This window comes from Nocardioides mangrovicus, from assembly GCF_003674065.1.
Classification (GTDB): Bacteria; Actinomycetota; Actinomycetes; order Propionibacteriales; family Nocardioidaceae; genus Marmoricola; species Marmoricola mangrovicus.
Map to the genome: position 1 here is coordinate 1037371 of NZ_RDBE01000010.1, position 94633 is coordinate 1132003.

General features: G+C 72.1%; 86 protein-coding genes, 1 tRNA gene and 3 pseudogenes. 53 read left to right on the top strand and 37 right to left on the bottom strand.

The features are described 5' to 3' along the window. Positions 1–139 (top strand): annotated as a pseudogene (locus D9V37_RS20830) (WhiB family transcriptional regulator); the annotation flags it as partial. Between the two features lie 226 nt (positions 140–365). Here D9V37_RS20830 and D9V37_RS19530 read toward each other — a convergent pair. After that, complete coding sequence (locus D9V37_RS19530; protein WP_232525055.1) at positions 366–1499, bottom strand: ArsA family ATPase; 1134 nt, start codon at positions 1497–1499, stop codon at positions 366–368. A gap of 41 nt (positions 1500–1540) precedes the next feature. Further along, entirely contained in the window at positions 1541–2527 is a 987-nt protein-coding gene (locus tag D9V37_RS19535; protein WP_121807749.1) for an ArsA-related P-loop ATPase, read from the bottom strand. Between the two features lie 63 nt (positions 2528–2590). Between D9V37_RS19535 and D9V37_RS19540 the strand changes: the two genes are divergently transcribed. Next, on the top strand, positions 2591–3367 hold the full coding sequence (locus tag D9V37_RS19540; RefSeq protein ID WP_121807750.1) for a CoA transferase subunit A: 777 nt from the start codon (positions 2591–2593) through the stop codon (positions 3365–3367). 1 nt (position 3368) lies between these two features. Further along, positions 3369–4010 carry a CoA transferase subunit B gene (locus tag D9V37_RS19545; RefSeq protein ID WP_121807751.1) on the top strand — a complete coding sequence of 214 codons (642 nt, stop codon included), beginning with the start codon at positions 3369–3371 and terminating at the stop codon, positions 4008–4010. On the opposite strand, the gene D9V37_RS19550 is transcribed toward D9V37_RS19545, so the two are convergent. From D9V37_RS19550 to D9V37_RS19580, 7 genes are all read right to left on the bottom strand, one after another. Then, positions 4000–5772, bottom strand: a complete 1773-nt coding sequence (locus D9V37_RS19550; protein WP_198412654.1) for an MFS transporter — start codon at positions 5770–5772, stop codon at positions 4000–4002. The genes D9V37_RS19545 and D9V37_RS19550 overlap by 11 nt on opposite strands. Positions 5773–5968: 196 nt before the next feature. After that, complete coding sequence (locus D9V37_RS19555; RefSeq protein ID WP_121807752.1) at positions 5969–8368, bottom strand: ABC transporter permease; 2400 nt, start codon at positions 8366–8368, stop codon at positions 5969–5971. Continuing rightward, the gene (locus tag D9V37_RS19560) at positions 8368–9075 is read right to left on the bottom strand and encodes an ABC transporter ATP-binding protein (RefSeq protein ID WP_408636232.1); all 708 of its coding nucleotides are present in this window, start codon (positions 9073–9075) and stop codon (positions 8368–8370) included. Before D9V37_RS19560 ends, D9V37_RS19555 begins: the two co-directional genes overlap by 1 nt. Positions 9076–9145: 70 nt before the next feature. Then, a complete protein-coding gene (locus D9V37_RS19565) occupies positions 9146–9805 on the bottom strand; it encodes a response regulator (protein WP_121807754.1) in 660 nt (219 codons plus the stop codon). Beyond that, the gene (locus D9V37_RS19570; protein WP_121807755.1) at positions 9802–10980 is read right to left on the bottom strand and encodes a sensor histidine kinase; all 1179 of its coding nucleotides are present in this window, start codon (positions 10978–10980) and stop codon (positions 9802–9804) included. Before D9V37_RS19570 ends, D9V37_RS19565 begins: the two co-directional genes overlap by 4 nt. A gap of 35 nt (positions 10981–11015) precedes the next feature. After that, a complete protein-coding gene (locus D9V37_RS19575; protein ID WP_121807756.1) occupies positions 11016–11714 on the bottom strand; it encodes an alpha/beta hydrolase in 699 nt (232 codons plus the stop codon). Continuing rightward, on the bottom strand, positions 11711–12667 hold the full coding sequence (locus D9V37_RS19580) for a GlxA family transcriptional regulator (RefSeq protein WP_121807757.1): 957 nt from the start codon (positions 12665–12667) through the stop codon (positions 11711–11713). Before D9V37_RS19580 ends, D9V37_RS19575 begins: the two co-directional genes overlap by 4 nt. A 73-nt stretch (positions 12668–12740) precedes the next feature. Between D9V37_RS19580 and D9V37_RS20330 the strand changes: the two genes are divergently transcribed. The 6 genes from D9V37_RS20330 to D9V37_RS19605 are packed head-to-tail and all read left to right on the top strand — an operon-like array spanning position 12741 to position 16202. Next, positions 12741–12911, top strand: a complete 171-nt coding sequence (locus D9V37_RS20330) for a hypothetical protein (protein ID WP_158604528.1) — start codon at positions 12741–12743, stop codon at positions 12909–12911. Positions 12912–12931: 20 nt separating this feature from the next. Next, positions 12932–13087 (top strand): DUF4177 domain-containing protein, encoded by a 156-nt coding sequence (locus D9V37_RS19585; RefSeq protein WP_121807758.1) that lies wholly within the window; start codon positions 12932–12934, stop codon positions 13085–13087. Then, positions 13084–13542: a RidA family protein gene (locus D9V37_RS19590; RefSeq protein WP_121807759.1), complete on the top strand. Its 459-nt coding sequence runs from the start codon at positions 13084–13086 to the stop codon at positions 13540–13542. Before D9V37_RS19585 ends, D9V37_RS19590 begins: the two co-directional genes overlap by 4 nt. Before the next feature lie 2 nt (positions 13543–13544). Beyond that, positions 13545–14402, top strand: coding sequence for an NUDIX hydrolase (locus D9V37_RS19595; protein WP_121807760.1), 858 nt, complete (start codon positions 13545–13547; stop codon positions 14400–14402). After that, the gene (locus tag D9V37_RS19600; protein WP_332835768.1) at positions 14399–15172 is read left to right on the top strand and encodes an MBL fold metallo-hydrolase; all 774 of its coding nucleotides are present in this window, start codon (positions 14399–14401) and stop codon (positions 15170–15172) included. The genes D9V37_RS19595 and D9V37_RS19600 overlap by 4 nt, the downstream gene beginning before the upstream one ends. A 7-nt stretch (positions 15173–15179) precedes the next feature. Then, positions 15180–16202 (top strand): LLM class flavin-dependent oxidoreductase, encoded by a 1023-nt coding sequence (locus D9V37_RS19605; RefSeq protein ID WP_121807761.1) that lies wholly within the window; start codon positions 15180–15182, stop codon positions 16200–16202. A 46-nt stretch (positions 16203–16248) separates the two neighbouring features. On the opposite strand, the gene D9V37_RS19610 is transcribed toward D9V37_RS19605, so the two are convergent. Then, positions 16249–17610: an outer membrane protein assembly factor BamB family protein gene (locus tag D9V37_RS19610; RefSeq protein WP_121807762.1), complete on the bottom strand. Its 1362-nt coding sequence runs from the start codon at positions 17608–17610 to the stop codon at positions 16249–16251. A gap of 67 nt (positions 17611–17677) precedes the next feature. Then, a complete protein-coding gene (locus tag D9V37_RS19615) occupies positions 17678–18355 on the bottom strand; it encodes a Crp/Fnr family transcriptional regulator (protein ID WP_121807763.1) in 678 nt (225 codons plus the stop codon). Between the two features lie 125 nt (positions 18356–18480). Between D9V37_RS19615 and nth the strand changes: the two genes are divergently transcribed. Genes nth through D9V37_RS19640 form a run of 5 tightly spaced genes read left to right on the top strand, consistent with a single transcriptional unit; the run spans position 18481 to position 22288 of the window. After that, positions 18481–19185, top strand: a complete 705-nt coding sequence (nth, locus tag D9V37_RS19620; protein ID WP_232525027.1) for an endonuclease III — start codon at positions 18481–18483, stop codon at positions 19183–19185. Beyond that, positions 19182–19664, top strand: a complete 483-nt coding sequence (locus D9V37_RS19625; protein ID WP_121807765.1) for a TlpA family protein disulfide reductase — start codon at positions 19182–19184, stop codon at positions 19662–19664. The genes nth and D9V37_RS19625 overlap by 4 nt, the downstream gene beginning before the upstream one ends. After that, entirely contained in the window at positions 19657–20328 is a 672-nt protein-coding gene (locus D9V37_RS19630) for an NUDIX hydrolase (RefSeq protein WP_232525028.1), read from the top strand. The genes D9V37_RS19625 and D9V37_RS19630 overlap by 8 nt, the downstream gene beginning before the upstream one ends. After that, complete coding sequence (locus D9V37_RS19635) at positions 20325–21500, top strand: MarP family serine protease (protein WP_121807767.1); 1176 nt, start codon at positions 20325–20327, stop codon at positions 21498–21500. Before D9V37_RS19630 ends, D9V37_RS19635 begins: the two co-directional genes overlap by 4 nt. Further along, on the top strand, positions 21497–22288 hold the full coding sequence (locus D9V37_RS19640) for a carbon-nitrogen hydrolase family protein (RefSeq protein ID WP_198412655.1): 792 nt from the start codon (positions 21497–21499) through the stop codon (positions 22286–22288). Before D9V37_RS19635 ends, D9V37_RS19640 begins: the two co-directional genes overlap by 4 nt. Here D9V37_RS19640 and D9V37_RS19645 read toward each other — a convergent pair. Continuing rightward, positions 22275–22688 carry a phage holin family protein gene (locus D9V37_RS19645; protein ID WP_121807768.1) on the bottom strand — a complete coding sequence of 138 codons (414 nt, stop codon included), beginning with the start codon at positions 22686–22688 and terminating at the stop codon, positions 22275–22277. The genes D9V37_RS19640 and D9V37_RS19645 overlap by 14 nt on opposite strands. Before the next feature lie 4 nt (positions 22689–22692). Then, on the bottom strand, positions 22693–23862 hold the full coding sequence (gene nhaA / locus D9V37_RS19650) for a Na+/H+ antiporter NhaA (protein ID WP_121807953.1): 1170 nt from the start codon (positions 23860–23862) through the stop codon (positions 22693–22695). Between the two features lie 90 nt (positions 23863–23952). On the opposite strand from nhaA, the gene D9V37_RS19655 reads away from it, so the two are divergent. The 8 genes from D9V37_RS19655 (at position 23953) to D9V37_RS19690 (ending at position 34872) form a co-directional block, all read left to right on the top strand. Next, on the top strand, positions 23953–25182 hold the full coding sequence (locus D9V37_RS19655) for a cation:proton antiporter domain-containing protein (RefSeq protein WP_121807769.1): 1230 nt from the start codon (positions 23953–23955) through the stop codon (positions 25180–25182). A 175-nt stretch (positions 25183–25357) separates the two neighbouring features. Then, positions 25358–26800 carry an MFS transporter gene (locus tag D9V37_RS19660; protein ID WP_121807770.1) on the top strand — a complete coding sequence of 481 codons (1443 nt, stop codon included), beginning with the start codon at positions 25358–25360 and terminating at the stop codon, positions 26798–26800. A 1-nt stretch (position 26801) separates the two neighbouring features. Then, positions 26802–28838 carry a molybdopterin oxidoreductase family protein gene (locus D9V37_RS19665; RefSeq protein ID WP_121807771.1) on the top strand — a complete coding sequence of 679 codons (2037 nt, stop codon included), beginning with the start codon at positions 26802–26804 and terminating at the stop codon, positions 28836–28838. Next, the gene (locus D9V37_RS19670; protein ID WP_232525029.1) at positions 28835–30217 is read left to right on the top strand and encodes an FAD-dependent oxidoreductase; all 1383 of its coding nucleotides are present in this window, start codon (positions 28835–28837) and stop codon (positions 30215–30217) included. Before D9V37_RS19665 ends, D9V37_RS19670 begins: the two co-directional genes overlap by 4 nt. Then, the gene (nirB, locus tag D9V37_RS19675) at positions 30214–32760 is read left to right on the top strand and encodes a nitrite reductase large subunit NirB (RefSeq protein ID WP_121807772.1); all 2547 of its coding nucleotides are present in this window, start codon (positions 30214–30216) and stop codon (positions 32758–32760) included. Before D9V37_RS19670 ends, nirB begins: the two co-directional genes overlap by 4 nt. Then, positions 32757–33116, top strand: a complete 360-nt coding sequence (gene nirD / locus D9V37_RS19680) for a nitrite reductase small subunit NirD (RefSeq protein WP_121807773.1) — start codon at positions 32757–32759, stop codon at positions 33114–33116. Before nirB ends, nirD begins: the two co-directional genes overlap by 4 nt. Further along, positions 33113–34231, top strand: a complete 1119-nt coding sequence (locus D9V37_RS19685) for a uroporphyrinogen-III synthase (protein ID WP_121807774.1) — start codon at positions 33113–33115, stop codon at positions 34229–34231. The genes nirD and D9V37_RS19685 overlap by 4 nt, the downstream gene beginning before the upstream one ends. Further along, the gene (locus D9V37_RS19690) at positions 34228–34872 is read left to right on the top strand and encodes a sirohydrochlorin chelatase (RefSeq protein ID WP_121807775.1); all 645 of its coding nucleotides are present in this window, start codon (positions 34228–34230) and stop codon (positions 34870–34872) included. Before D9V37_RS19685 ends, D9V37_RS19690 begins: the two co-directional genes overlap by 4 nt. A gap of 13 nt (positions 34873–34885) precedes the next feature. Here D9V37_RS19690 and acs read toward each other — a convergent pair whose 3' ends face one another. Together acs and D9V37_RS19700 are read right to left on the bottom strand one after the other, a co-directional pair. Then, a complete protein-coding gene (gene acs, locus D9V37_RS19695; protein ID WP_121807776.1) occupies positions 34886–36901 on the bottom strand; it encodes an acetate--CoA ligase in 2016 nt (671 codons plus the stop codon). A gap of 89 nt (positions 36902–36990) precedes the next feature. Beyond that, the gene (locus D9V37_RS19700; RefSeq protein WP_121807777.1) at positions 36991–37599 is read right to left on the bottom strand and encodes an acetate uptake transporter; all 609 of its coding nucleotides are present in this window, start codon (positions 37597–37599) and stop codon (positions 36991–36993) included. 133 nt (positions 37600–37732) lie between these two features. Between D9V37_RS19700 and D9V37_RS19705 the strand changes: the two genes are divergently transcribed. Both D9V37_RS19705 and D9V37_RS19710 read left to right on the top strand, forming a co-directional pair. Then, positions 37733–39874 (top strand): GGDEF and EAL domain-containing protein, encoded by a 2142-nt coding sequence (locus tag D9V37_RS19705; RefSeq protein WP_121807778.1) that lies wholly within the window; start codon positions 37733–37735, stop codon positions 39872–39874. 86 nt (positions 39875–39960) lie between these two features. After that, positions 39961–42099 carry an EAL domain-containing protein gene (locus tag D9V37_RS19710; RefSeq protein ID WP_147456007.1) on the top strand — a complete coding sequence of 713 codons (2139 nt, stop codon included), beginning with the start codon at positions 39961–39963 and terminating at the stop codon, positions 42097–42099. 15 nt (positions 42100–42114) lie between these two features. On the opposite strand, the gene D9V37_RS19715 is transcribed toward D9V37_RS19710, so the two are convergent. Continuing rightward, a complete protein-coding gene (locus D9V37_RS19715) occupies positions 42115–43029 on the bottom strand; it encodes a class I SAM-dependent methyltransferase (RefSeq protein WP_232525030.1) in 915 nt (304 codons plus the stop codon). Between the two features lie 24 nt (positions 43030–43053). Here D9V37_RS19715 and D9V37_RS19720 point away from each other — a divergent pair, with 24 nt between their 5' ends. Beyond that, positions 43054–43719, top strand: coding sequence for a Fic family protein (locus D9V37_RS19720; protein ID WP_121807956.1), 666 nt, complete (start codon positions 43054–43056; stop codon positions 43717–43719). A 354-nt stretch (positions 43720–44073) separates the two neighbouring features. On the opposite strand, the gene D9V37_RS19725 is transcribed toward D9V37_RS19720, so the two are convergent. Together D9V37_RS19725 and D9V37_RS19730 are read right to left on the bottom strand one after the other, a co-directional pair. Further along, positions 44074–44880, bottom strand: coding sequence for an HAD family hydrolase (locus D9V37_RS19725; protein WP_121807780.1), 807 nt, complete (start codon positions 44878–44880; stop codon positions 44074–44076). 10 nt (positions 44881–44890) lie between these two features. Continuing rightward, entirely contained in the window at positions 44891–45973 is a 1083-nt protein-coding gene (locus tag D9V37_RS19730) for an AI-2E family transporter (RefSeq protein WP_158604529.1), read from the bottom strand. 124 nt (positions 45974–46097) lie between these two features. Between D9V37_RS19730 and ssd the strand changes: the two genes are divergently transcribed. The 7 genes and pseudogenes from ssd to D9V37_RS20940 form a co-directional block, all read left to right on the top strand. Next, complete coding sequence (gene ssd / locus D9V37_RS20560) at positions 46098–47156, top strand: septum site-determining protein Ssd (protein ID WP_198412656.1); 1059 nt, start codon at positions 46098–46100, stop codon at positions 47154–47156. Then, positions 47153–48307, top strand: coding sequence for a TadA family conjugal transfer-associated ATPase (locus D9V37_RS19740; protein ID WP_198412657.1), 1155 nt, complete (start codon positions 47153–47155; stop codon positions 48305–48307). Before ssd ends, D9V37_RS19740 begins: the two co-directional genes overlap by 4 nt. Beyond that, entirely contained in the window at positions 48304–49128 is an 825-nt protein-coding gene (locus D9V37_RS19745; RefSeq protein ID WP_121807783.1) for a type II secretion system F family protein, read from the top strand. The genes D9V37_RS19740 and D9V37_RS19745 overlap by 4 nt, the downstream gene beginning before the upstream one ends. Then, positions 49125–49832 (top strand): type II secretion system F family protein, encoded by a 708-nt coding sequence (locus D9V37_RS19750; RefSeq protein ID WP_158604530.1) that lies wholly within the window; start codon positions 49125–49127, stop codon positions 49830–49832. The genes D9V37_RS19745 and D9V37_RS19750 overlap by 4 nt, the downstream gene beginning before the upstream one ends. A 143-nt stretch (positions 49833–49975) precedes the next feature. Then, positions 49976–50179 (top strand): DUF4244 domain-containing protein, encoded by a 204-nt coding sequence (locus D9V37_RS19755; protein WP_121807785.1) that lies wholly within the window; start codon positions 49976–49978, stop codon positions 50177–50179. Between the two features lie 47 nt (positions 50180–50226). Continuing rightward, positions 50227–50592 carry a TadE family type IV pilus minor pilin gene (locus D9V37_RS19760; RefSeq protein WP_121807786.1) on the top strand — a complete coding sequence of 122 codons (366 nt, stop codon included), beginning with the start codon at positions 50227–50229 and terminating at the stop codon, positions 50590–50592. Further along, a pseudogene (locus tag D9V37_RS20940) lies at positions 50589–50948 on the top strand (Rv3654c family TadE-like protein); the annotation flags it as partial. The gene D9V37_RS19760 and the pseudogene D9V37_RS20940, both read left to right, overlap by 4 nt. An 86-nt stretch (positions 50949–51034) precedes the next feature. Here the strand turns inward: D9V37_RS20940 and D9V37_RS19770 are convergent. Together D9V37_RS19770 and D9V37_RS19775 are read right to left on the bottom strand one after the other, a co-directional pair. After that, the gene (locus D9V37_RS19770; RefSeq protein WP_121807787.1) at positions 51035–51376 is read right to left on the bottom strand and encodes a hypothetical protein; all 342 of its coding nucleotides are present in this window, start codon (positions 51374–51376) and stop codon (positions 51035–51037) included. 10 nt (positions 51377–51386) lie between these two features. Then, positions 51387–53717, bottom strand: a complete 2331-nt coding sequence (locus D9V37_RS19775) for a DEAD/DEAH box helicase (protein ID WP_121807788.1) — start codon at positions 53715–53717, stop codon at positions 51387–51389. A 136-nt stretch (positions 53718–53853) separates the two neighbouring features. Between D9V37_RS19775 and D9V37_RS19780 the strand changes: the two genes are divergently transcribed. Together D9V37_RS19780 and D9V37_RS19785 are read left to right on the top strand one after the other, a co-directional pair. Then, positions 53854–54192, top strand: a complete 339-nt coding sequence (locus D9V37_RS19780; protein ID WP_121807789.1) for an STAS domain-containing protein — start codon at positions 53854–53856, stop codon at positions 54190–54192. Between the two features lie 115 nt (positions 54193–54307). Further along, positions 54308–56641: a sodium-translocating pyrophosphatase gene (locus D9V37_RS19785; protein ID WP_121807790.1), complete on the top strand. Its 2334-nt coding sequence runs from the start codon at positions 54308–54310 to the stop codon at positions 56639–56641. Positions 56642–56715: 74 nt separating this feature from the next. Here D9V37_RS19785 and D9V37_RS19790 read toward each other — a convergent pair whose 3' ends face one another. Further along, positions 56716–57396 carry a hypothetical protein gene (locus D9V37_RS19790; RefSeq protein ID WP_147456009.1) on the bottom strand — a complete coding sequence of 227 codons (681 nt, stop codon included), beginning with the start codon at positions 57394–57396 and terminating at the stop codon, positions 56716–56718. 35 nt (positions 57397–57431) lie between these two features. Between D9V37_RS19790 and D9V37_RS19795 the strand changes: the two genes are divergently transcribed. Further along, on the top strand, positions 57432–58871 hold the full coding sequence (locus tag D9V37_RS19795) for a DUF7059 domain-containing protein (RefSeq protein ID WP_121807792.1): 1440 nt from the start codon (positions 57432–57434) through the stop codon (positions 58869–58871). Here the strand turns inward: D9V37_RS19795 and D9V37_RS19800 are convergent. Further along, positions 58858–59484, bottom strand: coding sequence for a LysE family translocator (locus D9V37_RS19800; protein WP_121807793.1), 627 nt, complete (start codon positions 59482–59484; stop codon positions 58858–58860). The two genes, D9V37_RS19795 and D9V37_RS19800, sit on opposite strands and share 14 nt — an antisense overlap. Positions 59485–59581: 97 nt before the next feature. Here D9V37_RS19800 and topA point away from each other — a divergent pair, with 97 nt between their 5' ends. From topA to D9V37_RS19825, 5 genes are all read left to right on the top strand, one after another. Further along, positions 59582–62296 (top strand): type I DNA topoisomerase, encoded by a 2715-nt coding sequence (gene topA / locus D9V37_RS19805; protein ID WP_121807794.1) that lies wholly within the window; start codon positions 59582–59584, stop codon positions 62294–62296. Continuing rightward, positions 62293–63072: a cutinase family protein gene (locus D9V37_RS19810; RefSeq protein WP_121807795.1), complete on the top strand. Its 780-nt coding sequence runs from the start codon at positions 62293–62295 to the stop codon at positions 63070–63072. Before topA ends, D9V37_RS19810 begins: the two co-directional genes overlap by 4 nt. Positions 63073–63329: 257 nt before the next feature. Then, positions 63330–63944 (top strand): dTMP kinase, encoded by a 615-nt coding sequence (tmk, locus tag D9V37_RS19815; protein WP_332835769.1) that lies wholly within the window; start codon positions 63330–63332, stop codon positions 63942–63944. Then, on the top strand, positions 63941–65065 hold the full coding sequence (locus tag D9V37_RS19820) for a DNA polymerase III subunit delta' (protein WP_121807796.1): 1125 nt from the start codon (positions 63941–63943) through the stop codon (positions 65063–65065). Before tmk ends, D9V37_RS19820 begins: the two co-directional genes overlap by 4 nt. Positions 65066–65101: 36 nt before the next feature. Then, positions 65102–66703, top strand: coding sequence for an alpha/beta hydrolase (locus tag D9V37_RS19825; protein ID WP_232525031.1), 1602 nt, complete (start codon positions 65102–65104; stop codon positions 66701–66703). A gap of 102 nt (positions 66704–66805) precedes the next feature. Here the strand turns inward: D9V37_RS19825 and D9V37_RS19830 are convergent, their stop codons facing one another. The 4 genes from D9V37_RS19830 to D9V37_RS19845 are packed head-to-tail and all read right to left on the bottom strand — an operon-like array spanning position 66806 to position 70941. Beyond that, positions 66806–67852: a LacI family DNA-binding transcriptional regulator gene (locus tag D9V37_RS19830; RefSeq protein WP_269778396.1), complete on the bottom strand. Its 1047-nt coding sequence runs from the start codon at positions 67850–67852 to the stop codon at positions 66806–66808. Between the two features lie 32 nt (positions 67853–67884). Next, complete coding sequence (locus D9V37_RS19835) at positions 67885–68757, bottom strand: carbohydrate ABC transporter permease (RefSeq protein WP_232525032.1); 873 nt, start codon at positions 68755–68757, stop codon at positions 67885–67887. Then, positions 68754–69644, bottom strand: coding sequence for a carbohydrate ABC transporter permease (locus tag D9V37_RS19840; protein ID WP_232525033.1), 891 nt, complete (start codon positions 69642–69644; stop codon positions 68754–68756). The genes D9V37_RS19835 and D9V37_RS19840 overlap by 4 nt, the downstream gene beginning before the upstream one ends. A 13-nt stretch (positions 69645–69657) precedes the next feature. After that, positions 69658–70941 carry an ABC transporter substrate-binding protein gene (locus D9V37_RS19845; RefSeq protein ID WP_232525034.1) on the bottom strand — a complete coding sequence of 428 codons (1284 nt, stop codon included), beginning with the start codon at positions 70939–70941 and terminating at the stop codon, positions 69658–69660. A gap of 161 nt (positions 70942–71102) precedes the next feature. On the opposite strand from D9V37_RS19845, the gene D9V37_RS19850 reads away from it, so the two are divergent. The 3 genes and pseudogenes from D9V37_RS19850 to D9V37_RS21040 all read left to right on the top strand — a co-directional run bounded on the left by D9V37_RS19850 (position 71103) and on the right by D9V37_RS21040 (position 74217). Then, entirely contained in the window at positions 71103–73133 is a 2031-nt protein-coding gene (locus tag D9V37_RS19850) for a beta-galactosidase (protein ID WP_232525035.1), read from the top strand. Between the two features lie 2 nt (positions 73134–73135). After that, a pseudogene (locus D9V37_RS21035) lies at positions 73136–73906 on the top strand (glycosyl hydrolase 53 family protein); the annotation flags it as partial. 26 nt (positions 73907–73932) lie between these two features. Then, a complete protein-coding gene (locus D9V37_RS21040) occupies positions 73933–74217 on the top strand; it encodes a glycosyl hydrolase 53 family protein (RefSeq protein WP_408636235.1) in 285 nt (94 codons plus the stop codon). Here the strand turns inward: D9V37_RS21040 and D9V37_RS19865 are convergent. After that, entirely contained in the window at positions 74207–74980 is a 774-nt protein-coding gene (locus tag D9V37_RS19865) for a GNAT family N-acetyltransferase (RefSeq protein ID WP_121807801.1), read from the bottom strand. The two genes, D9V37_RS21040 and D9V37_RS19865, sit on opposite strands and share 11 nt — an antisense overlap. Positions 74981–75116: 136 nt before the next feature. Here D9V37_RS19865 and D9V37_RS19870 point away from each other — a divergent pair, with 136 nt between their 5' ends. Beyond that, positions 75117–76094, top strand: coding sequence for a ribose-phosphate diphosphokinase (locus D9V37_RS19870; RefSeq protein ID WP_121807802.1), 978 nt, complete (start codon positions 75117–75119; stop codon positions 76092–76094). 186 nt (positions 76095–76280) lie between these two features. Here D9V37_RS19870 and D9V37_RS19875 read toward each other — a convergent pair whose 3' ends face one another. Next, positions 76281–77639, bottom strand: a complete 1359-nt coding sequence (locus D9V37_RS19875; protein ID WP_121807803.1) for a 6-phospho-beta-glucosidase — start codon at positions 77637–77639, stop codon at positions 76281–76283. Next, on the bottom strand, positions 77636–78415 hold the full coding sequence (locus D9V37_RS19880) for a DeoR/GlpR family DNA-binding transcription regulator (RefSeq protein WP_121807804.1): 780 nt from the start codon (positions 78413–78415) through the stop codon (positions 77636–77638). The genes D9V37_RS19875 and D9V37_RS19880 overlap by 4 nt, the downstream gene beginning before the upstream one ends. A gap of 138 nt (positions 78416–78553) precedes the next feature. Here D9V37_RS19880 and D9V37_RS19885 point away from each other — a divergent pair, with 138 nt between their 5' ends. The 5 genes from D9V37_RS19885 (at position 78554) to D9V37_RS19905 (ending at position 82752) form a co-directional block, all read left to right on the top strand. After that, positions 78554–79498 (top strand): carbohydrate kinase family protein, encoded by a 945-nt coding sequence (locus tag D9V37_RS19885; RefSeq protein WP_121807805.1) that lies wholly within the window; start codon positions 78554–78556, stop codon positions 79496–79498. Beyond that, on the top strand, positions 79495–80844 hold the full coding sequence (locus D9V37_RS19890) for an extracellular solute-binding protein (protein WP_121807806.1): 1350 nt from the start codon (positions 79495–79497) through the stop codon (positions 80842–80844). The genes D9V37_RS19885 and D9V37_RS19890 overlap by 4 nt, the downstream gene beginning before the upstream one ends. Next, positions 80841–81713: a carbohydrate ABC transporter permease gene (locus tag D9V37_RS19895; protein ID WP_121807807.1), complete on the top strand. Its 873-nt coding sequence runs from the start codon at positions 80841–80843 to the stop codon at positions 81711–81713. The genes D9V37_RS19890 and D9V37_RS19895 overlap by 4 nt, the downstream gene beginning before the upstream one ends. After that, entirely contained in the window at positions 81710–82534 is an 825-nt protein-coding gene (locus D9V37_RS19900) for a carbohydrate ABC transporter permease (RefSeq protein ID WP_121807808.1), read from the top strand. Before D9V37_RS19895 ends, D9V37_RS19900 begins: the two co-directional genes overlap by 4 nt. A 145-nt stretch (positions 82535–82679) precedes the next feature. Then, positions 82680–82752: transfer RNA gene (locus D9V37_RS19905), tRNA-Thr, on the top strand. A gap of 382 nt (positions 82753–83134) precedes the next feature. On the opposite strand, the gene D9V37_RS19910 is transcribed toward D9V37_RS19905, so the two are convergent. Together D9V37_RS19910 and D9V37_RS20110 are read right to left on the bottom strand one after the other, a co-directional pair. Further along, a complete protein-coding gene (locus tag D9V37_RS19910; RefSeq protein ID WP_147456010.1) occupies positions 83135–84241 on the bottom strand; it encodes a hypothetical protein in 1107 nt (368 codons plus the stop codon). A 610-nt stretch (positions 84242–84851) separates the two neighbouring features. Then, positions 84852–85154: a hypothetical protein gene (locus D9V37_RS20110; protein WP_158604531.1), complete on the bottom strand. Its 303-nt coding sequence runs from the start codon at positions 85152–85154 to the stop codon at positions 84852–84854. 521 nt (positions 85155–85675) lie between these two features. On the opposite strand from D9V37_RS20110, the gene D9V37_RS19915 reads away from it, so the two are divergent. Further along, complete coding sequence (locus D9V37_RS19915) at positions 85676–87280, top strand: DUF4041 domain-containing protein (protein ID WP_121807810.1); 1605 nt, start codon at positions 85676–85678, stop codon at positions 87278–87280. A 244-nt stretch (positions 87281–87524) separates the two neighbouring features. On the opposite strand, the gene D9V37_RS19920 is transcribed toward D9V37_RS19915, so the two are convergent. The 3 genes from D9V37_RS19920 to D9V37_RS19930 all read right to left on the bottom strand — a co-directional run bounded on the left by D9V37_RS19920 (position 87525) and on the right by D9V37_RS19930 (position 90411). Next, the gene (locus D9V37_RS19920; RefSeq protein ID WP_121807811.1) at positions 87525–88631 is read right to left on the bottom strand and encodes a hypothetical protein; all 1107 of its coding nucleotides are present in this window, start codon (positions 88629–88631) and stop codon (positions 87525–87527) included. A 118-nt stretch (positions 88632–88749) separates the two neighbouring features. Then, positions 88750–89556 (bottom strand): Ig-like domain-containing protein, encoded by an 807-nt coding sequence (locus tag D9V37_RS19925; RefSeq protein ID WP_121807812.1) that lies wholly within the window; start codon positions 89554–89556, stop codon positions 88750–88752. Positions 89557–89745: 189 nt separating this feature from the next. Further along, the gene (locus tag D9V37_RS19930) at positions 89746–90411 is read right to left on the bottom strand and encodes a response regulator transcription factor (RefSeq protein ID WP_121807813.1); all 666 of its coding nucleotides are present in this window, start codon (positions 90409–90411) and stop codon (positions 89746–89748) included. 104 nt (positions 90412–90515) lie between these two features. Here D9V37_RS19930 and D9V37_RS19935 point away from each other — a divergent pair, with 104 nt between their 5' ends. Together D9V37_RS19935 and D9V37_RS19940 are read left to right on the top strand one after the other, a co-directional pair. After that, positions 90516–90794 carry a GlsB/YeaQ/YmgE family stress response membrane protein gene (locus D9V37_RS19935; protein ID WP_121807814.1) on the top strand — a complete coding sequence of 93 codons (279 nt, stop codon included), beginning with the start codon at positions 90516–90518 and terminating at the stop codon, positions 90792–90794. A gap of 154 nt (positions 90795–90948) precedes the next feature. After that, positions 90949–91668 carry a VanZ family protein gene (locus D9V37_RS19940; protein ID WP_198412658.1) on the top strand — a complete coding sequence of 240 codons (720 nt, stop codon included), beginning with the start codon at positions 90949–90951 and terminating at the stop codon, positions 91666–91668. 130 nt (positions 91669–91798) lie between these two features. Here D9V37_RS19940 and D9V37_RS19945 read toward each other — a convergent pair whose 3' ends face one another. Together D9V37_RS19945 and D9V37_RS19950 are read right to left on the bottom strand one after the other, a co-directional pair. Further along, positions 91799–92089, bottom strand: coding sequence for a hypothetical protein (locus D9V37_RS19945; RefSeq protein WP_121807815.1), 291 nt, complete (start codon positions 92087–92089; stop codon positions 91799–91801). A 164-nt stretch (positions 92090–92253) separates the two neighbouring features. Beyond that, the gene (locus D9V37_RS19950) at positions 92254–92781 is read right to left on the bottom strand and encodes a DoxX family protein (RefSeq protein ID WP_121807816.1); all 528 of its coding nucleotides are present in this window, start codon (positions 92779–92781) and stop codon (positions 92254–92256) included. Between the two features lie 223 nt (positions 92782–93004). On the opposite strand from D9V37_RS19950, the gene D9V37_RS19955 reads away from it, so the two are divergent. Next, on the top strand, positions 93005–94006 hold the full coding sequence (locus D9V37_RS19955; RefSeq protein ID WP_147456012.1) for a hypothetical protein: 1002 nt from the start codon (positions 93005–93007) through the stop codon (positions 94004–94006). A 57-nt stretch (positions 94007–94063) separates the two neighbouring features. On the opposite strand, the gene D9V37_RS19960 is transcribed toward D9V37_RS19955, so the two are convergent. Then, complete coding sequence (locus D9V37_RS19960; RefSeq protein ID WP_121807818.1) at positions 94064–94558, bottom strand: DUF3291 domain-containing protein; 495 nt, start codon at positions 94556–94558, stop codon at positions 94064–94066. Positions 94559–94633: the final 75 nt, after the last annotated feature.

The window sequence follows — 94633 nt, forward strand, 5'->3', positions numbered from 1 at the left end:
CGTGTGGGGCGGGATGACCGAGCGTGAGCGTCGCGCGATCCTGCGCAAGCGTCCGAACGTGACCTCCTGGCGCGACCTGCTCGAGACCGCGATGGTCGAGCACCACGCCGGTGCGGTCGGCGGGGCTGCTCAGGGCTGAGGCTGCCGGTGTGCCGCCAAAGCGGCACACTTGCGCGACCTTGGCGGGGGGTCGCCCGATATGTACCCCGCACAACTTCGCAAGTGCGGGACTTTGGCGATGACCGGGCCGGAGCCACTCGGGCCCCATGGGGTGCGCCAACTGCGCACCTGCGACGTGGGCACGCCCGAATCGCCCGGGATCGCCGCGCCGACTGCGCACGGGTGCGGTTGGCGCGACCCTCGGCTCAGTCGCCGGCGAGCAACCCGCCCACCCGCCGCAGCCCCTCGAGGTCGTGGACGTCGGCCGGGAGCGCCGGGACCACGACCGTGGGCACGCCGGGGTGGGAAGTGGCGAAGCGGCCCCGTAGCCGCTCCTCCCGCTCGACGATGCGCACGCGGTCGGCGTGCAGCGCCAGCAGGCCCGCGGCCAGGCCGGCCTGGGCCGAGCCGGACTCGCGGAGCCGCTCGACGCCGGCCATGGCCCGTTCGGCCGACAGGCCGCCGTCGGGGAGAGTGCTGGCCCGGTTGACCACCAGGCCGGCCAGCGGCATCTGCTCCTCGCCGAGCCGCTCCACGAAGTAGGCCGCCTCGCGCAGGGCGTCGGGCTCGGGCGCCGCGACCACGACGAAGGCCGTCCCGGGGGCCTGCAGCAGCGCGAAGGTGCGCTCGGCGCGCTGCCGGAAGCCGCCGAAGAGGGTGTCGAAGGCGGTGACGAAGGTCTGCATGTCGCGCAACACCTGCGCCCCGATGATCTTGGTCAGTGCGCCGGTGACGAGTCCGAACCCGGCCGTCATCAGCTTCGCCGGCCCGCGGGCGGGGGCCAGCAGCAGCCGCATGAAGCGGCCGTCGAGGAACGAGGAGAGTCGCTCGGGGGCGTCGAGGAAGTCCAGCGCCGAGCGCGAGGGCGGGGTGTCGACCACGATCAGGTCCCACTGCCCGGTGCGGTCGAGCTGGCCCAGCTTCTCCATGGCCATGTACTCCTGGGTGCCCGCGAACGAGCTGGAGATGGCCACGTAGAACGGGTTGGCCAGGATCTGGGCCGCCTTCTGCGGGCTGGCCTGGCTCTCCACGACCTCGTCGAAGGTCGTCTTCATGTCCAGCATCATCGCGTCGAGCGAGCCGTCGCCCTCGACGCCGGAGACCGCACGCGGGGTGTTGTCGAGCTGGTCGATGCCCATCGACTGCGCGAGTCGCTTCGCCGGGTCGATGGTGAGCACGACGACCCGACGGCCGCGCTCGGCGGCCCGCAGCCCCAGCGCCGCGGCGGTGGTGGTCTTGCCGACGCCGCCGGCACCGCAGCACACGACGATGCGGGTGGCCGGGTCGTCGAGGAGGGCGTCGACGTCGAGCACCGGCGGCTCGCCGGCGTGCCCGGCCAGCGGGCCGCGGCGGGCGGTCGCCCGGCTCGCGCGGGGGGTGCTCACGCCATGCCCTGGTCGCGCAGATCGTCGGCGAGCTCGTACAGGGCCGCCAGGTCGACGCCTCCCGGCAGCCGCGGCAGCTCGTAGGTCGGGACGCCGATGCCGGCCACCACCGCGCGTTGCCGGTCCTCCAGAGCGCGCCGCTCGGCGTGGTCGCGGCCCTCGGCGACCAGGACGTCCACGAGCGGGCCGGGGTCGCGATCGAGCACCCGGCCCAGCTCGGTGGTCAGCGCGGCGGTGTCGACGCCGCCGGCCAGCAGCTCGCCGCGCTGGGTGGCGTCGAGGTCCTGGGGGCGCACCAGGTTGACCACCACGCCGCCCACCGGCAGCCCGGCCTCGCGCAGCTCGGCCACGCCGTCGGCGGTCTCCTGCACCGGCATCTCCTCCAGCACGGTCACCAGGTGCACCACGGTGCGCGAGGAGCGCAGCAGGGAGGTGATCGCGTCGGCCTGGCTCTTGATGGGCCCCATCCGCGCCAGCCCCGCCAGCTCGGTGTTGACGTTGAGGAACTGCGTGATGCGCCCGGTCGGCGGCGCATCGAGCACGATCGCGTCGTAGTGCCGGGCGCCCTTGTTGCGAGCGTTGCGGTTCGCGGCCTCGTAGACCTTGCCGGTCAGCAGCACGTCGCGCACGCCGGGGGCGATGGTGGTGGCGAACTCCACGACGCCGAACCGGTCGAGCGCCTTCCCGGCGCGGCCCAGCCGGTAGTACATCGCCAGGTACTCCAGCAGCGCCTCCTCCGGGTCGATCGCCAGCGCGTAGAGGTCGCCGCCGCCCTCCTCGGCGTGGGCGATGCGGCGCTCGGCGTAGGGCAGCGGCGCGACGTCGAAGAGCCGGGCGATGCCCTGGCGGCCCTCGACCTCGCACAGGAGCACCGTCTTCCCGCGCGAGGCCAGCGCCAGCGCGAGCGCGGCTGCGACGGTCGTCTTGCCCGTGCCGCCCTTGCCCGTGACCACGTGCAGCTGCACGTCGGGCCAGTCGGGCATGCCGGTCAGAGTAGAACCTGCGTGGGCGAGCGATAGCCTCGCCCCGACGAAGGGAGTCCGTGGGTGGACAAGGTCGTGGCCAGCGCCGAGGAGGCGGTGGCGGACATCGGGTCGGGCTCGACCCTGGCCGTGGGCGGGTTCGGGCTGTGCGGGGTGCCGGAGGTGCTCATCGGAGCGCTGCTGGCCCAGGGCGCCGACGAGCTCGAAGCCGTCTCCAACAACTGCGGCGTCGACGAGTGGGGTCTGGGCAAGCTGCTCAAGGCCAAGCGGCTGCGCCGGATGATCTCCTCCTACGTCGGGGAGAACAAGGAGTTCGCGCGGCAGTACCTCTCCGGCGAGCTCGAGGTGGAGCTGACGCCGCAGGGCACGCTGGCCGAGCGGCTGCGGGCCGGCGGTTCGGGCATCCCCGCCTTCTTCACCCCGACCGGGGTCGGCACGCAGGTCGCCGACGGCGGGCTGCCGTGGCGCTACGACAGCGAGGGCGAGGTCGTCGTCGCCTCGCCGGCCAAGGAGGTCCGCAACTTCGAGACCGCCGAGGGCCCGCAGGACTTCGTGCTGGAGGAGGCGATCGTCGCCGACTTTGGCCTGGTGCGGGCCTGGAAGGGTGACCGGCACGGCAACCTGGTGTTCCGGCAGTCCGCGCGGAACTTCAACCCGCTGGCCGCGATGTCGGGGCGCGTCACCATCGCCGAGGTCGAGCACCTGGTGGAGCCGGGCGAGATCGACGCCGACTCCGTCCACACCCCCGGCGTGCACGTGCAGCGGGTGCTCGCGCTGACGCCGGAGCAGGTCGAGGAGACCAAGCAGATCGAGAAGCGCACAGTCAGGGAGCGTGGCTGAGATGCCGTGGAGTCGCGATGAGATGGCGGCGCGTGCCGCCTCGGAGCTGGAGGACGGCTCCTACGTCAACCTCGGCATCGGGCTGCCGACGCTGGTGCCGAACTACGTCGACGACGACGTCGAGCTGGTGCTGCAGAGCGAGAACGGCATCCTCGGCGTCGGTGCCTATCCCTACGCGGGCGACGAGGACCCCGACCTCATCAACGCCGGCAAGGAGACCGTCACGATCCGGCGCGGGGCGTCGTTCTTCGACTCCGCCACCAGTTTCGGGATGATCCGCGGCGGCAAGATCGACATCGCCATCCTCGGCGCGATGCAGGTCAGCGCCAAGGGCGACATCGCCAACTGGATGATCCCCGGGAAGATGGTCAAGGGCATGGGCGGGGCGATGGACCTCGTCGTCGGCGCCCGCCGGGTCGTGGTGCTGATGGAGCACACCGCCAAGGACGGCTCCTACAAGATCGTCGAGGAGTGCTCGCTGCCCTACACCGGTCTCGGCGTGGTGCAGCGCATCATCACCGACCTCGGCGTCATCGACGTCGTCCCCGAGTCCGAGGGTGGCGGCCTCAAGCTGGTGGAGCTCGCCCCCGGAGTCACCGAGGACGAGATCCGCGAGAAGACCGAGCCCGAGCTCAGCTCCTGAGCTTCTCCAGCTCGGCGCTCACCATCTCCTCGTGCTCCTCCTGGCGTCGCCGGGCGGTACGCGGGTTCCAGGCGCCGACGAGCAGGAAGATCAGCGGGATGAAGACGATCTCGCCGCCCACCGCGATCCAGAAGTAGTGCTGCCACTGCTTCGGTGACTCCTCCGCAGCGCCCTGCACCCGCTGCAGCAGCGCGAGGTCGCTCTTCGGCACCTCGCCCAGCGCCTGGAGCGAGCTGGTGGCGGCCTGGATCTTCGGGCCGTCGGTGGCCAGCAGCTGCTGCTGCTCCGCGGTGGGCGTGGCGCCGGGGGTGGCGGCCAGCGTCGCCACCGTGGTGACGTCGTCGACGCTGATCCCGGTGACCTCGCTGACCGCCTTGATGCCCGCGGTCTGGTCGGTGGGGTCCTTGGCCAGCGCGGCCGACGTGCTCGGGCTGAGCTTCGCGGCGGTGGCCAGCTCGTCGTGGTACTTCACGGCCAGCGCCTGGGCGCTGGGACCCTCCTGCACCAGCGTCGAGACGGTGGTGACCACGTGGGGGACGATGAAGACCGACACGGCGATCACCAGTCGGATCACCAGGCCCCACACCGCCAGCCCGGTGGCGGTCAGCGCCGGGTTCCGCTTCTCCACGGTCTCGGTGAAGCTGGCCATCCACGGCGCGTAGGCCAGCCCGAGGAACATCGCCAGCAGCACCAGGATCACCACGAAGCTGCCGTAGCTGGTCGTGGGGTGCGTGGCGCGGGAGAGGAAGACGATCGTCATCACGATCGCCCCCAGGGCGCCGACGACCATGAACGGCTTGCGCACCCGCACGCGGTCGGAGAGGTAGCCGATCACCAGCAGCGCCCCGGCGTTGAAGGCCCAGATCCAGTTGCCCAGCGAGTTCGCCCGGCTCTGGCTGAAGCCGAACACGGTCTGGAAGTAGACCGGGAAGAACCCGACGGCGACGTAGTAGATGATCAAGAAGACGCTGATCGCGAACGCCGAGAGCACGATGTCGGGCTTGAGCATCTGGCGGAACGGCGAGCGCAGCGACTCGCTCACGTCGATGCCCTGCGCGCGGGCCTCGACCAGGGCGCGGTCGCGCTCGCTGACCATCACCTGGTCGCGCAGCGCGGGGGAGAGCTCGCGCAGGAACACCGCCGAGAGCCCCGCGACGATCAGGCCGACGACGCCGGCCGCGATGTACTGGTGGTGCCAGGGGGTGGTGTTGCTGGTGCTGCTGATCTGGATGCTCACCACCAGCGAGCCGAGCACGGGCCCCAGCGTCCAGAAGCCCATCGCCGACGCGCGTCCCAGCTGCGGGCTGAAGTCGCGGATGAGCGCCGGGGTGGCGACGAGGATGATGCCCTCGACGACGCCGATGAGCACGAAGACGATGCCGAAGCCGATCTTGGAGTCGGCCAGCGGGATGCCGATCAGGCACAGCAGCGCCACGACGACGAGCCCCACGGTGATGATCGTGACCCGGCCGTAGCGGTCGGCCACGCCGGTGACGAACGAGGCCGCCGCCCCGAGCAGGTAGCCGACCACGGCGATGTTGACGTAGTAGACGAACGACATGTCGTAGTCGACGAGGATGCCGTTCTTTCCGTCGGTGCCGGCGGCGACCGCACCCGCCAGGTAGAACTGGTAGTAGAGGACGATCGTGGCCAGCACGACGATCCCCAGGCACAGGTAGCGCTGGGCGTCGGCGGGATAGTGGTCCAGCTGGGTGCGACGCGTGCGAGGCGTGCGCGGTGCGGGCGGGGCTGCAGCGGTCACGGGACCACGACCTTCCGAGGGAGGCCCGGTCGATGTGATCGGTGCCACACTCGGGTATATCACCGCCCTGACCTGGCAGTGTGGTGCGAATCGGGCGCAGGGCGACTGAATCTCTTCTCCGAGATCGTTTCTGGAGCCGATTTCCGGGGGTTTTGCCGGGCACCCGGCAAAACCCCCGCCGCCCGCCGGCCCCCCTTCACTCCACCGCGAGCCCCGCCGCCGGGCTCACCCGCACGGCCCGCCGGGCCGGGAGGACGCAGGCGGCCAGGCCGGCCAGCGCCGCGATCGCCACGACCAGCGCCAGCTGGCCCCACGGCAGGGTGAGGTGGATCGCCTCGTCGCCCAGCGCGCGGTCGAGCAGGGTGCGCACGCCGACCAGCGCGTAGACCGAGCCCACCACCACGCCGATCAGGCTGGTCACCGCGGCCAGCAGCACGGCCTCGACCGCCAGTGTCGCCCGCAGCTGGGCGCGGGTCAGCCCGAGCGCGCGGAGCAGCGCGTGCTCGTGGGTGCGCTCGAGCACCGAGAGGCCGAGCGTGTTGGCGATGCCGAACAGGGCGATGAGCAGCGAGACCGAGAGCAGCGCCAGCACGGCGTAGACCATGACGTCGAGCTGCAGGTGCACGTACGCCCGCTGCTTGAGGCCGCCGGCCGCCTGCGCGTGCCAGGCCCGGGCCAGGTCGGCCGCGCGCGTGCCGACGGTGTCGGCATCGGCATGGTCGCCCGCCCGGGCCCAGACGCCGCGGACGCCCGCCTGGGGCGCGAGCTGTCGCAGCGTCGCCTGGCTGACCACGATGCCGCCGTCGATCCCCCCGAGGCCGACGACGTGCAGCCGCACCGACCGGCCGGCGGCGGTCAGCGTCAGCCGGTCCTGCTGGGCGAAGTCGTTCATCAGCGACCACGGCACGTACGCCGTCCGCGGTGCGAGGTGGGAGAGCGCGCTGCCGCGCGGCACATCGGACGCCGCCGGGAGCGCCACCACCGTCGTCGGGCCGAGCCGGGCGCCACGGGTGTCGGAGGTGGCGGTGACCCCGCGCAGCGCCACCGCCTCGCGCACCCCGTGGATCGCCGCGACACGGCGCGCGGCGTCCGCCGGAAGGGCGCGCGTGCCGACGACGCTCACGTCGACCGGGTGGTCGGCGTCCATCGCGGTGTCGACCGCGGCCCGGATCGTGGCCATCCCGACGACCATGCCGGTCACCAAGGTGGTGCCGACCAGCAGCGAGGCCGCCGTCGCCGCCGTCCGACGGGGGTTGCGCACCGCGTTGGCCGTGGCCAGCCGACCGGGCACCCCGAGCAGGCGCCCGGTGAGCAGGCCGGCGGCGCGGATGCAGGCCGGCACGATCACGGGGCCCAGGAGCAGCAGCCCGAGGAACGAGATCGCCCCACCGCCGACCATCACCAGCGGCAGGTGGCCCAGCATCGCCAGGGCGAGCATGGCCGCTCCGGCGAGAATGAGAACCATTCCCAGCGCCAGCCGCGCGGCACCGGCGCGGCTGCGGACGTCGACGGCCCCCAGCGGCCGCAGCGCGGTGAGCGGGTCGACCCGGGTGGCGCGGCGCGCCGGCAGCACGGAGGCCACCGCGGTGACCAGCACGCCGGTCAGCCACGCCGCGAGTAGCCAGCCCCAGCCCACGTGCGCCCGCCCGACCGGGAGCGCGGTGAGCACGTGCCCGGCGAGCACCAGCAGCAGCCGGCCGACGAGGACGCCGAGAACCGTTCCCAGCGTCGCGGCGCCGATCCCGATCGTCAGCGCCTCCAGGCGCACCGACCGCATCACCTGGCGCCGGGTCGCACCGACGCAGCGCAGCAGTGCGAAGTCCCGCTGCCGCTGCGCCAGCAGCACCGTGAAGGTGTTGGCGATGACGAGGATGGACACGAAGAACGCGACCGCACCGAAGAGCAGCAGCATTGTGGCCACGACGTCGACGTTGCGGGTCATCCGCTTGGCCTGGGCGGCCAGGTAGGCGTCGACGGGCTCGACCGTCGCCGACCCGACGACCCCGCGCACCCGGCCGGCGTCGCTGCCGCCGACCACCAGGTCGGTCACCGACACCTGATCGCGCAGGCGCTGCATCGCCGGCCAGGTGAGGTAGACGGCGGCGGCGAGGTGGCCGTTGGCGTGCCGGCTGGTGCCGACGACGCGGTAGTCGCGCCCGTCGAGGCTGAGCCGCTCGCCGAGCCGGATGCCGTTCTGGCGCGCGGCGCCGGCGTCGACCAGCGCCTCGTCGCTCGCCCTCGGGTAGCGCCCGGTGCTCAGGTGCTGCCAACGCAGCGACTGGTGCGAGGCCACGGACCCGACCGCGACGTCGTCGAGGTGGGCACCTCCCACCACGACGGCGGGGTAGGCCGAGGCGTTGACCGACGCCGTGCCGATGCGGGCCAGGGCGCGGTCGGCGGAGGCGGGGTCGAGACCGGTGACGACGACGTCGGCGCCCCGGTAGGCGGTCGCCAGGTCGTTGAGCATGCCGGCCTTGGTGGCCGACGCGATCGTCGCGGTCACCACGACGAACGCCGAGCCCAGCACCACCGCGAGCACCGCGGCGACGTAGCGCCGGGCGTAGCGGCGCACGGAGGCCATGAGCACCGTGCGCATCAGGCGACCCGTCCGTCCTCGATGACGACGACCTCGTCGGCGTGCGCCGCGGCGTCGGCGTCGTGGGTCACCATGACGACGCTCTGGCCGAGCTCGCGCACCGAGCGGCGCAGGAAGGCCAGCACCTCCAGCGAGGTGGCGCTGTCGAGGTTGCCGGTGGGCTCGTCGGCGAAGACGATGTCGGGCCGCGAGATCAGGGCCCGCGCCACCGCCACCCGCTGCTGCTGGCCGCCCGAGAGCTCCGAGGGTCGGTGGCCCATCCGGTCCTCGATGCCCAGCACGCCGACGACGTCGTCGAGCCAGACTCGGTCGACCGGGGTGCCGGCCAGCTCCAGCGGCAGCACGATGTTCTGCCCGGCGGTGAGCATCGGCAGCAGGTTGAAGGACTGGAACACGAAGCCGACGTGCTCGCGGCGGAACAGGGTCAGCCGGGTGTCGTCGAGCCCGGCGAGCTCCACGCCGCCCACCACGACGCTGCCCGAGGTGGGGGTGTCCAGGCCGGCCAGGCAGTGCATCAGGGTCGACTTGCCCGATCCGCTGGGCCCCATGATCGCGGTGAAGCGGCCCGCCGCGACGTCGAGGTCGACGCCGGCCAGCGCGGTCACCGCCGTCTCGCCGGAGCCGTAGGTGCGGACGAGGTCGCGGGCCGAGGCGGCCAGCGCGGTCTGCTGAGAACCGGTCTGCTGCTGGGTGGTCGTCATGGCCACGACGCTAGGAAGATCCGGGCCGCTGATCGTCAGGCCGCGGACCGGACTCGGCGTCCGCCCACGGGATGACTCAGCCGGAGCCGACCAGCCCGGTGTCGTAGGCGAGCAGCACCAGCTGCACGCGGTCGCGGGAGCCGGTCTTGGCCAGGAGCCGCGAGACGTGGGTCTTCACCGTCGCCTCGGCCACCACCAGGTCGGCGGCGATCTCGCCGTTGGTGCGGCCCCGGGCGATGAGGGTGAGCACCTCGACCTCGCGGTCGGTCAGGCCGGCGTCGGTCAGGCCGCGCGGGGTGGGGCGGTCCTCGGGCAGCGCGGCGAAGTGGTCGAGCAGCCGGCGGGTGGTGCTGGGCGCGACCACGGCGTCGCCGGCCTGCACCCGACGGACGGCGTCGAGCAGTACCGGCGGTGTGGCGTCCTTGAGCAGGAACGCCGACGCCCCGGCGCGGATCGCGGCGAAGGCGTACTCGTCGAGGTCGAACGTGGTCAGCACGATGACCCGGGGAGCGTCCGGTCGCGCGGCGAGCACCCGGGTGGCCTCGACGCCGTCGACGCGCGGCATCCGGACGTCCATCAGCACGACGTCGGCACCGGTGACGGCCAGCGCCTCGATCGCGGCCTGCCCGTCGCCGGCCTCGCCGACCACGGTCATGTCGTCCTGGCTGTCGACGATCATCCGGAACCCGGCGCGCACCATCTCCTGGTCGTCGACCAGGAAGACCCGGATGCTCACCGGACGGGCACCTCGGTGAGCGGCAGCGCGGCCCGGACCTCGAAGCCGCCGCGGGGTCGAGCACCGGTGACCAGCGTGCCGCCGTGCACGGCCACGCGCTCGCGCATGCCGGCCAGTCCGTGGCCCGAGCCGTCGTCGGGCGCGGCGGCGCCGCGGCCGTCGTCGAGCACCACCAGGTGCAGCCAGCCGGCGTCGGCCCACACCTCCACCCGCGGGTGCGCGTCGGGTCCGGCGTGCTTGCGGACGTTGGTCAGCGCCTCCTGCACCACCCGGTACGCCGTGAGCCCGACGCCCTGTCCCACGGCGGGGAGGTCGTCGGCGATCCGGCTCTGGACCTGCTCGTCGAGCAGCTGGCGCAGGTCGGCCAGACCCGGCTGCGGCCGGGTCGCCGTCGCGTGGTCCTCCGGACGCAGGAGCCCGAGCAGCCGGCGCATCTCCTGCAGCGACTCACGTCCCGTGCCGGCGATGGTGTCCAGCGCCCGGCCGACCCGCTCGGGGTCGCGCTCGAGCTGCAGCCGCGCGCCGTCGGCCTGCACCACCATCACCGAGAGGCCGTGGGCCACGATGTCGTGCATCTCGCGCGCGATGCGGGCCCGCTCCTGCGAGGCCGCCAGCTCGGCGCGCTGCTCGGCCTCGCGCTCGACGCGGATGCCGCGCTCGATGAGCTGGTCGACGTAGGCCTTGCGGGTGCGGCCCAGCGTGCCCACCAGCCAGGAGCTGACCACGACCAGGGCACAGAACACGGCGGCCTCGGTGAAGGTCCGCCCGTCGCCGGTGCGCAGCGTCCACGACGCCGGCCCGAGCACTGCGCCGCCTAGGCCGAGCGCCAGCGCGACCCGGCCCAGCCGGCTGCCGCCGTAGGTGACGGCGGCGTAGATCGTCAGCGGCACCGCCGCCTGCCCCCAGGTGGGCGTGCTGAGGAGCACCAGCTGCGGCAGCGAGAACGCCGTCACCAGCCCGACGCACCAGGCCGGGTGGGTGCGGCGCACGAGCAGCGGCAGGATCTCCAGCGTCACGAGGGCCACGTGGAACCCGTCGCGCGCGAACACTCCGGACAGCGCACTGCCCGCCCAGGCCACCACCAGCGTGACCATGACGACGCAGACGTCGAGCGCGATCCCGCGCGGCCGCGTCCACGGCCCCCGCGCCTCGTCGGCGAACGCGGGCTCGGTCATGTCTCGAGGGTAGGTGTCCGCGGCCGCCGCGGTCGTCAGTCCGTGGGGGGATCGAGCAGCGCCTGCTGCACCCGGGGCCAGACGGCGCTCTGCGGGTCGACGACGTCGAAGTGCCCGGCGCCGCCGAGCTCGACGAGGCCGACCCACGGGTGGGCGGCGACCAGGCCGCGGCTGTTCTCGATGCTCACGACGTCGTCGTCGGTGCCGTGCAGGATCTCGATCGGGTACGCCGGGCGGTGACGCGCCAGGAGCGCGGCGGGGTCGGCGTCGTCGACGTGGTGGTCGACGCCGAGGAAGTCGCGCACGGCGCCGTCGCCCATGCCGGTGGCGGCGGCGTGCCGCAGGTCGCCGACCGGCGCGATCGGCACCACCCGGTCGACCCTCGCCCCGGAGCACGCCAGCCAGAGCGCGAGGTGGCCGCCGGCGGAGTGACCGCTGAGGGTCACCGTGCGCGGGACGAACGGCAGCAGGGAGGGCAGTCGCTCGAGGGCGGTGCGGACGTCCTCGCAGGTGGTCGGCCAGCCACCGCCGGCACCCACGCGTCGGTACTCCGGCAGCACGACGGCGGCCCCGGCCTCGGCCAGCGCCCGCGCCACGGGCCGGGCGTGGTCGCGGTCGTAGGCCTGCCGCCAGAACCCGCCGTGCAGGTGGACGACGAGGTGGGTCGGCTCGCGCTCGGGCAGGTAGAGGTCGGCGACACCGTCGGTGTGGTCGGCATACCGGAGCGGGGTCATACGGCGGTGGAGAACGTGCGTCGGTAGTCGCTGGGCGCGACGCCGACGTGAGCGGCGAAGTGGTGCCGCAGGAGGGCCGCGGAGCCGAACCCGCACCGGGCCGCCACCGACTCCACCGCGAGATCGGTGCTCTCCAGCAGGTGGCGGGCGTGGTCGAGCCGCTGGAGCAGCAGCCAGCGCGCCGGCGTGGTGCCGGTCTCGGCGACGAAGCGCCGCGCGAAGGTGCGGGGCGACATGGCAGCCCGCTGCGCCAGGTCGCTGACCGGCTGCTCCTGGTGCAGGTGCTCGCGCATCCACGTCAGCAGCGGCGAGAGGCTGTCGGCGCTGCAGGCCGGCACCGGCAGCTCGATGTACTGGCGCTGCCCGCCCTCGCGCTGCGGCGGCACGACCATGCGCCGCGCGATCCGGCTGGCGACGGCGGCGCCCAGCTCGCAGCGCACGTGGTGCAGGCAGGCGTCGATGCCGGCGGCGGTGCCGGCGCTGGTGATGACGCGGTCGTCCTCGACGAAGAGCACGTCGGGGTCCACCTCCGCCGTCGGGTAACGGCGCGACAGCTCCGCGGTGTGGCGCCAGTGGGTGGTGCAGCGGCGTCCGTCGAGCAGCCCGGCCTCCCCGAGGACGAACGCCCCGGAGCACACCGAGAGCACCCAGGCGCCGCGGGCGTGGGCGCGGCGGAAGGTCTCGACCGTCGCGGGGCCCGGCGGGGCGAGGCTCTCGTAGGCCGCGGCCACGACGAGATCGGCGTCGTCGGCGGCCTCCAGGCCGTAGGGCGGCAGCAGGACCAGCCCGTTGTCGAGCTCGAGCGGCTCACCGGGGCGCTCGGCGCAGATCCGGAAGTCGATCGGCGGGACGCCGTCGTCGGTGCGGTCAACCCCGAACACCTCCCGTACCACCCCCAGCTCGAACAGGCTCGGTCGTGGTGGCAGCACGACGGCGACGGTCCGCAACGGCATGTGGCAGAAAATACGCGATAGACGACTTTGCTGCCACTCGTGGCGCGATGTGAGCGAGCGCAGAGTAACTGCCATGTGGAACCTCATCGCCGTCTCCCTCTTCTTCCTCCTCTTCACCACGGTCGTCACCGTGCTCGAGCGCGTGCACCGCCACGACGACCTGCCTCGCGCGCCCTTCGGTGTCGACGCCGGCCGCGACGCCGACCTGCGCCGCGTGCTGCACGACCTCGACGCCCGTCCGTAGGGCGCGGCTAGGGTGCGCCCATGACGAAGTGGGAGTACCTGACCGCCCCCGTGCTGGTCCACTCGACGAAGCAGATCCTCGACAACTTCGGCTCCGACGGCTGGGAGCTGGTGCAGGTCGTCCCGGGCATGAACCCCGAGAACCTGGTCGCCTACTTCAAGCGCCCGCTGCAGTGAGCACCCCCGAGGAGCGGCTCGCCGGGCTGGGTCTCTCGGTGCCCGAGGTCGCCAAGCCGGTGGCGACGTACGTGCCCGCCGTGCGCGACGGCGACCACGTGCTCACCTCGGGCCAGCTGCCGATGCGCTCGGGCTCGCTGGTGGCCACCGGCAAGGTGGGCGCCGAGGTCAGCCAGGAGCAGGCCGTGGAGTGCGCCCAACAGTGCGCGCTCAACGCGCTGGCGGCGGTCCGCTCGCTCACCGGCGACCTCTCGGCGGTCAAGCAGGTGGTCAAGGTCGTCGTGTTCGTCGCCTCCGCGCCCGACTTCACCGCGCAGCCGCAGGTGGCCAACGGCGTCAGCGAGCTGCTCGGTCAGGTCTTCGGCGACGCCGGTGTGCACGCCCGCTCGGCCGTCGGGGTCGCGGTGCTGCCCCTGGACGCGCCGGTCGAGGTCGAGCTCACCGTCGCCGTCTAGCGATGCGACGAATCAGCCTCCCGCCGAGGCTCGTGGAGCAGGCCGCGTCGTTCGCCTCGGGCGAGCAGACCCCGGCCGAGCCGCGCGACGCCGCCACCGTGCTGCTGCTGCGCGACGCCGCCGGCGACGGTGACGCGGGCCCCGAGGCCTATCTGCTGCGCCGCCAGTCCTCCATGGCCTTCGCGGCGGGGATGTACGTGTTCCCCGGTGGGGGCGTCGACCCCCGCGACTTCGAGCCGCCCGGCTGGTCCGGACCGTCGCCGCAGCAGTGGGCGACGGCGCTGGGCACCGACCCCGAGCACGCCTCGGCGCTGGTGTGCGCCGCGGTCCGCGAGACCTTCGAGGAGTCCGGGGTGCTGCTGGCCGGCAGCGCGGCGGGCGCCGTCGTGGCCGACACGACCGGCGAGGACTGGGAGGCCGACCGCCTCGCTCTGGAGGCGCACGACCTGGCCTTCAGCGACTTCCTGCGCCGGCGCCACCTGGTGGTGCGCAGCGACCTGCTCGGTGCCTGGTCGGCGTGGACGACGCCGGTCTTCGAGCCGCGCCGCTACCGCACCTGGTTCTTCGTCGCCGCGCTGCCGCAGGGCCAGCGCACCCGCGACGTCTCCACCGAGTCCGATGCGGTGGCCTGGCAGCCGCTCGAGGCGGTGCTCGCCGCCGGCGACGCCGGCGAGATCGGCCTGATGCCACCGACGTACGTGAACCTCCTCGACGCCGCGCAGCACGACACGGTGGCCGACGTGCTCGACGCCGCGCACGAGCGCCGCGTCGAGATGTTCATGCCCGACCTGGTGGAGACCGACGGCGAGCCGGCGCTGACGATCCCGGCGTCGATGCTGGACCTGGTGGAGCGCCGGTGAGCTGGACCGGTGGCGATTTCGGCGTCGGGCGGTGCGTGCTGGCGCCCAACGCCAACCAGATGACCCTCGACGGCACCAACACCTGGGTGCTCCGGGCGATCGACGGCGGCCGCTCGGTGGTGGTCGACCCCGGACCGCCCGACGAGGCGCACCTGGCGGCGGTGGCCGAGGCGGCCGGCGACGTCGCCGTCGTGCTGCTGACCCACCACCACCTCGACCACTCCGAGGCGGCCAGGGCCTTCGCCGAGCAGATGGGCTGCGGCGTCCGCGCGCTGGACCCGGCCTACCGGCTGGGCTCGGAGGGGCTCGGCGAGGGCGACGTCGTGGCCGTCGGCGACCTCGAGGTGCACGTGGTCGCCACGCCCGGTCACACCGCGGACTCGCTCTCGTTCGTGCTGCCGGCCGAGCGCGTCGTGCTCACCGGCGACACCGTGCTGGGCCGCGGCACCACCGTCGTCGCGCACCCCGACGGCCAGCTCGGGGCCTACCTGGACTCCCTGGACCGGCTGCACGCACTGGCCGAGGCGCACGAGATCGAGCGGGTCTGGCCCGGGCACGGTCCGGTGATCGACGACGCGCTCGCGGCGCTCGACTTCTACCGCGCCCACCGGCGCGAGCGGCTCGAGCAGGTGGCCGCCGCCCGGGAGGCGCTGGGACCCGAGGCGACGCCACGCGAGGTGGTCGAGCGCGTCTACGCCGACGTCGACCCGGTGTTGTGGGGCGCGGCCGAGCTGAGCGTCCGGGCACAAATCCGCTACCTGGATGGTTGAAGGTTGTATGACCAAGAACATCGGGTTCCTTTCGTTCGGTCACTGGAACCCCTCTCCGCACTCGCAGACCCGTAGCGGCTCCGACGCGCTGCTGCAGTCGATCGACCTGGCGGTGGCGGCCGAGGAGCTCGGCGTCGACGGCGCCTACTTCCGCGTGCACCACTTCGCCCGCCAGCTCGCCTCGCCGTTCCCGCTGCTGGCCGCGGTAGGGGCACGGACCAGCCGGATCGAGATCGGCACCGGCGTCATCGACATGCGCTACGAGAACCCGCTCTACATGGCCGAGGACGCGGGCGCGGCCGACCTCATCGCCGGCGGCCGGCTGCAGCTCGGCATCAGCCGGGGATCACCGGAGCAGGTCATCGACGGCTTCCGCTACTTCGGCCACCAGCCGGCCGAGGGCTCCGACGCGAGTGAGATGGCGCGCGAGTACACCAAGATCCTCCTGCAGGTGCTCGAGGGCAACGGCTTCGCCGAGCCCAACCCGCGCCCGATGTTCGCCAACCCGCCCGGCCTGCTGCGCCTGGAGCCGTACTCCGAGGGCCTGCGCGATCGCATCTGGTGGGGCGCCGGCTCGCGTGCGACGGCCGAGTGGGCCGGCGAGGTGGGGATGAACCTGATGTCGAGCACCCTGCTCACCGAGGACACCGGCGTGCCGTTCCACGAGCTGCAGGCCGAGCAGATCCAGCGGTTCCGCAAGGCCTGGGCCGACGCCGGCCACCCCCGCGAGCCGCGCGTCTCGGTCAGCCGGAGCATCTTCCCGATCACCAACGACCAGGACCGTGCCTACTTCGGCGCCGAGACCCGCAGCACCGACCAGGTCGGGCACCTCGACGGCGGCAACGCCCGCTTCGGCAAGACCTACGCCGGTGAGCCCGACCGGCTGGTCAAGGAGCTGGCCGAGGACGAGGCCATCGCCGCCGCCGACACCCTGCTGATCACCGTGCCCAACCAGCTCGGCGTCGACTACAACGCTCACGTGCTGGAGTCGATCGTCGCCGACGTCGCGCCGGGGCTGGGCTGGCGCTGACGTCCCACGATTCCCCGCACGTGCGGGGAATGGCGGGCGCCACCCCTCACGACGTCCCGACCACGCTCAACCCGGTCAACGTCGGCACCAGCAGGTTCCGACCGCTGATGGCGGGGGTGGCGAACCGGCTGGTGCGCCCGACGCTGGTCTGGCTCACGGTGGCGCCGGTGGTGGGGTCCAGGGAGTAGAGCGTGCCGCCGTTGGGGTCCAGCGACCAGATCCGGCCGCCGCCGACGACCGGGGCGCCGGTGATGTTGGCCGCGGCGTGCCAGAGCACGTTGATCTGGCCGGCCTCGTCGATGGCGATCGCGCGCAGCCCGTCGGTGCACGGCACGTAGACGATCGTGCCGGCCACCGCGGTGCCGCCGTAGGAGTTGCACACCATCGCCTGGCTCACCTGACCGCCGATCCCGCCCAGGTGCGAGGCGCGCAGCACGTAGGAGGGGGCCGACTTGCCCGCGACGAAGATCCACGGGCCGACCAGCGTGGCGCCCTGGGATCCCAGGCCGACGTCGCCGGTGTTGTTGGTGGGCCAGATCGAGGGCGCGAAGGAGTCGACCAGCCGGGCCCGCTGGGTCAGCCGGAGCACCGAGTTGGTGAAGTCGTAGGCGTCACCCGGGCCCGCCGCGCCGTTGGCGGTGACGACGAAGAGCCGGCCCTGGGAGTCCACCGACGGTCCGGGCGGGGTCCACATGCCGCCGCCGCGCTGGGTCGGCGGCGTGTAGCTCACCTTGCCGTGGCGGCGGTCGAGGTTCGTGCCGACGACGCGGCCCTTGTAGCCGCCGCAGTCACCGGCCAGCGCGCCGAAGGGCACCCACACGCGACCGTGGGCGACGGTGAGCGCGCCGCGCTGCTGCATCGCCCGCTGCTCGACGCCGGGCAGGTCCATCGACCGGTGCCAGCGCACGTGTCCGGTGCCGATCGCCAGTGCGTACAGGGTGTGACGGGCCTCAGGGCCGCTCTCGGCCACCAGGTAGACGGTGCGCCGGCTGGCCACGTAGACCGGCGTGCCGGTGATCCCGAGCGGGGAGATGTCGCCGCACGGGAGCGCGCTGCTCGGTGTGGGCGTGCCGAGGTGACGGCGCCACAGGAGCCGGCCGTGGCGGCCGAAGGCGTAGACGGTGTCGTTCTCCGTGGCCACGACGGTGCGGCCCGCGCCCACCACGGGGGAGGCGTACACGGCGCCGTCGAGGGTGGTCGAGCGCGTCACGCTCGGGGTGCCGCTGACCGCGGGCATGCGGGAGGAGTAGCCGGTGCGGGCCCGGTTGCCGTGGTAGGTGGGCCAGTCCAGGCTCGTGCGGGCCGGGTGCGCTCGCCCGCCCGACGGCGGCGTGGCGGCGTAGGCCCCCGATCCGGCGAGGAGGGCGAGGGCGGTCGCGGAGACCGTGAACGTGCGGGACAGCCTCATTCTCGAGACGGTACGCGCGAAAAAGCTCCGCAAACACCCCCAAAGCGGACGGGGCCGGCGGACGGGGCTAGCGAGCGCGGCGGCGCATCCGCTCCAGGTCCATGATCACCACGCTGCGCGGCTCGAGCCGCAGCCAGCCGCGCGAGGCGAAGTCGGCCAGCGCCTTGTTGACCGTCTCGCGCGAGGCGCCGACCAGCTGGGCCAGCTCCTCCTGGGTGAGGTCGTGGTGCACGTGGACGCCGTCGTCGGCGGTGCGGCCGAAGCGGTCGGCGAGGTCGAGCAGCGCCTTCGCGACGCGGCCCGGCACGTCGGAGAACACCAGGTCGGCGGCGACGTCGTTGGCGCGGCGCAGCCGGCTGGCCAGCTGCAGCAGCAGGCCGCGGGCCACCGTCGGGCGGCCGTCGAGGAAACGCAGCAGGTCCTCGTGCGAGAGCGAGAGGAAGACGGTGTCGGTGACCGCGGTGACGGTGGCCGAGCGCGGTCCGGGGTCGAACAGCGAGAGCTCGCCGAACATCTGGCCCGGGCCCAGGATCGCCAGCAGGTTCTCGCGACCGTCCGAGGAGGTGCGGCCGAGCTTCACCTTGCCGTCGGTGACGATGTAGAGCTTGTCGCCGGAGTCGCCCTCGTGGAAGAGCACCTCGCCGCGGCGCAGCTTGGTCTGGCTCATCGAGGACCGCAGCGCCTCGGCGTCCGCGTCGTCCAGCTCGGTGAAGAGCGGGCCCTGACGCAGCACGTCGTTCTCCACAGGGATCTCCTTCTCAGCGCGCTCCGGGGTGCAACAGGTCACATTGTCCACCCGTGCAGGGGCATTCTGCCACGTCAGCGGCGACGGCCCGATCGGTGTCGCAGTCCCCGCGTAGGCTGACCGCCGTGCCGGACACCTCGCTGGGGACCTCGTTGGTCAGGCGGGCCCGCAAGGTGGACCGGGTGCTCGCCGAGACCTATCCCGACGCCCGCAGCGAGCTGGACTTCACCACCCCCTTCGAGTGCCTGGTGGTCACGGTGCTCTCGGCGCAGACGACCGACAAGCGGGTCAACCTGGCCAGTCCCGCCCTCTTCGCGGCCTACCCCGACCCCGCCGCCATGGCCGCCGCCGACCGCGCGCACCTGGAGAAGCTGGTGGGCCCGCTGGGCTTCTTCCGGGCCAAGACCGACTCGCTGCTCAAGCTCAGTGCCGCGCTGGTCGAGCAGCACGGCGGTCAGGTGCCCGACCGGCTCGACGAGCTGGTGAAGCTGCCCGGGGTGGGCCGCAAGACGGCCAACGTCGTGCTGGGCAACGCCTTCGGCAAGCCGGGCATCACCGTCGACACTCACTTCGGCCGCCTCGCCCGGCGGCTGGGCTGGACCGAGGAGAGCGACCCGGTCAAGGTGGAGCACGAGGTCGGCGCACTCTTCCCCAAGCGGGACTGGACGATGCTCTCCCACCACCTCATCTGGCACGGCCGCCGCTGCTGCCACGCCCGCAACCCGGCCTGCGGGGCGTGCCCCGTCGCGCGCTGGTGCCCCTCCTACGGCGAGGGCCCCACCGACCCGGTCAAGGCCGCGAAGCTGCTGCGCACCGAGGGGCGGGCGTGAGGAAGGCGCTCGTCGTCCTGGTGGCGCTCGTGCTGCTCGCCGGCTGCGGCACCGGGCTGGAGAAGAAGCCGGCGACGACGCTGCCGGCGGTCACGCTGGCGCCGCTGGGCGGCCAGGGGTCCTCGATCGACCTGCGCACGCTCAAGGGCCCGGTGCTGCTCAACTTCTGGGCCAACTGGTGCGGCCCCTGCAAGGAGGAGCTGCCGATCTACCAGCGCTTCCACGCCGACCACGGCGCGGTGCGGCTGGTCGGTGTCAACACCCTCGACACCCAGCCGCAGCTGGCCGAGAAGATGCTCGCCGCCGCCGGCGCCACCTACCCCCAGGTCACCGACCCCGACGGGAAGGTCCTCGGCGCGAAGTACCTGCCCGTGCTGGTGATGCTCGATGCTCGCGGGCACGTCGTGTACAAGAAGGCGATCCGGATCCGGTCCGTGGCGCAGCTGCAGTCCCTGGTCAGGAAGCACCTCGGTGTCTGATCCGGCTGGGTTGCCCGGCTGGCTGGAGCCGGTGCGCGAGGGCGCCCGCACCATCACCGCCGACGACCTCACCCGCTTCGTGCCGCCCGAGGGGTCCGACGCCCGCCAGGGCGCGGTGCTGATGCTCTTCGGCGAGGGGCCGGCCGGCCCCGACCTGCTGCTCACCGAGCGCAACCACCAGATGCGCTCCCACCCCGGCCAGCTCTCCTTCCCCGGCGGCTCGATGGACCCCGGCGACGACGGTCCGGTGGCGGCCGCGCTGCGCGAGGCGTACGAGGAGACCGGGCTCGACCCGGCCGGCGTCGAGGTGATCGGCACCCTGCCCCAGCTCTGGCTGCCGCCGAGCAACTTCGCCGTCACCCCCGTGCTGGGCTGGTGGCGGGTGGAGTCGCCGGTGTCACCCACCTCGCCGGAGGAGGTCGAGCAGGTGCTGCGGGTGCCGCTGGCCGAGCTGCTCGACCCGACCCACCGCGTCACCGTCACCCACCCCAGCGGCTACCGCAGCCCGGGGTTCCTGGTGGGCGCCGAGCACGACCTGGTGCTGTGGGGTTTCACCGCGGGCATCATCACGCGGCTCTTCGACCACCTCGGCTGGACCCGGCCGTGGGACGAGACCGCCGAGGCCGAGCTGCCGGCCTACATGCTCAGCGGGCGACGCGGATGAACGTCTTGGACTGGGTGCTGGTCGTCTTGGTGGTGGCCTACGCGGTCTCCGGCTACTGGCAGGGCTTCATCACCGGCGCCTTCGCCACCGTCGGCCTCGTGCTGGGCGGACTGCTCGGCATCTGGCTGGCACCCACGCTGCTGGGCCGGCTGCAGCCCTCGGTCGGCGTCTCGGTGCTGGCGGTGTTCGTCGTGCTGGTGTGCGCCTCGTTCGGCCAGGCGCTGCTGCAGTACGTCGGCGGACGGGCCCGCGACGCCATCACCTGGCAACCGGTCCGCGCCATCGACGCCGTCGGCGGCGCGGCCCTCTCGGTGGCCGCCGTGCTCGTGGTCGCGTGGATGCTGGGCGTGGCCATCAGCGGCTCGCGGATCCCCGGCGTCGGGCCCGAGGTGCGCACCTCGCGCGTGCTCGGCGAGGTCAACAAGGTGATGCCCGGGCAGGCGCAGACCGCGCTGCAGGCCTTCAACCGGGTCGTGGGGTCGAGCTTCTTCCCCAGCTACCTCGAGCCGTTCGCGCCCGAGCGCATCGTCAACGTCTCGCCCGCCTCTCGCCGGGTGCTCACCGACCCCGACATCACCCGTGCCCGCACCCGGGTGTTCAAGGTCCGCGGCAACAACGCGTGCGGCCAGGGCGTCGAGGGCAGCAGCTTCCTCTACGCGCCGCACCGGCTGATGACCAACGCCCACGTGGTGGCCGGCGTGCGGCACCCGCAGGTGGTCGAGGACAACCGCTCGCTGGACGCCACGGTCGTCTACTACAACCCCGAGGTCGACGTCGCGGTGCTGCTGGTGCCGGGCCTGAGCGGCAAGCCGCTGCCCTTCGCCACCACGCCGGGTCAGGTGCGGCAGCAGGCGGCCGCGCTGGGCTACCCGCAGGACGGCCCCTACGACGCCGAGCCGGCGCGCATCCGCTCCCAGCAGCAGCTGCGCTCGCCCGACATCTACAGCCAGGGCAGCGTGGTGCGGCAGGTCTTCTCGCTGCGCAGCACGATCCGTCCCGGCAACTCCGGTGGCCCGCTGGTGGCCACCTCGGGCGAGGTGCTCGGGGTCGTGTTCGCGGCCTCGGTCACCAACGACCAGACCGGCTACGCGCTCACCGCCCAGCAGGTCAGCGGGCCGGCGTCGGTGGGCCGCACCGCCACCCAGGCCGTGTCCACCGGGGACTGCGCGTGAGGCTGGCGCTGGCGGCGCTGGCTTTCCCCGGCAGCCCCGCAGAGTCGGTCGCGGCGGCCTGCGCGGCGATCGACGAGGCGGCCGGGGCCGGTGCCGCACTGGTCGTGCTGCCGGAGTGCTTCGTGCCGGGCTACCGCGCCCTCGGCGCACCGGTCCCCGAGGTCGACGCCGGCTGGCTGGCCGGTGCGCACGCGGCCGTCGCCGAGGCCTGCGGTCGCGCGGGCGTCGCGGCGGTGGTCGGCACCGAGCGCTTCGTGGCCGGCGGGCGCCGCATCACCGCGCTCGTCGTCGACGCCGACGGCACGCCGCTGGGCTGGCAGGACAAGGTGCAGCTCGACCCCAGTGAGGACCGTCTCTACGCCCCTGGCACCGAGCGCGCGGTCTTCGACGTGGGCGGTGCGCGAGTGGGCGTGGTGATCTGCCACGAGGGCTGGCGCTACCCCGAGGCCACCCGGTCGCTGGTGCGGGCCGGGGCCCGCCTCGTGGTGCACCCGCAGTTCCACCCCGGCGACGACGACGGGCCGCGCGGTGGCTTCGCCGACCCGGCCGGTCCGTTCCACGAGGCCGCCGCACGGTGCCGTGCGGCCGAGAACGAGATCTGGTTCGCCACGGTCAACTGCGCGATGCCCGGCCGTGCCATGACCTCGGCGCTCGTCGCACCCGACGGCACGGTGGTCGCCGAGCAGCCACGAGGCGTGGCCGGGCTGCTGGTGAGCGACCTCGACCCGGCGGCCGCGACCGGTCGTTACGCCGAACGGCTGCGGGAGGGCGCCGTCACTTGCGCTTGATGACGGCCGCGGTCTCCTTGGCCTGCTCGATCGAGCGCTCGGGCGCCTTGACCTTCTTCACGCTGCGCAGGCCGAGCAGGCCCAGCAGCGCGGCGAGCAGCAGGTAGACGCCGAAGACGATGAGGAAGCACCAGGCCAGGTCCAGGCCGCTGAGGTGGATCAGATAGGCGATAGCCACCGAGAGCATGATGATGGCCAGGAGCCCGAGGAACGCCGCGCCGGCGAACAGGCCGATGCCCACGCCGCCGGCCTTGACGCTGAACTGGATCTCGGACTTGGCCAGCGCGATCTCGTTGCGCACCAGCGAGGAGACGTCGCGACTGACCTCGGTGACCAGCCGCCCGATGGTGGGCTCCTCGGCCTGGGTCACCGTCGTCTGCTGCGGCAGTTCCTCGCTCATGACCTCACCCTAAGCGCAACCGGCTCCGGCGCCTCAGCGCCACCGCACCGAGCAGCGCGGCCAGCAACGAGCCGACCAGCACCGCCGACTTCGCCTGCGCCGCGCGGGCGTCGTCGTAGGAGAGGTCGCAGACCAGCAGCGCGACGGTGAAGCCGATGCCGCACAGCAGCGCGAGCCCGACCAGGTCGCGCCAGGCCAGGCCCGGGCCGCGCCCGCCGATGCGGCCGGCGAGCCAGGCACCGCCGAGCACCCCGACCGGCTTGCCCACCACCAGCCCGGCCACGACGCCGAGGGCCACCGGCGAGACCAGCGAGAGTCCGCCGAGCGGCACCCCGGTGCTGGTGAGGGCGAACAGCGGCACCGCCACGCACGCACTCACCGGCGAGAGCGCCTGCTCGAGCCGCTCGGCCGGCGAGAGCTTGTCCTCCTGCTCGGTCGCGACGCGGGTGAGCAGCCCGACGACGACGCCGGCCACGGTGGCGTGCACGCCGCCGGCGTACGTCGCCCACCAGGCCAGCACGACGAGCGGGGTTAGGAGCCAGGGCGACGTGAGCCGCCACCGCTGCAGCAGTCCGTAGGTCGCGAGGGCGGCCACCGCGACGATCAGCCAGCCCACGTGCAGGCTGCTGCTGTAGAACACGGCGATGATCGCGACGACCACGAGGTCGTCGACCACGGCGAGGGTGAGTAGGAAGGCCCGCAGCTGCTGGGGCAGACCCGACCCGACGACGGCGAGCACGGCCAGCGCGAACGCGATGTCGGTGGCGCTGGGGATGGCCCAGCCGCGCAGGTCCGGTGAGCCCAGGTTGACGACCACGAAGACGACGGCGGGCACCAGCACGCCCCCCACGGCCGCCGCGACCGGCACCGCCGCGTCGGCCGGTCGGCGCAGCGAGCCGACCACGAGCTCGCGCTTGAGCTCCAGGCCGGCGACGAGGAAGAACACCGCCAGCGCGCCCTCGGCGGCCCAGTGCTCGAGGTCGAGCGGACCCAGCTGGAGCCGCCGCAGGGCCTCGTAGGAGTCGCCGGCGGTGTTGGCCCAGACCAGCGCGCACCCGGCGGCCAGCAGCGCCAGGACGCCCCCGACCGTCTCGCGACGCAGCACCTCGGCCACGAACGCGGCGTCGTCGCGCCGCGGCAACCGAAGGGGACGGCGGTCCGTCGGAGTCGGCATCACAGGGCTCCTGGGGTCGACAACACGAGTGCCGACCAGACTTCCCGGCGAACCTCCGGACAGCCTACCGGGCCTCGATAGCCTGGGCCGGTGGACGACCTGGTGCCCTTCGGCCTCAGCCTCGCCCTCGTGGCCCTCGCCGGGCTGGTGGCGGTGTGGTCCAAGCCGCTGAGCGAGTGGCTGCGGGTGCCGGCCCCGGCGCTGTTCCTGGTGGTCGCGGCGCTCGCCTCCGACCTCTTCCCGCGCCTGGGGACGGTGTCCATCGAGCACGTTCAGCGGATCGTCACCGTCATGCTGGTGCTCCTGCTCTTCGACGGCGGCCTGCACATCGGGCGGCGACGCTTCGCCACCGCGGCCGGACCGGTGCTGCTGGTCGGGGTGCTGGGCACGGTCGTCACGGCCGCCGGCATCGCGGTGGTCGCGCACACGCTGCTCGGCTTGGACTGGCGGGCCGGTCTGCTGCTCGGCGTCGCGCTCTCGCCGACCGATCCGGCCGTCGTCTTCTCGGTGCTGGGCCGGCGCGAGGTGCAGGGGCGCACCGGCACGCTGCTGGAGGGCGAGTCCGGGGCGAACGACCCGGTCGGCATCGCGGCCATGGCCGCCGTGCTGGGCGCGAGCGGCGGCGGTCTGCACGCCGTGTGGGTGGGTGTGGGCGAGTTCGCCCTGCAGATGGCCGTCGGATCCGTGGTCGGTCTCGCGGGCGGCTGGCTGCTCGCGGTGGCGATGCGGCGGGTGCCGCTGCCCTCGGCGGCGCTCTACCCGCTGCAGACGCTGCTGGGATCCGGGGTGGTCTTCGGTGTCGCCACCGTGCTGCACGGGTCGGGGTTCCTGGCCGTCTTCGTGGCCGGGATCTACCTCGGCGACCTCGGCGCGCCCTACAAGCTGGAGATCGAGCGGTTCCACTCCTCGCTGGCCAGCCTCGCCGAGATCGTGGCCTTCACGCTCCTCGGGCTCACCGTCTCGGTCCACTTCCTGTTCACCAGCGGCGCCTGGCTGGAGGGCCTGGTGCTGGGGGTCGTCCTCGCCCTCGTGCTCAGACCGGTGCTGGTCGGGCTGCTGCTGGTGCCGGTGCGCCTGCGCGCGGGCGAGCGCGTCTTCGTGCTGTGGTCGGGCCTCAAGGGCGCCGTCCCGATCCTGCTCGGCACCTACATCTTGACCTCCGGCGAGCCGCACGCGGGCGAGCTCTACGAGGTGGTGGTGATGGTGGTGGCGTTCTCGGTGATCGTGCAGGGCGGCCTGGTGCCGTTCGTGGCCGCCCGGGCGAGGGTGCCGATGCGGACCGTCGAGCCCGAGGCGATGGCGGTGCCCGCGCAGCCGTGAGGGCGGTCCTCGGCCCCCGCTGAGGTCGCACGGTGAGGTTGCACCGTGAGAGGTTGCATCGTGAGATTGCACGGTGAGGTCGTGAGCAGAACGTGACGCGACCGTGAAGCCGGTCGTCGCCCGGTGAAACCTCCGCCGCCCAGGTTGGTGGGCCTACCACCACCGGAGGACCGCGATGACCACGACCGTCGAGCGCGCAACGACGAGACCCCGACCCCACTGGATCGACGACTGGCGCCCGGAGGAGCCCGACTTCTGGGCGCAGACCGGGCACCGGGTGGCGCGACGCAACCTGGGCTGGTCGATCTTCGCCGAGCACCTCGGCTTCTCGGTATGGCTGATCTGGAGCGTCAGCTCGGCGCTGCTGGCCGCGATGGGCTTCGACTTCAGCGCCCAGCAGCTGTTCTTCCTGGTGGCCCTGCCCAACCTGGTGGGCTCGCTGCTGCGGCTGCCCTACACCTTCGCCGTGCCGCGGTTCGGCGGCCGCAACTGGACCATCATCAGCGCGGCGATGCTGCTGATCCCCACGGTCGGGTTCGCGATCGCGGTGCAGAACCCGGGCACGCCCTACTGGGCGTTCTGCCTGATCGCGGCCACCGCCGGCTTCGGCGGCGGCAACTTCGCCTCCTCGATGGCCAACATCAACTTCTTCTACCCCGCTGAGAAGAAGGGCGCGGCGCTGGGCCTCAACGCCGCCGGCGGCAACCTGGGCGTCTCGATCATCCAGCTCCTGCTGCCGGTCTTCGTCGGCAGCGCGGGCATCTTCGGACTGGTCAAGGCCAGCGAGGGCGGCGTGCACCTGGGCACCGCGGGCTGGATCTACGCGGGCCTGGCGGTGGCGGCGACGATCGCTGCCTACCTGTTCATGGACAACCTCTCGGTGGTGCGCTCGGCCCCCCGCGAGCAGCTGGCGGTGGTCAAGGAGCCCCACACCTGGGTGATGGCGCTGCTCTACATCGGCACCTTCGGCTCCTTCATCGGCTACTCCGCGGCCATGCCGCTGCTGATCAAGCTGAACTTCTGGGTCGCCGACCCGGCGCCGCTGGGCACCGGCATCTACTTCGCCTACTTCGCCTTCCTCGGAGCCGGCGTGGGCTCGGCCACCCGCCCGCTGGGTGGCTGGCTGGCCGATCGTCTCGGCGGCGCGAAGGTCACGCTGGCCGCCTTCGTGGGGATGATCGTGTTCACCCTGGCCGTGCTGTGGACGCTGCTGCAGCTCACGCCCAACCCGCAGGCCAGCACGGCGATCGCCGCCGACAACAAGTCCTGGTTCGGCTGGTTCCTGGTCTTCTTCCTGCTCGTCTTCGCGGCCACGGGCATTGGCAACGGGTCGGTCTACAAGATGATCCCGGCGATCTTCCGCGCCAGGCTCGGCGCCGGTCGCGCGGCCACGCAGCAGGCCTCGGCGGCGCTGGGCGTCGTCGGTGCGGTGGGGGCGCTCGGCGGGTTCCTCATCCCGATCGCCTTCACTGCGCCGTGGGTGGACAACGCGTTCTCGGCCACGAAGCAGGCGTTCGTGATCTTCACCGTCTACTACGTGCTCTGCGCGATCGCGTGCTTCGCGGTGTACGTGCGCCGCCGCGCCACGGCGACCAGCCTGGCCGGCGCCACGATCTGAGGTGACCCACACCCACTGCCCCTACTGCAGCCTCCAGTGCGGGATGGTCCTCGAGGGACGTCGCGCACTGGAGGTGCAGGCGTGGCCGGAGTTCCCGGTCAACGAGGGTCGGCTGTGCCGCAAGGGCTGGACGGCCACGGGGCTGCGCGGTCACCGCGAGCGGCTCACCTCGCCGCTGGTCCGCGACCGTGACACCGGCGAGCTGCGCGCGGTCTCCTGGGACGAGGCGCTCGACCTGGTGGCCGACCGGCTGAGCGCGATCCGCGACGAGCACGGCGCCGATGCCGTGGGCGTGTTCGGCGGCGGCGGGCTGACCAACGAGAAGGCCTACACGCTGGGCAAGTTCGCGCGCGTCGTTCTCGGCACCAGCCAGGTCGACTACAACGGCCGCTGGTGCATGAGCTCGGCGGCGTCCGCGGCCAACCTCGCCTTCGGGCTCGACCGCGGGCTGCCGTTCCCGCTCGCCGACATCGAGCACACCGACGTCCTGGTCCTGGTCGGCTCCAACCTGGCCGAGACGATGCCGCCGGCCGCGCGCCACCTCGACCGGCTGCACGAGAACGGCGGCACGGTGGTGGTCGTCGACCCGCGGCGGACGCCGACGGCGGAGCGGGCCGACCTCTTCGTCCAACCGGTGCCCGGCACGGACCTCGCGCTGGCGCTGGGCGTGCTGCACCTGCTCGACGCCGCCGGCGCCGTCGACGAGGACTACGTCGCCGAGCGGACCTCCGGGTTCGCCGAGGTGCGCGGCTCCCTGGCCGCCTGGTGGCCCGAGCGCGTCGAGCGGGTCACCGGCGTCGCCGCCGAGCAGCTGCGCGCCCTGTGCGAGCTGCTCGCCTCGGCCGACAAGGTCACCGTGCTCACCGCCCGCGGGGCCGAGCAGCACAGCACCGGCACCGACACGGTGCTGGCCTGGATCAACGTCGCCCTCGCCCTAGGCATGTGCGGCACCCCTTACGCCGGCTACGGCTGCCTGACCGGCCAGGGCAACGGGCAGGGCGGCCGTGAGCACGGCCAGAAGGCCGACCAGCTGCCCGGCTACCGCATGATCGACGACCCGCAGGCCCGCGAGCACGTCGCCCGGGTGTGGGGGGTCGAGCCCGGGTCGCTGCCCGGGAAGGGACGCTCGGCCACCGAGCTGCTCGACGCACTGGGCCGCCCCGACGGGCCACGGGCCCTGCTGGTGCTGGGCTCCAACCCCGTGGTCTCGGCGCCCAACGCCCACCACGTGGCCGAGCGGCTGGCCGCGCTCGACCTGCTCGTGGTGGCCGACGTGGTGATGTCCGAGACGGCCGCGCGCGCCGACGTCGTGTTGCCCGTGACGCAGTGGGCCGAGGAGACCGGCACCATGACCAACCTCGAGGGCCGGGTGATCCTGCGCGAGCAGGCGGTCGAGCCGCCGGCCGGGGTGCGCAGCGACCTGGAGCTGCTGGCCGGTCTCGCCGAGCGGCTCGGCGTGCGGCTCGAGTCCGACCCCGTGGCGGTCTTCGCCGAGCTCGGGCGCGCCTCGGCCGGCGGCCGCGCCGACTACGCCGGCATCGACCACGCCAGGATCCGCGCCGAGCACGGCGTCTTCTGGCCCTGCCCGGCACCCGACCACCCGGGCACGCCGCGGATGTTCACCGACCGGTTCGCCCACGAGGACGGCCGGGCCCGGTTCAGCGTGGTGGAGCACCGCGGCGCCGACGAGCAGCCGGACGCCGCGTACCCGCTGCACCTGACCACCGGTCGCGTGCTGGCGCAGTACCAGTCCGGCGCCCAGACCCGCCGGATCGCCGAGCTGGCCGACGACGGACCGTTCGTCGAGCTGCACCCGTTCCTGGCCGACCGGATCGGCGCCCACGACGGCGACCCGGTGGTCGTGACGACCCGGCGCGGCCAGCTGAGGGCGCCGGCGCGCGTGGTCACCACGATCCGTCCCGACACCCTCTTCGTGCCGTTCCACTGGGTCGGGGCCAACCTGCTGACCAACGACGCCCTCGACCCGACCAGCCGGATGCCGGAGTTCAAGGCGTGCGCGGCGGCGGTGCGGACGTGAGGCGGCTGGTGGTGGTGGGCCACGGCATGGCCGCCACGCGGCTGGTCGAGGAGCTGGTGGCGCTCGGGAGCAGCGACGAGATCACCGTGGTCGGCGACGAGCCGGGCCCGGCCTACAACCGCATCCTGCTCTCGGCGGTGCTCGAGGGCAGCCACGCCGAGGAGGCGCTGACGCTGCGCGACACCGGCTGGTACGCCGGGCACGGCGTCAGGCTGGTGGGTGGCACCCGCGTCGACGAGCTCGATCGCGCCGGCCGCCAGGTGGTGCTGGCCGACGGGAGCCGGCTGCCCTACGACCACCTCGTGCTGGCCACCGGCGCCAACCCCACCCTGCCCCCGATGCGTGGCCTGGTGCGCCGCGACGGGCGGCTCCACGAGCGGGTGCACGCCTTCCGCAGCCTCGCCGACTGCCGACGGCTGCTCGAGGCGCTGCCCGCGGCCCGGCGGGCCGTGGTCGTCGGCGGCGGCCTGCTCGGGCTGCAGGTCGCGCGGGCGCTGTCGGTCCGCGGCGTCCTGGTCGAGGTGGTGGAGGGCGGCGACCACCTGCTGCGCAGCCAGGTCGGCCCGCGCGCGGGCTCGGTGCTGCAGCGCAGCCTGACCCGGCTCGGTACCGCGGTCTACCTCGGCGCCCGCGGCGTGCGGCTGACCGAGGCGGGCGTGGTGCTCGACAACGGCTACGTCCTCGAGACCGATCTCGTGGTGATCACCGCCGGCGGGCGGCCGGCCGCCTCGCTGGCTCGCCGTGCCGGGCTGACGGTGCGCCGCGGCGTCGTCGTCGACGACCACCTCACCTCACCCGACGACCCCCGTGTCCACGCGATCGGGGACTGCGCGGAGCACGAGGGCCGGGTGAGCGGGTTCGTGCCGCCGGCCTGGGAGCAGGCGAGCATCCTGGCCCGGCGGCTGGCCGGCCACGACGTCTGCTACTCCGGCGCCCGGTCCGTCGTGCGGCTGCGGGCCAGCGACCTCGACGTCGCCGTGCTCGGCGATCCCGAGCACGAGCCGGGCGAGGTGGTCGAGATCGCCAATCCGGTCGCCGGCTCGCACCGCAAGCTCGTCGTGCGCGAGGGCCGCGTGGTCGCGGCCAGCCTGGTCGGCGACCTCTCGCAGGTCGGCCTGCTCACCCAGCACTTCGACCGCGGCACGGTGCTCGGCCCGCGCGAGCCCGGGTCGCTGCTGCTGCCCGACCGGCCCGCGGCCCCGCGAGCGATCCCCGACGACGCCGAGGTCTGCGCCTGCGCCGGCGTCAGCGCCGCCCGGATCCGCAGCTGCCGCACCGTCGAGGACGCGCGGCGCACCACCCGCGCCGGCACCGGCTGCGGCGGGTGCGCCGACGTCGTCCGCCAGCTCGTCGCCACCACAGAGAGGCACCCCGTATGACCCACCGCCAGCGCATCGTCGTCCTCGGCCACGGCATGGTCGGACACCGTTTCGTCCAGGCCGCCTGCGAGCGCGGACTGACCGAGACCTACGACATCGTCGTGGTGGGTGAGGAGCCGCGTACGGCCTACGACCGCGTGGGGCTCACCTCGTTCTTCGAGAAGGGGGCCGACGCGCTCGCGCTGCTGGTCGACGACACCTACCCCGACCCACGCGTGCGGCTGATGACCGGGGTCGAGGCGACCGACGTGGACCTCGCCGAGCGCACGGTGGCGCTCAGCGACGGGGAGTCGATCGGCTACGACCAGCTCGTGCTGGCCACGGGCTCGGCGCCGTTCGTGCCGCCGGTGCCCGGGCGCGACCTCGAGGGCTGCTTCGTCTACCGCACCATCGAGGACCTCGAGCGCATCCGCGAGGCCTCGCGGGAGGCGAGCACCGGCGTCGTCATCGGCGGCGGTCTGCTCGGGCTGGAGGCCGCGAACGCGCTGGTGCAGCTGGGTCTGGACACCCACGTCGTCGAGATGGCACCGCGCCTGATGCCCGCCCAGCTCGACGACGGTGGCGGCACGGCCCTGCTGCGCCACATCGAGGGCCTCGGCCTGCACGTGCACACCGACGCCCGCACCGAGGAGGTCGTCGGTGCCGAGGGCCGGGTGAGGGGGCTGCGGCTCGCCGAGGGCGAGATCGAGGCCGACGTCGTGGTCTTCTCCGCCGGCATCCGCCCGCGCGACCAGCTGGCCCGCGCCGCCGGCCTGGCCGTGGGGGAGCGCGGCGGCGTCGTGGTCGACCACCAGTGCCGCACCGAGGACGAGCACGTGTGGGCGATCGGTGAGTGCGCTGCTCCCGGCGGGATCTGCTACGGCCTGGTCGCGCCGGGGTACACGATGGCCGAGGTGACCGTCGACGCGATGCTCGGCGGCGAGGGCCGGTTCGACGAGGCCGACATGTCGACCAAGCTGAAGCTGCTCGACGTCGACGTGGCCTCGTTCGGTGATGCCTTCGCCACCACGCCCGGCGCGCTGGAGCTGGTCTTCGCCGACGCCGTCGGCGGGCTGTACAAGAAGCTGGTCGTGGCCGACCACCCCTCGGGGCAGGGGCTCCGGCTGCTCGGCGGCATCCTCGTGGGCGACGCCTCGGCGTACGGCTCGCTGCGGCCGATGGTGGCCAGCGACCTCGCGCTGCCCGAGAACCCCGAGGAGCTGATCCTGCCCGCGGGCCGCGCCGTGGCCGACGTCGGCCTGCCCGACGAGGCGCAGGTCTGCTCGTGCAACGACGTCACCAAGGGCGCCATCCTCGCCGCCACCGACGCCGGCTGCGAGGACGCCGCCTGCGTCACGCGCTGCACCCGGGCCGGGTCGACCTGCGGCACGTGCAAGCCGCTGGTGAAGAAGATCGTCGAGGACCACTTCGCCGAGCAGGGCAAGCAGGTGGACCGGTCGCTGTGCGAGCACTTCCCCCTCACCCGCCAGGAGCTGTGGGACGTCGTCGCGGTGCACGGCTACACCAGCTTCGACGAGGTGGTCGAGGCTCACGGCTCGGGCCGCGGCTGCGACCTGTGCAAGCCCGCGGTGGCCTCGATCCTGGCCACCCAGGTGGGCCAGCACGTGCTCGGTAGGGGCCGTCGCACCCTGCAGGACACCAACGACGCCTACCTGGCCAACCTGCAGCGCAACGGTAGCTACTCGGTGGTCCCCCGGGTGCCGGGCGGCGAGATCACGCCGGAGAAGCTGATCGCGATCGGCGAGGTGGCCCGCGACTTCGGGCTCTACACCAAGATCACGGGCGGGCAGCGCATCGACATGTTCGGCGCGCGGATGGAGCAGCTGCCCGCGATCTGGCGGCGCCTGGTCGACGCCGGCATGGAGTCGGGGCAGGCCTACGGCAAGGCGCTGCGCACGGTGAAGTCGTGCGTCGGGCAGAGCTGGTGCCGCTACGGCGTGCAGGACTCCACGTCGCTGGCCATCGAGCTCGAGCTGCGCTACCGCGGGCTGCGGTCGCCGCACAAGGTGAAGGCGGGCGTCAGCGGCTGCGCGCGCGAGTGCGCCGAGGCGCGCTCGAAGGACTTCGGTGTCATCGCGACCGAGAAGGGCTGGAACCTCTACGTCGCGGGCAACGGCGGCTACAACCCCGTCCACGCCCAGCTCCTGGCCCAGGACCTCGACAAGCAGACCCTCATCAGCTACATCGACCGCTTCCTCATGTACTACTGCCGCACAGCCGACCGGCTGCAGCGCACGGCCCCGTGGGTCGCCTCGCTCGACGGCGGCCTGGAGCGGGTGCGCGAGGTCGTCGTCGACGACTCGCTGGGCCTCGGCTCGGAGCTGGAGGCGGCGATGGCGCGCCACGTCGGCGACTACGTCGATGAGTGGCAGGCGACGCTGGAGGACCCCGAGAAGCTGGCCCGGTTCGTCTCCTTCGTCAACGCCCCCGACGTCCCGGACGCGAACATCACCTTCACCCAGGAGCGCGACCAGACCACGCCGGCCGACTCCGAGGGCCCGGTGGTCATCGCCGCCGAGATCTCGGTGGGAGCGCCGCAGTGAGCGGGGAGGGGGAGTGGGTCGCGGTGTGCGGGATCGACCGGATCGACCCCGAGGGCGGGGTGGCCGCACTCGTGCACGGCGAGGCGGTGGCGGTGATCCGCACCTACGACGACGTGGTCTACGCGTTGTCGAACTATGATCCGTTCTCCCACGCCTCGGTCCTGGCCCGGGGCATCGTGGGCACCCGCACGCTGGACGGCGACGAGGTGCCCTTCGTGGCCTCGCCGATGCACAAGCAGGCCTTCGACCTGCGGACCGGGCAGTGCCTCGACGACGAGGCCGTCAGCGTTCCCACCTACGAGGTCCGGGTCAGCGAGGGACAGGTGCTGATCGGCGGGAGGAGAGAGGCGACGTGAGCGAACCCGAGCTCCCGCTCGCCGGGTTCACTGTCGGCGTGACCGCCGCGCGCAAGGTCGAGGAGCAGGTGACGCTGCTCGAGCGTCGCGGCGCTGCGGTGGAGTGGGCGCCCGCGCTCTCCCAGGACCCCAACCGGGTCGACGACGCCCAGCTGCGCCGCGCCACCGAGGAGGTGCTCGGCCGCCGCGTCGACCTCTTCTTGGCCACCACCGGGATCGGGATGCGCACCTGGTTCGACGCGGTGGAGGACTGGGGCATGCTCGACCGGCTCGTCGAGACGCTCGGCGCCGCCGAGATCCTGGCCCGGGGCACCAAGGCCGTCGGCGCGCTGCGCCAGCGGGGGCTGCGCGAGCTGTGGGCGCCGGCCTCCGAGCGGTTCGAGGATGTGCTGGAGCACCTGCGCGGTCGCGACCTGACCGGGCGCCGCATCGTCGTGCAGGAGCACGGCCAGTCGCTGTCGATGGTGGCCCACGCGCTGCGCCGGCAGGGGGCCGACGTCACCACCGTGACCGTCTACCGGGTGGCCTCGGCCGAGGACCCGGGGCCGATGTTCCGGCTCGTGGACCGCATCGCCGACCGCGGTCTGGACGCCGTCACCTTCACCTCCGCGCCGGCCGTCGGCGCGGTGATGGCCGCGGCCGGGTCGGTGGGCCGCCGCGACGACGTCGTGGGGGCGTTCCAGGCCGACGTGCTCGCCTGCTGCGTCGGCCCGGTGACCTCGGAGGCGTTCGAGATGTGGGGGGTGCCGACGATCTACCCCGACCGCGCCCGTACCGCGGCCATGGTCAAGCTGCTGGAAACCGAGCTGCCTTCCCGCGCGCGGGGGCTGCTGCTCGAGGTGGCCGGCCGGACGCTGCTCGTCCACGGCGAGGAGGTGCTCGTCGACGGGGTCGAGGTGCGGCTCTCGCCGGCCCCCTTCGCGCTGCTGCTGGCCCTGGTGGTCAACCCGGGCCAGGTCGTCTCCCGCGCCGAGCTGCGCGCCAGCCTGCCCGGCGGCGCGGCCAACACCGAGCACGCGGTGGAGATGGCCGTGGCCCGGCTCCGGGCCGGGATCGGGACCCGGCTGGTGCAGACGGTCGTCAAGCGCGGCTACCGGCTGGCGGTGGCGACGTGAGGCTGGTCAGCGTCGCCCACGGCACCCGGCACGCCACCGGCAACGATGTCGCGGCGCGGATCACCGCCGCGGCGGGCGAGCGGCTGGGCGTGCCGGCGGTGGCCTCCTACGTCGAGCTGGCCGAGCCGCTGTTCGCCGACGTGATGGCGGCCGGCTCCGGCGCGGTGGTGCCGCTGCTTCTGTCCACCGGCTACCACGTGCGCCACGACCTGCCCCGCATGGTCGGCGCCGGGCTCCTGGGCCGACCGCTGGGACCCGACCCGCTGCTGGCGCAGGCGCAGGCCGAGCGGCTGCGCGAGGTCGGCGCGGAGCCGGGCCGGCCGGTGGTGCTCGTCGCCGCGGGCTCGAGCGACCCGGTTGCCGACCGCGACCAGCGGCTCGCGGCGCAGTACCTGGGCGAGGAGTGGGGCGCGCCGGTGCAGGTGGCGACGCTGGCCGGGCGCGGCCGGCGCCCGGTCGAGGTGGTCACGCCCGACCACGCGGTCTCGCTCTACCTGCTCTCGCCCGGCTTCTTCGCCGACCGCGCCCGTCGCGAGTCCGGGTGCGAGCTGGTCTCCGAGGTGCTCGGCGACCACCGGCTCGTCGTCGAGCTGGTGGTGCAGCGCTACCGAGCGCTCACGCAGGCGCGGGTCAGCGCCTGAGCGCTCCGCGCGGTCAGTCCTGGGACTTCTCGCCCTTCACGCCCTCGGAGATCAGGTCCATCACCGTGGAGTCGGCCAGCGTGGTGACGTCGCCGACCTCGCGGTTCTCGGCGACGTCCTTGAGCAGCCGGCGCATGATCTTGCCCGAGCGGGTCTTGGGGAGCTCGGGGACGATCATGATCTGGCGCGGCTTCGCGATGGCGCCGATCTCCTTGCGCACGTGGTTGCGCAGCTCCTCGATCAGGTCGTCCGGGGCCTCCTCGCCGCCCTCGAGCGCCGACTCGCGCAAGATGACGAACGCGCACACGGCCTGTCCGGTGGTCTCGTCGGCCGCGCCCACGACGGCGGCCTCGGCCACCTTGGGGTGCGAGACCAGCGCCGACTCGATCTCGGTGGTGGAGAGCCGGTGGCCCGAGACGTTCATGACGTCGTCCACCCGGCCCAGCAGCCAGATGTCGCCGTCCTCGTCCTTCTTGGCGCCGTCGCCGGCGAAGTACCAGCCCTGCTCGGCGTACTTGCTCCAGTAGGTGTCCTTGAACCGCTCGTCGTCGCCCAGCAGCGTGCGCAGCATCGAGGGCCACGGCTCGGTGAGCACCAGGTAGCCGCCGGAGCCGTTGGGGACGATCTCGCCCTCGTCGGTGACCACTTCGGCGCTCACGCCCGGGATCGCCGTCATCGCCGAGCCGGGCTTGCCGGAGGTGACGCCGGGCAGCGGGGAGATCATGTGCATGCCGGTCTCGGTCTGCCACCAGGTGTCCATGACCGGGCACCTCGAGGAGCCGATGGTCTCGCGGTACCAGACGTAGGCCTCGGGGTTGATCGGCTCACCCACCGAGCCGAGGATCCGCAGCGAGGAGAGGTCGAACTTCTCGGGGATCTCCGCGCCCCACTTCATGAAGGTGCGGATCGCGGTCGGCGCGCAGTAGAGGATCGTGACGCCGTACGTCTCGATGATCTCCCACCAGCGACCCTTGTGCGGGGTGTCGGGCGTGCCCTCGTACATCACGCTCGTGGCGCCGTTGGCCAGCGGCCCGTAGACGATGTAGCTGTGGCCGGTGATCCAGCCGATGTCGGCGGCGGTCCAGTAGACGTCGGTGTCGGGCTTGAGGTCGAAGACCGCCCAGTGCGTGTAGGAGGTGCCCACCAGGTAGCCGCCGGTGGTGTGCACGATGCCCTTGGGCTTGCCGGTGCTGCCCGAGGTGTACATGACGAACAGCGGGTTCTCGGCGTCGAACATCTCCGGGGTGTGCTCGGGCGAGGCCTCGTCGACGACGTCGTGCCACCACAGGTCCAGGTCGTCGTTCCACTCGACGTCCTGGCCGGTGCGCCGCACGACCAGCACGTGCTCGACCAGCCCGGGCCGCTCCCCCTCCACCTTGGCGACGGCCTCGTCGACGGCGGGCTTGAGCGCGGCCGGCGAGCCACGCCGGTAGCCGCCGTCGGAGGTGATGATCACCTTCGTCTCGCAGTCCAGCACGCGGGTGGCCAGGGCGTCGGAGGAGAAGCCGCCGAAGACCACGGTGTGCAGCGCGCCGAGACGCACGGTGGCCAGCATCGCGATGGCGGTCTCGGGGATCATCGGCATGTAGATCGCCACGCGGTCGCCCTGGCCGACGCCGAGCTCGGCCAGCGCGTTGGCGGCCTTGCACACCTCGTCCTGCAGCTCGGCGTAGGTGATGTCGCGGGTGTCGTCCTCGGGCTCGCCGACCCAGTGGAAGGCGACGCGGTCGCCGTGGCCGGCCTCGACGTGGCGGTCCACGCAGTTGTAGGCGGCGTTGAGGGTGCCGCCGACGTACCACTTCGCGAACGGCGGGTTGCTCCAGTCCAGGACCTCGGTGAAGGGCTCGTCCCAGCTGATCCGCTCGGCCTGCTCGGCCCAGAACGCCAGCCGGTCGGCCTTCGCCTCCTCGTAGGTCTCCGCGGTGACGTTGGCGTGCGCCGCGAGCTCCTCGGGCGGGTCGAACCGGCGGTCCTCGTGGCTGAGGTTGGCCAGGGTCTGCGAATCGGTCTCGGCGCTGGACTGGCTCACGGCGCTCTCATCTCCTTCGACGACGGCGGGTCCTGCGACCCTAGTCAGGCCGGGTTGCAGACAGGTTGGGGGTGGACTGCGGGGTGGGGCTACTCCCGGGCGCCGGTCGGCACGAGCGAGCGGCCGTGGGAGAAGGCGGTGACGCCCGCGAAGGAGGCGTACCAGGCCGCCAGCGCGGTGAGGATGCCGGCGTAGCCACCGGTCTTGACCAAGCCGTCGACCCCGGCCATGTTGCCGATGCCCAGCAGCACGAAGGTCAGCGTCAGCAGCGCGAACACCGCGAGCACCGCGCCGCTGACGCGGGTGGCGGCCACCGTCATGTACGCGGTGAAGACACCCCAGACGACCAGGTAGAAGCCGACTCCCTTGCCGACGTCGTCGGCCGGGATCTTGTAGTCGGCCAGGTGCGCGGTGAGCCACCAGAAGGAGAGCCAGAACGCGCCGTAGGAGGAGAAGGCCGTGGCTCCGAAGGTGTTGCCCTTGGCGAACTCCCACATGCCGGCCAGCAGCTGCGCGCCGCCGCCGTAGGCCAGCGCGAGCCCGAAGACCACCGGTTCCACGGCCTCGGGGAGGATCCCGGCGTTGACGACGCTGAGGAACATCGTCGTCAGGGCGAAGGCGGCGAGCCCCAGGGGCGCGGGGTCGGCCAGGTGCGCTCCGGGGACGACGTGAGTGGCGGCTGGTGCGGGAGAGGACATGCCAAGACCTTCCGAGAGGGGTTTCGTGCGACGCTCGTCACAGCAAACGCCTGTCGCCTGGCCCCGGCAACCCCTGCAAAACCCCTCGCAGCCGACAAACCCGCCTTAATCTGGGCCCGGGGGGTGATCGAGAATGCCGGGGGACCTTCGCTGGAAGCTTGCGGGGCTGGCTGCGGCCGCCGCGCTGCTGCCGGTCGTGCCGGGCCGCGTCGACGACGTGGCCCACGTGCTCGTCGAGATCGTGTGCGTCGCGCTGGCGTGGCGACGCCTGGTGCCGCGCCGCGACCTCCTGCGCCGCGGCTGGGGCGTGGCGCTGGTCGCCGTGACCATGCTGTGCGTCGCGGACGCCGCCGCGGTGGCCGAGCGGTCGATGCTGCTGGGCACCTCCTTCCCGCGCCCCTCGGACCTCGTCGCCCTGGCGGCGTGCCTGGTGCTCTCGGCGGGGGTCTTCGTCGTCGGGCGCCAGCGCGCGGGCCTGGAGTCCGGCAACGGCGTGATCGAGTCGGTCGTCCTCGGTCTGGGCAGCCTCGCCCCGGCCCTGTCGTTCCTGATCCTGCCCCGGCTGACCGAGCCCGGCCGGACCGCGGCCGGCAGCGTCGTGCTCGGCGGTTTCGCGGTGGCGGTGGTGCTGCTGGTCAGCGTCGTCGCGCGCTTCGCTCTCATCGACCACCGCGGCTGCGTCTCGCTGCGGCTGTTCGCCGGCGGCCTGCTGCTGTGGTGCGCCGCCGAGTTCGCCGAGTCCGCGGCGTCGGGCACGGTGAGCACCATCGGCGCGTCGGTGTGGCTGATCGGCCTGGTGCTGGTCACCGCCGGGCTGTGCCACAGCTCGCTGCGCGAGCTCACCTACGGCGCCGGGCTGCAGTCGCTGCACGTCGTGCCCAGCCGCCAGGTCTGGCTGCTCGGCCTGGGCTCGCTGATGCCCGTCGTCTCGCTCGGGCTGGCCTGGGCGCTGGGACGGCCGACCTGGCTGCCGGAGATCGCCGTGCTCGGCGTGCTGGTCTCCGGCCTGGTCTGGTTCCGGTTCACCCAGCTGATGACCCACATCGCCGAGCAGTCCGACCTGCTCTCCGACCTGGCCCGCTCCGATGAGCTCACCGGGCTGCCGAACCGGCGCAGCTGGAACCACGAGGTCTCCCGCGCCGTCGTCTTGGCCCAGACGAGCGGGACGCCGCTGTGCGTGGCGCTGCTCGACCTGGACCACTTCAAGACCTTCAACGACACCCAGGGCCACCCGGCCGGTGACCGGCTGCTGCGGGAGGTCTCGGCCAGCTGGTCGGCGCTGCTGCGCGACGGCGAGGTCCTGGCGCGCTACGGCGGCGAGGAGTTCGCCATGGCGCTGCCGGGCCTGGGTCTCGACGAGGCGCTGGAGCGGGTGGACGAGATCCGCCGGGCGGTGGTCCTGCCGCAGACCGCCTCGGCCGGCGTCGCCGCCTGGGTCCCCGGCACCGACCCCGCGGTGACGCTCAAGGACGCCGACGGCGCTCTGTACCTGGCCAAGCGCTCGGGGCGGAACATGACGCTGCCGGCCGAGCCCTCGACCGACTCCACGCCCGGCCCGCTGCGCGACCTGAGCACCGTGATGCAGCCGATCGTGCGGGTCTCGGACCTGGAGATCGTCGCCTTCGAGAGCCTGAGCCGCTTCCCGCACACCGCGAGCGTCGAGGCGACCTTCCTCGACGCCCACGACAAGGGCTACGGCGACCTGCTCGAGGCCATCGCCCTGCGCCGGGCCGTCGAGGAGCCGGCCCGCCCGCGCGGCGTCCACGTCTTCGTCAACGTCTCCGAGCGGGCGATGCGCTCGGACCGGTTCTGGGACGCGCTGCCCGAGGACCTCACCGGCGCCGTCATCGAGCTCTCCGAGGTGCGCGACGGGCTCGCCACGACCGAGCTGCGCGAGTACCTGGACCGGTTCCGGGCCAAGGGTGCCCGCATCGGCCTCGACGACGTCGGCACCTTGTCGGCCGACTTCGCGCGCATCGTCGCGCTGCGGCCCGACATCGCCAAGATCGACCGCAGCCTGGTGACGCGCTGCGACCTGGACCGCGCGCAGGCCGAGGTGCTGCGGATGCTGGTCGGATTCGCCCACAGCCACGACGTCGCGGTCTGCGTAGAGGGGGTGGAGACCGCCGGGGAGCTGGAGGTCATTCGCTCGCTGGACGTCGGGTACGCCCAGGGCTACCTGCTGGGCCGCCCCGGTCCGGGCTGGCCCGGCGGCCGTGACCGCGTCGAGCGCCGCGGCGAGGTGTCCTCGGCCGGCCGGCACGCAGCGGTCTAGTCCGGCCGTCGCCGATCCCTGTGAAAACCGGCAAATGCGATATTTCGCTCTCTAACCTGGGTACGACGTCGGGGGAGGTGGCACACGTGTCGGCACGCATGCGAGCGCTGTTCGCGCTGCTGCTGGGCGCTGTGGTCGCGCTGCCCGCACTGCCGGCAGGTCCTCTGCGCGACGTGGTCGCGCTCGGTGCCGAGATCGGGTGCGTCGCGATCGGTTGGCGGGGACTGCGCAGTCGGCCCGACCTGATGGACAAAGGGTGGCCGGTCGTCGTGGGCGGCATCAGCCTGGCCGCGACCGCGGACGTCCTGAACGGCCTGGAACGCCACCTGCTGCACCTCCAGGGTCCGCTGCGGCCCTCCGTGCTGGTGCTCCTGGTCGGGTACGGGGTGCTGGCTGTCGGCGTCTACCTCTTCGACCACCGGCGGATCAAGGTCACGAACCGCCGCGGCCACATCGAAGCCGCCATCTTCGCCCTCGGCGGTCTGGCGCCGGTCCTGGTCTTCGTCATCTTGCCGCAGACGCAGGCCGAGGGGCCGCTGGGAGCCCGCCTGGCGGTGGCGGGGTTCGCGCTCGCGGACCTGGGGCTGATCACGGTCGTCGCGCGCCTGCTGCTGACCGACAGCACGCGCTCCATGTCGCTGCTCCTGCTCAGCGCGGCGGTCGCGCTGGAGCTGGCCGGCGACTTCGCGTCCAGCCTGACCAGCATCACCGGTGATCGTGGAGATGCCGACGCATTGGTCCAGGCGCTGTGGTTGTTGGGCTACGTGTTCTTCGCCGCCGGCATGGTGCACCCCTCGCTACGCGATCTCACCTACGGCACGAGCGTCGACGCCGAGCGCGTCTCGCCGCGCTCCCAGGTCCTCCTGCTCGCCACCGGCCTGCTGCTGCCGGGCGCCTCGGTGGCGATCAGCCTGTTGCTGGGACGCGCCACCTACCTGTGGGTGCTGACCGCGATCGGTCTGCTCGTCTCGGCCCTCGTGGCTCTGCGCATCATGAACCTGATGGGTCATATCGGCGAGCAGTCCGATCAGCTCGCACAGCTGGCGCGTTCCGATGAGCTGACCAGGCTCCCCAACCGCCGCAGCTGGAACCACGCCATCGGCCGCGCCTGTGACGTCGCGGCCGCCTCCCAGGCGCCGCTGTGCGTGGCGCTCTTCGACCTGGACCGGTTCAAGGAGTACAACGACAACCACGGCCACCCCGCCGGCGATGCGCTGCTCCGCCAGGTCTCGGCCCTGTGGTCGGCTGCCCTCGTCGAGGGTGAGATCTTCGCCCGCTACGGCGGCGAGGAGTTCGCGATGTTGCTGCCGGGCCTGACGCTGCCCGACGCCGTGGACCGCGCCGACCAGCTGCGCCGGCTGGTGCCGCTGCCGCAGTCGGCGTCGGTCGGGGTCGCCGCGTGGCGACCCGGTACGGACCCGGCGCTCACGCTGGCGGAGGCCGACGAGGCGCTCTACCTGGCCAAACGGGCCGGTCGCGCGCGCACCGTGGCGGCGGAGAGCTCGGTCGATGCGATGCCCGGGCCGCTGCGCGACCAGGTCGTCGTGGTCCAGCCCATCGTGAGGTTGGCCGACCTGGCGGTAATCGGGCACGAGTGCCTGAGCCGTTTCCCCCACACCACCGATATCGAGGCGGTCTTCGCCGACGCCCACGGCAAGGGTTACGGCGACCTGCTCGAGGCGGCGGCCATTCGCCGCGTGCTCGAGCGCGACGACCGTCGGGCCGGCACCGACGTCTACGTCAACGTCTCCGAGCTGGCGATGCACTCCGACCGGTTCTGGCTGGAGCTGCCCCGCGACCTGACCGGCGTCGTGGTCGAGCTCAGCGAGCATCAGGCGGGCCTCGAGGACGCCGCCGTCGCCGACCTGCTGGACCGGATGCGCGAGCGCGGCGCACGCGTCGGTCTCGACGATGTCGGCTCGCAGGCCACCGACTTCGCTCGGATGGTCGCGCTGCGCCCGGAGATCGCCAAGATCGACCGCAGCCTCGTGGCCGGCTGCGACCTTCACCCGGCCCGCGCCGAGGTGCTGCGGATGCTCGTCGGCTTCGCCCACCAGCACGGCATCGAGGTGTGCGTCGAAGGGGTCGAGACCGTCGGGGAGCTCGAGGTGGCGCGGGCGGCCGGGGCGACGTACGCGCAGGGCTACCTGCTCGGCCGGCCGCGGCACGAGTGGGTCGACACGGTGTCGTTCCCGTCCTCGCCGCAGCCGCGCGCCCTCATCTGAGCGCGAGCGGCATTCTCACCGCAGGTCGATCAGCACCGGACCGTCGTCGGGGTCCTCGGGCCGCGGCGAGCGACGTCCCAGCGGCAGGTCGGCACGGTCCATGGCCACCGTCGGCTCGCCGGCGTCGACCGGGTCGGCTCCCTCGTCGGGCGTGGGGCGCGGTCGGGAGGCCGCGTGGCGACGGGGGTCGGGCTCGGGGGCCAGGTCGCGCAGCGCGATCCGGTAGCAGCGCGTCACGTAGGGCAGCCGCATGCCGTCGGCGCCGCGGCCGTAGTCGTCGTAGAGGCCGGAGACCTCGGCGAGCTTCTCCTCGCGCTCGGCCTCCTCCAGCGTCGCGATGTAGGAGCGCGAGGAGACCATGTCGAGCAGCGCGCCGCGGTCCAGGGAGTGCCAGTGGCGGAAGCTCTGCTGCTCGATGTTCACGACCTGCTCGAACCCGGCCAGGCTGACCGTGGGGTCGCTCTCCTGCAGCGGGCCGCCGATGAGCCGGCCCAGCTTCTTGACCCAGGGGACCTGCTCGTCGCGGTAGTTCCACACCAGGGCGAGTACGCCGTAGGGCCGCAGCACGCGGGCGATCTCGGGCACCGCGCGGGGCAGGTCGAACCAGTGGAAGGCCTGCGCGGCCACGACGACGTCGACGCTGCGGCTGGGCAGCGGGATCCGCTCGGCCGCGGCCACCGCCACCGGGAGATCCGGCAGGTGGTGGCGCAGGTGGTAGAGCATCCGCTCGTCGGGGTCGGTGGCGATCACGTCGCACCCGGTGCGATCGAGCACCTCGGTCAGCTTGCCCGTGCCGGCGCCCAGCTCGAGCACGCGGCTGCCGGCGATGCCTCGGGTCAGCCAGGACGCGGCGTCGTCGGGGTAGGAGGGCCGGCCGCGCTCGTACTGCTCGGCGATGCCGCCGAAGCTGAGCCTGCCGGAGTCGTCCACGCCCGCGACGCTACCGTGCGGACCGTGCCCGATCCCGCGCCCGACACCCTGGCCCGGTTGACCTCGCTGGAAGGCGTGCCGTCGGCCTTCGCCGCGACGCGCGACGGGATCGACGCGCTGCTGCGCGACCGGGGCCTGCGGCGCACCACGCCCGAGCAGACCGCCGACTCGCTGCTGCGCGGCGCCCACGCCTCAGCGGAGCTCTCCGACGGGTCCGTCGACGCGGCCGTCCGCATCAGCGCCGAGCTGCTCTCGCTGGTCCCCGTCCTCAAGCGGGCGCCGCTGCAGGTGCTCGCCCGGCTCGACGTCCTTGCCGGCGGCAGCGGCCGCCCCGCGACGCCCGAGGCGGCCGCGCGGATGGGCGACCTCGCCCAGACCCTGCTCGCCCCGACCACCGCCCCCGCGCTGCTGGTCGCGGCGGTCGCGCACGCCGAGATCGCCACGGTGGCCCCGTTCGGCACGGCCGACGGCCTCGTGGCGCGCGCGGTCGAGCGACTGCTGCTCGTGGCCCGCGGCGTCGACCCGGCCTCCCTGGTCGTCCCCGAGGCCGGCCACCTGGCGCTGCGGGCGGAGTACGAGTCGAACCTGCGCGGCTACGCCACCGGCGGCCGGGCCGGGCTGCACGCCTGGCTGCTCTACGCCGCCGAGGCCCAGGCACGGGGGGCCGAGGAGAGTCCGCTGCGGGGGTGAGGGTGCGCTCGCCAAAACTCCGCACTTGCGAAGCTTTGTGGCGGGGTCGCCCGAAATGTGGCCACCACAACTGCGCAAGTGCACGACTTTGGCGATGGCAGGACTCGGCAGCCCTCCCCGCAACAGGTGAACGGCACCGACGTACGAGACGTCGATGCCGTTCATGACACACGAAGGACCCGGCTACCAGGCGTGCTGCTCTCAACTGCTGGGGCGGAAGCATTCCGCCGCTCAGTGCCCTGTAGGAAGGGTGGATCGCCGCGTGGGTACCGATCCTCGTGTGACGTTGTGGAGTTCTTGCCCTTTTCGTACACCCGCCGCGGTGGCCGGTTCAAGGCCTACTGGACGGTCACTTCAGGCCGCTCGCCGGCGTCGGCGTACGCCGGCCCAGATCGCGCCGCCGGCGACCACGGCGCCGCTCACCGCGAGCACGGCGAGGGTGGGCCGCGCCGGGGGCAGCCGCAGCCGGCGACGCAGCGCCACCGGCTTGTCGAAGGCCAGCACCGGCCAGTCGCGCTCCCGGGCGACGCGGCGCAGGTCCTTGTCGGGGTTCACCGCGTGCGGATGGCCGACGGCGGCCAGCATCGGGACGTCGGTGATCGAGTCGCTGTAGGCGTAGCTGCGGGCCAGGTCGTACCCGTGGGCCTCGGCCAGCTCGACCATGGCGGCGGCCTTGTTCTCGGCGTAGGCGTAGAAGTCGATCGTGCCGGTGTAGCGGCCGTCGACGACCTCCATGCGCGTGGCCACCACCTGGTCGGCCCCGAGCATCTCGCCGATGGGCTCGACCAGCTCCGAGCCCGAGGCGGAGACGATGATGACGTCGCGGCCCTCGGCGTGGTGCTGCTCGATCAGGCTGACCGCCTCGTCGTAGACCAGCGGGTCGACGATGTTGTGCAGCGTGTCGGCCACGATCTCCTGGATGGTGGCCACGTCCCACCCCGCGCACAGCCGCGACATGAACTCGCGCATCTTCTCCATCTGGTCGTGGTCGGCGCCGCCGACGACGTAGACGAACTGGGCGTAGACGCTGCGCAGCATGGCGCGCCGGGTGATGAGGCCACCGGCCTGGAAGGGCCGCGAGAAGGCCATGGTGCTCGACTTGGCGATGATCGTCTTGTCCAGGTCGAAGAAGGCGGCGGTAGGACGCCCCGTCGCAGCCATGGGACCGATGCTAGTCGCCGGTCCCGCCTCCGGGTGGGCCGTTGGGCCGCCCGGAGATGAGCGGCACCACCCAGCGCGCGTTCGGGTCGACGTCGACCAGCAGTGCCTTGGCCAGCAGCGTCATCGGGATCGCCAGCAGTGCGCCGAGGGGGCCGAGCACCCACGACCAGAACACCAGCGACAAGAAGGTGACGGTGGCCGAGAGACCCAGCTGGTCGCCGACGATCTTGGGCTGGATGACCGTCTGGATCACGAAGTTGATGACGACGTAGACCACGATCACCACCACCATCTCGCCGACGCCGCCCTCCAGCAGCCCCAGCACTGCCGGCGGCACCAGCCCGACGACGAAGCCGATGTTGGGGATGAAGTTGGTGACGAACGAGAGGACCCCCCACACGCCGGCGGCCGGGATGCCGATCACCAGCAGCGCGATCCAGTCGACGACCGCCACGACGAGACCGAAGCCGGCCGAGACGGCGAAGTAGTGACGGGTGCCGACGGCGAAGGAGAGCAGGGCGGTGACCACGGCCGGCCGCTCGCCACGTGCATCGCGCAGGTGGCGGGGGAAGCGGGCGGCGTCGAAGCCCATGAAGAGGACGAGCACCGCGATGAAGAAGGCGTTGGAGAGCACGCTGAGCATGCTCTGCAGCACGGTGGTGGCGTAGCCGAACAGCTTGCCGAAGTCGAGGGACTTGATGACCGCGTTGACCTGCGTCTGCTTGACGCCGCGTTCGCGCAGCAGCTCGCCGACCTTGTCGACGAGGTCGTTGATCTGCGGGGAGTAGGTCGGCACCAGTGCCGCGAGCCGGCCGACGGAGACCACGAGCGCCACCACCATCGCCGCCAGCACGGCGTAGACGACGAGGATCGTCACCAGCGTCGCCAGCCACCCCGGCACGCGCAGCCGCACCAGCCAGCCGCGCACGGGGAAGACGGTGATCATCAGCACCAGGGCCAAGAACGCGGGCCCGAGCAGGCCGCCGACCGCCTTTAGGCCGCCGACGGCGATCACCGTGGCGGCCAGACCGACCACGATCAGCAGGCCGCGGGGCAGCACGGGCGGACGCGAGGCGGCGGTCGTCTGGCTCATCGCGTCGCAGTCTTCCACGGCCGACGGGGTGCTTTCGCGTCCACAGCAGACCGTTCGAAGGCGTTGTCCACAGCCGTGCGGTCGCTCGTGGTGCCGGCCGCGATGCGCGATGAGAGTGCGGGTCATGACCTCACCGCTCCTGCTCACCGGCTCCTCGATCCTGCGCGACGACGTGCTGCGGCTGGCCGCGGCGGCCGGCGTGACGCCCGAGGTGCTTGATGTCGACGACACGCTGCCGCTCGCATGGGGCACCGCCGACCTGGTGCTGGTGGGCGCCGACGCAGCCGAGCGGGTCGCATTGCTGCGACCGCCCCGCCGGCCCGGCGTGCACGTCGTCGGACCCGCACCGCTGCCCCACGAGGTCTTCCGCGCAGCCGTGCGGTTCGGCGCCGAGGACGTCGCCGAGCTGCCGCAGTCGCAGAGCTGGCTGGTCGAGGTGCTCACCGACAGCCTCGACGGCGGCGCCTACCCTGGCCGGGTCGTGGCCGTGCTCGGCGGCTCGGGCGGGATCGGTGCGAGCGTGCTGGCCGCCGCGCTCGCGGCGACCTGGGGTGCACGGGGTCCGACGCTGCTGGTCGACGCCGACCCCTGCGGCGCCGGCCTGGAGCGGGTGCTCGGCATGGAGCGGCTGCACGGCACGTGCTGGTCGGGCCTGGGCTCGGCCACCGGGCGCATCAGCGGGCGGTCGCTGCGCGAGGCGCTGCCGCACCGGCACGGCGTGGGGCTGCTCGGCTGGGGTGGCCTGGCACGGGAGCCGGTGCCGCCGTTCGCGGTGCGTGAGGTGCTCTCGGCGGCGGGCCGCGGTCACGACGCGGTCGTGGTCGACCTGCCGCGTCAGGGCGACGCGGCGGCCGAGGAGATCCTGGCCCGGGCCGACGACGTGCTGCTGGTGTGCGGATCGACGCTCACCGCGGTGGCGGCGGCCGGGCGGGCGGTCGCCCGGTTGGAGGGTCTGGCGGCGCGTCCGCACCTGGTGGTGCGCGAGGGCGGGGGGCTCGCACCGGGGGAGCTGGCCCGCGCCTTCGGGCTGCCACTGGTGGCGGTGACCCGACACCAGCGCGGCCTGGAGGAGGCGCTGGACCTCGGCGCCGGCCCGCTGCACGCCCGCCGCGGGTCGGTCGCACGCGCGGCGCGCGACGTGGTCGCCCGGCTGGAACGCGACACTCCGGCCGTGGCGGCGTGACCGCGCCCGCCGTCGCGGTCGTCGACCAGGTCCGCGACCTGCTCGCCCGCGACGGCCAGGCTCTCTCGCCGGCGGCGGTGGCCGGTGCCCTGCGCCGAGCCGGGAGGCCGGTCGGCGACACCTTCGTGCTCGCCGTCCACGACGTGTTGCAGCGCGACGTGGTCGGCGCCGGCCCGCTCGAACCCCTCTTGCGCACCCCGGGCGCCACCGACGTCCTGGTCAACGGACCCGACGCCGTCTACCTCGACCGGGGTGCCGGGCTCGAGCTCACCGACGTCCGCTTCCCGGACGAGGCCGCCGTGCGCCGGCTCGCCCAGCGGCTGGCCGCCGTCGGCGGTCGGCGCCTCGACGACGCCACACCGCACGTCGACCTGCGCCTGCCCGACGGCACCCGCCTGCACGCGGTGCTCGCACCCGTGGCCCGGCCCGGCACCGTGGTCTCGCTGCGGGTGCCGCGGGCCCAGGTGTTCACGCTGGCCGAGCTGGTGGCGGCGGGCTCGGTGCCTGCGGCCGGTGCCGACCTGCTGCGCCGCATCGTCGAGCGCCGGCTGGCGTTCCTGGTCAGCGGCGGCACCGGGTCGGGCAAGACGACCCTGCTCAACGCCCTGCTGAGCCTGGTCGACCCGGCCGAGCGGATCGTCCTGGTCGAGGACGCCTCCGAGCTGCGGCCCGAACACCCGCACGTCGTCGGCCTGGAGGCCCGTCCCCCGAACCTGGAGGGCGCCGGCGAGGTCACGGTCCGCACGCTGGTGCGCCAGGCGCTGCGGATGCGACCCGACCGGCTCGTGCTCGGCGAGGCCCGCGGGGCCGAGGTGACCGACCTGCTGGCCGCGATGAACACCGGCCACGAGGGTGGGTGCGCCACCATTCACGCGAACTCCGCCGCCGACGTCCCCAGCCGCGTGGAGGCGCTCGCGCTGGCCACCGGCATGTCGCAGGCGGCCGTCCACAGCCAGCTCGCCTCCGCCCTGGACCTCGTGGTGCACGTCGGTCGGGGGGCCGACGGCCGCCGCCGGGTGCAGGAGATCGGCCAGGTGGTGCGGCGCGACGGCCGGGTCGAGGTGCGGCCGGCGTACGTGTTCGAGACCGACCGGGTGCGGGCGGTCGATCCGGGCGCCGGTCCGGCACCGGCTCGAGTCTTGGTCCCGTGACGGCGTCGGTGCTCCTGGCCGCGGTGTCGGCCGGGGCGGCGATGGGCCTGTGGTCGGGGCCGCGCCGCACACCTGCCCCGGTGGCACCCGACCCGCGGCAGCAGGGGTCGTCGGGGTGGCGGCCGAGATGGTGGTCGAGGTGGTGGGCGCTGCCGGTACCGGCCCTGGCCGCGGTGGCTGCCGCCGTCGTGGTGGGTGGTCGGCTGCCGGTACTCGCTGCCATCGGCGTCGGGGTCGCGCTCGGCGTCCGGCGCCTGCTGCTGGCCCGAGCCCGGTCGGCGGCGGCGAACGCGGCGGCGGAGGACGTCAGCCGGTTCTGCGAGGCGGTGGCGGCCGAGCTCGCCGCCGGGTCACCGGCTGGGCAGGCGCTGCAGGTCGCCGCCGACGAGACGCCCGGCCTGGCGTCCCTGGCCACCGCGGCCGACCTGGGTGCCGACGTGCCCGCGGCGATGCGAGCCCTGGCCGAGCAGCCGGGACGTCACGACCTGCGCGTGGTCGCGGCGGCCTGGCAGGTCGCGCTGCGCAGCGGCGGCGGTCTCGCCGACCCGTTGCAGCGGGCGGCGGTGGCGGTGCGTGAGCGCCGGCGGACGGCACGGCTGGTGCAGGCCGAGCTGGCGCCCGCCCGCGCCACCGCCTGGCTGATGGCGGCGCTGCCGGCGGTGTTCCTGATGGCCGGCTCCGGCCTGGGCGGTCATCCGCTCTCCTTCCTCCTCGGCACCCCGCTCGGCCTGGGCTGCGCCGGGACCGGGCTGCTGCTCTCCTACCTCGGGCTTGCCTGGCTCGAGCGCATCGCCGCGACGGTCGAGCAGGCACCGGGGTGAGTCCGGCCGCCTGGGCCGCGGCCGGAGCGGCGCTGGTGGCCGTCCGGCTGGCGCTGGGACCGACCCCGCAGGTCACGCCCCGGCCCGACAGCGCACGGCAGGTCTCCGACCTCGACGTCCGGCGGCTGCTCCTCACGCTCACCGCCGGCGCGGGCTCGTCGCTGCTGGTGCCCGGCGTCGCGGGCGGCGTCGCCGCCGTCGTGGTGGCCGCGGTGGCCTGGCGGCTGCTGGGCCGGCTGCCCCCGGCCGCTGAGATACGCCGCCGTGAGCGGCTCGCCTCCGAGCTGCCGGGGGCCGTCGACCTCCTGGCCTGTGCCCTGCGCGCCGGCTCCGACGCCGCGGGTGCGCTCGGCCTGGTCGCCGAAGCACTGCCCGGCCCCGTCGCCGAGGAGCTCCGCGGCGTGCTGCTGCGGCTGCGGCTGGGTGCCGACGTGGGCGCGGTGTGGGCCGACGTGGCGCGACACCCGCAGCTGGGCCCGCTGGGCCGTGCGCTGGCCCGGGCCCACCGCTCGGGAGCGTCTGTGGCACTCGCGGCCGACCGGCTGGCCGAGGAGCTGCGCGAGGTCCATCGCGGTCGGGTCGAGGCTCGCGCCCGCAGCGTCTCGACGAAGGCCGCCGCTCCGCTCGGGCTGTGCTTCCTGCCAGCCTTCGTGCTGTTGGGCATCGTGCCGCTGGTGGCCGGGCTCGTCGCCACCGTCCGGTGAGTCCGCGGCGCTGGTCGTGGGGTCGTCTCGCGTCCACAACCGGCCGACCGGCCCGGTTCTCCACAGACCCGCGATCGGCGCTCGTGCCGGCCGCTCGCGATGGCGAGGCTCGAGGGCGACATCCACGACACACCGGAGGCACGATGCGCCGCACCACCTCGTCCAGCTCGTTCAGCTCGTTCATCCCCGTTCGCACCCAGGCCGGCACCACCACGGCCGAGTACACCGTCGTCACGGCCGCCGCCGTCGCGTTCGGAGCGCTGCTGCTCCGGCTCCTCACCGGCAGCTGGGGCGAGCGCATCCTGCAGACCGCGTTCCGCCACGTCGTGGCGCTGCTGGGGTTCTGAGCGCCGTGCGCGCCGGGCGGGGCCGTCGGGAGACGGGCAGCCGGGAGATGGGCAGCCGGGAGATGGGCACGGTCACCGCCGAGGCAGCGCTGGTGCTGCCCGCGCTGGTGCTGGTGGCGGTCGCCCTCGCCTGGTTGGTGGGCCTGGGCGTCAACCATGCCCGCGCGGTCGACGCCGCCCGCGAGGCCGCCCGGGTCGTCGCCCGCGGCGAGTCGGTCGGCGAGGGCGTGCGGCTCGCCCGGCGCGTGGCCCCGCCCGGGGCTCGGATCGGGGTCCGGGCCGGGAGCAGCTGGGTCGTCGTGGACGTCTCGGCCCCGGTGCGCCCGCCGGGCGGTGTGCTCGGCGGTCTGGGTGCGGTCACCGTCCACGCCCGCGCGGTCGCCGCCACCGAGCCGTCGGCAGCCCTCCCGTGAGCCGGCGTCCGGGGAGCCGGCACGAGAGGCGACGGACCGGCGACGAGCGGGGCAGCGCGGCCGTGCTCGGTCTGCAGCTGATCGCGGTGCTGGCGGTCGTCGCCGTCGCCTGCGCCGCGGCGGTGGCCTACGTCGTCACCCACCGGCGCGCCCAGGCGGCCGCCGACCTCGCCGCGCTGGCCGGCGCTCAGGCCCTGCAGCAGGGGCAGGACGCGTGTCGGGCCGCTGCCGGCACGGCCGCGCGCAACGCAGCGCGCTTACGCGCCTGCGCCGTCACGGGCGCCGAGGTCACGGTGTCCGCCGAGGTCCGCACCGGTCCACTGCCCGGTGGCGCCCGCTGGGTGAGCGGCCGCGCGAGGGCCGGTCCGGTCAGCCATCAGGCGGTGCTGTCCGGGGCTCAGCTGGGACGGGCTCAGCTGGGACGGGCTCAGCTGGGAGACGCTCAGATGGGACGGGGCGTGTCGTCCTCGACCACGTCGTCGCTGGTCCTCTTCTCCTGGTCCATGCCGGCGTCGTGGCGAGCCTTGTCCAGCTCGCGGCTGAGGCGGTTGACGCGGCGCCGGTCCTGCCGGTGCTCACGGGCCCGGCGGAACCCCACGCGCATGGTGCCCAGTCCGATCACCAGCAGCAGCAGGGCGAGTGCGCCGAGCAGGAACACCGCGCTGGCCGACATCGTCACGTGCCCGACGCCGAGGTCCAGGCGCACGGTGTCGGTGCCGCCGAGCACGCCGGCCACCCCGAGGACGAGGGCGATGAGGATGATCACGAGCCCGATGACGACCATGGGCCAGACCCTATGCCCGGGGTTCGGCCAGCAGCACCCCCAGCAGACGCACAGCCGCCTCCTTGTCCAGCGGGTGGTTGCCGTTGCCGCACTTGGGCGACTGCACGCAGGACGGACAGCCCCGTTCGCAGTGACAGCCCTCGATCGCGTCGCGGGTGGCGCGCAGCCAGTCGCGGGCCACCTCGTAGCCGCGCTCGGCGAACCCGGCGCCGCCGGGGTGCCCGTCGTGGACGAAGACGGTGAGCCGGCCGGTGTCGGGGTGGTGCGCGGTGGAGACCCCGCCGATGTCCCAGCGATCGCAGGTGGCGAACAGCGGCAACAGGCCGATCGCGGCGTGCTCGGCGGCGTGGGCCGCGCCCGGGAGCTCGTCGGTCTCCAGCACGCCCGCGAGCTGGTCGTCGCTCACGGTCCACCACACGGCGCAGGTGTCCAGCACACGCTCGGGCAGCTCCAACGGCTGTTCGTCGAGCACCTCGCCGCCGGGTACGCGGCGCCGTTGGTAGGACACGACCTGGTGGGCCACGCGCACCGTTCCGAAGCTCAGCCGCGCGAGGCCCCAGTCCTGGTGGCGCAGCTCCTCGCCGATGGCGATGTCGGTGACCTCGCGGGCGCTGGTGGACCACCCCGGGTCCTCGCGGTGGGCCACCGCCACGGCGTCGTCGAGGTCGAGCTCGTCCACCACCCAGCTCTCGCCCTGGTGCAGGTAGACCGCACCGGCGTGCACGGTGCCGTGGGCGGCGTCGGGGTCGACGGTGCCGAGCACCCGGCCACTGCCCTGCTCGACCAGCCGCACCTGGCGACCGCCGGCGGAGCGGATGTCGGTCAGGTCGCAGGCGCGGCGTCGGTCGGTCCAGAACCAGCCGGCCGGTCGGCGCCGCAGCAGCCCGGCCGCGGTCAGCTGGTCGACGGCCTCGTGGGCGCTCGGGCCGAACAGGTCGAGCCCGGCGGTGGTCAGCGGCACCTCGGCGGCGGCCGCGCAGAGGTGGGGTCCGAGCACGTAGGGGTTCGTCGGGTCGAAGACCGATGCCTCGACGGGTGCGTGCAGCAGCGCCTCGGGATGGGCCACCAGGTAGGTGTCCAGCGGGTCGTCGCGGGCCACCAGCATCCCCAGCGCCTCCTCACCGCTGCGCCCGGCCCGACCCAGCTGCTGCCACAGGGCGGAGCGCGTGCCGGGGAAGCCGCCGAGCAGGACGGCGTCGAGCCCGGAGACGTCGATGCCCAGCTCGAGGGCGTTCGTCGCCGCCACGCCCAGCAGCCGACCCTCGCGGAGGGCGCGCTCGAGCTCGCGGCGCTCCTCGGGCAGGTAGCCGCCCCGGTAGGCCGCCACCGTCTGCTCCAGGCCGGGCGAGACCTCGGCGAGCCGGTGGCGCGCCCCCAGCGCGACGGTCTCGACGCCGCGGCGCGAGCGCACGAACGCCAAGGAGCGCACGCCCGCGACCACCAGGTCGGTGAGCAGGTCGGCCAGCTCGGCTCCCGTGGGCCGCCGCAGCGGGGCGCCCAGCTCGCCCTCGTGGGAGACCACCGGCGGCTGCCACAGGCCGAGCACCAGCTCGCCGCGCGGCGAGCCGTCCTCGGTGACGGCGGTGACCGGGAGGCCGGTCAGCCGCGTGCCGGCAGCGGCGGGGTCCGCGACGGTCGCCGAGGCGAGCACGAACGTGGGGGAGGAGCCGTGGTGCTCGCAGACCCGCCGCAGCCGGCGCAGCACCTGCGCGACGTGGGCGCCGAACACTCCGCGGTAGTGGTGGCACTCATCGACGACGACGTAGCGCAGCGAGCGCAGCAGGCCGTGCCAGCGGTCGTGGGTGGGCAGCAGCGACCGGTGCAACATGTCGGGGTTGGTCAGCACGTACTCGGCGTGGTCGCGGGTCCAGGCGCGCTCCTCGGGGGTGGAGTCGCCGTCGTGGGTCGTGGCGCGCACATCGAGGCCGCCGTCGGCGCCCAGCGCCCGCAGCGCGGCGAGCTGGTCCTGGGCGAGTGCCTTGGTGGGGGAGAGGTACAGCACCGCGCCGCCGCGCTGGCCCCGCGAGCCGCGGGCCAGCCGGACGTCGGTCAGCCCCGGCATCAGGTAGCCCAGCGACTTGCCCGAGGCGGTGCCGGTGGAGAGCACGACGTGCTCGCCGCGGTGGGCGGCCTCGGCCGCCTCGACCTGGTGGGTCCACGGACTGCTCACGCCGCGGTGGGTCAGCGCCTCGCGCAGCAGCGGGTCGAGCCAGGTCGGCCACGCGGCGTGTTGCGCGAGCCGGGCGGGGCGCACCTCGGTGTGCACCAGTCGGCCCTCGCGGCCGGGGAGCGCGGCCAGGCGCTCCAGCAGCGCCGCCGCACCCCCGGGAACCGCCCTCATCGGGGCAGTCTCGCAGCGGCATCCGACTGCCTCGGAGCAGGGATCGTGATTCAATATCGATCGGCCCACCCTGCCGGGCGAACACTCGTACCGGGGGCATAGGGGGCCACCGCGACGCGTGGGAGGAGGGTGGATCGTGGATCTTTCGCTCGACACCCGTCAGGCCGAGGACGTCACCGTCGTCGCCGTCGGCGGCGAGATCGACGTCTACACCGCACCCAAGCTGCGTGACCGCATCACCGAGCTGATCGGCGAGGGTCACTACCACCTGCTCATCGACATGGAGCACGTCGAGTTCTTGGATTCCACCGGGCTCGGCGTCCTCGTGGGCGGCCTGAAGAAGGTCCGCGCCCACGACGGCTCCATGGAGATCGTGTGCAACCAGGACCGACTGCTCAAGATCTTCCGCATCACCGGACTGGCGAAGGTCTTCACGATCCACGAGTCCGAGAGCGCGGCCCTCTCGGCCCGTTAGCCCCTCGGTAGCTCCTCTCCCGGCGGCACTCGCCGCGCCCTTGCGTAACCCACGTCACAGGCGCGGCTAGAGTCAGGCGCGGTCCGTCCGCTCCCCCCACCGTCAGAGGAGAACCATGTCCGGGCTCAATCCCGCCGTCGTTCACCTCTCCGGCAGCAACTTCGTCCTGGTCCTCGTCGTCGCCCTGATCGCACTCGCTGCGCTCGGGCTGGGTGCGATGTTCCGGTCCGAGGTGCTCGCTGCCGGCGAGGGCACCGACAACATGAAGAACATCGCCCAGGCCGTCCAGGAGGGCGCCAACGCCTACCTGGCCCGACAGTTCCGCACGCTGGCGATCTTCGCCGCGGTCGCGTTCTTGCTGTTGCTGGCCCTCCCGGCCGACGACATCGGCGTGCGGATCTTCCGCTCGGTGTTCTTCCTCGTGGGCGCGGGCTTCTCCGCGGCCGTCGGCTACCTCGGCATGTCGTTGGCGGTGCGCGCGAACCTGCGCGTGGCCGCGGCGGCCGAGGAGACCGGCCGCGAGCCGGCGATGCGCATCGGGTTCCGCACCGGCGCCACCGTCGGCATGCTGACGGTGGGCCTGGGCCTGCTGGGCGCCTCCGTCGTGGTCATCGCATTCGGCGACGAGGCCCCCGAGGTGCTCGAGGGCTTCGGCTTCGGCGCGGCACTGCTGGCCATGTTCATGCGCGTGGGCGGCGGCATCTTCACCAAGGCCGCCGACGTCGGCGCCGACCTGGTGGGCAAGGTCGAGAACAACATCCCCGAGGACGACCCCCGCAACGCCGCCACCATCGCCGACAACGTCGGCGACAACGTCGGCGACTGCGCGGGCATGGCCGCCGACCTCTTCGAGTCCTACGCCGTCACCCTGGTGGCCGCGCTGATCCTCGGCTCGCAGGCCTTCGGCGAGAAGGGCCTGGTGTTCCCGCTGCTGGTCCCGGCCATCGGCGCCCTCACCGCGGTGCTGGGCATCTACCTGTGCAAGCCGCGCACCGGCGAGAACGGGCTGACCACCATCAACCGCGCGTTCTACATCTCCGCGGCCGTCTCGGCCGTGGCCTGCGTGCTGCTGGCCTTCATCTACCTGCCCACCAGCTTCGGCGACTTCGAGGGGCTGCGCAGCAGCACGCTGGACCGCCTCTTCGGCGGCGACAACACCGGCAACCCGGCCCTGATCGCGGCCGTCGCGGTGGTCATCGGCATCGTCATGGCCGCGGCCATCCTCGCGCTCACGGGCTACTTCACCGGCACCGAGTACCGCCCGGTCAAGGACGTCGGCAGGACCTCGCTCACCGGCGCGGCCACCGTCATCCTCTCGGGCCTCTCGGTGGGCTTCGAGTCGGCGGTCTACACGACGCTGGTCATCGGCGCGGCGGTCTTCGGTGCGTTCCTGCTCGGCGGCGCCTCGCTCACGCTGTCGCTGTTCGCGGTGGCGCTGGCCGGCTCGGGCCTGCTCACCACGGTCGGCGTCATCGTCGCGATGGACACCTTCGGCCCGGTCTCCGACAACGCCCAGGGCATCGCGGAGATGTCCGGCGACGTCAGCGAGAACGGCGCGCAGATCCTCACCGAGCTCGACGCGGTGGGCAACACCACCAAGGCCATCACCAAGGGCATCGCCATCGCCACGGCGGTGCTCGCGGCCACGGCGCTGTTCGGCTCCTACGCCACCTCGGTCATCGACAAGCTCACCGAGGTCGCCGGCACCACCAACGCCCAGGACGCCAACCAGCTGCTGCTGAAGTTCTTCGTGTTCAACCCCTCGGTGCTGGTCGGCGTGCTGCTCGGTGCCGCGGCGGTGTTCTTGTTCTCCGGCCTCGCCATCAACGCGGTCGGCCGCGCCGCCGGCGCCGTGGTCTACGAGGTGCGTCGCCAGTTCCGCGAGATCCCCGGGATCATGGAGGGCACCGGGCGTCCCGAGTACGGCCGTGTGGTCGACATCGTCACCCGCGACTCGCTGCGCGAGCTGGTCACCCCCGGCATCCTCGCGGTGCTGGCGCCGATCGCGGTCGGCTTCGGGCTCGGCGTCACCGCGCTGGCCGGCTTCCTGGCCGGCGCGATCGGCACCGGCACCTTGATGGCGGTGTTCCTGGCCAACTCCGGCGGTGCCTGGGACAACGCCAAGAAGCTGGTCGAGGACGGCAACCACGGCGGCAAGGGCTCCGAGGCACACGCGGCGACGGTCATCGGCGACACCGTGGGCGACCCGTTCAAGGACACCGCCGGTCCGGCCATCAACCCGCTGATCAAGGTGATGAACCTGGTCTCGCTGCTGGTGGCGAGCGCGGTGGTCTCGCTGACCATCGGCTCGGACAAGAACGACGGGCTGCGCATCCTCATCGCGGTCGTGGCCGCGCTGATCATCGCGGTCGCGGTCTTCATCTCCAAGCGTCGCTCGGTCATCATCAGCGACGACGAGCCGGCCGCGCCGGCCACCACCACCGCCTGAGCCCACCCCCGACCCGTCGCTGCCGCACCCGCGGCGCGGCGGGTCGGTGCTTTTCCGGGCTTGTCGGTGCTCGCCTAGCCCGTGACGACGAGCCGGAAGCGGTGCAGGTCGACCGCGCGGGCGTGGGCGGCCCACCGGCGGTAGTGGCGCATCAGGGCCGCGATGTCGGTCGGGGAGAGCTTGATGCAGCCGTTGGAGCGGTAGTCGTTGATCGCCGGGAACTCCCAGCGGCAGGCCTGGTCGCCGGGCCGGTTGGCGCACTGGTGGTTGCCCGGGCCGGTCTCGGTGTGCAGGAACAGGTTGTGGCGCACGGTGCCGCGGCCGCAGGCGTGGTTGGAGAGCCGGAAGGCGCGGCCGTGGATCACGTTGCCGTGGTAGTCGGTGTAGGGGCGCGCGGTGTACGTGCCGTTCGGCAGCCAGCCGACGTTGCGCACGCAGGAGCTGCGCCCGCGGGCGCCGCCCAGGCCCGATCCGGCGCGCCACTCGGCGGTGTCGACCAGCCGCCAGCCGCCGGCCGAGCGCTGCCACTGGCGCCACACGACCTTCGAGGCGAACGGGTTCTGCTCGTTCTTGACGAAGACGATCCGGGCCTTGGTGGCGACGCGGTGGTGCGCGCCAGCCCGACTGCTGACCTGGGTGCCGGCCTGAGTAACGGCACCGGCGGGAGCCGCGAGCACCGGACCGGTCACGAGAGCAGGCACGAGCAGGGCGGCGACGCTCGCAGCGCCCGCGAGCGGCCGGGGAAGGAGGCGCACGCCCGCGAGTGTGGCAGATCCCTAAGGTGTTTCTCGTGGATCTCGCCTACGCCGTGCCGCTGCGCGAGGCGCTGCAGGCCGCCGACTACACCTACGACGCGGTGGTCGAGACGCTCGGCGCCGAGGGTCATGCCGCCCTCTCCCGCAACGAGACGACCCCCGGTGAGCGGGCGACGCGAGGCGGCAGCCCGCGCGAGACGCTGACGCGGCTGTTCCTGCTGCAGCTGGCGGTCCCGGCCTCGCAGGCCGACGCCGCGCTGCCAGGGCTGGTCGACCGGCTCTGTGCGGCCGGGCTGCTGACCCGGTCGGTGGGTGAGGTCGCCGCGCGCGTCGACGTCCGCCCCTACGCCACCGAGCACGACGACCTGTGGGTGTCCAGCGACCTCACGCCGGGTCTGGACGGTGCGGCGCACCGGATGGCGGCCGACCACGTGCTCGGCATCAGCTCGGCCTCGAGCACGCTGGCCGCGCTGACGGTGCGCGAGCAGGTCAGCAGCGCGTTGGACCTGGGCACGGGCTGCGGCGTCCAGGCGCTGCACCTGGCCGAGCACGTCGACCGCGTCGTCGCCACCGACGTCAATGCCCGCGCGCTGTGGCTCACCCGGCTCAACGCCGTGCTCAACGACGTCGACCTCGACGTCCGCGAGGGCGACTTCTTCGCCCCCGTCCGCGGCGAGCGGTTCGACCTGATCACCACCAACCCGCCGTTCGTGATCTCGCCGGCCACCGGCGAGCGGCTGGTCTACCGCGACTCGGGGCTGCCCGGGGACCGGGTGGTCGAGCACGTCGTACGGCATGCCATCGACCACCTCGTCGAGGGCGGGATCGCGCAGGTGCTGGGCAACTGGATGGTGCTGCGCGATCGCCCCTGGGAGGAGCGGCTGGGCGCGTGGGTGGTGGAGGCCGACGCCTGGGTGGTGCAGCGCGAGCTGGTCGACCTGCCCACCTACGTCGAGCTGTGGCTCAAGGACGCCGGCCTGCACGGCACCGCGGAGTACACGCGTCGCTACGACACCTGGCTCTCCTGGTTCGACGACCAGGGCGCCGAGGCCGTGGGCTTCGGTTGGCTCAACCTGCGACGCACCGCCTCACCACCGCGGATCCGCTGCGAGGACTGGCCCTACGAGGTGCAGCTGCCGCTGGGCGAGGAGGTGGCCGCGCACTTCGGACGCCTCGACCTGCTCGACACCGACCTCGCCGGGCTGCGGCTGGTCCGGGCCCCCGACGTCGTGCAGGAGACGCTCGGCCTGCCCGGCGCCGAGGACCCCCAGCGCATCGTGCTGCGCCGGCAGACCGGCGTGCGGCGGGCCCGCCCGGTCGACACCGGCGAGGCGGCCCTGGTCGGCGCCTGCGACGGCGACCTGACGATCGGGCAGATCCTGGCCGCGCTGGAGGAGCTGGTCGGTCCGGCCGACCGGATGCCGGCCGTGCGCGAGCTCGTGGCCGACGGCTTCTTGACCGCTACTGCTCGCTGACCAGCATCGTCACGCCGAGGGCGACCATCAGCGCACCGCCCAGCCCGCCGAGCCGGTCCAGCCGCTGCGGCCGTCCGGCGAACCAGTCGCGGGCGCGGGCCGCGAGCAGCGCCCAGGTGCTGTCCGAGCACACGGCTATCACGGCGAAGACGGCGCCGAGCAGCAGCAGCTGCGGCGCGGCGGCGGCGCGGCTGTTGGTGAACTGCGGCAGGAACGCGACGAAGAAGACGATGGTCTTGGGGTTCGTCAGCCCCACCGTGAACCCGATCCACAGCGGCCGGCCGCGCCGCAGCGGCACGCCGGCCTGCATCGCGCGCCGCGCGTCGCCGCGGTGGCGGATCGCCTGCACGCCCAGCCAGAGCACGTAACAGGCGCCGACGACCTTCACCACGGTGTACGCCGTGGCGCTCGCGGCCACCACCGCAGCGAGCCCGACGGCCACGCAGACCACCTGCATGAACAGCCCGATCGCGTTGCCCGCCACCGACGTCAGCGCCTCGCGCCGGTCCACCGACAACGCCCGCCCGATGGTGAAGAGAAGACTGGGTCCGGGCACCTGGATGAAGAGGAACGAGGCGAGCAGGAAAGCGCCGGTCTGGGCGAGGCTGGGCACGGCAGCAGTGTGGTCCAGAACGGGCCTGCGTCACAGTGGTTTCGTGTCGGCGCGCTACGTTGACCCCCGGCGTACCGCCTGAACCTCGAAGGAACACGTGAGCAAGCTCGTCATCGTCGAGTCACCGGCCAAGGCCCGCACCATTGCGGGATACCTCGGCCGGGACTTCGTCGTGGAGTCCTCCATCGGACACATCCGCGACCTCCCGCAGGGCGCGGCCGACACCCCGGCCAAGATCAAGGACAAGCCGTGGGGCCGCATGGCGGTCGACATCGACAACGGCTTCGAGCCCTACTACGTCGTGCCGCGCGACAAGAAGTCCCACATCTCCAAGCTCAAGGGGCTCCTCAAGGACGCCGACGAGCTCCTCCTCGCCACCGACGAGGACCGCGAGGGCGAGGCCATCGCCTGGCACCTGCTCGACGAGCTCAAGCCCAAGGTGCCGGTCAAGCGGATGGTCTTCCACGAGATCACCAAGTCCGCCATCCTCGACGCCGCCGACCACCCCCGCGAGCTCGACATGGACCTGGTGGAGGCGCAGGAGGCGCGTCGCATCCTCGACCGGCTCTACGGCTACGAGGTCTCCCCGGTGCTGTGGCGCAAGGTGATGTCGGGACTCTCCGCGGGCCGGGTGCAGTCAGTGGCAACGCGGCTCGTGGTCGACCGCGAGCGGGAGCGGATCGCGTTCCGCGAGGCGTCCTACTGGGACATCCAGGGCAGCTTCGACGCCGGCGAGCGGCACGAGCAGCGGATCTTCCCCGCCCGGCTCTACTCCGTCGACGCCGCCCGCGTCGCCCAGGGCCGTGACTTCGGCCAGGACGGCCGGCTGCGCAGCGACAACGTCGTCCACCTCGACCGCTCCCGCGCCGAGAGCCTGGTCGCGGCCCTGCGCGAGACCACCTTCGAGGTGCGCTCGGTCGAAGCCAAGCCGTACCGCCGCTCTCCCTACGCGCCGTTTCGCACCACCACGCTGCAGCAGGAGGCCTCGCGCAAGCTCGGCTTCAGTGCCAGCTCGACCATGTCGGTCGCGCAGCGGCTCTATGAGAACGGCTTCATCACCTACATGCGTACCGACTCCACGACCCTCTCCGACACCGCGATCACCGCGGCGCGGCAGCAGGTCCAGGAGCTCTACGGTGGTGAGTACCTGCCCGACGCGCCGCGCACGTACACCTCGAAGGTCAAGAACGCCCAGGAGGCGCACGAGGCGATCCGTCCCTCGGGCGACGTGTTCCGCACGCCGGCGCAGACGGGCCTGACCGGCGACCAGTTCCGGCTCTACGAGCTGATCTGGATGCGCACCGTCGCCTCGCAGATGAAGGACGCCGTCGGCCAGAGCGTCTCGATCCGCCTCGGCGGCGCCGCGGCCTCCGGAGAGGACGTCGTGTTCGCCGCCAGCGGCCGCGTCATCACCTTCCACGGCTTCCTCAAGGCCTACGTCGAGGGCCGCGACGACGGCGCCGAGGCCGACGACCGCGAGACCCGGCTGCCCAACGTCGAGCAGGGCGATCCGCTCACCGCGGCGTCGCTCAGCGCGGAGGGCCACGAGACCAAGCCGCCGGCCCGCTATACCGAGGCCACCCTGGTCAAGGAGCTCGAGGAGCGCGAGATCGGGCGGCCCTCGACGTACGCCTCGATCATCGGGACGATCCTCAACCGCGGCTACGTCTACAAGAAGGGTACCGCGCTGGTGCCGGCGTGGCTGGCCTTCAGTGTCGTGCGGCTGCTCGAGGAGCACTTTCCGCGCCAGATCGACTACGCCTTCACCGCCCGCATGGAGGACGTGCTCGACGAGATCGCCGGTGGTCGCAAGGACCGCAACACCGAGCTCTCGGAGTTCTACTTCGGCGCCGGTGAGGTGGTGGGCCTCAAGACGCTGGTCGACGAGCTCGGCGACATCGACGCTCGCGCCCTGGCCACCTTCCCGGTCGGCGAGCCCGAGGTGGGGATCAACCTGCGGGTGGGCAAGTACGGCCCCTACATCGAGGGTCCGGGTGACGACGGCGAGCCCGCCGGCAAGCGCGCCAACGTGCCCGAGGACCTGCCGCCCGACGAGCTGACGGTCGACAAGGCCCGCGAGCTGCTGGCCAACCCCGCCGGCGAGGAGCGCCCGCTCGGCGAGGACCCGGCCACCGGGCACGTGATCGTGGCCAAGAACGGCCGCTACGGCCCGTACGTCTCCGAGGTGCTGCCCGAGGACGCGCCGGCGAAGCAGAAGCCGCGTACCGGTTCGCTGTTCAAGTCGATGTCGCTGGACACGGTGACCCTGGCCGACGCACTGCGGCTGATGAGCCTGCCGCGCGTGGTCGGCGAGGACCCCGATTCGAAGGAGGAGATCACCGTCCAGAACGGCCGCTACGGGCCGTACCTGAAGAAGGGGACGGACTCGCGCTCCATCGAGTCCGAGGAGCAGATCTTCACCATCACCCTCGACGAGGCGCTGAAGATCTACAGCCAGCCCAAGCAGCGGGGCCGGGCCGCGGCCGCCGCGCCGCTCAAGGAGCTCGGCAACGACCCGGTCTCCGGCAACCCGGTGGTGGTCAAGGCCGGGCGGTTCGGCGAGTACGTCACCGACGGCGAGTACAACGCCACGCTGCGCAAGGACGACTCGGTCGAGGCGATCACCATCGAGCGGGCCGCCGAGCTGCTGGAGGAGCGCCGCGCGAAGGGCCCGGCCAAGAAGGCGGCCAAGAAGGGCGCGAAGAAGGCCGCCGCCAAGAAGAGCCCCGCGAAGAAGACGGCCGCGAAGAAGACGCCGGCCAAGAAGACCGCCGCCAAGAAGACCGCGAAGGCGGCGGCTAAGAAGTCGTGAGGCGGGCCGCGGTCGCGGCGCTGCTGCTGGTGGCGGCCGGGTGCGGGTCCAGTGCCCGTTCACCATGGCACCATGGTGAACGAGCGACGCCTGGGGCCGATGGGACCCCCACGACCACGGCGACCTCCGCCTCGCCGACCACCCCGGCCCGGCTCGTCACCACCCGGTGCGCCGACCTGGTGGTGCTGGGGCTGCGGGGCCAGGGCCAGTCGGCGCGGACCCACCAGGGCGTGGGCCACGAGGTCCAGGTGGCCGTGCGGTCGCTGGTGCGCCACCTCCACGACGGCCGCACGGTGCGGCTGCAGGCGGTCCGCTTCCCGGCGGTCTCCGCGGCCACCGAGGCCGAGTACGACGCCGACATCGCCGCCGGCGTCGCGCTGGTGCGCCGCGCGCGGACCACTCTCGCAGCGCGCTGCCCCGGCACCTCGGTAGCGCTGGCCGGCTTCAGCGAGGGCGCCCAGGTCGCCCACCGGGCCGCGCAGGCGCACGCGTACGCGCTGGTGCTGCTCATGGGCGACCCCTTGCGCAACCCGCGCCTGAGCGTGCGCACGCTCGCCTTCGGCATCCGGCTCACCGGCCGCGGCAACGCCGGCTACGGCGCCGCTTTCGCCGACCCGGCCCACGTCGTCGAGGCCTGCGTGGCCGGCGACAACGTCTGCAACGCCCCGCTCACCGGCCGGGTCGGCGGCGTCTCGGCCACCCACCGGCAGTTCTACGAGCGGCCCGCCACCGCCCGGGTCGTCGGGGCAGCCGTCGCCCAGGCGTGCGCCAACTGAACACGTGCGAAGGTGGCGCGCTCTTCCGGGCGGATGTCGCGTGCCAGGTGCGCACGTGTGCAGTTGGCGCACGCACCGGCCGGCTGACAACCGCCACAACTCCACACTTGCGAAGGAATTCGGGGTGGTGCCCGGTTTGTCACCCCCACAACTTCGCAAGTGCGGAGTTTTGGCGCCTGCAGCAGCGGTCGACGCCCGCGTGGCCAAGGCGCACGCACCGGGCGTCGCCGTCGGCACCCCCGCCTAGGCTGAGGCCCGTGACGTACGCACCCACCGGGCTCTTCGTCGCCCTCGAGGGTGGCGAGGGGGCGGGCAAGTCGACCCAGGCCGCGCTGCTGCGCGACGCGCTGGTGGCAGAGGGGCGCACGGTGCTGCTCACCCGCGAGCCCGGCGCGACCGCGGTCGGTGCTGAGATCAGGCGCATCGTCCTCGACCCGGCCACCGGCGAGCTGCACCCGCGCACCGAGGCGCTGCTCTACGCCGCCGACAAGGCCGAGCACGTCGACCAGGTGGTCCGCCCGGCGCTGGCGCGCGGCGAGGTGGTGGTCACCGATCGCTACGTCGACTCCTCGCTGGCCTACCAGGGCGGCGGCCGCGACGCGCTCGAGGGGCTCGAGCCCATGCTGCGCTGGGCCACCGGCGACCTGCGCCCCCACCTGACGGTCGTGCTCGACCTCGAGCCCGGCGCCGGGCTGTCCCGGTTCGCCGAGCGCGACCGCATCGAGGCCGAACCTCCGGCGTTTCACGCCCGGGTGCGCCAGGCGTTCGTCGAGCTGGCCGAGCGCGATCCCGAGCACTACCTGGTGCTCGACGCCCGCGACGACGTCGACACGATCGCCAAGCTCATCCTCGAGCGGGTCCGCGAGCTGTGAGCGTCTGGGACGGCCTGGTCGGCCAGGCCCCCGTGGTGCAGACGCTGCAGCGCGCGGTGGCCGGCGACATGACGCACGCCTGGCTGTTCACCGGCCCGCCCGGCTCGGGTCGCTCCAACGCGGCGATCGCCTTCGCCGCGGCGCTGCAGTGCGAGCGCGGGGGCTGTGGCGAGTGCCACTCCTGCCACACCGCGCTGGTCGGCTCGCACGAGTCGATCTACGTGACGCGCACCCAGAAGCTCTCCATCGGCGTCGGCGAGATCCGCGACCTGGTCCGGGCCGCCGCGCTCGCGCCGATGGGCGATCGCTACCAGGTGCTGATCATCGAGGACGCCGACCGCCTCACCGAGCAGGCCTGCAACGCCCTGCTCAAGGCCATCGAGGAGCCGTCGGCGCGCACCGTCTGGCTGCTCTGCGCCCCCACGGTCGACGACGTGCTGCCCACCATCCGCTCCCGCTCGCGGCTGGTCGTGCTGGCCACCCCCAGCGCCGAGGACGTCACCCGGTTCCTGGTGGGGCGCGACGGCGTCGACCCCGCCCGCGCCGCCCACGCCGCCCGCGCCAGCCAGGGCCACATCGGCCGCGCCCGCGCGCTCGCCAAGGACGAGGCGACCATGGACCGCCGCCGCGAGGTGGTCTCGATCCCGGGCCGGCTCCGGGGCGTCGGCACCTGCGTCGCAGCCGCGGCCATGCTTCACGACGCCGCCAAGGCCGAGTCGGCCGCGATCACCGAGGACGTCGACGCCCGCGAGCGCCGCGAGCTCGACGACGTCTACGGCGTCGTGGAGCGGGGCCGCCGGCCCCGCGAGTACGCCCCGGCGCTGCGCGACCTGGAGAAGTCTCAGTCGCTGCGGGCCAAGCGTCGGGTGCTCGACGTCGTCGACCGCGGCCTGATGGACCTGGTCTCGGTCTACCGCGACACGGTGGCACTGCAGCTGGGCACTCGCACGGCGCTGGTCAACGAGGACGAGCGCCCGCTGCTCGACCGGATGGTCGAGACCTCGACCCCCGAGCTCAACCTGCGGCGCATCGACGCGGTCTTCGTCGCCCGCGAGCAGATGATGGAGTTCAACGTGCCGCCGCTGCTGGCGCTGGAGTCGTTGATGATGGCGCTGCGTTGATGATGGCGCTGCGGTGAGGTCTCTACGCTGTCGGGTATGTCCGAGCCGCCACTGAGCCCGCCGCCGTCGAAGGGTCCGGTGTGGCCGGGTATCGCGATCGGCGTCGTCATCGCCCTGGTGGTGGCCGGCGGTGCGTTCGGCGTGGTGAAGCTGCGCGACCGCGACGCCACCGGCCCCAGCAGCACCCCGTCGGCATCCGGGAGCGGCGACGCCGGCGCCAGCAACACGCCCACCGCGGCGATGCCGAGCACCGACGCGAGCCTGGCCAGGTTCTACGACCAGAAGCTCACCTGGAAGTCGTGCGGCTCCGATGAGTGCGCGTCGATGTCGGTGCCGCTGGACTACGCCGATCCCACCGGGAAGACCATCGAGCTGAAGATGGTCAAGGTGGCGGCCACCGGCAAGCGGGTGGGCTCGCTGGTGGTGAACCCCGGCGGTCCGGGCGGCTCGGCCATCCAGTACGCCCAGTCCTCCTCGTCGTGGCCCTCGGCGATCAGCCAGCACTTCGACCTGATCGGCGTCGACCCTCGCGGCGTCGGCGAGAGCACGCCGCTGGAGTGTCTCGACACGGCCGGCACCGACCAGGTGGTCGCCAGCGACCCCGACCCCGACACCGACGCCGAGCGTGCCACGCTCGACGACCTCATCAAGGGCTTCGGCGACGGCTGCCTGGCCAAGAGCGGCGACCTGGCCAAGCACATGTCCACCGTCGAGGTGGCCAAGGACATGGACGTGCTGCGCCAGCTGCTCGGCGAGTCGAAGCTGGACTACTTCGGCGCCTCCTACGGCACCTTCATCGGCGCCACCTACGCCGGGCTGTTCCCCACCCACGTCGGCCGGATGGTCCTCGACGGCGCGATCGACCCCGCGCTCTCCAACTCCGAGCTCAACCTGGGCCAGGCGCACGGCTTCGAGACGGCGCTGCGGGCCTACGTCGCCGACTGCGTGTCCCGCGGCAGCTGCGTGCTGGGCGACTCCGTCGACGCCGGCACCCAGAAGATCCGCCAGTTCATCGACCAGCTCGACGCCCAGCCGCTGCCGACGAACTCCAGCCGCAAGCTGACCGCCGGGCTCGGGGTGCTCGGCATCTGGCTGCCGCTGTACGTCAAGTCCTACTGGCCGATCCTCACTCAGGCGCTGACCCAGGCGATGGACCAGGGCAACGGCTCGACGCTGCTCGCGCTGGCCGACCAGTACACCTCGCGCGGCTCCAGCGGCTACACCGACAACTCGCTCAACGCGCTCTACGCCGTGAACTGCCTCGACCACGACGACTCGATCCCGGTCGACCAGGTGCCTTCCCACTACGCCGAGTTCGAGAAGGCCTCGCCGACCTTCGGCCGGATCTTCGCCTACAGCCTCTCCACCTGCTCGACTTGGCCGGTGCAGGACAAGCGCACCAGCCACGCGATCAGTGCGAAGGGCGCGCCCCCGATCGTCGTCGTGGGCACCACCCGCGACCCGGCCACGCCCTACGCCTGGGCGAAGGGACTGGCCCGGGAGCTGGACTCCGGGGTGTTCGTCAGCCGCAACGGCGACGGCCACACCGGCTTCAACCAGGGCAACTCCTGCGTCGACTCGGCGGTCGAGGACTACCTGGTCGAGGGGAAGGTGCCGAAGAACGACCTGCGGTGCTGACCTAGTGTCGCGAGTCAGAGATTCACTGTCAGCCTCGCACCCTGAGCACGCGCCTCGCTGCNCCAGCGCACGCCGCTGTGTGCGGATTTCTGACTCGCGACACTAGCCCGACTCGCGCACCACCAGCCTGGTCGGCACGGTGACCGAGACCGGCTCGCGGCCCTCGATCAGCGCGAGCAGCAGCCGGACCATCTCCTCGGCGATGCGGTCCCAGGGCTGGCGGATCGTGGTCAGCGGCGGGTCGGAGGCGCTGGCGTAGCTGGAGTCGTCGAAGCCCACGATCGCGACGTCCTCGGGCACCGCCCGTCCGCTCGCGCGCAGCACCGCGAGGGCGCCGGAGGCCATGAGGTCGGAGGCGGCGAAGACGGCGTCGATGCCCGGCTCCTCCTCGAGCAGGGCCCGCATCGCGCCCGCCCCGCTGGCGTAGCTGTAGTCGCCGGCGGCGACCAGCCGCGGGTCGAAGCGGTCGCCGAGGACCGAGCGGTAGCCGCCGAGCCGGTCGGTGCCGCCGGAGGTGTCCATCGGGCCGCTGATCATCGCGATGCGCGAGCGGTCGGAGTCGAGGAGGTGCTGGGTGGCCACCCGCGCCCCCTCGAGGTCGTCGGCCGCGACCGACGGCGCGGGCAGGGACTGCCCGAGCACGCGCCCGCAGGCGACCATGGGAACCTCGGCCCGCAGCAGCTCGCCGACCAGCGGGTCGCCGCGGTGGGTGGACACCGCGAACACGCCGTCGACCTGCTGGGAGAGGTAGTCCAGCATCGTGCGGCGGTCGGGCTGCGTGCTGGCCACGACCAGGACCAGCACCGGCGGTACCGGCTGCTGGGCCAGGGCGCGGGAGAGCTCGCGCAGCAGGGTGGAGAAGTTGGGGTCCTCGAAGAGCCGGTCCTGCGGCTCGGTGAGCAGGAAGGCCACGCTGTGCGACCGCCCGGCCGAGAGGGCCCGGGCGTGCAGGTTGGCGGAGTAGCCGGTGCGCTCGATGGCGCGGTTGACGGCGCTCAGCGCCGACGGGCTGACCCGCGAGGCCCCGTTGAGCACCCGCGAGACCGTGGCCCGGGAGACGCCCGCCTCGACCGCGACGTCGCGGATGGTGGGGCGTCGGCGATCACGCGCGTGCACGAGAGCCGACCCTAGGCCATGGCCGACCAGCACTGGCCGTGCCGAGTGAGGACCGGCAGGCGGCCTCAGGCCTTGACGGCACCGGCGGCCAGGTCGACCTGCCAGAACCGCTGCAGCAGCAAGAACAGCGCCACCAGCGGCAGGATCGAGAGCAGGGCACCGGTGATGACCAGCGTGTAGAGCGCGGGTTGGGTGGCACCTTGGTTGAGCAGGCCGTTGAGCCCGACGGTCACCGGGAACAGCCGGTCGCTGCCGAGCATGATGTAGGGCAGCATGAAGTTGTTCCAGATGCCGACGAACTGGAAGAGGAACACCGTGACCAGCCCGCTGCGCATGATGGGCAGCGCCACCAGCACGAACAGCCGGGCCTCGGAGGCACCGTCGGCGCGCGCGGCCTCGACCAGCTCGTCGGGCACGCTGGCGGTGGCGTAGATCCGGGCCAGGTAGATGCCGTAAGGGCTGATGATGCTGGGCAGCAGCACCGACCAGTAGGTGTCGGCCATGCCGACGCGGGCGACCAGCAGGTACTGAGGGATGGCGAGGATGACGCCGGGCACCAGCACCCCGGCGAGGATGAGGTTGAAGAAGGTCGACTTCCCGAGGAACTCGTACTTGGCCAGCCCGAATCCGGCCATCGCCGAGACCAGCGTGGACAGGGCCGCGCCGACGCCGGCGTAGAGCACGGTGTTGAGCATCCAGCGCCAGAACAGCCCGCCGCGGTAGGCCGAGAGGTCGGCGATGTTGGCGAACAGGTGCGTACCGGGGGCAAAGGTGAAGGTGGAGAAGAGGTCGGCACCGCTCTTCGTCGCCGCGACCAGCACCCAGGCCACGGGCACCAGGCAGTACACGGCGCCGAGCATCAGCAACGCGGTGGCCAGGACGCTGGGGCGGCTGTCGCGGGTGCGGACGGTGCGCGCCCCGCTCGTGGCGGCGCTCACCGTTCGGCGAACGCGCGTCGGCCGACGGCGCGCAGCACGCCGAAGGAGAACACCAGCGTCACCGCGGCGATGACGACCGACGTGGCCGAGGCCGAGTAGATGTCGTCGCGGGTGAAGGCGTCGCGGTAGACGGCCATCAGCGGGGTCCAGGTGGTGGAGATGTTGTTGGTCAGCGGTCGCAGGGTCGTGGGCTCGGCGAAGACCTGCACCGTGGCGATGAGGGAGAAGATCAGCGTCATCACCAGCGAGGGCAGGACGATCGGCACCTTGATCCGTACCGCGATGGACACCTCGCCGGCTCCGTCGAGCCGGGCCGCCTCGTACAGCTCGGTGGGGATGGCGCGCAGCGAGGTGTAGAGCACCACCATGTTGAACCCGACGCCGCCCCACAGCGCGATGTTGGCCACCGCGAAGAGCACCAGCCGCGACGAGAGCAGCTGTGGCGCGGGCAGGCCCAGGCCGTGCAGCACGTCGGTGACCGGACTGACGTCGGGTAGGTAGAGGAAGCCCCACAGGAGGCTGGCGATGACGGCTGGCACGGCGTAGGGAAGGAAGATCGCCGTCCGGGCGAAGCCGCCGCCGCGGCTGCGGCGGGAGTCCAGCAGGAGCGCGAAGAGCAGCGCGAGCCCGAGCATGGTGGGCACCAGCAGGACGCCGTAGCCCACGACCCGCACGACGCTGTGGACGAAGGCCGGGTCGCTCAGCGACTGGCGGTAGTTGCTCAGCCCGACCCAGACCTCCTGCCGCGCGCCCGGCCCCAGGCCGAGGCCCTGCACCTGCACGCCCCGCAGGCTCAGGTAGAGCGAGTAGAGGATGGGCAGGGCGAGCGTGGCCGTGAACAGCACCATCGCCGGCGCGAGGAAGCCGTAGGGGGCCGAGCGGCTCACCCGGCCCGCGCGCCTACTGGCTGGTCGTGAAGCCACTGGACTTCAGGTTCGACAGCGTCGTCGACTGCATCTGCGTCAGCGCCTGGCCGAACGCGCTCTGGGTCTTGGCGTCGGCGGCCTGACCGAAGGCGTCGTTGTAGGCGTTGTAGGCGGCGTTGACGTTCGGACCGTAGGTGAACGGGCTGATGGCGTCGCGGCCCTTGGCGGCCACCTCGTAGAAGTCGCTCTGGTTGGAGAAGAACGCCGGTGGCGTGGTCAGCTGGGCGCTCTTGGCGGCCGGGTAGATCCCGGCGTCGGAGACCAGGGCCTTGAGCGCAGCAGGGTCGGTGTTCAGCCAGGTGGCGAACTGCGCGGCCTGCTCGGGGTGCTGGGACTGGGTGGTGACGCCGGTGGCCGAGCCGCCCCAGGCCCCGTCGGTGAAGGTCGAGCCCCACTGCGGCAGCGGTGCCATCTGCCACAGCCCCTTGGTCTTGGCCGCGTTGCCCTCCAGCACGCCGGGCGCCCAGACGGCCGAGACCCAGCCGACCTGCTTGCCGTCGTTGAGCGCGGCGTTCCAGGCCGGGGTGTACATCGGCTTGTTGTCGATGACGCCCTCCTGCACCAGCCCGCCCCAGAAGTCGGCGACCTTGCGGGTGGCGGCGCTGTCGATGTCCACCGACCAGGTCTGCCCCTTGGTGGCCCACCACGAGGCGCCGGCCTGCTGGGCCAGGCCGGCGAACCAGCCGGCGTCGTTGGCCGAGAAGGTGCCCAGGTACATGGTCGGGTCGGCCTGGTGGATCTGCCGGGCGGCGGCGGCGTACTGCTGCCAGGTGGTGGGCACCGCGATGCCGAGGCGTTGGAACACGTCGGCACGGTAGAAGAAGGCCAGCGGCCCGGTGTCCTGCGGCACGGCGTAGAGCGCCTTGCTGCCGAGGTCGACGGCGCGCAGCTCGGCGGTGCCGAACTGCCCGGTGGCGCTCGTCGGGACGTCCTTCGAGATGTCGGCGAGCGCACCGGCGCTGACCAGCGTCGGGATCTTCTGGTACTCGGCCTGCATGATGTCCGGGGCGCCCTTGCCGGCCTTGACGGCGGTGAGCAGCTTGGTCACGGCCGGGTCACCGCCGTCCTGCTTGTTGACGGTCACCTGGATGTCGGGGTGCTTCTCGTTCCACACCGCCACGACCTTGTCCATGTTCGGGGCCCAGGTCCAAAACGTCAGCTTCACGGGGCCGTCGGCGGAGCCGCCGCCGCAGCCGGCGGCCAGCAGGGTGAGCGCGGTGAGGAGCACCGCCAAGCAGAGTCGGGTGCTGCGTCGCACGAGGTACCCCTTCGCACTGTTGGTGACGGTCGCCACTGTGGGACCGGTCCCACCATTACTGCCCATCAAGGCGTTGTCAACGGTCGATGCTGCCCTTGTGGCCGGGCTTGTCGATGTGGGACCGTGCACACAAGTGCCCACGTTCTCGAGAGAGGTCGCCCGTGTCCGACGCCGACATCGCCAGCTGGCCCGCCGCGCCCCGGGGGATCGCCTTCGGTGGCGACTACAACCCCGAGCAGTGGGACGAGCGGGTCTGGCTCGACGACGTGCGGCTCATGGGCGAGGCGGGGGTGGGCCTGGTCAGCGTCGGCATCTTCTCCTGGGCCCTGCTCGAGCCCGCGCCGGGGCGATTCGAGTTCGGGTGGCTGGACCGGGTGCTCGACCTGCTGCACCGCCACGGAGTCAGCGTCGACCTGGCCACCCCGACCGCGGCGCCGCCGGCCTGGCTGTACGAGGCCCACCGTGACGCCTGGGTCGTCGACGCCGACGGCCGCCGCCTGGGACCGGGGTCCCGCGGTGCGATGTGCCCGAGCTCCCCGGCCTACCGCGATGCGGCGGTGGCGATCGCCGGTGCGCTGGCGCAGCGCTACGCCGAGCACCCGGCGGTGGTCATGTGGCACGTGCACAACGAGTACGGCGCCCCCGTCTCGCAGTGTCACTGCGAGCACTCCCAGCAGGCGTTCCGGGCCTGGCTGCGCGCCCGCTTCGGCGACGTCGACGCTCTCAACGCGGCGTGGGGCACCGCCTTCTGGGGCCAGACCTACGCGAGCCTGGAGCAGGTCCGCACCCCGGCGGCGGCGGCGACCATGCTCAACCCCTCCCAGCGGCTGGACTACGCGCGGTTCAGCGACGCCGAGCTGCGCGAGTGCTTCGTGCTGGAGCGCGACGTGCTCCATGCCGCCGCCCGCCGACTGCCGGTGACCACCAACTTCATGGCCACCAGCTCTCCTGGCACCGACTACTGGCAGTGGGCGCGCGAGGTCGACCTGGTCTCCAACGACCACTACCTCACCGCCGAGCGCGACGACGCCCACGTCATGCTGGCCATGGACGCCGACCTCACCCGGTCGCTGGCCGGTGGCCGTCCGTGGCTGCTGATGGAGCACTCGACCTCCGCGGTCAACTGGCAGCCGCGCAACCTGGCCAAGCGCGCCGGCGAGATGGCTCGCAACACCCTCTCCCACGTCGCCCGGGGTGCCGACGGCGCGCTGTTCTTCCAGTGGCGCGCGTCGCGCCGCGGGGCCGAGAAGTTCCACTCGGCGATGGTGCCGCACGCGGGCACCGACACCCGCGTGTGGCGAGAGGTCGCCGAGCTCGGCGCCGACCTGGAGCGGCTGGCCGAGGTGGCGGGCTCCCGCACGCGCGCCGAGGTCGCGGTGCTGTGGGACTGGGAGTCGAACTGGGCCGCCGCGTCGGGCTGGCACCCCAGCGTCGACCTCGACCAGCGCGAGCGCACCGAGGCGTTCTACTCCCAGCTCTGGCGCGACGGCGTCTCCTGCGACTTCGTCCACCCCGGTGACGATCTGGCCGGCTACCGCCTGGTGATCGCCCCGCAGACCTACCTGCTCTCGGCGCAGTCGGCCAAGAACCTCGACGACTACGTACGCTCGGGCGGCCAGCTGGTGGTCTCCTACTTCAGCGGGGTCGTCGACGAGCACGACGCGGTGCACCCCGAGGGGCTCAGCGGACCCCTGGGCGCCACGCTGGGGCTGCGCGTGGAGGAGTTCGCCCCGCTGCGCGAGACCCAGCAGGTGAGGCTGACCGGTGCTCTCGGGGAGCTGTCCGGCGACGTCTGGGCCGAGCACGTGGTCCTCGACGGCGCCGAGGTGCTGGCCCACTTCGCCGACGGACCGGCCACGGGCGGACCCGCGGTGACCCGGCAACGCCACGAGGCCGGCACGGCCTGGTACGTCGCCACCCGGCTCGGCGCGTGCGGCATCGAAGCCCTGCTCGCGGCGGTCTACGCCGAGGCCGGGGTCGTCACGGCCCCGCCCGCCGGCGGGCTCGAGGTCGTCCGCCGCGACGCGGCCGAGGCCTCCTACGTCTTCGCCCTCAACCACGGCGAGGAGGAGCAGGAGCTCCTCGTCCACGGCACCGAGCTGCTCAGCGGTGCCGCCGTCGCCGGTCGCCTGTCGGTGCCGGCTGGATCCGTGCGCGTCGTGCGCACGGATCCGCACCCCTCTCGGAGGTAGTCATGGAACAGCTCTCCCGCCGTCGCCTGCTGGGCGGCGCTGCCGCCGGAGGCGCCCTCGCGCTGACGCCGCTCGCGCGCGCCGAGGCCTCGCCCGGATCTGCGTTCGAATCCCTGCGCCGCACCTCGCCGGCGCTGCGGGGGGTGGACCTCTCCTTCACCCTCCAGCTGGAGCGGGCCGGGGTCCGGTTCTCCCGGCGGGGCCGCCGGGCGCCGGTGGAGCAGATCGTGGCCGCAGCCGGCGCCAACCTGACCCGGCTGCGGGTCTGGGTCGACCCGCCGGCCGGTTACAGCACCCTGGACTCGGCCGTCCGGCTGGGCCGTCGCGCCCGGCGCGCGGGCATGCGGATCCTGCTCGACCTGCACTACTCCGACTTCTGGGCCGACCCCGCGCACCAGACCACGCCCGCCGCCTGGACCGGGCAGGACCTGGCACAGCTGGCCGAGACCGTGCGCCGCTACACCCGACACGCCGTCGAGACGATGGCCGCGGCCGGAGCGCCGGTCGACATGGTCGCGGTCGGCAACGAGGTGACCGCGGGCATGCTGTGGCCGCTGGGCCAGATCTACCCCGCCGACGGCCCGGAGAACTTCGACGGGTTCACCACCTTGCTGCGGGCGGGTATCGCCGGCGCGCGCAGCGTCCGCTGCCGACGTCCCCGGGTGATGGTCCACATCGACCGCGGCGGCGACAACCCCGGCTCGCGGTACTTCCTCGACGGGGTGCTCGCGCGCGGGGTCGACCCCGACGTCGTCGGGCAGTCCTACTACCCGTTCTGGCACGGCCCGCNCCGTGGACGCTGTCGAACGGCGACGACCTGGAGAACCTGGTCACCACGGCCGACCAGCTGCCGGACGGCGCCAGCTACCCGGCGAGCCCGACCGGTCAGGCCGACTACTTCGAGGCGCTGCGAGGCGTCTTCGGTGACGTACCCGGGGGGCACGGCCTTGGCTTCGTCGCCTGGGAGCCGGAGTGGGTCCCCGGCGTCGGCTGGGAGCCCGGTGCGGGGAACCCGAACGACAACCTGGCGATGTTCGACTTCTCGGGCCGCGCGCTGCCCTCGCTGCGCTCCCTCAGGCGTTGAGCCGGTAGCTGCGTCGCTCTCCGAAGACGCCGAAACCCTCGCGCCGCAGGATCGGCGCCGACGTCTCGACCCGGCCACGGGTGAGGGCGAACCGGGCGCCCTGCTCGAGGGCCCAGTTCAACCGGGCGCGCAGCACCGCGGCGTAGACGCCGCGGCGCCGGTACTCGGGGACGGTGCCGCCGCCCCACAGCCGGACCGCGCCGTCGGCGATCCGGGCACCGCCCATGCCGACCGGGACGCCGTCGAGGTAGGCGACAAGCCGGGTCTGGGTCAGATTGCTGCCCACCAGGCGCTCGAGCTCGGCCTGCAGCTCCGCCTCGGACGGCATCTGCTCCTCGAAGGCCGCGACGCCGACGCGGTGGTCGTCCTGCAAGGTGGCGAGGTCGGCGACGGCGCGGACCTCCGGCTCCCCGGGTGCCGGCGGGATCGGCTGGTCGAGCGCCTTGGCCAGCACGGTGAGGGTCTCGTCGCGGCGTGCGCCGGCGCCGACCAGGTGCTGCTCGAGGCCGTCGGGGTGGAGACCGTCGCGCACCCACCAGACGACGTCGGAGCGGCCGTGGTCGCGCACCTGGGCGAGCACCTCGGCCACGAGCTCGGCGGCCGGGCGCTCGCTGTGGGTCTGCACGACCTGGGTAGGGCCCGCCCAGTACGTCGGGTAGTACACGAGGAGGTAGTCCCCGGTGTGGGTGGTCTCGGCGTCGTCGGGCACGTAGATCCACGCGTCGTCGGCGGCCGTGACCTCACGGCTGACCAGCTCCGGCACCGGGCCACCGTAGTCCGCGGGTCCTCACCGGGGGACCGCGGCGTCTCGTCGTGTCCGGTGGTGGACGGGCCCTGGTCGCAGCGGGTCCGGGCGGTTAGGTTGAGCGCACTCCACCCCGTTCGACCCGGGAGACCCGTTGCGCGACATCGTCGTCTTCTCCGGCAGCGCCCACCGGCAGCTCGCCCGCGACATCTGCGACCGACTCGGCGTAGCCCTCTCCTCGGTGGAGATGACCCGGTTCAGCAACGACTGCCTGCAGGCCCAGCTGCAGGCCAACTGCCGTCAGCGCGACGTCTACCTCGTGCAGCCGCTGGTGCCGCCCACGCAGGAGCACCTGATGGAGCTGCTGCTGATGATTGACGCTGCGCGAGGCGCCTCGGCGGCCCAGATCACCGCCGTGATCCCGCACTACGCCTACGCGCGCTCGGACAAGAAGGACGCCTCGCGAATCTCGCTGGGCGGGCGGCTGGTGGCCGACATGCTGTCGACGGCCGGCGTGGACCGGGTGATGACGATGACCCTGCACGCGCCGCAGGTGCACGGCTTCTTCTCGGTGCCCGTCGACCAGCTGACCGCGCTCGGGGTGCTCGCCGACCACTTCTTGGCCCAGGACCTCTCCGATGCCGTGGTCGTCTCACCCGACCTGGGCAACGCCAAGACCGCCACCCAGTTCGCCCGGCTGCTCGGGCTGCCGGTCGCGGCCGGCTCGAAGCAGCGGCTGGCCGACGACCGGGTGGTCATCGACGCCATCGTCGGCGACGTCTCCGGCCGGCGCGCCATCGTCCTCGACGACGAGATCGCCACCGGCGGCTCCATCGTCGAGCTGCTCGACCGGCTGGCCGACCAGGGCTGCACCGACGCCGCCGTCGCCTGCACGCACGGCCTCTTCGTCGGCAAGGCCGTCGACCGGCTGCAGGGCCACCCGCACATCAGCGAGGTGGTCACCACCGACACCGTCCCGCCGCCGACCGACTGGCCCGCCCTCAAGGTCCGCTCGGTGGCCTCGCTCTTCGCCGAGGCGATCAGCCGCGTCCACGCCGGGGAGTCGATCAGCAGCCTCTTCGACGGCGTCGACCCGGCGCTGGGCCCGCCCCAGCCGAAGCTGTTCGACTGACGCTCCGGCTCGACCGACTAGACCTTGCGGTGCGCCAAAGTCGCGCACTTGCGAAGTTTTCGCCCGGACAGATCGGACAACCCCCGTCGATACCTTCGCAAGTGTGGAGTTTTGGCGTCGGCGGTCGGTCGGTGCCGCCAGCCAGCCGCCCGCCGCCTCCGCCCGCCGCCTCCGCACCCGCAAGACCTACCGGGTCAGCACCGCCGCGATCTCCGGGCTCCCGGCGAGGTACCCGTCCAGGAGCTGCCGCGCGACGCTCACGCTGTCGACCAGCGGGTGGAGCGCGAAGGCCTGGAGGGCCTCGCTGCGCGAGCCGGTCAGCGCTGCGCGGATCGTGTGGCGCTCGACGTCCTTGACCTGGGCCATGAGCCCGATCTGGTGCAGGTCGGGCTGCTCGGTGGCCAGCGGGTGGACGCCGTTGGCGTCGACCATGGTGGGCACCTCGACCACCGCGTCGCCGGGCAGACCGGTGAGCGTGGAACCGTTGCGCACGTTGAGGATCATGGTGCGGCGCTCGTTGCGGCTGATGGCGGCCATGACGCCCAGCGCGACGCCGGCGTAGCCCTGGTGGGAGGGGTCGGTCTCGAGGTCGCGCTGGCCCTCGGGCTCGTCCTGGGTGCCGCCCCGCGCCTCGGCCATGTAGGAGGCCGAGCGGCGGGCGACGGTCTGGCGCCACAGGTCGGCCGCGCCGTCGCCGGCCGCCAGTGCGCGGTCGAAGAACTCGGCCTGGGTGCGGGCCAGGAAGTCGCCGCGGGTGACGCCGGAGTCGACGATGGAGCGCACCGCGTCGCGGTTGAAGTAGTAGTAGTAGAGGTACTCGTTGGGGAGCACCCCCATGGTGCGGATCCAGTCGATGCCGAAGACCTGCCCCTCCTCGAGCCGGCCGAGGCGAGATTCATCGGCGAGCAGCCGCGGCAGCACGTCGTGGCCGTCGTAGAGCAGCCGGCGCATCCAGCCCAGGTGGTTGAGGCCGACGTAGTCCATCTGCACGCGCTCGTGGTCGAGTCCCAGCGAGCCGGCGATGCGCCGGCCCAGTCCGGAGGGGGTGTCACAGATGCCGAGCACGCGGTCGCCGAGCACGCCCTGCATGGCCTCGGTGATGATGCCGGCGGGGTTGGTGAAGTTCATGACGTACGCGTCGGGCGCGAGGCGCTGCACGACCTTGGCGGCGTCGACCATCACCGGCACCGTGCGCAGCGCGTAGGCCAGGCCGCCGGGTCCGGTGGTCTCCTGGCCGAGGACGTCGAGGTCGAGCGCCACGTGCTCGTCGCACTGCCGCCCCTCGAGGCCTCCGACGCGCAGCGCGGCGAAGACGAAGTCGCTGCCCTCGACCGCGTCCTCGAGCACCGGCGTCGGCACCAGCCGAGGCGCGTCCGGGAAGTCGGCGGCGAGCTGGCGCAAGATGGCGGTCATGGCCTGCAGCCGGTGCTCGTCGGTGTCGTAGAGGGCTACCTCCTCCACCCGCGGTGAGCCGGTGTCGCGCAGCAGCGCCTGGTACACGTACGGGGTACGGAACCCGCCACCTCCGAGGATGCAGAGCTTCACGCGACGACGACCTCTCCTCCGGCTTGGCGGGCGATGTCGAGGGTCGCCGCCGGGGCGCCCTCGGTGGTGACGACGGCATCGACGTCGGCGACCGAGCACAGCCGCAGGGCACCGGTGCCGGGGAACTTGCGCTCGGTGGCCAGCAGCACGATCTGCTGGGAGGCCGCGATCATGGCGCGCTTGATGGGGGCCTCGACCGCCATGTTGTCCACGACGTGGCCGTTGGGGCGTACCCCGGTGCAGGAGAGCATCACGACGTCGGCGCTCACCTCGGCCAGCCCCTGGACGGCCATCGAGCCGACCAGGGAGCGGTAGTTACGGCGCAGCACGCCGCCGAGCAGGATCAGCCGGACCGACTCGTCGTTCTCCAGCTCGTGCAGCACGGCGAGGTTGGTGGTGACGACGGTGACGTCGCGACCGCGCAGCTCGCGGGCCACCAGCGGCGTGGTGGTGCCGATGTCGAGGACGACCACCTGGCCGTCGGCGATGCGCGCCGCGGCCGCAGCGGCCACCCGGCGCTTGAGGTCGACGTCGACGTCGTCGGCGAACCGGCCCTCGGCGACACCGAGGCCGTGCTCCTCGACGGTGGTGCCGGGCCGATGCACGACCGCACCGCCGTAGGTGCGGGTCAGCTCGCCGTTGCGGTCCAAGACCTCCAGGTCGCGCCGGATGGTCGACTCGCTGACGGCCAGGTCGGCGGCTAGCTGTCGCACCGAGGCGGCGCCGTCGGAGCGCAGCGCCCGCACGATGCGGTTCTGCCGTTCACGGGTGATCACGGGACGACGATACGAGCAAACTCGTGCAAAGCCAAGCAGAAATCCGTCGAACTCTTCCGGATCGGCCCGGGGTGCGCTACGTTCCGGCGAACGAAACTGCGTGAGTCTGCGCGACTTGCGCTCAGGAAGGAGTGATCCGTGACGAAGACGCTGCTCTTCGCCGGCGAGGTCTTTTGCGACCTCCTCCTGACCGACATCGCGCTGCCCGAGGCCGGCGGGGAGACCTTCGCCTCGGACTTCGCGATCAGCCCGGGCGGGGTCGCCAACCGCGCCGTGGCCGCGGCCCGCGCCGGCGCACCCACTCGCCTGCTCTCCCGGCTGGGAGACGATCCGCTGGGCCGCGAGCTGCGGATGATGCTGGAGTCCGAGCCCGGGCTGAGGTGCAGCTGGCTGGAGACCCCCGAGGGCTGGCAGACACCGGTGAGCGTCTGCCTGGCCTCACCGGAGAACCGCAGCTTCTTGACCTACCGCGAGGAGCCGCGCCCGCTGAGCCCACCCGAGGACATCGGTCCGGTGGCCGCCGTGCACGTCGGTCTGGCCGGGGGTCCCCTGCCGGAGTGGGTGGCGCGGTTGCGCGCGGCCGGCGCCACCGTCGTCGGCGGGGTCGGGTGGGACGCCACCGGCGAGTGGTCCGGCGACGTGCTCGACCGGCTCGCCGGCGTCGACGTGTTCGTGCCCAACGACGTCGAGGCGATGCGCTACACCCGCACCGAGTCGCCGCTGGCCGCGGCCCGCACGCTGGCCGAGCGCGTGCCGTTGGTGCTGGTCACCCGCGGCGCCGACGGCGTGATCGCGGTCGACTCCCGCACCGACCGGGTGCTCCGGGTGCCGGCCGTGCCCGTCGACGTCGTCGACCCCACGGGCGCCGGCGACGTCTTCGTCGCCACGTTCATGGCCGCGCACTCGGCCGGCGACGGCGACCTGGAGTCCCAGATCCGCCTGGCGGGCCTGGCCGCCTCGGTCTCGGTGACCGGGCTGGGCGGTGCGCGCAGCGCCCCCACCCGCGCCGACCTGCTCGAGTTCCTGCGTACCCATCCCGTCGACGGAGACTGGACCTTCTTGCAACAGATCGGAGAGTCATGAAGCTGAAGCGGACCTCGCTCGTGGGCCTGGCAGCCGTGCTGTCGATCGGCCTGGCCGCCTGCGGCCCCGGCGCGAGCTCGGCGTCGCAGCAGAAGACCGGCCCGGTCTCCACGAGCGTCGGGTCGAAGAAGATCACCCTGACGGTGTGGGACCAGAACACCGACCAGGGCATCGACCAGGCCCAGCAGCAGCTGAACTCGGCGTTCGAGAAGAAGTACCCGAACGTGACGATCAAGCGGGTCTCGCGCTCCTTCGCCGACCTCAAGACGACGCTGAAGCTGGCGCTCTCGGGCGACAACCCGCCCGACGTCGTGCAGGCCAACCAGGGCTACCCCGACATGGGCGCCTTCGTGAAGGCCGGCTTCCTGCGGTCGATGAACGACTACGCGAAGCTCTACGACTGGACCAGCTACTACCCCCAGAGCCTGCTGAAGCTGAACTCGTTCTCCTCCGACGGCAAGACCTGGCAGGGCGACGACCTCTACGGCGTCTCCCAGACCGGCGAGCTCGTCGGGCTCTACTACAACAAGTCGCTGCTGGCGAAGGCCGGCATCAGCCAGCCGCCGAGCACGCTGGACGAGCTCGACGCCGACCTCGCGAAGGTCAAGGCGGCCGGCACCTTGCCCATCGCCTACGGCGACCTGGAGAAGAGCCCCGGCATCCACCTGTACGGCTTCGTGCTCTCCGCACTGGCCGGATCGCAGTCCGTGCAGGACCTGGTGAGCTCCACGAGCGGCTCGTGGACCGGCGACCAGGAGGTGCAGGCGGCGCAGACGCTGTCCGACTGGGCCTCGAAGGGCTACCTCACCCAGGGCGCCAACGGCGTCTCGCGCGACGCCGCGATCGAGACCTTCGGCAAGGGCGGCGCGGCCTTCACCATCACCGGCACCTGGCAGGAGGCGGCGCTGGAGGCCTCACCGCAGGCCAAGCAGATCGGCTTCACCGCGCTGACCCCCAGCGGGTCGTCCACCCCGGTGACGATGGGCGGCGAGGGGCTGGCCTGGGCCATCACCTCCAAGACCAAGCACGCCAACGCCGCCGCGGCCTACATCGACTTCATCACCGACGAGCAGGCCTCGCAGACGCTGGTCAAGCTCGGCAATCTGCCGACGGTGGTGCCCGCCGACGACAAGCCGGCCACCGGCACCCTGGCCGCCGACATCACCACCGCGTACGGCACGATCTCGCAGGCCAACGGGGTCACGCCCTACCTGGACTACGCGACGCCGACCTTCTACGACACGCTCACCGCCGCCGCGCAGGACCTGGTGGCGGGCAAGAAGACGGCCAAGCAGTTCACGCAGACGCTCCAAGACGACTACGCGGAGTTCGACAAGAGCCGATGAAGGGTCGCCGCCAGCCCGTCGCGTACCTGTACGTGCTGCCTGCGCTCGTCGTCTTCGCGGTGTTCCTCGGGCTGCCGTTCCTGCAGACGTTCGAGTACTCCTTCTACCACTGGGACGGCCTCTCGGCGTCCACGTGGGCGGGGCTGTCGAACTACCGCGACGTGGTCGCCGACCCGCAGCTGCGCTCGGCGTTCGGGCACGCGCTGATGCTGATGGTCTTCTACAGCGTCGTCCCGATCGTCATCGCGCTCGTGCTCACGGCGCTCATCTCCCGCGCGCACCGGCTGCGGGGGATGAGCGTCTACCGCACGGTCCTGTTCCTGCCGCAGGTCATCGCGACCGTGGTGGTCGCGACGATGTGGGTCTCCATCTACTCCAGCCACGGACTGCTCAACCAGGTGCTGCGCCTGGTCGGCCTCGGCTCGCTGGCACGGGTGTGGCTGGGCGACTACTCCACCGCGCTGGTGGCCATCGGGCTGGTCGGCACCTGGCTCAACGTGGGCCTGTGCCTGGTGCTGTTCCTTTCCGGGGTCGGCAACATCGCACCGACCCTCTTCGAGGCCGCCCGGCTCGACGGGGCCAACACCCGCCAGGAGTTCCTCGCGATCTCGCTGCCGGCGCTGCGCGGCCAGATCGCGGCCGCGCTCACGCTCACCGTGGTCTCGGCGCTGAAGACCTTCGACCTGGTCTACGTCACCACCCGAGGCGGGCCGGGCACGAGCACCACCGTGCCCGCCTACGAGGCCTACAACCGCGCCTTCAACACCGGGCAGGTCGGCTCGGCCGCGGCGGTCGCCGTGGTGCTGACGGTGCTCATCATGGTGGTCTCGGCGCTCATCAACCGGCTCCAGCCCCAGGAGACCGCATGAGGCTGTCGCGGCGCGAGCAGATCGTCGACCACCTGGTCCTGGGGCTGTTCGCCCTCTTCGCGGTGGTGCCGCTGATCGGCGTGCTGCTCAGTGCGGTGACGCCGGCCAAGGAGAACGAGGGCTCCTTCGCGGTGCCGCGCCGGCTGGCGCTGGGCAACTTCGGCAGCGCCTGGGACCAGGGCCACTTCTCCACCTACATGGTGGCCAGCCTGGTCGTGACGGCCTCGGTCATCGTGCTCACCACCATGCTCGGCGTGCTGGCCGGCTTCGCGTTCGCACGACTGAGCTTTGCGGGGTCGGGGCTGCTGTTCTTCGTGCTGCTGGGCGGCCTGCTGCTGCCCGCCGAGGCGTTCATCATCCCGCTGTACTTCAACCTGCGCGGGGTGGGTCTGACTGACACGTTCCTGAGCCTGATCCTGCCGCAGACGGCGCAGTCGCTGGCCTTCGCGGTGTTCTGGCTGCGCAACCAGTTCCGCACCTTCCCCAGCGACATCGTCGAGGCCGCCCGGCTCGACGGCGCCCGCGACCTGCGCGTGCTGTGGCAGGTGATGGTGCCCGCCTCCCGCGCCCCGATCGTCACCATGTGCGTGCTGATCGGCATGTGGACCTGGAACGAGTTCCTCATCCCGCTGGTGATGATCAGCAGCGACGACCGGCGCACCGCGCCGCTGGGCCTGACCTTCTTCCAGGGCCAGCACCTCAACGCCTACTCGCTCATCGCCGCCGGCGGCGTCATCGTCGCGCTGCCCATCGTCGTCGCCTACTTCTGCCTGCAGAAGCGGTTCATCTCCGGCATGCTCGACGGCATCGCCGACCGGTAGCCCCACCGCCCCACCGCGCCACCCAAGCCCGCGGGACGTCATACCCCGTGGTCGTGCGAGCGACCACCTCGTATGACGTCCGGTCGATTCGGCTCCGCCGTACTCCCGCCCCTATACTCGACCGGCGCCCGCAAGCCCGGCGCACGCCGCCTTAGCTCAGTCGGTAGAGCGATTCACTCGTAATGAATAGGTCGTCGGTTCGATTCCGACAGGCGGCTCCGAGAAACCGTGTCTGGCCTGCGCGGATGAGCTCCGACGGCGTTCATGCGAGCGCTTTTGACGCCTGTCTCACTAGTGGCTCACCAGTGCGGAGTTGATTGGTCACCGCCTCCGCCTGCGCCCTCGATGGCCACATCGTCGAGCGCAGAGGAGTTCTCGAGCATGAGTCGTCGTGCGCCCGCAGGGCAGTTCGGTCGACGCGGGACTCGGCCGGTGTTCGGCGCCGCCGGTGAGCAGTGGCAGGCCGCGCGTGACCTGGACGGTCAGCGTCGGTGGTCCAGGCTCGCCGGCCGACGCGTCGCGCCGCCGACCTCGCGTTGACCGCTCGGCTGCGGGAGCGGCGACCGAGCGTTAGTCCTGCGCCTGGCTTGTGGTCGATCCTCAATAAGGGGTCTGCACCTCGCGGACGGGCTCGTCTCCGATTATCAGGCCGGCGAAGTCCCTGCGAGCTTGGTGAAGTAGCGATTCCGATGGAGGGTCCCACGACTCTGGCGATGTGCTGCTCACGAGATAGCGCTGGTCGCTCAGCCTGCGCGTCGCCCACTCATGTGGTTCCAGGTCAAGACGCGCGACGTGCTCCGCCGTGAGCATCTGGCTGGCCGCGACGTCTGGCACCCAGCTGCGATCGAGGTAGCGCTGGTTAGTCAAGTAGCCGGTTGGTCGATGGCGGCCCGGGGGCGGGGGAGGCAGACCCTGAGGTGGCGACGTGAGCACCCCCACCGCTTGCGAGTACGGCATCAGACAGCGCCGCACACACGCGTACTCAAGGATCGGCGCCAGGTGTGCACATTGTGCCGCGAACTCGGCGAGGCTGCCGGCCAGGTCGCGATTCGGATCCACGGTGTCGCAAATGACCCTGCCCGTGACATCGAAATGCACGCGCCGCGCAACCTCACCGCTCGAGCAGACCAACAGCCCGGCTTCGCCAGGTAGCGAGGTGATCTGCCTTTCCAACGCCTTGCGAGACCAAGCTTCATCGATTGGCAGCCTGGTCCCAGCCGCCTCCCAGTAGAACGACGCGGTGGGTAAGTCGTGAAGCCAAGGCAAGAACTGATCCAATAACTGTTCACCTAGCCGCGGCTCGGTGATCCACCCCGGGGTGACGCGGGCCAGACCGGGTTGGTCGCGCCACCCGCGGACGCAAAAAATGGCACTGACAGACGAGGTAAAGCCGTCAGGCCTTAACGCATCGGGCAACACCGCTGGCATCGACGCGAGCGTTGCCGAGGGATCTTGCACCAAAAGTTGCTTGTGGAGCGTCTGAAGGAACCAGCGCAATGCCGCTTCATCGGCGCGAGCATCAAGGTCGATGACGAACCCCTCGGTCGTGCGGAAGACCCCACCGACGTGAAGCGCACCGGCTCCATGCGGGTAAGAGTCCCTAGCTACCGCGGCCGCAGTCTCGACGAACTCCTGCCTAAGCGGGTTCGGCGAGGTGCGGCACAGGACCAGCACGTCGGCTTCGCCGCCCTCCGCCCACGAATCCATGATCGCTAGCTCTTGATCCGTCCACGTCACAACAAACCACCCACATTGACTATCTCATCGAGGATGAGAGTTCGGCCATCTGTGCCGCAGCTCGCCACGGCAGATCAGCGCGTAGAACTTGGCTAGGGGAGTGAAAGAGGCAACGGCAACGGCAACGATGCGGGGTCGAGAGGGTTCGGCTCTTCGTTGGGCTGTGAGCGTTACTGTCTGTCACGGCGTCAGGGGCCGATGGCGTAAAATTCACTCAGGTATTCCAGAACGTGCTGCGCGGAACTTTCGCTGACGCTCCATCACGTGACGAACGAGCGATGGTTGCAGACCACCAGATCAAGCGACGTCTTTTTCTGCTATCGACCTCATCCCTGACCAGCTTGCAGAAGAGGCCCAACTCGGGAGTGGTCTGCACCACGACGTGAAACTGTCCACGGTTCATTCACCGCACTTCTCGACGACGGACCCGCCAGTTGAAGCCGTATGTCCTAGGAGGCCGAGCGCTCAAGTCCAGGCTGCGTCCGTCGTTTCAGTTGCACTCGTCAGGGCGAGGTCCGCATCCCTTCATAGAGCGGAAAGACATTCGCCGGCTACCGCGGCGGCGTCTCGGCTCACGAAGCTAGCGAACCTCGAAGAGCGCTTGGGTATGGAGACCAACAGAAAAATACGTCACCCGGTAGTGTCGCCACTCGACGTGGTGATGGCCATCCTGCGGCGTAAACGGGTTGAAGCCGCGCGCAAAAGCTGTGGGTGCGCCCAACTGCCGCCCTAAGCAAAGAATTTCATTGTAAGCCACAACAATTTCTGAAAGACGGGTTGCCTCGATCAGCACGCTGTCAGAGGACGGACGCTGGATGTAGGAACGCGCTTTGGCGCGATTGGCGTCTGAGGTCGAACCGAATACCGTTCTCGCCACGCTCACCGCGCAATGTTCCGCTGCCAAGTCTAAAGTTGATGATGCGTGGCTGCATCCAGACAGCGCCCAACTCATAGATGCTATTAGCAGGTATCCCGGAATACGGAGAGCTGCAAGAGACCGGAGTCGCAACTGGCGTGGTTCGTCTACCTCGCCGTACCGCTGTGGCGGACTCTGGCCATCGTGACCCAGTGGCATCTCAGATCTCGCGTTCTCCCGCTGTGTCCAGCTTGGCCCGGACCGACCGATGTTCCACCGCAAAGTGTCGGACTATTGATACACCTGCGCGATGTAGTTCCGAGGTCCGGTCAGCGCATCCCCAACCCCGGCCGGCCATCTGCATCGGTGCGCTCGCCACGACGGACACCGTGGAGACCTGGGCTTGAGAAGTGGCGAGTCTCTTGGCGACATCGTCGAGGATGTGAAGGGCAAGCGGGTTTGGCTCGTCATCAAGGCTTGCCAAAACCTAGACGACGATTTCTCGAGGCCAGCAGCGAAGGCAAGAATCTGGGCGCATACTCCCGCCCATGACTGCTCCCGCTGGCTGGTATCCCGACACGCAGCAGCCCGGTCAACAGCGCTACTGGGACGGCCAGCAATGGACCGAGCACCGTGCCCCGCTCACACCGCATCCCACAGCGGCATCGACGTCGCAAACCACCTCGGCGCCGACGCCACAGCCCACGGTGGCTGCGACCGCTCCGTCCACACGGCCGTCTACGTCGTCTGCGAAACAGACCGCAAACCCGGCCGTGGTCGTCTCACCGGAGACCGCCACCACCGCGGTCAAGATTCCCCTGTTCGGTGCCCGGAAGGCTGCGCGGGAGGCCAGCTCCGAAGTAGAGCGGTTGGAGGCCGAGCTGGCCAGTTTTCGAGCGGAGATGGCTCGCCTCGGCGCGCTCGATGTGGTCGAGCTGCAGCGCGAGCGCGACGACCTGCAAACCCAGATCAAGCAGGCCGACGCGATGTTGAAGCTCCAGCGCGAGGAGATGGTCGGGGAAGCCCAGCGTGCTCGAGCGGAGATGCAGACGGAGTCGAACAGTCAGCGCGAACGCCTGCAACGACTCCGCACCCAAATTGTCACCACCGAGGAGACGGCTGTGCTCCAAGAAGCGGGCATCTATAGGTATCAACATCCGTTAGAGAACTCGGTCGAGTACAAGGAAGAACTCTCTCGACTCCAAGATCAGATCAAGGTCATGGTCCGTGCCAACGGGGGCGCGGTGACCGCTGCGCAGGACTGGACTGTCAACGGGTCAGCCGCCCAGGGGCGGTCCATGGTCCGTGACTACTCCAAGCTCATGCTGCGCGCCTACAACGCAGAAGCCGACAACCTCGTACGAGGACTCAAGCCCTACAAGCTCGCCACCGCGAAGGATCGCCTAGAGAAGGTCGTCTCGACGATCGAGCGGCTCGGCAAGACCATGCAGATACGGATCACGCCTTCGTATCACCGACTTCGTCTGAAGGAACTGGAGCTGACCGCCGACTATCAGGAGAAGCTCGCGAGGGAGAAGGAGCAGGAACGGGAGGAGAAGCAGCGGCTTCGCGAGGAGCGGATCGCACAACAAGAGATGGATCGTGAACGATACCGCCTCCGCAAAGAGCGCGAGCACTACTGCAACGTGCTGGACAAGCTCATCGCCAACGGTGATGTCGAAGCTGCCGATCGGATGCGGGTGCAGCTTCATGAGGTGGACCGGGCCATCGAGGACGTCGACTACCGCGCGGCGAACATCCGCGCCGGCTACGTCTACGTGATCTCAAACCTCGGCTCTTTCGGGGAACGGATGGTCAAGATCGGCATGACCCGGCGCCTTGAGCCGATGGACCGCGTCCGGGAGCTCTCCGACGCTTCCGTACCCTTCAACTTCGACGTACACGCCCTGTTCTTCTCCGACGACGCGGTGGGCATCGAGACGGCGATGCACCAGCACTTCGCCGACAAGCGCGTCAACCACGTCAACCATCGTCGCGAGTTCTTCTACGCCACACCCATCGAGACCAGAGCCAAGCTTCTCGAACTTACCGGCGACCTGCTGCAGTTCGAGGAGACGCCGCTTGCGGTCGAGTTCCGTCAGAGCAATCCTGCGGCCGTCAGGTCTCAGGCGAGCCCGACACCGGACGCCTGATCCGCTAGTAGCCCTTCCCCAGCTTCCTCGATCCACTCAGGGACCCCGTCGCAGCCTGTCGCTCGACGGGTCTGCAGCAAAGATGCCTGCCCCCGGTGGCTAGAAGAGTCAGCAGGCGCGACGCTCAGCTTCGACGCCGCTGGGGAGCGGCTCATCAAACACGCGACACTGCCGGGCACGGGAAGCACTCGGCCTACTGCGGGTCGGGCTGGGCGCGGCATTGTGTGATGACTGCTGATACTGATCAGTCGCGCCACGGCCGATTGGTTTGGATTAGCTCGGGGGTGAGGATCATGTCGCCGAAGTCGGCGCGGGCTTTGGCGAGGACGTCGGGATCGGGGTGTGGTGTGGAGTACCACGTAGAGAGGTCTGGTGCTTGGACCAGGTGCCTGCCCCCGGCCAGGTGCTCGATGTCCCAGTCTGACAAGTCGTGTGCGCGTGCGAGGTGTTCATTGGTGAGGAGTTGTAAGCCGCTTGCGTCGGGTACGAACGAGGAAAGCAGCGGAATGTTGTAGTCGACGTCACTCTCTTCGACGTGGGGGTAGTGGGCAGGACTCGGATTCGGGCTGCTGAGGCCGGCTCGTTCGTATGCGATCCATCCGTAGCGGGTCCGGGGCGGCGTCCACAGCAGGATCTTGCGGAGCTGGTCGAGGTGGGTCTCCCACGTCGCGCCCGTTTCGTGTTGGTGGTACTGGGCTTGGCCCTGCGTCCAGAAGTTGGCCATCCGGTACCGGACCGGTTTTGTGGTGGTGACGCAGGCGACGCTGGCGGGCAGGAAGCGTGGGATCGCTTCAGCCAGTGCCTGTTCGTAATCGGGACTCTCGGGCCTTATCCAGTGGTCGTCGCGTCCGAAATACTGGAGCTCTCCGGGCAGGTAGGTCCACCCCAGTGTCTTCTCCGACAGATATCGGGTGAGGTTCTCCTCGACGAACCATCCCGGGGGCCGGTCGTTCTTCGGCACTAGAGTGAGGTCGCTGGTGTTGTAACTGATGAAGGCCATGGGCACCGGTTCCCTGACCCCTGGCGAAGGGTGTGCAGAAGAGGGCGCGCCCACGATGGATCCGTCGGTAAACCCACCGAAACTCGCCGCGAGCCGCGTCAGCCACTCCATCCAGTGCTCGATCGTGTCGGCGTCGACCAGCAGGCCCGTCCAACCATGCTCGGTCTTGACCCACTCCTCGGCCTTGACTGGATTGCCGTGCGCGCCCAGCTCGTGGTGAAGGCCCGCACTGCGCTCGACCAGATCAGATTCGTCCGGCTCTAGGTCACCCAAGTCGGCCTTGATGAGGAACCAGAGCCGACCGAGGTCACGCGTCCAGGATCGCTTAAGCCTCTGCAAATCGACGTCCACCAGTCATCCCCTCTCCAGTCTTGATCACGGAAGTAGCCGAAGACAGGACGGGATTTTAGGTCGGAGGAGCGGGTCGCGGTCGGTGCTGCGGACGAGGGGCGGGTGACGCGGCCGCGGCTCAGCGCCAGGGAGAGGCCTGGTGTGCCGCGCTGCTCAGGCCGGCCCTGCCGACGGCCATGACGCTGGCGAAGACGTCGCTCACGTCCTGGGTGTGGACCTTCCCGGTGCGGGTGTTGATGGTGCCGAAGGTCAGGGGCACCCCGCCGACGCCGGCGACGCGGAGCGAGGCGAGGTAGACGGGCTTGTCGAGGCCGGTGTGGACCACGGCGGTGTGACCTGGCGCGATGGTGCGTCGCACCGCGGGGCGCTTGGCCTTCTGCGAGCCCAGCAGCAGCCGGACGGGCTGGGCGTTGGCGTTGGTGAAGCGGATGGTCGCCCGGTGACCGTCGCGGGCCCTGCGGGTCACGTGCGCCACGACCGGGGTGTCGGCTGCGGCCGTGACGGTGATGGTGCCCGAGCGGTAGTAGTCACCGTCGGTGACGGCGTAGCGGAAGGTGTCGGTGGTGGCGTGGGTGCTGGGCAGGCTCAGGTAGCTGACGGTGCCGTCGGCCAGGGCGCACGCGATCCCGTGCGTGGCGGCATCGACCTTGACCAGCGCGAGCTGGTCGGCGTCGGCGTCGGTGTCGTTGGCCAGGACCGGGATGGTGGTCACCGAGCCGGCCACGACGTTGACGGCGTCGTCGCGCACGGTGGGAGCGGTGGCCGAGGTGTGGGAGAGCGGGGTCATGGCCGGGCAGTCGCCGTCCACGACGGAGGCCGAGACGGCCGAGGCTGCCGAGGCGGCGCCGCCGAGGCCCGCCGTGGCGAGGCTGGTCGCGAGGAACGCGGTGCCGGCGAGGAGTCGGCGGGGTCGCAGGGTGCTCATGGTTCTCCTTCGGTCAGCGCGGCGTCGCGCCTGGTGAAGGCACAGCATGCAGGTTTCTCCCGATCCGCACACAGGTTTTGACCGACCCGGTGCGTGAGCCCGAGACCCGGCTGTGTTCGGGGTCTGTCTGGCCCTGCGCGCCGCATCGGCGACGATCGAGCGCCGTGGGGTGGACGGCAGCTCGGACCGTCACGGTCCGCCGCGCCAGTGGTCGATGCGTCGGTGGTCGGGGAGGAAGCCGTGGCGCACTCCCCACAGCACCGCCTGCGTGCGGCTCTCGACGTCGATCTTGCGGTACAGGCCTCGGATGTAGGACTTGACGGTGTTGGGCTTGAGGTAGGTCAGCGCGACGACCTCGGCGTTGCTCTTCCCCTGCGTGATCAGGGCGAGGATCTCCGACTCGCGATGGGTCAGGCCCTCCGAGCGTCCCGGCCAGTCGCCGCTGTTGGCGAACGTCTTCGACGGCGGGGTGCTGATCACCCTCTCCCCGGCGTGGACCGACTCGAGGGCCTCGACCAGCTCGCGGGCGTTGAGCGCCTTGGACAGGTAGCCGTCCACCCCCAGGTCCTGCGCCATCGCGACCAGGTCGGGGTGGAAGTTGGCCGTGTACATCACGACGCGCCGCGCGTGGGGGTTGTCGATGAGGGTCTTGACCTCGTGGTGGTCCGACTCCGGCTGGGCGAAGGAGTCGTACAGCGCGATGTCGACGACGTCCTTCACCGGCTCGTTCGTGTCGAGCTCGGCGACGACGACGCGGTCGCGGTAGGGCTCGAGCATGGTGGCGACGCCCACGACGACCACGTCGTAGTCGTCGACGAGCGCCACCGTGATGGCGCCCGGTGCGGTTCCGGCCATATCGGCAAGGTAACCCACCTAGGGGGGTGTAGCACCCCACCCAGGGGTGCTTGCCTTCGACTCTGGGGCCATTACCGTCGGCCCCCTAGTGAAAGGCCAGCGTCATGCTCGGACTCATCCTCACCATCCTCATCGTGGGCGCGATCGCCGAGTTCATCGCCCGGCTGCTCGTGCCCGGGCGGCAGCACATGTCGGTCCTCGCGACGATCGCCCTCGGAGTCGTGGGCTCCCTGATCGGCGGCTTCCTCGGCTACGTGCTGTTCCACAAGGACGCCCAGGACGGGTTGTTCCAGCCCTCCGGCATCGTCGGTTCCATCATCGGCGCCGTCATCGCCCTGGTGATCTGGCAGATGACCCAGCGCCGCCACGACGCTCGCGTCTGAGCCCGGCGCGAGGACCAGCCCGGCCACCGATCCGGTGCCCGGTGCTGGCCTCGGTCGCCGCCGACCGCGGTCGGCGGCGAGCGGGTCGAGGAACCCTCCATGCGATCGATCGATGGTCGGTTCCGGACGGGAGCAGGCGGCTACGATCACCCGCGTGGGCCTGTCGGCTGGGCCGCCGCCGGGTAGCGCCGCGACCATCGCCGACCGCGTTCGGTGGCGCCCACCGCGAGCACGGGGGTGGAGCACGTTGTTCGGCGAGGTCCCGGTGCTTCCGGTGGTGGTGCCGCTGGGGGTCGCGGTCGTCACCGGGTCGGTGTGGCACCTGCGACGACATGGGCGGTTGACGCTGCCACGGGCCGGGGTCGCCCTCGCCGTCGGCCTCTACGCGGCCGGCATCGTCGCCAACACCGTGTTCCCGATCTATCTGGACAAGCCCGCCCGCGCTGGTGGGTGGATCTCCGCTCTGAACCTGGTGCCGTTGGCCGGCTACGAGATCGGCGACGCCGTCATGAACATCGGCGTCTTCGTGCCCGTCGGCGTCCTGCTGTCCCTCGTGCTGCCCCCGTGGGCCTGGTGGCGGGTCCTGGTCGCGGCGGCCTCGCTCAGCCTGGCCATCGAGGTCAGCCAGCTCGTGACCGCTCATCTCCTCGCGGGCGGTCACATCGCCGACGTCAACGACCTCATCTTCAACGTGGTGGGGGCTGCGATCGGTCTCGCGCTGCTGTCCGCGCTGTCGCGGACGTCGGTCGCCGCTCGGCTGATCGACAGGTGCGACTGGTCTCCGCCGGTCACGGCTCGAGCGGGTCGGCGTGGTCCGGACCGACGATCGGCGGGCCCTCGGGTGCACCCTGGTTCGGGTTCTCGTCGGGGCTGACGTCGGGATCGGTGGGGTCCGGCTCGTTCGGCGTGCTGCTCATGCGGGGAGTACCCATCGCGAACACCTTGCACCGATCCAGGTCGCTGGGAGCCGATCCCCGCGGGTGCTCCCGCACAGACGGCCCGGTTCAGTACGGGTTGCCGACCGGGGGGTGGTCGAGCGCCCACAGGAGTCTGGCCTCGTGGGAGAGCTCGGCCGGGCACAGGTCGTCGACGGCCTGGGTGTAGCCCTCGTCCCACCGCTCGGCGGAACGGTCAGCGATGTCGGGGAAGTAGAACAGGACCACGTCGGCGAGGTGCTCCTGGTAGCTGTGCGCCATGGTGCTGATCCAGTCCCCGCAGGTACAGCCGTGGACGGAGACGGCGCGCACGAGGCGGTGTTCGTCGAGACGAGCGGCGACGTCGTCACGCATGGTCATGCCCGGCTCCTACCCACAGGCCACGAGCGCCGAATCATCGAGAGTCCGACCTGTCCCGAAAGATCAGTGCGTGATCTGGGTCACACCATGCCGGCCGCCCGGCGCGACGGATCCCGTCGCGAGCGTCGACGGCCGACCGGACCGGGAGTGGGCGGTGCGCGTGCTCAGCCGCGGGGGCCGGCACCACTGGGGTCGGATTGCGGGGTGGCGGCTCTTGCCGCCTCGAGCGTGCCGTAGGCCGCGGCAGCCCCGAGCGCTGCGGCGAGGAGGCCGTAGACCGGTCCGGACCTCTCGATGCCGAGCAGGTGATCGAGCGAGAGGCTGCCAGGGCCGTCCTCGGCGATAGCCAGCACCGCGGCGATCAGGACGGCGTTGTACTCCCAACCGCCGCCGGTGACCCATGGGCCCTTGCCGGCGTGCACCTTGGCGATCGCGACCGTCATCGTGCCGGTCAGGATCGCGCTCGCCAGCGGCGTCGCGAGTCCGGCGGCCAGGAGCGCGCCGCCCGCAGTCTCGCTGATCCCCGCCGCGTAGGCGTTGCGGCGAGGTGGGTGCATACCCATCCCCTCCATCGCCGCGGTCATCCCCTCGATCCCCGGGCCCCCGAACCAGCCCTGGAGCTTCTGGGTGCCGTGACCCACGAAGAGGCTGCCGATCACGACACGTGCTGCGAGCTTGGCGATCTTGGGCATCGTGGACCTCCGCACCGATGGGCTGATGGTGGTGACGATGCTAGAGCCAGTGCAGCGATCGACGCGCCGGACGCGGCCTCCGTGAGCAGCCGAGCCAGGGCACGCAGGCGCTTCGACGCCCGTCAGGCCGGTCGATGCGCTCGTGGGAGTCGCGTGCCTCACGCCGACGCCATCGACCTCCCGTTTCGACACCAGCGCTCCGGTGGCGAGAGGATCTCGATTCGTGACGATGACGCCGCGGGCCCTCCGGTTCGAGACGCTGCGGGAGTCCAGCGGCGTCAGCGACCGGCTGCGGGCCATCGGTGGCAGTCCGCTGATGACCTTCAGCGTGGTCATCCTCGGGCTGCTCGTGGTCGTGTTCGCCGCCGTGCTGGCGTTCGTGGTCGGCGCCGGTCACGCGGACGAGAACGTCACGTTCTGGCTGATGCCGGCGTTCTTCGTCGTGACCGGTTGCTGGGGACTGGCCTCGATCTGGAGCACGGTGGGAGAGACGGGTTCCCTGGCGCGGTTCGCCCACGTGAACGGCCTGCTGAGCATCACCGGCACCCTCGCGCCGGACTACGCGGGCAGCCTCTTCGCCCACCGCTCGGCGGCGGTCGACCGGAGCGTGCGTACCCGCGGCCGCGACTTCGTGGAGGTCGGGGACCGCTTCCCGGTCGCGAGCGGCCACGATCTCGCGGCCACCTGGTCTCCTGGTCCGGCCGCCCTACTCCGACGTGAGCTGTTCCTCCGGGCCCGTCTGACCGGTGGCGCCGCAGGCGATCCGGTGCTCGGTGCCCGCATCCCGGCGGATCTGGAGCCGCGGCTCGAACGCTTCGCCGGTGAGCCCTGCAGCGTCGAGCTCACCGCCGACGAGCTCACCGTGTTCGGCAGCGAGCCGCTGGGGATCGACGATCCCGACCGGATGCGCGAGGCCTTCGACCTCGTCGACGCGCTGGCCGCCGCGAACTCCGCGCGAGAGCCGGCCGGGCTGGACACCACGGTGTCCTCGATCCCGCGCGGGCGCGGGCCGTGGTGGGTTGTGCTCGGCGTCCTTGCAATGCTGGTGGTGGTCCCGATCGGCTTCGCCCTCGTGATGTCGGCCGTCGATCACCTGCTCGGCCACGGCAGCCTGGCCGGCCTGCTCGTCATCCCCGCCGTGCTGGTCGTGGCCATCGTGGTCCGGCTGACCATCCGCCATCTGCTGACGCCGCCGCGGCCCACCGACGAGGCGCCCCGCCTCTAGGCGCGCCGGGGTCCGGTCCCCTCGCCTCGCCCATGTCGTGAGCGGCCGCTGTCCCCGCTAGCGCGGCCAAGGTCGCGCGGCCGGGCGCCGGCGGCCTTCGGCTCGCCCCGAGGCGTCGAAGCGGTGCCTCACGGTGAACGCACGAGGCGTGGGGCCCTCCCGGCGCAAGAGGGCGAGGTGGGCCAGGGCGCTGTCCGCGGACGGTCGGTCCTCGGCCGACGTCCACCACAGGGCCGTGGACGGTTGGACCACGGGTGTGAACCACTCGCCACGACGCAGCAGGGCCCGACCGTGCGGGCTGCGGTAGACGAACCCGTGCAGGGACGAGTAGTCGGTCCACGTCGACACGCTCACGACGCGGAGCGGATCCTCGGGGTCGACCCGCGGGTGTCCGCGGCTGCTGCTGGTGAGCTGCCAGACGAAGCCCGGCGACGCTCGTGCGAGGCGGCTGATGGCGTCGAAGGCGTCGACGAACCCAGACATGACGGGATCGTCGAGCGGCGCCCGCATGGCGAACTCGGTGATCTGCGCGAGCACCCGTTCGGCGGCCATGGATGTCCACTGTGCACCCAGTCGGGTGCGGACCGCCTGGTCCAGCTTCAGGACAGGACGTCCTCGAGGCTGGTC

Coding starts and splice junctions, on each gene's coding strand:
- D9V37_RS19535 (WP_121807749.1), bottom strand. CDS start 2,527: ATGCCCGACTGGCCCGACGTGCAGCTGCACGTGGTCACGGGCAAGGGC.
- D9V37_RS19545 (WP_121807751.1), top strand. CDS start 3,369: ATGCCGTGGAGTCGCGATGAGATGGCGGCGCGTGCCGCCTCGGAGCTG.
- D9V37_RS19555 (WP_121807752.1), bottom strand. CDS start 8,368: ATGCGCACGGTGCTCATGGCCTCCGTGCGCCGCTACGCCCGGCGCTAC.
- D9V37_RS19570 (WP_121807755.1), bottom strand. CDS start 10,980: ATGACCGAGCCCGCGTTCGCCGACGAGGCGCGGGGGCCGTGGACGCGG.
- D9V37_RS19575 (WP_121807756.1), bottom strand. CDS start 11,714: ATGACCCCGCTCCGGTATGCCGACCACACCGACGGTGTCGCCGACCTC.
- D9V37_RS19580 (WP_121807757.1), bottom strand. CDS start 12,667: ATGCCGTTGCGGACCGTCGCCGTCGTGCTGCCACCACGACCGAGCCTG.
- D9V37_RS20330 (WP_158604528.1), top strand. CDS start 12,741: ATGTGGAACCTCATCGCCGTCTCCCTCTTCTTCCTCCTCTTCACCACG.
- D9V37_RS19585 (WP_121807758.1), top strand. CDS start 12,932: ATGACGAAGTGGGAGTACCTGACCGCCCCCGTGCTGGTCCACTCGACG.
- D9V37_RS19595 (WP_121807760.1), top strand. CDS start 13,545: ATGCGACGAATCAGCCTCCCGCCGAGGCTCGTGGAGCAGGCCGCGTCG.
- D9V37_RS19605 (WP_121807761.1), top strand. CDS start 15,180: ATGACCAAGAACATCGGGTTCCTTTCGTTCGGTCACTGGAACCCCTCT.
- D9V37_RS19610 (WP_121807762.1), bottom strand. CDS start 17,610: ATGAGGCTGTCCCGCACGTTCACGGTCTCCGCGACCGCCCTCGCCCTC.
- D9V37_RS19635 (WP_121807767.1), top strand. CDS start 20,325: ATGAACGTCTTGGACTGGGTGCTGGTCGTCTTGGTGGTGGCCTACGCG.
- D9V37_RS19645 (WP_121807768.1), bottom strand. CDS start 22,688: ATGAGCGAGGAACTGCCGCAGCAGACGACGGTGACCCAGGCCGAGGAG.
- nhaA (WP_121807953.1), bottom strand. CDS start 23,862: ATGCCGACTCCGACGGACCGCCGTCCCCTTCGGTTGCCGCGGCGCGAC.
- D9V37_RS19660 (WP_121807770.1), top strand. CDS start 25,358: ATGACCACGACCGTCGAGCGCGCAACGACGAGACCCCGACCCCACTGG.
- nirB (WP_121807772.1), top strand. CDS start 30,214: ATGACCCACCGCCAGCGCATCGTCGTCCTCGGCCACGGCATGGTCGGA.
- D9V37_RS19700 (WP_121807777.1), bottom strand. CDS start 37,599: ATGTCCTCTCCCGCACCAGCCGCCACTCACGTCGTCCCCGGAGCGCAC.
- D9V37_RS19705 (WP_121807778.1), top strand. CDS start 37,733: ATGCCGGGGGACCTTCGCTGGAAGCTTGCGGGGCTGGCTGCGGCCGCC.
- D9V37_RS19725 (WP_121807780.1), bottom strand. CDS start 44,880: ATGGCTGCGACGGGGCGTCCTACCGCCGCCTTCTTCGACCTGGACAAG.
- D9V37_RS19730 (WP_158604529.1), bottom strand. CDS start 45,973: ATGAGCCAGACGACCGCCGCCTCGCGTCCGCCCGTGCTGCCCCGCGGC.
- ssd (WP_198412656.1), top strand. CDS start 46,098: ATGACCTCACCGCTCCTGCTCACCGGCTCCTCGATCCTGCGCGACGAC.
- D9V37_RS19755 (WP_121807785.1), top strand. CDS start 49,976: ATGCGCCGCACCACCTCGTCCAGCTCGTTCAGCTCGTTCATCCCCGTT.
- D9V37_RS19760 (WP_121807786.1), top strand. CDS start 50,227: ATGGGCAGCCGGGAGATGGGCACGGTCACCGCCGAGGCAGCGCTGGTG.
- D9V37_RS19770 (WP_121807787.1), bottom strand. CDS start 51,376: ATGGTCGTCATCGGGCTCGTGATCATCCTCATCGCCCTCGTCCTCGGG.
- D9V37_RS19775 (WP_121807788.1), bottom strand. CDS start 53,717: ATGAGGGCGGTTCCCGGGGGTGCGGCGGCGCTGCTGGAGCGCCTGGCC.
- D9V37_RS19785 (WP_121807790.1), top strand. CDS start 54,308: ATGTCCGGGCTCAATCCCGCCGTCGTTCACCTCTCCGGCAGCAACTTC.
- D9V37_RS19825 (WP_232525031.1), top strand. CDS start 65,102: ATGTCCGAGCCGCCACTGAGCCCGCCGCCGTCGAAGGGTCCGGTGTGG.
- D9V37_RS19890 (WP_121807806.1), top strand. CDS start 79,495: ATGAAGCTGAAGCGGACCTCGCTCGTGGGCCTGGCAGCCGTGCTGTCG.
- D9V37_RS19895 (WP_121807807.1), top strand. CDS start 80,841: ATGAAGGGTCGCCGCCAGCCCGTCGCGTACCTGTACGTGCTGCCTGCG.
- D9V37_RS19900 (WP_121807808.1), top strand. CDS start 81,710: ATGAGGCTGTCGCGGCGCGAGCAGATCGTCGACCACCTGGTCCTGGGG.
- D9V37_RS19910 (WP_147456010.1), bottom strand. CDS start 84,241: ATGGATTCGTGGGCGGAGGGCGGCGAAGCCGACGTGCTGGTCCTGTGC.
- D9V37_RS19915 (WP_121807810.1), top strand. CDS start 85,676: ATGACTGCTCCCGCTGGCTGGTATCCCGACACGCAGCAGCCCGGTCAA.
- D9V37_RS19925 (WP_121807812.1), bottom strand. CDS start 89,556: ATGAGCACCCTGCGACCCCGCCGACTCCTCGCCGGCACCGCGTTCCTC.
- D9V37_RS19930 (WP_121807813.1), bottom strand. CDS start 90,411: ATGGCCGGAACCGCACCGGGCGCCATCACGGTGGCGCTCGTCGACGAC.
- D9V37_RS19935 (WP_121807814.1), top strand. CDS start 90,516: ATGCTCGGACTCATCCTCACCATCCTCATCGTGGGCGCGATCGCCGAG.
- D9V37_RS19945 (WP_121807815.1), bottom strand. CDS start 92,089: ATGACCATGCGTGACGACGTCGCCGCTCGTCTCGACGAACACCGCCTC.
- D9V37_RS19950 (WP_121807816.1), bottom strand. CDS start 92,781: ATGCCCAAGATCGCCAAGCTCGCAGCACGTGTCGTGATCGGCAGCCTC.
- D9V37_RS19960 (WP_121807818.1), bottom strand. CDS start 94,558: ATGGCCGCCGAACGGGTGCTCGCGCAGATCACCGAGTTCGCCATGCGG.